Raw genomic sequence first — 115,343 nt, 5'->3', positions numbered from 1 at the left:
CTTCGATGCCGACCTGTTCGGCGACCGTGATTTCAACGTGGGAAATGTGGTTCTGATTCCACTGGGTCTCGAACAGACTGTTGGCAAACCGCAGGGCGATCAGGTTCTGTACGGTTTCCTTGCCCAGATAGTGGTCGATTCGATAGACGCGGTTTTCCGGAAAGAACTGCGCGACCGCATCGTTGACCCGGCGCGAAGAGGCCAGGTCGTGGCCGATGGGTTTTTCCAGTACGGCACGCGTGCGCTCGGTCAGGTTGACCGACGCGAGGTTCTCGCAGATCGCGCCATACACTGACGCCGGGGTAGCAAAGTAGGCGATCAAGCGCTCGGCGTCGCCCACACGATCAGCCAGTGCGACATAATCCTCGGCCTTGAGAAAGTCCACATGCAGGTAACTCAGGCGCGCCTGAAAACGCTGCACATGCTCATCTTCAAGCTCGGCCTCGGGTACGAATCGGCGCAGACTGCTGTCTATGTAAGCCAGATGCTGCTGTTCACTGCCGGACTCACGCGCCAAGGCAAAAATACGGGTATCGGCATGCAACAACCCAGCGCGGTCAAGCTGGTACAAGGCCGGAAACAGCTTGCGCACTGCCAGGTCGCCTAACGCGCCAAACAAGGCAAAGGTGCACGATTCAACCGTTATCAGGGGCATAATGTTTGTTCTTTTATCAAGTTAGGCTACAAATACCTTTTTTAAAGGCAGTATTCAAGATCAAATGTAGTAATAACCACAACATTTCGTCTAAAACCAGATTCCGATGGTGATAGACGAGAGCCATCAGTACGATAGGCCACCTTTACCAGCGTCTGTAAGACTCTCGATGACAGGCACTGCCAGGGTGTGTACGAATCAGCCTGTTGCCTGCTCGACAAGGATATAAAATGGACCGCATGCGCAACCTCCTGGAGCATATCCAGGGCCGTCTCGACGAATTGAACAAGGCTGAGCGCAAGGTCGCCGAGGTGATCCTGCTCAACCCACAGCAAGCGACGCGCTTGAGTATCGCCGCGCTCGCCCAGGCCGCCAAGGTCAGCGAGCCCACGGTCAACCGCTTCTGCCGCTCGTTCGGGGTCAGCGGTTATCCCGAGCTCAAGTTACAGCTGGCGCAAAGCCTGGCCAGTGGTGCGGCGTATGTAAGCCGCGCAGTGGAGGCCGACGATAACCCCGAAGACTACACCCGAAAAATCTTCGGCAGCGCCATTGCCTCGTTGGACAGCGCCCTTCAGCAACTCGATCCGAACCTGATCAGCAAAGCCGTGGATCTATTGATTCAGGCACGGCAGATCCATTTTTTCGGCCTCGGCGCTTCGGCCCCGGTGGCGATGGATGCGCAACACAAATTCTTCCGTTTCAACCTCGCGGTGACCGCGCACGTTGACGTGCTGATGCAACGCATGATCGCTTCGGTCGCACATACCGGCGAGTTGTTTGTGATCATTTCCTACACCGGCCGCACCCGCGAACTGGTGGAAGTGGCCCGCATTGCCCGCGAAAACGGCGCCTCGGTTCTGGGGCTTACCGCCGAGGGGTCGCCACTGGCCAAGGCCAGCACCCTGAGCTTGAATATTCCGCTCCCCGAAGACACCGACATCTATATGCCGATGACCTCGCGGATCATCCAGCTCACCGTGCTCGACGTATTGGCCACCGGCATGACCCTGCGCCGGGGCGTGGATTTCCAGCCACATTTGCGCAAAATCAAGGAAAGCCTCAACGCCAGCCGGTATCCGATTGACGATGATTTGATTTAAGACCTGGGCGCCCTTGGGCACACCGCATCGAGCCAGCCCTTCTGCGCCAAACGACTCAAAAAAAAGCGGGCAGCCAGGCTGCCCGCAAAGCACACACATACCTTGATCACTGACAGCGCGTCTTAAAGCCTTGATTAGCGCTAAAGCCCGCTTAGAACTTCGACTGAATCTTCAAACCCGCAACCAGCGCATCGTCAACCTGATCGACGCCACCAGGGTGTTTGATGAATTGCAGGTTGGGACGCACGGTCAGCCAATTGGTGACGTGGAAGCCATAGTAAATTTCGGCGTTGTATTCAGTACTCTGCACCGGCAGATAGTTCGGGTTGTCGTAATCGTCGATCCCGCTGATTTGATTGACCAGACGTGCACGGTCTTGCGCATCGTCATTGACGTGGATCCGAGCGATACCCACACCCATGTCATCTTTTGGACGCCCATTGAACGGACCTTTGTAGGTCAGGCCGATCTGCTGGTAGTTATCGATGTAGTTGGTGGCCTTGTCATGCACGGTTGCGTTGGCGAACGCACTCAAGCCACGGGCAGCATCGCCGTTGTGGGTGGTGAGTTGCTGCTGAGCCACGACCCACCAGCCATGTTTGCTGCTGTGCGACTGGTATTCCCCGCCCGGGGTGAGTGGCTGCGCCTGACCGTCGGCGCCTTTGTATACGTCGTCGGCTTTGGCGGTGCTGTAGTAGTAGCCAAGACGGTATTCGCCCGGCAGGTCGTTGACCTTCGGCGACCAGACCAACTCAGTCGGTATGATCATGCCTTTGGTGCCGCTGCCGCTGAGCTTGAAGCCGTTACCGGTTTCCAGGTTGGACGGGTTCTGCTCGAACGCGCCGACCTGTGCGTAGAACTCAGGCGTGATGTTGTACTTAACGCGCAACGCCCACTGGCTGACCGGCCAGTTGTACCAGATGCTGCCGACCCAGTTACCCACTTGCGAGCCGCAGAACGCAAGGTTCTGGAAGTCGCACGGGAAGCTGTTGAAGTCTTCGCCCGGCCCGAAACGACCGGCTTTAACATCCAGTGCGCCGTCAAAATATTTCTGCTTGGCCCACATTTGCGTCAGGCGCCAAGTCTGACCACGGCCCCAGACTTCCTGTGACGAACTGAAGGTGCCAGCACGCGGATCGCCGATGCGGTCATTGGAGATGTTGCGGCCACTGCGCTCGGTGATCGCCAGTTTGAATTCAGCGTCATGCCAGCCGAGGATTTTTTGCAGATCCAGGTCCACGCCCAGAGCGAACTGGTCCGCGTAGCGTGCGGTCTTGTCGTTGTTGTAGCCGCCGTGCAAGTTGCTGCCCACTTCCCCTACGTACTCAAGTGAAAAGTCATATCCCTTGTTCAGCAACTCGGTACGCGTGCCACCCCAGTCGCCCGACATCCACTGCGAGTTCGGATCAAAAGCTTCAGCTGCGTGCACGCTTCCAGCCAGGCTTAATGCACCCAAAACAGACAGCGTGCTAATCAGCTTGAATTGGGTAAGCGATTTGGCTTCTTTCTGATTCATCCCTTAAATCCTCTTATTGTTATTAGCGCTAGTAGGTGACTTGCATTGACTAACATCGTGTCGCTGGCTGACCGATTGTTAAGGCCAGGTCGATCAAACCTGCGATGCTCGGCGCACCCCGTCATTGGTTGCGATTCATCTGAGTGACATTGCCCACACGCCCAGCGGACTGGGACGCGCCTAGAACCCCGAGCCGCTCGCCGCTCTTGGCGTCGAACAGCAACACTTTTGAGGGATCGAACTGCAGGTTCAGAGATTCACCCACCTGCGGTGCAACGTCCGGCGCCAGGCGGCAGCAGACCTTGCTCTGGTTGAGCGTGACGAACACCAGGGTGTCCGGCCCGGTCGGCTCGGTGACCTGAACTTCGGCGCGAATGGTCGGCAAGCCGTTGGGTTCGACGGGTGCCAGAACGATCTGTTCAGGACGCATGCCGAGAATCACTTCGCGGTCTTCCAGGCCTGCATCGAGCATGCCCAGCGGCAGCTCGCAACGCGCCTGACCACTGTCGAGCAGGGCCAGCAAGCGCCCGTCCTTGCGTTGCAGGCGCAAGGGGATGAAGTTCATCGGCGGCGAACCGATGAAGCTGGCGACGAACAGGTTGGCCGGATCGTTGTAAATCTGCTTCGGCGTACCGAACTGCTGAATGATCCCGTCCTTCATCACCGCCACTTTGTCGCCCAGGGTCATGGCTTCGATCTGGTCGTGAGTCACGTAAACCGTGGTGGTTTTCAGGCGCTGGTGCATCAGCTTCATTTCAGTGCGCATCTCGACCCGGAGCTTGGCGTCGAGGTTGGAAAGCGGCTCATCGAACAGGTAGATTTTCGGCCGCCGCGCCAACGCACGGCCCATGGCTACCCGCTGTTGCTGCCCACCGGAAAGCTGGCCGGGCTTACGATTGAGCAGGTGTTCGATCTGCAACAGCTTGGCGACCCGAGCGACTTCCTCTTCGATGGCCGCAGGTGCCATCTTGCGGATTTTCAAACCGAACGAGATGTTCTCGCGCACGCTCATGGTCGGGTACAACGCGTAAGACTGGAACACCATGGCGATGTCACGATCCTTGGGGCTCATGCCGCTGATGTCCGCGTCATCGATCAGGATCGAGCCGCCGCTGATGTTTTCCAGCCCGGCAATGCAGTTCATCAAGGTCGATTTACCGCAGCCCGACGGACCGACCAGAATCAGAAACTCGCCGTCATCGATCTTCAGTTCGATGTTTTTCAAGGTGTCCGGCAAACCGCTGCCGTAGGTCTTGTTGACGTTGCGCAATTCGAGAGTTGCCATGATTACCCCTTGACCGCGCCGGCCGTCAGCCCACGCAGGAAATACTTACCAGCCAGCACATAGACCAGCAGTGTCGGCAGCCCGGCGATCATCGCCGCTGCCATATCAACGTTGTATTCCTTGGCACCGGTGCTGGTGTTGACCAGGTTGTTCAGTGCCACGGTGATGGGCTGCGAGTCGCCGCTGGAGAAGACCACACCGAACAGGAAGTCGTTCCAGATCTGGGTGAACTGCCAGATCAGGCAGACCATGATGATCGGCGTCGACATCGGCAGAATGATCCGGCCGAAGATGGTGAAAAATCCGGCACCGTCCAGCCGCGCAGCCTTGACCAACGCATCCGGAATGCTCACGTAGTAGTTGCGGAAGAACAGCGTGGTGAATGCCAGGCCGTAGACCACATGCACGAACACCAGGCCGGTGGTGGAGGCTGCCAGGCCCATCTTGCCAACCGTGAACGACGCTGGCAGCAGCACGGTCTGGAACGGCAGGAAACAGCCGAACAACAACAGACCGAAGAACAATTGCGAGCCACGAAAGCGCCACATCGCCAGCACGTAACCGTTGATGGCGCCGATAGCGGTGGAGATCAGAACCGCTGGCACGGTGATTTTCACCGAGTTCCAGAAGTAGCCATCGACCGTGGCCCAGGCCTTGACCCACCCCATGCCGGTGACCACTGTCGGCCAGCTCAACAAGTTACCGGTGCTGATGTCTTCCGGGGATTTGAAGCTGGTCAGCAGCATCACAATCAGCGGCACCAGATACACCACGACCGCCAACAGCAAAACCGCATAGATCGCGACCCGGCTGATGCTGATGGAAGGTTTACCCATCTGACTATTCATGGCGCTTGGTCCTCAGCTCGGAATACAGATACGGCACGAGGATGGCGAGAATCGCGCCGAGCATCAGGATTGCACTCGCCGAGCCCATGCCCATCTGGCCGCGGCTGAAGGTGAACGAATACATGAACATCGCGGGCAGGTCCGAAGAGTAGCCGGGGCCACCTGCGGTCATCGCCGCCACCAGGTCGAAGCTCTTGATGGCGATGTGCGCCAGAATCATCACCGCGCTGAAAAACACCGGACGCAGGCTTGGCAGCACCACCCGCAGATAAATGGTCGGCAGGCTCGCGCCGTCGATCTGCGCGGCACGAATGATCGACTGATCGACCCCGCGCAACCCGGCGAGAAACAGCGCCATGACGAACCCGGAAGACTGCCAGACCGCTGCGATCACCAGGCAGTACACGACGCGACTCGGATCGACCAGCCAATCCAGGCGGAAGCCTTCCCAACCCCAGTCACGGAGCATTTTGTCCAGGCCCAGACCGGGGTTGAGCAGCCATTTCCAGGCTGTACCGGTGACGATCATCGACAGCGCCATCGGGTACAGATAGACCGTGCGGATAAAACCTTCACGACGGATGCGCTGATCCAGCAGGACCGCCAGCACGACACCCAGCACCAGACTGATGCCAATGAACATGCCGCCGAACACCGCGAGGTTCTTGCTCGCCACCCACCAACGATCGTTGTCGAGCAGACGTGTGTATTGCTGCAAACCCGCCCACTTGTAGCTGGGCATAAACGTTGAATTAGTGAACGAAAGCACAAACGTCCACAGGATGTAACCATAGAAACCGACCAGCACGATCAGCATGCTTGGCGCCAACACCAACTTGGGCAGCCAGCGTTGCAGCGCATCGAACGGTGAGGCCTTGCTGAACACAGCGACAGAGCTCATCTGAAAAATCCAGTTCGAGAACAAGGAATCCAGGCCGAACGCCAGCGTGAAACCCGCTAAGGTTTCAGCTGCACGCACTACGGCTGGGGTGTACCGCTGGCGAACCAGCGGTGATTCAACAGTCGATTACTTGGCTGACTGGATGCCCGAGTACAGCTTTTTGACGACGGCTTGCGGATCGGCTTTCGGGTCGCTCATGAAGTTAGTGACCGTGTCGAAGATCGCGCCCTGCACAGCGAGTGAGGTCGCCATGTTGTGCGCCATGCTTGGCTCAAGCTTGCCGTTCTTGTCGGCATCCTTGAAGTCCTTTGCCGAAGCCTGACCACAGCTGTCGAACTTGCTCATGTCCAGGTCGTTACGAACCGGGATCGAGCCTTTGTTCTGGTTGAACACGTACTGGAACTCAGGCTCGAGGGCGATTTTTGCCACGTCGTTCTGAGCCGCGAGGTTGCCGGGGGTGTTGTTTTTGGCAGACAACTTGAACATTGCCAGCGAGTCGATGTTGTAGGTGTAGCTGCCCTGGGTGCCCGGGAAAGGAACGCATTGGTAGTCTTTACCGGCAACCTTACCGGCGGCACTCCACTCGCTCTTGGCCCAGTCGCCCATCATCTGCATGCCGGCCTTGCCCTGAATGACGTCAGCCGCCGCAAGGTTCCAGTCACGCCCGGCACGGTTGTTGTCCATGTAGCCGATGAGTTTTTTCAGCGTGGTGAACACCTCGACCATCTTGTCGCCCGTCAGGGTTTTCTCGTCGAGATCAAGGAAGGCTTTCTTGTAGCCCTCTGGCCCCATGATGCTCAGCACCAGGTCTTCGAAGACCGTGCTGTCCTGCCAGGGTTGGCCACCGTGGGCCAAGGGGATGAAACCGGCTGCCTTGAGCTTGTCACCTGCCGCGAAGAATTCATCAAGGGTGGCTGGCGCTTTGTCGATACCGGCTTTCTTGAACACTTCCGGGTTGATCCACAGCCAGTTCACCCGGTGAATGTTCACCGGCACCGCCACGTAATGACCTTCGTACTTCATCGTGTCGGAGACGGTTTTGGACAGCAGCTTGTCCCAGTTATTGGCTTTCGATACGTCGTCGAGGTTGGTCAACAGGCCCAAGGCGCCCCACTCTTGCAGGTCCGGACCTTTGATCTGTGCAGCAGAAGGTGGATTACCAGACACCGCACGGGTTTTCAACACGGTCATGGCCGCGGCACCACCGCCACCGGCGACGGCGCTGTCCTGCCAGCTATAGCCATCTTTCTCGACCAGCTTTTTCAGGACATCGACAGCCTTTGCTTCGCCGCCCGACGTCCACCAGTGGACCACTTCCACGGTGCCTTTTGAACCGGCAGGCGCATCCGCAGCAAGAACGCTCAGAGGGAACAACGAGGCGAGGGAAATGACAGCAGCGAGGCGGGAGATCGAATTCATCTGATTACCTTTTCTTGTTGTTATGCGTGAGCAAGTCTGGTGCTTGCGCTGCATAGATTTTAACCAAGGGTTTCGGCGCCACGGTAACGAAGGGACGCGCAAAGGTCACAGCCTGGTTACATAAAGGAAACAGTCGTAAAAAGGCCTGTCAGTCGTGGGTTCGCGGCAGGCGCAAGGTCACGCGCAGGCCGCCTTCGCGGAGGTTTTGCAGGCTCACTTCGCCGCCATGGCTGTGGGCAATATTGCGCGCAATACCCAAGCCCAGGCCGTACCCCTGCTGTTGCTTGCCGGCGAGACGGAAATGCGGTTCGAACACTTGTTCCTGGCGCTGTTCGGGCACACCGGGGCCTTCGTCATCGACGTGCAGGACGAACGCTTCGGCGTCGTCATCGACATGCAGGTGGGCCTTCTGCCCGTACTTGAGTGCGTTATCGATCAGGTTGCCGATGCAGCGTTTGAGCGCCAATGGCTTGCCCGGATAAAACGCGGCGGCCTTCCCTTGCTGGGTGACACGGCCATTGCCGGCGGGCGACAGGTAGGGTTCGACCAGGCAATGCAGCACCTGATTGAGGTCCACCGGCTCAATGTTTTCGTGGATATCCGTATCTTTCACGCATTGCAGCGCGCCTTTGACCAAGAGCTCCAGCTCGTCGAGGTCGCGACTGAATTTGGCTTGCACCGCCTCATCGTCCAACAGCTCGACCCTCAGCCGCAAACGCGTGATGGGCGTACGCAAATCGTGGGAAATCGCGCTGAACAGCTGGCTGCGTTCCGAGAGGTAGCGACTGATACGCTCGCGCATGGCGTTGAACGCCCGACTGACTTCAACCACCTCGCTGCCGCCACCTTCGACGACCGGTTCGACTACCGTACCCAACGACATTTCCCGCGCCGCGCGGGCCAGACGCTTGAGCGGACGGCTTTGCCAATGCACCAGCAGGCCGATAAACAACAACAGAAAGCTGCTGGTCAGCACGATGAACCAGACCTGCTGCGCCGGCAGATCCTGCTCTTCGAGCGTGGTGTAGGGTTCGGGCAGCAACGAGGCGATGTACAGCCATTCGCCGGGCGCCAGTTCGATCTGGGTGACCAGGACCGGCGGATTGATCGGCTCCAGACTCAAGGCGTAATGCGCCCAGGAACGTGGCAGCTCATCTAGCTTGATGCCACCGTTAAAAATCCGCAGGTCTTCGGGTCGCACGAAACTCACCGAAATATTCGGTTCACTGCCGAGATGCTGACGCAACACGTCGTCGACCGCGTTCAGCACTGCGGTCTTGCGCGGGGTTGGCCCCAGCACGTCCATTTCCAGCGGTTTGTCATTCAGGGTCACGACAAAACGCGTACCGCCCATGCTGCGCAATTGATCGAGCACCAGCGGACGATAAGCCACCGGCAGTGACCGGAAGTAACTGACGCTGGCGGCCATGGAGTGCGCGAGGCTCCGGGCGCTGGTGACCAAGCCTTCCATTTGCGTGGCGCGCAATTGCGACAACCAGATCACGCTGGACAACCCCTGCGCCAGCAGCACGACCAGCAGCGTCAGCAACAGCATGCGACCCAGCAACGAGTGCGGCACCAGCCGACGCCAACCTTTTTCAGTAGCCATTAGTGACCAACGACGTGACATTCGCGGCCAACAGGTAGCCACTGCCACGCACGGTACGAATCAGCCGAGGCGCCTTGCCGGTATCTCGCAATCGTTGACGCAGACGGCTGACAGCCATGTCGACAATGCGTTCCAGGGGCATCAGCTCACGACCCCGGGTGGCATTGCCAATGGTGTCGCGATCAAGGATTTGCTGCGGGCGATCCAGAAACAATTTGAGCAAGGCAAAATCGGCGCCGGAGAGGATCACTTCCTCGCCATCATTGTGAAAGAGTCGGTGACTGACCATGTCCAGCCGCCATTCATCGAAAGCCAGTACCTCACCGGCGCCCCGCTCGTGACCGAATTGCGCACGTCGCAACAGGGCCTTGATTCGCGCCTGCAGCTCGCGGGGACTGAACGGTTTGCCCAGATAATCATCAGCGCCCAATTCCAGACCAATCACCCGGTCCGCTTCGTCGGAGCTGGCCGTGAGCATGATGATCGGGACCTGGGACTGACGCGGATGCTGACGCACCCAACGACACAGGCTGAAACCATCTTCGTCGGGCAGCATGACATCGAGGATCACCAGATCGCTGGGTTCTTCGTTGAGCGCCTGGCGAAAACCGGCACCATCGCCCACCGTGCGCACGACGAAGCCACAACGACTCAGGTAGGTTTGCAGCAATTCACGAATTTCCTGATCATCATCGACCAGCAAAATCGATTTACTGACTGAACTCACATCCATCGTCCTTGTTCTGAATAAAACATGCGCCTCATGAACGAGGCGTGGCACAGGTTACACGGTCCCAGACTGCGCCGAACGCAACAGGTTCCAAACAGCCCTCAGCCAAATGCCTGCTGCAATGCCACTCCCGCCCCCATCAAACCGGGGTATTCGGCGGTCACCAGCCACACTGGGATGCCCTTGAAATAATCTTTCATCAAGCCTTTTTCGGCAAAGGACCGGGCAAAACCGCTGGCGATGAAGAAGTCAGTGAAGCGCGGCACGACCCCGCCCACGATATAGACACCGCCACGACCGCCGACGGTCAGCACGTTATTGCCCGCCACCCGTCCCAGCCAGCAACAGAACTGCTCCAGCACCGCCACAGCCACCGGGTCGCCCGCCAGCGCCGCCGAGGTAATGGCGGCCGGTGATTTAAGCGTGGGCTCGATGTTATCCAGCGAACAGCTGACCTTGTACAAGAGCAACAAGCCACTGCCGCTGAGCACGGTTTCGGCACTGACATGCTCGTGTTCAGTCATCAGGCGCGCCCATATCTGCGCTTCGCGTGGGGTGCCGAGCGGCAGATCGACATGCCCGCCCTCCCCCGGCAACGCCATCCAGTGGTTGTCGGCGAGGGGCAGCAAGGTGCCCACGCCAAGCCCGGTGCCAGGACCGATCACCACCCGTGGACGACCTTCCTCGGGGATGCCGTGGCAGACCGTCAGGTACTCATCGTCGCGCAGACGCGTCATGCCCAGCGCCATCGCCGAGAAGTCATTGATCAGCAGCAGGTTATCCAGCTTCAAGTGCGCACAGAACGCCGTGCGACTGATACGCCAGTGGCTGTTGGTGAAGTGAAATTCGTCGCCGCCCACCGGCCCGGCAACCGCCAGACAGATGGAGCCGACTTCGCCCGGGTGCAGGTCCAGGTCTTCGAGATAGACCTCAAGGGCTTTTTCCGGGCTGGCGTAATCGATGGTCGGGAAGACCCGGATCGAATGCAACTGACCGTCTTCCCAGATGGCAAAACGCGCATTGGTGCCGCCAATATCACCGACCAAAGCCAATTTCACTTAAGCGTCTCCAGACCCGACGTAAAGGCACTGGCGCCCTGCTCTGCGGAGCTGAAGGCCATGCGCATGAAGCCAAACAGCTCGCGCCCACAACCGACACCGTTGTCGAGCAGACCAATCGCGGGCTCTCTGGCGGCCAATTCTGCCGGCTCGACCAGCACCTGCAATGTACCTTTAACGCCGTCGACGCGAATGATATCTCCGTCACGAACCAGCGCTAAAGGTCCGCCGTCGAAGGCTTCAGGACAAACATGGATCGCCGCCGGAATCTTCCCGGACGCACCGGACATACGCCCATCAGTGACTAACGCGACTTTGAAACCACGGTCCTGCAGCACGCCAAGGAACGGCGTCATCTTGTGCAGTTCGGGCATGCCATTGGAGCGCGGACCCTGGAAGCGCATCACCGCCACGAAGTCGCGCTCCAGCTTGCCAGCCTTGAATGCGTCGGCCAGGTCCTGTTGATCCTGGAACACCAGCGCCGGGGCTTGTATCACTTGATGTTCAGGCGCCACGGCGGAGACTTTCATCACCCCACGACCGAGGTTGCCTTCCATCACGCGCAAACCGCCTTCAGGCGAGAATGGCCGCGCGACGGGGCGCAGGATGTCTTCATCCAGGCTTTCGATAGGCCCTTCGCGCCAGACCAGCTTGCCGTCTTCGAGGAACGGTTCGCGGGTGTAACGGCTCAAGCCGAAACCGGCGACGGTGTTGACGTTTTCGTGCAGCAGCCCGGCTTCCAGCAGTTCACGGATCAGGAACGACATACCGCCCGCCGCCTGGAAGTGGTTGATGTCAGCCTTGCCGTTCGGATAAACGTGGGTCAGGGTCGGCACCACTTCCGACAGATCAGCCATGTCCTGCCAGGTCAGCTTGATACCGGCCGCCATGGCAATCGCTGGCATGTGCAAGGTGTGGTTGGTCGAGCCGCCCGTGGCGTGCAGGGCAACGATGGAGTTGACCAGCGAGCGCTCGTCGACGATTTCGCCCAGCGGCATGAAGTCGCCGCTTTGCTTGGTCAGACGCGTGACCTGATGCGCCGCTTCGCGGGTCAGGGCATCGCGCAACGGCGTGTACGGATTGACGAAAGAGGCACCCGGCAAGTGCAGGCCCATGACTTCCATCAGCAACTGATTGGTGTTGGCGGTGCCATAGAACGTGCAGGTGCCAGGGCTGTGGTAGGACTTCATCTCCGACTCCAGCAGCTCTTCGCGGCTGGCCTTGCCTTCGGCGTAGCGTTGACGGACGTCGGCTTTTTCCTTGTTAGAGATACCCGACGGCATTGGCCCGCCCGGCACGAACAGCGTTGGCAGGTGACCAAAGCGCAATGCGCCCATCAGCAGGCCCGGCACGATCTTGTCGCAGATACCCAAGCACAACGTGGCGTCGAACATGTTGTGCGACAGCGCGATGGCGGTGGACATGGCGATCACTTCACGGCTGGCGATACCCAACTCCATGCCCGGTTCGCCTTGGGTCACGCCGTCACACATTGCCGGCACACCACCGGCGAACTGGCCGACCGAGCCGATATCGCGCAGGGCCTGTTTGAGTTGGTCCGGGAAATGCTCGTACGGCTGATGCGCCGACAACATGTCGTTGTAAGACGAAACAATGGCCACGTTGGCGGCGTTCATCATCTTCAGGCTTTGCTTGTCTTCGGTGCCGCAGCCTGCGACGCCATGAGCAAAGTTGGCGCATTGCAGCTTGCCGCGCATCGGGCCGTCGCTGGCGGCGCCGTGGATCATTTGCAGATAGCGCTCGCGCGTCGCACGACTACGGGCGATTAGCCGTTCAGTTACCTCAAGAACGCGGGGATGCATGTGATGAACTCCAGGCTTGCGGATAGATGACCCGTTCAGGTGGTTCCAATTATCGACTGTGCGGCCTAGGCTGGGCAAAGGCTTGATGTCGAACATTTGAACCGGACTTACGGGCTACTCGTTGTAGATAAGACAAAATATTGCCATTAAAAAGGCTTGTTTTCTATTTTTATGCGAATAATCTTGTAATTCCAACAACAAATTTAAAAGAGGACGGCTGCATGACGCTTCGTATCGCTATCAATGGCTTTGGCCGCATTGGCCGCAATGTCCTACGTGCACTCTATACCCAAGGCTATCGAGAGGACCTGCAGGTCGTCGCCATTAACGACTTGGGTGACAGCGCGATCAACGCGCACCTGCTGCAATTCGATACCACCCACGGCCATTTTGGCGGCACGGTGGCATTCGACCATGAAAGCCTGACAGTCAACGGTGACCGAATCGCGGTCAGCGCCATCCGTAATCCGGCAGAGCTGCCGTGGAAGGCAGAAAACATTGATGTGGTGTTCGAATGCACCGGCCTGTTCACCGACCGCAACAAAGCCGCTGCGCATATTACTGCCGGCGCGCGCAAAGTGATTGTCTCGGCCCCGTCCAAAGGCGCGGACGCCACCGTGGTTTACGGCGTCAACCACGACATCCTGCGTCAATCGCATCAGATTATTTCCAACGCGTCCTGCACCACCAACTGCCTGGCACCCGTCGCCCAGATTCTGCACCGCGAATGGGGGATTGAAAGCGGTTTGATGACCACCATCCACGCCTACACCAATGACCAGAATCTGACCGACGTGTACCACACCGACCTGTACCGTGCGCGTTCGGCCACCCAGTCGATGATACCGACCAAGACGGGTGCTGCTGAAGCCGTCGGCCTGGTGCTCCCGGAACTGGCAGGCAAACTCAATGGCATGGCTGTTCGCGTTCCGGTGATCAACGTATCGCTGGTGGACCTGACCGTGCAGCTCAAGCGCGAAGCCACGGCTGAAGAGGTCAACGCGATCTTCAAAGAAGCCAGCCAGCACTCGAAAATCCTCGGCTACAACACCCTGCCGCTGGTGTCCCACGACTTCAACCACAACCCGCTGTCGTCGATTTTCGATGCCAACCACACCAAGGCTAACGGCAAGCTGATGAAAGTGCTGGCCTGGTATGACAACGAATGGGCGTTCTCCAACCGCATGCTGGATAACTGCCTGGCGCTGCATAACGCCCGGTAAGCCCGCCTTGCATGAGTGCTTCAAGCCCGGCCAGCCCTGTTAAGCTGGCCGTGTTGTCAAATGGACAGACGCCTCATGACCCTCGAGACCAAGACCGGCACACCGCACAGGTCGATCCTTTCACGCCGTTTGTTTGCCATCCTTGCTTACGTCAGTGTGGGGATCGGCCTGATCGGCATCGTCGTGCCCGGCTTGCCCACCACCGAATTCGTCCTGTTGGCCGCGTGGGCGGCGACTAAAAGTTCGCCACGCCTGAGCGCCTGGCTGGAAAACCATCGCCTATTTGGACCGATTCTGACTAACTGGCGCAACGGGCGTTTGATTACCCGGCGCGCGAAAATCAGCGCCACCCTGAGCATGGTGCTGTGCGCCGGCATCATGCTAATCCTGCTTGAGCATCACTGGCCGGTGTACCTCGCCATCGCCGGCATGAGCCTGGGCAACCTGTGGATCTGGTCGCGGCCCGAGCCCATGAATACAGAAACCCGCTAAACGCTTGCCGCAGGCTGTTGCTGCAATGCGACATTTTCAATCGGAATGCCCATCGCATCGTTAGCCATCACGTTGCATAAGGGGCTCTGTTGACCTACGTCATACTTTGCGTGACTCATGGCACCTACCCTGAGGCATTACTTCTCCCGGATGGAGCTGCGCAATGTCTCAATCTCCCGGCAAGCTTAGACTCGGCGCACTCGTCGCGTTGGTCGTAGGGTCAATGATCGGCGGAGGCATCTTTTCGCTCCCGCAGAACATGGCAGCCAGTGCCGACGTAGGCGCGATTTTAATCGGTTGGGCCATTTCAGCTGTGGGCATGTTGACCTTGGGTTTCGTGTTCCAGACCCTGGCCAACCGCAAGCCCGATCTTGATGGCGGGGTTTACGCCTACGCCAAGGCAGGTTTCGGCGACTACATGGGGTTCTCGTCCGCCTGGGGGTACTGGATCAGTGCATGGTTGGGCAACATTGGTTACTTCGTCCTGCTGTTCAGCACGCTCGGTTATTTCTTCCCTATTTTTGGACAGGGCAACACGCTAGCGGCGATCAGCGGCGCTTCAGTGCTGCTGTGGGCGGTGCACTTTCTGGTGCTGCGCGGGATCAAGGAGGCGGCGTTCATCAATCTGGTGACCACCGTCGCCAAAGTCGTGCCGTTGCTGCTGTTTGTGTTGATCGCCCTCTTCGCGTTCAAGCTGGACATCTTCACTGCTGATATTTGGGGGTTTAAAAACCCGGATCTGGGCAGTGTGCTGAATCAGGTCCGCAACATGATGTTGGTCACCGTCTGGGTGTTCATCGGCATCGAAGGCGCAAGCATCTTTTCCGCCCGTGCCGAGAAACGTTCGGACGTGGGCAAGGCCACCATCATCGGCTTCATCACCGTGCTGTTGTTTCTGGTGCTGGTGAACGTGTTGTCGCTGGGGATCATGACCCAGCCCGAACTGGCCAAATTGCAAAACCCGTCCATGGCCGCCGTGCTTGAACACGTCGTCGGGCATTGGGGGGCAGTGCTGATCAGCGTTGGCCTGGTCATTTCCCTGCTCGGTGCGCTGTTGTCGTGGGTGCTGCTGTGCGCAGAGATCATGTTCGCCGCAGCCAAAGACCGCACCATGCCCGCGTTCCTCAAAAGGGAAAACGCCAACAACGTGCCAGCCAATGCCTTGTGGCTGACCAACGGCCTGGTTCAGGTTTTCCTGATCATCACCCTGTTCTCGGCCAGCACCTACCTGTCACTGATCTACCTCGCCACCTCAATGATTCTGGTGCCCTACCTGTGGTCGGCGGCGTATGCCCTGTTGCTGGCGGTGCGCGGCGAGACCTATGAGAACGCCCTGGCCGAGCGCAAGAAGGACCTGGCTATCAGCGCCGTCGCGCTGATCTATGCGATCTGGCTGATCTACGCCGGCGGCGTGAAGTACCTGCTGCTGTCGGCGCTGCTTTATGCGCCAGGGGTGATCCTGTTTGCCAAGGCAAAACATGAAGCGGGCCAACCTGTTTTCACCAACGTCGAGAAGCTGATCTTTGCCGCAGTGGTCATCGGCGCGTTGATTGCCGCCTATGGTCTCTACGACGGCTTCCTGACCCTGTAACACCCATGCGTACATCATTGGAGGAATACAGATATGTCCACCGATAAAGTCAAACTCGGCGTTCACTCTGAAGTTGGCAAACTTCGAAAAGTCATGGTGTGCTCACCAGGCTTGGCGCATCAGCGCCTGACGCCGACTAACTGCGACGAACTGCTGTTCGATGACGTGCTATGGGTCAGTCAGGCCAAGCGCGATCACTTCGACTTCGTCACTAAAATGCGAGAACGTGGCACTGAAGTGCTGGAAATGCACAATCTGCTGACCGACATCGTCGCGCTTCCAGAGGCGCTGGACTGGATTCTCGAACGCAAGATCTCACCCAATCTGGTGGGTGTTGCTCTGGTCGATGAAGTCGACGCCTGGGTGCGCAGCCTGGAGCCACGCAAGATCGCCGAATTCCTGATTGGCGGCGTGTCGGCTGACGATTTGCCGACCAGCTTCGGCGGCAAGACCATCGAAATGTTCCGCGACTTCCTCGGCCATTCCAGCTTTATTCTGCCCCCGCTACCCAACACCCAGTTCACCCGCGACACTACGTGCTGGATCTACGGTGGGGTAACACTCAACCCCATGCACTGGCCCGCCCGTCGTCAGGAAACCCTGCTGGCCAGCGCCATCTATAAATTCCACACGGACTTCGTCAACGCCGACTTCCAGGTCTGGTACGGTGACCCCGATCTGGATCATGGCAACGCCACCCTTGAAGGCGGCGACGTCATGCCCATCGGCAACGGCGTGGTACTGATCGGCATGGGCGAGCGCACCTCGCACCAGGCCATTGGCCAACTGGCGCAGAACCTGTTCAAGAACAATGCGGTCGAACGGGTCATTGTCGCGGGCTTGCCGAAGTCCCGCTCCGCGATGCACCTGGATACCGTGTTCAGTTTCTGCGACCGCGACCTGGTCACGATTTTCCCGGAAGTGGTCAGCCAGATCGTCGCATTCAGCCTGCGCCCCGATGAAAGCAAGCCGGGCGGCATTGATGTGCGTCGCGAAGAAACCAACTTCCTCGACACCGTAGCCGCTGCGCTCAATCTCAAAACCCTGCGCGTGGTCGAAACCGGTGGTAACAGCTTCGCCGCTGAACGTGAGCAATGGGATGACGGCAACAACGTGGTCGCGCTGGAACCGGGCGTGGTCATAGGCTACGACCGCAACACGTACACCAACACCCTGCTGCGCAAGGCTGGGGTCGAAGTCATTACCATCAGCGCCAGCGAACTCGGCCGGGGTCGCGGCGGTGGTCACTGCATGACCTGCCCGATCCTGCGCGACCCGATCGATTACTGAGTCATCGATCACCCACATGTGCCCTGGCGTGGCTCTATCCCGAGCCCGCCAGGGAGATAACCGAAACCCAAGGAGATCTGAAACATGGCCTTTAACATGCGTAACCGTAGCCTGCTGAGCTTGATGCACCACACCAACCGCGAGCTGCATTACCTGCTCGACCTGTCCCGCGACCTCAAGCGCGCCAAGTACACAGGCACCGAGCAGCAACATCTCAAAGGCAAGAACATCGCGCTGATTTTCGAAAAAACCTCGACCCGCACACGTTGCGCCTTCGAAGTTGCAGCCCACGATCAAGGTGCCCATGTCACCTATATCGACCCGGTGTCGTCGCAAATCGGCCACAAAGAAAGCATGAAAGACACCGCCCGCGTGCTCGGCCGGATGTTCGACGCTATCGAGTACCGTGGCTTTGAACAGGAAATCGTCGAGGAACTGGCTAAATTCGCTGGCGTGCCGGTTTTCAACGGCCTGACCGCCGAATTCCACCCGACGCAAATGATTGCCGACACCCTGACCATGCGCGAGCACAGCGACAAACCGCTGCATGACATCAGCTACGCCTACTTGGGTGACGCGCGCTACAACATGGGTAATTCACTGCTGATGATCGGCGCCAAACTGGGCATGGACGTCCGCATTGGCGCACCCAAGGCCCTGTGGCCGCACGCTGACTTCATTGCCCAGTGCAAAACGTTCGCCGAGGAAAGTGGTGGCCGCATCACCATCACTGAAGACCCGCTGGAAGCAGTCAAGGGCGTGGACTTCATCCATACCGATATCTGGGTCTCCATGGGCGAACCGGTTGAAGCCTGGGACGAGCGCATCGAACAACTGCTGCCGTATCAGGTCAACGCAACGATGATGAAAGCGTCGGGCAACCCTCGGGTGAAGTTCATGCATTGCCTGCCAGCGTTTCACAACAGTGAGACCAAGGTCGGCAAAGACATCGCCAGCCGTTACCCGAATCTGGCCAATGGCGTGGAAGTCACCGAAGAGGTCTTCGAGTCGCCGGCCAACATCGCTTTTGAGCAGGCAGAAAACCGCATGCACACCATCAAGGCAATCCTGGTGTCGGCGCTGGCCGACATCTGACTTTGAGGAAAAACACCATGCGTATCGTCGTTGCATTGGGTGGTAACGCCCTGCTCCGCCGTGGCGAACCGCTGACTGCGGAGAATCAGCGGATGAATATCCGCGTCGCCACCCAACAGATCGCCAAAATCGTCCCCGGCAATGAGCTGGTGGTGGCCCACGGCAATGGCCCGCAAGTGGGCCTGTTGTCCTTGCAGGCATCGGCCTACACCGCCGTGGCGCCTTACCCGCTGGACGTGCTCGGCGCTGAAACCGAAGGCATGATCGGCTATATCATCGAACAGGAGTTGGGCAATCTTCTGCCCATCGAGGTGCCTTTCGCCACTCTGCTGACCCAAGTCGAGGTAGACGGCAACGACCCCGCTTTCCAGCATCCGAGCAAGCCCATCGGCCCGGTCTATTCGAAAGAAGAAGCACAGCGCCTGGCCAAGGAAAAGGGCTGGAGCATCGCCCCGGATGGCGATAAGTTTCGCCGAGTGGTTGCAAGCCCGAAACCCAAACGCATCTTCGAGATCCGCCCGATCAAGTGGTTGCTGGAAAAAGGCAGCATCGTGATCTGTGCCGGTGGCGGCGGTATCCCGACGATGTATGACAAGGACGGCCAGCTGCAAGGTGTCGAAGCCGTGATCGACAAAGACCTGTGCTCGGCCTTGCTGGCGGAGCAACTGGAGAGTGATTTGCTGGTGATTGCCACCGACGTGAACGCCGCGTTTATCGACTGGGGCAAACCCACGCAGAAGGCTATCGCCCAGGCTCACCCTGACGAGATGGAAAAACTGGGCTTTGCCGCAGGTTCGATGGGGCCTAAAGTGCAGGCAGCCTGCACCTTCGCCCGCAATACCGGCAAGGTCGCGGTGATTGGATCACTGGAAGATATTGAAGACATCGTCAACGGTAACGCCGGCACGCGAATCAGCAGTGCCACACCTGGCATTATCTATAAATGAACCTCGGGATAGGCCGCGAGGTCTATCCCGACACTTATCGTTTCGTCCAGCGAAGGAGCAATGCACATGTTCGAACCCGGTCATCTGCACATCACTCGCGTTGCACTGCAACCCACCGATTTCAGCTACGACATCCACATCCGATATGAAGTGCGACAGGCCCCCACGCAAGGCATGGCCATGCACTTTTTCATGGACGGTGTGATCAATGGCGCTGCGTTCAAGGACGAATTCGAACTGCCCAAGGACATGGCCTACAACTTTGCCAGCGAAGCCTTTCACATCGCGGTCAAACACGGCATGCCCAAAGCTGCGGACCTGCGCTCGATGCATGGACAATACGACGCCATGTTCGAACACATCCGGCAACTGCTCGACGCCAAGCCTGGTGATCCGGTGAAGCCAGAACATCTGGAATGAGCCCATGGCCAGGCACGCCTCCCGCAAACTAGCCCGGCAATACCACTGACGCGGACGACCTGACACGCCGTTGACCCATTTGCTGGCATAATTGCTGCCCCCGCGGTCCAGAACCTTTAGTTGCCCATGCGTATTCACGTCTGTTTTATCGACCGCGTTGGTATCACCCAGGAAGTGCTGGCCATTCTGGGTGGACGAAATCTGAATCTGGACGCCGTGGAGATGGTGCCGCCGAACGTTTACATCGATGCCCCGACCCTCAGCCCGCAAGTGCTCGAAGAGTTGAAGGATGCGTTGTTCCGGGTGCGCGGTGTCGAAGCGATCACAGTGGTGGACATCCTTCCCGGTCAGCGTCGCCACTTGCAACTCGATGCCCTGCTCGCCGCCATGACCGACCCGGTGCTGGCCCTGGACAGCGCCGGCCATGTGCTGCTGGCCAACCCGGCACTGATTGCCCTGTGTGGACGTGAACCTGCCGGCGAATCCGTGGCCGAGCTGTTCGCCGACCCCGGCCTGCAAACCGCATTACTGGAAAACGGCTTTCGCCTGCCATTGCGCGAAGTCACGCTCAACGGTGAAGTGTTGCTGCTCGACGCCACCCCGATCACCGACGCAGGCGCGCTGTTGACGCTGTACCAACCGAGCCGGATCGGCGAACGCCTGGCCGCGCTGCACCATGACCATGCCGAAGGTTTCGATGCCTTGTTGGGCGAGTCACCACCGATTCGTACCCTCAAGGCCCGTGCCCTGCGCGTGGCAGCCCTCGATGCGCCACTGCTGATTCAAGGTGAAACAGGAACCGGCAAGGAGTTGGTCGCGCGTGCCTGCCATGCCATCAGTACCCGCAATAGCGCCCCTTTCCTTGCGCTCAACTGCGCGGCACTGCCGGAAAACCTCGCCGAAAGCGAACTCTTCGGTTACGCCCCCGGCGCCTTCACGGGGGCACAACGTGGCGGCAAGCCAGGGCTGATGGAACTGGCCAACCACGGCACGGTATTTCTCGACGAAATCGGCGAAATGTCCCCGTACCTGCAGGCCAAGCTGCTGCGGTTCCTGAATGACGGCAGTTTCCGCCGCGTCGGTGGAGATCGCGAAGTGAAGGTCAACGTGCGGATTCTCAGCGCGACCCATCGCGACCTGGAGAAAATGGTCAGCGAAGGCACCTTCCGCGAAGACCTGTTCTATCGCCTGAACGTACTCAACCTGGAAGTGCCGCCGCTGCGTGATCGCGGGCAGGATATCCTGCTGCTGGCGCGCTATTTCATGGAGCAGGCCTGCGCGCAGATTCAACGACCGATTTGCCGCCTGACGCCGGGCACTTACCCTGCGCTGTTGGGTAATCGCTGGCCGGGTAACGTGCGCCAGTTGCAGAACGTAATCTTCCGCGCGGCGGCTATTTGCGAAAGCACGCTGGTAGACATCGGCGATCTGGACATTGCCGGCACGTCCGTCGCCCGACAAAACGACGGCGAAGTCGACAGCCTCGAACAGGCGGTCGAGGACTTCGAGAAAACCTTGCTGGAAAAGCTCTACATCAGCTACCCCTCCACCCGCCAACTCGCCGCCCGCCTGCAAACCTCCCACACCGCCATCGCCCATCGGTTGCGCAAGTACGGAATTCCGGGGAAAGGCTGAGGTCTCGAACCGATTTTGTTAACCATCTGCAAAATCTGTACTGAAACCACTACAGCGGAACGATTTCGCTACAGCTTCCGGACATCCCCCGTGTGCAAGGCTTTGATCCTGTAAGCCTTTTTTATCGCGCCACAACTGTAGCGATTTCGCTACAGTTACTCATCCCTCACACGTACAACATTCATTTAACTTATTGATTTATAACGACTAAATAATATTGGCCGCAAACTTGCTATGGTCTTTCCTCATGATGCTCATGCACGCCGTGAGCTTTTGCCCCTTGAGGAGTTTTTATGAGCGAGTTGCGATTCACCGTCGACCACGAATGGCTGCGTACCGAAGCGGATGGCAGCGTCACCGTCGGCATTACGCCCTACGCGCAAGAGTCGCTGGGTGATGTGGTGTACGTGCAACTTCCTGAATTGCAGACTTACACGCAACACGCTGAAGCCTCGGTGGTTGAGTCTGTGAAGGCTGCCAGCAGCATCAACATGCCGCTCACTGGCGAAGTGGTCGAAGTCAACGCAGCACTCGAAGCGACGCCTGAACTGGTCAACGAAGACGCACTGGGCGCCGGCTGGTTCTTCCGCTTCATCCCTGAAGACGCCAGCGCCATCGACAGCTTGCTTGATCAAGACGCTTACGACCGCCTGATCCAAGCCAGCGCTGAAGCCTGAGGAGCCGACATGACTGACCGTATCGAATTGAGCACCGCCAACGAGTTTATTGCGCGCCACATCGGCCCGCGCCAGGCTGATGAAAAAGCCATGCTCGCGACCCTGGGTTTCGACTCCCTGGAAGCACTGAGCGCCAGCGTCATCCCGGACAGCATCAAGGACACCAGTGTTCTGGACCTGTCTGCCGGGCAAAGCGAAGCCGATGCCCTGGCGTCGATCAAAGCCATCGCCAGCAAAAACCAACTGTTCAAAACCTACATCGGCCAGGGCTATTACAACTGCCACACCCCGGCACCGATTCTGCGCAACCTGCTGGAAAACCCGGCCTGGTACACCGCTTACACTCCTTATCAGCCAGAGATTTCCCAAGGTCGACTGGAATCGCTGCTGAATTTCCAGACCTTGATCAGCGACCTTACCGGCCTGCCCATCGCCAACGCCTCGTTGCTCGATGAAGCCACTGCCGCCGCCGAGGCCATGACGTTCTGCAAACGCTTGAGCAAGAACAAAAGCAGCCACCTGTTCTTCGCCTCCAGCCATTGCCACCCGCAGACCCTCGATGTACTGCGCACCCGTGCCGAGCCACTGGGCATCACGGTCGTCGTTGCGGATGAAAACCAGCTGAGCGATGTCAGCGAGTATTTCGGTGCCCTGCTGCAATACCCGGCGAGCAACGGTGACCTGTTCGATTACCGCGAACTGGTCGAACGTTTCCACGCCGCTCATGCATTGGTCGCCGTGGCTGCCGACCTGCTGGCCCTGACCTTGCTGACCCCTCCGGGTGAGTTTGGCGCAGACGTGGCGATCGGCAGTGCGCAACGCTTTGGTGTGCCATTGGGCTTTGGCGGGCCACACGCGGCCTACTTCTCGACACGCGATGCGTTCAAACGCGATATGCCAGGCCGTCTGGTCGGTGTTTCCATCGACCGTCATGGCAAGCCCGCCTACCGCTTGGCGATGCAGACCCGCGAGCAACATATCCGTCGCGAAAAGGCCACCAGCAACATCTGCACCGCGCAGGTTCTGTTGGCCAACATTGCCAGCATGTATGCGGTCTATCACGGGCCACGCGGCCTGACGCAAATCGCCAAACGCACGCACCAACTGACTGCGATTTTCGCCGAAGGCTTGAAGCAGTTGGGCTTGAACGTCGATCAGGCATTCTTTTTTGACAGCCTGACCCTGAACACCGGTGCCGATACGGCTGCGTTGCACGTCAAGGCCCGCGCCCAACAGGTCAACCTGCGTGAAATCGATGCTCAGCGCCTTGGCCTGTCGTTCGACGAAACCATCCAACAGGCCGACGTCGAAACCCTGTGGCAGCTGTTCGCCACTAACGGGCAAAGCCTGCCGGACTTCAATGCGTTGGCCAGCAGCGTCGAATCACGCCTGCCTGCTGCGTTGCTGCGCCAGTCAGCGATCCTCAGCCATCCAGTGTTTAACCGTTACCACTCCGAAACCGAGCTGATGCGTTATCTGCGTCGTTTGGCCGACAAGGACCTGGCGCTGGACCGCACCATGATTCCGCTGGGCTCCTGCACCATGAAGCTCAATGCCGCCAGCGAAATGATCCCGATCACCTGGGCCGAGTTTGGCAACCTGCACCCCTTTGCACCCGCCGAGCAAAGCCTGGGCTACCAGCAACTGACCGACGAACTGGAAGCGATGCTCTGCGCCGCGACCGGTTACGACGCCATCTCGCTGCAACCTAACGCTGGTTCTCAGGGCGAATACGCTGGCCTGCTGGCGATCCGTGCTTACCACCAGAGCCGTGGCGATGATCGTCGCGACATCTGCCTGATCCCCTCGTCGGCCCACGGCACCAACCCTGCCACAGCAAACATGGCCGGTATGCGCGTGATCGTGACTGCCTGCGATGCACGCGGCAACGTCGACATCGAAGACCTGCGCGCCAAAGCCATCGAGCACCGCGAACACCTCGCCGCACTGATGATTACCTACCCGTCGACGCACGGCGTGTTCGAAGAAGGCATCCGCGAAATCTGCGGGATCGTCCATGACAACGGCGGCCAGGTGTACATTGATGGTGCCAACATGAACGCCATGGTCGGCCTCTGCGCGCCGGGCAAGTTCGGCGGCGACGTTTCGCACCTGAACCTGCACAAAACCTTCTGCATTCCCCACGGTGGTGGCGGCCCGGGCGTTGGTCCTATCGGCGTCAAATCGCACCTGACCCCGTTCTTGCCGGGTCACGGGACGATGGAACGCAAAACAGGTGCTGTCAGCGCAGCGCCGTTTGGCAGCGCGAGCATTCTGCCGATCACCTGGATGTACATCCGCATGATGGGTGGCGAAGGCCTCAAGCGCGCGTCGCAACTGGCGATCCTCAATGCCAACTACATTTCCCGTCGCCTGGAAGAGCACTACCCCGTGCTGTACACCGGCAGCAACGGTCTTGTCGCCCACGAATGCATCCTCGACCTGCGTCCGCTCAAAGACAGCAGCGGTATCAGCGTCGATGACGTGGCCAAGCGGTTGATCGATTTTGGTTTCCACGCACCGACCATGTCGTTCCCGGTCGCAGGCACCCTGATGATTGAGCCGACCGAAAGCGAATCCAGGGAAGAACTGGACCGCTTCTGCGAAGCCATGATCCGCATCCGCGAAGAAATCCGCGCAGTGGAAAGCGGGGCGCTGGACAAGGATGACAACCCGTTGAAAAACGCGCCGCACACCGCCGCTGAAATCGTCGGCGAATGGACCCATCCGTACAGCCGCGAACAAGCGGTGTACCCGGTAGCCTCGTTGATCGAGAACAAATACTGGCCGCCAGTGGGTCGCGTCGATAACGTGTTTGGCGACCGTAATCTGGTCTGCGCATGCCCGTCCATCGAGAGCTATCAAGACGCCTGATCGAGAGGGGGCTACTGTGCAAAGTAGCCCCACCCTTGCTACGACGCATGACCCTGTAGGAGCGGGCTTGCCCGCGATTACGGCGTATCGGAGACACCACGCCAATCTGATCGCGAGCACGCTCGCTCCCACAAATAAACGCGACCTCCATGTCTATAATAAAAAACCGGAGTGCAATCATGTCGCTGAGCGTGTTTGACCTGTTCAAGATTGGTATCGGCCCCTCCAGTTCGCATACCGTGGGCCCGATGCGGGCTGCTGCCCGGTTCGCCGAAGGGCTGCGCCGTGACGATTTGCTGACGACAACGGCCTGCGTCAAGGTCGAGCTGTATGGTTCGCTGGGCGCTACCGGCAAGGGCCATGGCAGCGACAAGGCCGTGCTGTTGGGCCTGGAAGGCGAACACCCCGACACCGTCGATACCGAAACCATCTCTGCGCGTCTGCAACAGATTCGCGACAGCCAACAGCTGAACCTGTTGGGTGAACACTGCATCGCGTTCGTCGAAAAACAACACCTGGCAATGATCCGCAAACCCTTGGCGTTCCATCCAAACGGCATGATTTTCCGTGCCTTCGATGCCGCCGGGTTGCAGATTCGTAGCCGCGAATATTATTCGGTCGGTGGCGGCTTTGTTGTCGATGAAGACGCCGCCGGCGCTGACAGGATCGTCGAAGACAGCACGCCGCTGACCTATCCGTTCAAAAGCGCCAAGGATTTGCTGGGCCATTGCACGACACATGGCCTGTCTATAAGTCAGGTGATGTTGGCCAACGAAGCCGCCTGGCGCCCGGAAGCGGAAACCCGCAAGGGCCTGCTGAATATCTGGCAGGTCATGCAGGATTGTGTGAAAGCAGGTTGCCGCAATGAAGGCATTTTGCCGGGCGGCTTGAAGGTCAAACGCCGGGCAGCAGCGCTGCATCGCCAGTTGTGCAACAACCCGGAAGCTGCGCTGCGCGATGCGCTGTCAGTGCTCGACTGGGTCAACCTGTACGCCTTGGCGGTCAACGAAGAGAACGCCAACGGCGGCCGGGTCGTCACCGCACCCACTAACGGTGCAGCGGGAATTGTCCCGGCAGTGCTGCATTATTACATGCGTTTTATCTCCGGCGCCAATGAGGACGGTGTTGTGCGCTTTCTGCTCACTGCGGCGGCGATTGGCATTCTGTACAAAGAAAACGCCTCGATCTCTGGCGCCGAAGTTGGCTGTCAGGGCGAAGTCGGCGTGGCCTGCTCAATGGCGGCCGGAGCGTTGTGCGAAGTGTTGGGCGGCAATGTTCAGCAGGTAGAAAACGCCGCCGAAATCGGCATGGAACACAACCTGGGCCTGACGTGCGACCCAATTGGCGGCTTGGTGCAGGTGCCCTGCATCGAGCGCAACGCGATGGGGTCGGTGAAAGCGATCAATGCCGTGCGCATGGCGTTGCGCGGCGATGGTCAGCACTTCGTCTCCCTCGACAAAGTGATCCGCACCATGCGCCAGACCGGTGCCGACATGAAAAGTAAATACAAGGAAACCGCCCGAGGCGGATTGGCCGTGAACATTATCGAGTGCTGAAACAGCCTCATGAAATCGACTGCTTTCGCCCTCCCTACAAAGCGAAAGCCGGAAAAACTCCAAGGAGCCATGAATGTCCACCGAACAGCTGTTAACTACCCCACTGCACGCTTTACACCGCGAACTGGGGGCCCGGATGGTGCCGTTTGCCGGCTACGACATGCCCGTGCAATACCCCGCTGGCGTGCTTAAGGAACACCTGCACACCCGCGCGCATGCCGGTTTGTTCGATGTGTCGCACATGGGCCAGATTCGCCTGACCGGTGCCAACGCCGCCAAAGCCCTGGAAACCCTGGTACCGGTCGACATCATCGACCTGCCCGTGGGCATGCAGCGTTACGCGATGTTCACCAATGAAAGCGGTGGCATTCTCGATGACCTGATGGTCGCCAACATCGGCAACGACGAGTTGATTCTGGTGGTCAACGCAGCCTGTAAGAACCAGGACCTTGCACACTTGCAACAACACCTGGCCGGCCAGTGCGACATCCAGCCTCTGTTCGAAGAGCGCGCCCTGCTGGCCCTGCAAGGTCCGGAAGCGGTGACCGTCCTTGCACGTCTGGCTCCGGAAGTGGCGAACATGACGTTCATGCAGTTTGCCAAAGTGACGTTGCTCGGCGCCGACTGCTATGTCAGCCGCTCCGGCTACACCGGTGAAGACGGTTTTGAGATCTCGGTCCCGGCCGATCAAGCCGACGCATTGGCCCGTCGTTTGTTGGCAGAACCAGAGGTCGCCCCCATCGGTCTCGGTGCCCGCGACTCTCTGCGTCTGGAAGCGGGCCTGTGCCTGTATGGCCACGACATGAACACCGAGACCACACCGGTTGAGGCCAGCCTGTTATGGGCGATCTCCAAGGTTCGACGTGCCGACGGCGCACGTGCCGGTGGCTTCCCTGGCGCGGAACAGATCTTTGCTCAGCAGCAAGCCGGTGTGAGCCGCAAACGTGTCGGCTTGTTGCCGCAGGAACGTACACCGGTCCGTGAAGGCGCAGAAATCGTCGATGCCAACGACAAAACCGTCGGCACGGTCAGCAGCGGCGGATTCGGTCCGACCTTGGGCGGACCGCTGGTCATGGCTTACCTCGACAGCGCTTACACCGCGCTGGACAGTGAAGTCTGGGCCATCGTACGGGGTAAGAAAGTGCTGATGCGGGTCAGCAAAATGCCGTTCGTAGCGCAGCGTTACTTCCGAGGTTAACCGGCGGGGTTAACGGCTGCCGCCAGTAAGCTGGAGGCCCAAAAACAGGGCAACTGGCTGTCATGTAATCGCAATGTATACCGCAGTAAAGTGCGCTGTTAGTCCACGGCGCACTTTGCATATAACCAGGCACGCGGGTAAAAAATTATCAATTTCGCCTGATGAGCAAAACACTCAAAAAGCCCGGAGAGTGCCTGAAACCCACGCCTGAGCAGGGCTTGTTTTTTCTGCCATGGTTGGCGTAGAGTTTCTTAACTGTGTTTGCATGGGTCGCTTGAACCGTGACCTGGGCAGTAGCTCTAAGTATTGCTACATCCCGCTCGACGTTTCTTACTACCTGCAGCCAGTCCAGTACTCTTTCAGGCGAAAGAGGCTGTCATCAATTCAAGGTCCAGGGAATAAGAAAATGTCGAATCGTCAGAGCGGTACCGTCAAGTGGTTTAACGACGAAAAGGGTTTTGGTTTTATCACGCCAGAGAGCGGTCCGGATCTGTTCGTCCATTTCCGCGCTATTCAGGGCAGCGGCTTCAAGAGCCTGAAAGAAGGCCAGAAGGTAACCTTCATCGCAGTGCAAGGCCAAAAAGGCTTGCAGGCTGATGAAGTTCAACCCGAAGCCTAAATAGCGATCAGTAAAAAAGCCTCTGATGCTGACATCAGGGGCTTTTTTATGGCTGGGATTCCGTAAAATGGGTTCTTTTTTGCAAACGAGAGCCCGCCATGTCGAAACACCTGCTGCGCCCACAAGGCGACTTTCCCATTGCAGGCTTGGGCCGCCGCCTTGCGGCGATGTTCTATGACGCCCTGCTGTGCATCGCGCTGCTGATGGTCACCACCTTCGTTTATAAGCTGATCCTGATGGCCTTTATCGGTGAGGCCCAGTTACGCGCGATGTCCGAGTCCGGGGCGCTGGACAGCGACCCGCTGCTTTCAACGATTCTGGTGTTTGTGCTGTTCGGTTTCTTCGCCAAGTTCTGGACCCATTCAGGCCAGACCCTCGGGATGCAGGTGTGGGGCATTCGCGTGCAGAACGCCGACGGCACCGGCATCAGCCTGTGGCAGGCACTGCTGCGCTTCGTGGTCGCCATCGGCTCGTGGCTGTGCCTGGGGCTGGGTTTTATCTGGATGTTGTTCGACAAACAGAAGCGCAACTGGCAGGACATGTACTCCAACAGCCAACTGGTGCAGGTGCCCAAGCGCAAGAAATAGTGGCTCTGGATAAACTCAACGCACGTAAAAAAGCCGACTCGACGTCGGCTTTTTTATCTGTCTTTTTTCTAACCCGCCCGGCGCAACAACCAGACCCCGGCCACGGCACAGATCCCGGAGGGCACCAGCACAGCGAACAGTGGCGAGAATCCGAACACCAGACTCGACGGCCCCAGCAGGTCTTGGGCAATGCGGAAGGTGAACCCGACCAGCACGCCGGTGAACACCCGTTGACCCAAGGTCACCGAGCGCAATGGACCGAAGATGAATGAGATCGCCATCAGTACCAACGCCACCGTGACCAGCGGCTGCAGGACTTTGGTCCAGAACGCCAACCAGTAACGGCCGTTATTCAAACCCTGTTCAGCCAGGTAATGCGCGTAACTCCACAAGCCGGTAATCGACAGCGAATCCGGGGGCAAGACCAGCGTGCTGAGCAGTTGCGGGCTGAGGGACACGTCCCAACGCTCGGACGGGGTATTGACGACTTCAGTACTGTCGGCGTGGAAAACCGTGGTAATGAGCTCTTCCAGCTGCCAATGGTCAGTGTCGAATTTCGCCCGCTTGGCAAAACTTGCGATTTGCATGTGGCGTTCATTGTCGAAACGATAGCGGGTCACGCCGTACAGCACACCGTTGGGTTGCACGGTGTTGATGTGAATGAACTCTTCACCCTGACGGTGCCACACACCGTGCCGGCCACTTTGCGAGTCGCCGCCGCCCTGAGCCAGGGAACGGTTTGACTGAGCCAGGTTTTCAGCGGGCGGCGCGACATACTCACCCAGCAACAAGCCAGCGATCATCAGCACCAGCATTGGCTTCATCACGGCCCAGACAATGCGCCCGATGGACACACCGGCTGCGCGCATGATTGTCAGCTCGCTGCTGCTCGCCAGGCCGCCAAGGCCGACCAGGCAACCAATCAGCGCAGCCATCGGCAACATCTCGTAGATACGGCGTGGCGCAGTCAGCAACACGAAAGAGCCAGCATTGGCCAACGTGTAGGTGTCACTGATCTCGTTCATCTCATCAATGAAGGCAAACAGCGAGGCCAGCCCCAGAATGACCCCGAGCACACCCAGGATCGCGACTAAAACACTCTTGCCGATATAGCGGTCGATTTTAACCACGGGCCACCTCCTGCATGCTGCGGCGACTCGCAAACTTCAATCGCAGGGCTTCCCAGTAAAGCAACAGCAGCCCAATGCCCAGAAACAGCAGATGCACCCACCAAAGGCCAAGGCTCATTGGAATCTTGCCCCGCTCCAGCGCACCGCGAGCAGCAATCAAAATGGTCAGATAAGCCATATACAGAAGAATCGCCGGAAGCAGCTTGAGGAAACGGCCCTGACGCGGGTTGGCCCGGGACAGCGGCACCGCAATCAATGTCACGATAAACACCAGCAAGGGCAGCGCGAGCCGCCACTGCAACTCGGCTTTGTAGCGGGGATTGTCACTGCCGAACAAATCACGGGTCGGAATCGCCTCGCGGTCGGTGACCTCCTCGCTGATCTCGGGCTTGGGCAACAGCGCACCGTACGTGTCGTACTTGATTGCGCGGTAATTGGCCTCGCCAGGATTACCGTCATAGCGATAACCGTTTTCCAGAATCAGATAACGGCGGCCATCAGCCTTGACCTCCTGGCGTCCCTTTTCAGCAACCAGTACCGAGATCCCCGGATCCTTCGCGCCGTTCTGGGACACGCGTTTCTCGGAAATGAACACCCCACCCAGAAGCGCGCGGTCGTCTGACAGTGTCTCTGTGTAGGTGATCCGGGTGCCGTCGCGCAGCGCCTGGAAACGGCCGGGAACCAGTGTGTCGAATTCGGTCAGTGCGTCTTGCTGATTGACGATCATAGAGACCTGCGCAGCCCCTTGCGGCGCCAGCCCCAGGCTCAGCCAGGTGACCAGCAGCGCAACCAGGGTCGCGGGCGCCATGGTCATCCACAGCAAACGTTGCTGGCTCATGCCGGTAGCGGCCAGAACGGTCATCTCGCTTTCCAGATAAAGCCGTCCGTATGCCAGAAGGATGCCCAGGAACAAGCCCAGTGGCAGGATCAGTTGCATGAAGCCGGGCAGACGAAAGCCCATGATCATGAACAACACACCAGGGTCGAGGACACCCGATGCGGCTTGAGCCAGGTATTTGATGAAGCGTCCGCTCATGATGATTACCAACAACACGGCGCTGACCGCGCTCAAGGTAACCAGCACTTCTCGGGACAGATAACGAAAGACGATCAAACCAGACACTCCAGGGTTGTCAGGCGCAGGGGGCCAAACAAAGAAAGCGAATCAGCCACAGTGATAACCGGCTCGCAGAAGCGACCCGCCTAAAAAATATGCGGCATTATCCTGTGATTGAGGGTCCCTGTCACTGCGCCTTCTCTATAGAAGGCTGATACGCTCGATACGACAACGTCAGGACTGTATGTAAACGTATCGCGCGAAGGGTTGTCAGGGTCCGTGCGTCAGGGTCAAACTGCGGGCCTTGTAGCAGGCGTCACAGATTCGAGACACCTCTCTGTGGCCGCGCATGTCACTTATTCTACGAAAACTCACAGTTTATTCGGGGACCCCGACATGGAATTTGTTGTAAAGAGCGTTAGTCCAGAAACCTTGAAAACCGCCACGCTGGTAGTCGCAGTCACTGAAGACCGCACCCTCAGCGACGCAGCAACAAAGCTCGACACCCTCAGCGGCGGCGCGATTACTGCGGCGCTGAAACGTGGCGACCTGCCTGGTAAAGTCGGCCAAAGCCTGCTGCTGCACACCCTGCCCAACCTCAAAGCCGAACGCGTGCTGTTGGTCGGCGTGGGTAAAGAAGCCGAATTGTCTGACCGTCAGTTCCGCAAAGTCGTCACCGGCGCGCTAAACGTGCTTAAAGGCCTGGGCGGCAGCGATGCGGTCATTGCCCTCGGCGATCTTGCGGTCAAGAATCGCGACACCTACGGCAAAGTACGCCTGCTGGTAGAGACCCTGGCCGATGGCGAATATGTGTTCGACCGTTTCAAAAGCCAGAAAGCAGAGCCGCGCGCCCTGAAGAAAATCACCTTGCTGACCAGCAAGGCAGCACTGGCTGACACCGAGCGCGCCGCCACTCACGCCGCCGCTATCGCCACTGGCATGGCCTTCACCCGCGACCTGGGCAATCTGCCGCCCAACGTCTGCCACCCAAGCTACCTGGCCGAAGAAGCGAAAGCGCTGGGCAAGGAACACAAGCATCTCAAAGTCGACATCCTCGATGAGAAGAAGCTCAAGGAACTGGGCATGGGCGCTTTCCTGGCTGTAGCCCAGGGCAGCGAACAACCGCCCCGCCTGATCGTGATGAATTATCAGGGCGGCAAGAAGAGCGACCAGCCGCATGTGCTGGTCGGCAAGGGCGTCACCTTCGACACCGGCGGCATCAGCATCAAGCCTGCCGCAGGTATGGACGAAATGAAGTACGACATGTGCGGTGCCGCCAGCGTGTTCGGCACCCTGCGCGCCGTGCTTGAGCTGAAACTGCCAATCAACCTGGTGTGCCTGCTGGCCTGCGCCGAGAACATGCCAGGCGGCAACGCCACTCGTCCGGGCGATATTGTCAGCACCATGAGCGGTCAGACCGTCGAGATCCTCAACACCGACGCCGAAGGCCGTCTGGTGCTGTGCGACACCCTGACCTACGCCGAACGCTTCAAACCACAAGCGGTGATCGACATCGCCACCCTGACCGGCGCCTGTGTCGTCGCATTGGGCGGTCACACCTCCGGGCTGATGGGCAACAACGATGCGCTGATCGGACAACTGCTCGACGCTGGCAAAAAGGCTGACGACCGCGCCTGGCAATTGCCATTGTTCGAGGAGTACCAAGAGCAACTTGACAGCCCGTTCGCCGACATTGCCAACATTGGCGGCCCTAAAGGCGGCTCGATCACCGCAGGCTGCTTCTTGTCACGCTTTGCCAAAGCCTACAACTGGGCCCACCTGGACATCGCGGGCACTGCATGGCTGAGCGGCGGCAAGGACAAGGGCGCGACTGGCCGCCCGGTTCCGCTGCTGACTCAATACCTGCTCGACCGCGCTGGCGCATAAAACGCTTGAGGGCGTATCGGCCGTCTGGCTGATACGCCCTGCGCTCTGGAACTGACATGACTCAAGTCGATTTTTATATCCTGCCCAGCGCTGACCCGCTGGCACGCCTGGACTTCGCCTGCAAGCTCAGCGAAAAGGCCTGGCGTCTGGGCCATCGGGTGTACATCCATTGCAGCGATGCCGCCCAACGCGACGACCTCGACGCCAGGCTGTGGCGCTTCAAGGGCGAAAGCTTCGTGCCCCATGGCGCGGCGGAAGACGATCAGGACGCGCCCGTCGTTTTAGGCCTGGGCGATGACCCTGGGCACCATCAGGATCTGCTGGTCAATCTGGACCTGCGCATCCCCGAATTTTTCAAGCGCTTTGCCCGCGTGGCGGAAGTCGTGGTAGAAGACCCGGCGATTCGTCAGGCCGCACGAGAGAGCTTCCGCTTCTATCGTGAACAGGGCTATCCTCTGCAAGATCACCGGCTACAGCGTCTCTGAGCACACGATGGATACTCAAAAACCCCTGAAAGACTCCGCGCATCTGCTGGATGACCTCGAGTCGATCCGCCAATTGCTCGGCGATGACTCCCTGCAGCCGCCGTTGTTGACCGACTCGGTCACCAGCGACGTACAGATTCCGCTACTGTTCAACGTGGTGGGCGCTCAGGCGACGGCACACACCGACGCGGATGACACCGATGTCGAAGAGGCGGACATTCCGACCCTGACGCCAGAACCTCCGGCGGCACAACCCGAACCTGTCAGCGCCAACCCGGATCGCCTGTTGCACCTGGAAAGCGAATTGCGCGCCGCTGCGCAATTGATCATGCAAGACGTTATCGACGACTTCGCCCCGCACATAGAAACCGAAATCAAACGCCGCCTTGATGCGCGGATGGAACGGTTGTTAAGTCAATATCAGAGCTGAGCAACTGTTTACCCGTGCAGGAGCGGGCTTGCCCGCGCCTGCACACCTCATGAACCAGCACTTTTATCCCGCTGGTGATCGCCTCGCTCTACGCCCCGCTGTTCATCCCCGTTATACTTGTCGGCTTTCCTGAATTAATGCCTATTAGGGTCCCGCCGCGCATGGATAAGACCTACCAGCCGCACGCTATTGAAACTTCCTGGTACCAGACCTGGGAGTCCGAGAACTATTTCGCTCCGCAAGGCACGGGTGACGCATACACCATCATGATCCCGCCGCCGAACGTCACCGGCAGCCTGCACATGGGTCACGGCTTCAATAACGCGATCATGGACGCCCTGATCCGTTTCCGCCGCATGCAGGGTCGCAACACCCTGTGGCAGCCGGGTACCGACCACGCCGGTATCGCCACGCAGATGCTGGTAGAGCGCCAGATCGAAGCTCAAGGCCTGAGCCGTCACGACCTGGGCCGTGAAAAATTCCTCGAAAAAATCTGGGAATGGAAGGATCAGTCGGGCGGCAACATCAGCCGGCAGATCCGCCGCCTGGGTTCATCCGTGGACTGGAACCGCGAGCGTTTCACCATGGACGACGGCCTGTCCGATGCCGTCAAAGAAGCTTTCGTGCGCCTGCATGAAGACGGCTTGATCTATCGCGGCAAGCGCCTGGTCAACTGGGACACCAAGCTGCACACGGCGATCTCCGATCTGGAAGTGGAAAACCACGACGAGAAAGGTCACCTGTGGAACCTGCGTTATCCACTGGCTGATGGCGCTCAAACCGCTGACGGCCTGGATTACCTGGTCGTTGCCACCACCCGTCCGGAAACCATGCTGGGCGACGCCGCTGTAGCGGTTAACCCGGAAGACGAGCGCTACAAAGCCCTGATCGGCAAGTTCGTCGAGCTGCCACTGGTTGGCCGCCGTATCCCGATCATCGCTGACGATTACTGCGATCCTGAATTCGGCACCGGCTGCGTGAAGATCACACCGGCCCACGATTTCAACGACTATGAAGTCGGCAAGCGCCACAATCTGCCGCTGCTGAACATCTTCGACAAGAACGCCGCCGTGCTGCCTGTCGCGCAGGTGTTCAACATCGACGGCACGCTCAACGATCAAGTGGATGGCACGCTGCCCGCAGCCTACGCCGGTCTCGACCGTTTCGAAGCGCGCAAGCAGATCGTCGCCGCCCTTGATGAAATGGGTTTGCTGGTCAGTGTCGATGACCACGCGCTGAAAGTGCCCAAGGGCGACCGCTCCGGGACCATCATCGAGCCGTGGCTCACCGACCAGTGGTACGTCTCCACCAAGCCGTTGGCCGAACCCGCCATCGCTGCCGTAGAAGATGGCCGCATCGCTTTCGTGCCCAAGCAGTACGAAAACATGTACTTCTCGTGGATGCGTGACATCCAGGACTGGTGCATCAGCCGTCAACTCTGGTGGGGCCACCGCATCCCGGCCTGGTACGACGAGTCCGGCAAAGTCTATGTCGGCCGCGACGAAGCCGAAGTGCGTGCCAAGCACAACCTGGGCCCGGACATCGCCCTGCAACAGGACAACGACGTTCTCGACACATGGTTCAGCTCTGGGCTTTGGACCTTTTCGACCTTGGGTTGGCCGGAAAAAACCGAAGCACTCAAGACCTTCCACTCCACCGACGTACTGGTCACCGGCTTCGACATCATTTTCTTCTGGGTCGCCCGGATGATCATGCTGACCATGCATTTGGTGAAAAACGAAGACGGCACGCCGCAGGTTCCGTTCAAGACCGTGTACGTGCATGGTCTGGTACGCGACGGCCAGGGTCAAAAGATGTCCAAGTCCAAGGGCAACGTCCTTGACCCACTGGACATCATCGACGGCATCGAACTCGAAGACCTGGTCGCCAAGCGCACCACCGGGCTGATGCAGCCGAAACTGCTGAAGAAAATCGAAAAGCAGACCCGCGAGGAATTCGCCGACGGCATCGCCAGCTATGGCACCGACGCCCTGCGCTTTACGTTCTGCTCGCTGGCCTCCACCGGCCGCGACATCAAGTTCGACATGGGCCGCGTCGAAGGCTATCGCAACTTCTGCAACAAGATCTGGAACGCCGCACGCTACGTTCTGGACAAGGGCGAAGACTGCGGCCAGAACGGCGAAGCGGTAGAGCTGTCGCTGGCGGATCGCTGGATCATCTCCCAGCTGCAACGCACTGAAAGCGAAGTGACCCGACACCTCGACCAGTTCCGCTTCGACCTCGCGGCACAGGCATTGTATGAGTTCATCTGGAACCAGTATTGCGACTGGTACCTGGAGCTGTCCAAGCCGGTATTGTGGGACGAAACCGCACCGGTCGAGCGTCAGCGCGGCACCCGCCGTACGCTGGTACGGGTACTGGAAGTCGCTTTGCGTCTGGCTCACCCGTTCATGCCCTTCATCACCGAAGAAATCTGGCAGCGCCTGGCGCCACTGGCTGGCGTGAGCGGCAAGACGATCATGCTGCAACCGTGGCCAGTGGCCAACGAGGCACGCATTGATCAGGCCGCCGAAGACGATATCGAGTGGCTCAAGGGCCTGATGCTCGGCACCCGCAACATTCGCGGGGAAATGAACATCGGCCCAGGCAAGCCGCTGCAATTGTTCCTCAAGAACGTCAGCGCCGAAGATCAGCGTCGCCTGACCGAAAACGACTACCTGTTGAAAAAACTGGCCAAGCTCGAATCCATCACCGTGTTGGCTGAGGGCGTAGAAGCGCCGCTGTCTGCCACAGCGCTGGTGGGCGAGATGGAAGTGCTGGTGCCGATGGCCGGCTTGATCGACAAAGCCGCCGAGCTGGCGCGACTGGACAAAGAAATCCTGCGCCTGCAAGGTGAAGTGCAACGCGTCGGCGGCAAGCTGTCCAACGCCGCCTTCGTCGACAAGGCTCCGCCTGAAGTCATCGCCAAAGAACGCGCCAAAATGGCCGAAGCCGAACAGGCTTTGGGCAAGCTGGCTGAGCAACACGCACGGATCGCCAGTTTGTAAGGGCGACAAGTAAAACTGGCTCGCAAGCGAGCCAGTGGCACCCTGTAGGAGCTGCCGAAGGCTGCGATCGACTGCGAAGCGGTCGTGGTCTTAAACAAGCGAAGGTTGTTCCAACCTTATCGCAGCCTTCGGCAGCTCCTACAGGGCTACGCCTACACTTCACAGAATTGACTCCTCATGACAGCTCCACGCACACCTAAAGCACCCAACAAACCCGCCGAGCCCCGTGAAAAAGCGACCCTGCATCCCCGCAACCGCCATCAAGGCCGTTACGATTTTGCGCAGTTGATCAAAAGCAGCCCGGAACTGGGCGAATTCGTGGTCATCAATCCGTATGGCAAGGAAAGCATCGACTTCGCCAACCCGACTGCCGTACGGGTGTTCAACCGGGCCTTGCTCAAGTCCTATTATGGCGTTGCCCATTGGGATATCCCGGCGGACTATCTTTGCCCGCCGATTCCAGGACGTGCCGATTACCTGCACTTCATCGCTGACCTGTTGGCCAGCAGCAACGACGGCGTTATCCCGCGCGGTGCGTCGATTCGTGCGCTGGATATCGGCATGGGCGCCAACTGCGTCTATCCGTTGATCGGTCACAGCGACTACGGCTGGCAGTTCCTTGGCTCGGAGATCGATCCGACTGCCGTTGCGGCCGCTACCGCCATCGTCAAGTCCAATGGCCTGAGCAAAGCCATCAGTCTGCGCCTGCAAAGCAATCGCTCGCACATCCTTCTGGACCTGCTGCGCAGCGACGAACGTTTCGACCTGAGCGTATGCAACCCGCCGTTCCACGCCTCAATCGACGAAGCGCAACGCGGCAGTCAACGCAAATGGCGCGCCCTCGGCAAAGCTGATCCCAAGCGCAAATTGCCGGTCTTGAACTTTGGTGGGCAGTCGCAGGAATTGTGGTGCGAAGGCGGCGAAATTGGCTTCGTGACGCAACTGATCAACGAGAGCAAGCAGGTACCGCGGCAGGTATTCTGGTTCAGCACGCTGGTATCGAAGGCTTCCAACCTGGCCTCGATTCAAAGCACGCTGAAAAAGGCCGGGGTTGTGGAAAGCCACGTGGTGGAAATGTCACAAGGCCAGAAGCAGAGCCGCTTCGTTGCCTGGACTTTCCTCGACAAAGCACAGCAGCAAGCATGGCGCCTGGAGCGCTGGGCATCGGCCAAAAGCTGAGTTCACGCTGGATGGGTTTACCGCAGGCCTGAAAAAGCCGTGCCCGGAGCGATCCGGAGCACGGCTTTTTTACAGCAAGTAAAAACTGCCCTTAAGGCAGCTTCGGCTTACTTGTTAACCGAATCGGTCAACCCTTTGGCAGGCACGAACTTGATCACTTTTTTGGCAGCGATTTCGATGGCAGCGCCCGTCGACGGGTTACGGCCAGTGCGAGCTGGACGCTCGGTCACTTTCAATTTGCCAATGCCTGGCAAAGTGATTTCAGCGCCATTTTCCAGTTGGTCAGCAACAATTTGGCCCAATTGCTCAAGAGCATTACGCGCGGTGGTTTTTGGCGCGTCGATAGCTTCAGCGATATCGGCGATCAATTGGTCTTTAGTCAGAGCCATGGTGGTGTTCCTTCCCTATCAAATTCATGTGGATTGCAGAATGCGGCATCGGCCTGGGGCCAGACAATGAATCCGGCCCTCCAGTAGCAGCCACGATTAATCGCGAAATGTAGATACTGAAACCGGGCTTTGGTTCGACCTGACGCTTACAAACTGCATGCTTAGCGCCCTTCAAGTGCGCAAGACCGGGCAAAACTAGCACAGAGACGATCAAATATCCGCACCTACCTACCCATTTGGTCAGCTTTAGAGCGTTAGAGCATGAAAAATACAGGGCAAACGCCTGATTCAGGCCAAAACCCGTGTCTTGCGAGGCGTTCTGGCAGTGCCCAAGGTGCGTTACACTGCCCGACCTTGAATTGAGCGCGGGCTCCACCGCAGCGCTTCATCATCCGTTTACCCCAGCCGAGAAGCCCATGCCGATCCGTCATTGCATCGTCCACCTGATCGACAAAAAACCCGACGGTACGCCAGCAGTCCTGCATGCGCGCGACTCCGAACTCGCTGAGTCCCAGGCCATCGAGCACATGCTCGCCGACCTCAACGAGAGCTATAACGCCAAGCAAGGCAAAGCCTGGGGGTTTTTCCACGCCGAATCCGGCGCGCACCCTTTCAGCGGCTGGTTGAAGGAATACCTGGAAGGCGGCAAGGATTTCACCGCATTCAGTCGGGTCGCCGTCGAGCACCTGCAGAAGCTGATGGAAGAATCCAACCTCTCGGTCGGCGGCCACGTTTTGTTCGCCCACTACCAACAAGGCATGACCGACTACCTGGCCATCGCCCTGTTGCACCACAGTGAAGGCGTGGCAGTGAATGCCGAACTGGACGTGACGCCGTCGCGCCATCTGGACCTGGGCCAATTGCACCTGGCCGCACGGGTGAATATTTCCGAGTGGCAGAACAACAAGCAGTCCAAGCAGTACATTTCCTTCATCAAGGGCAAGAACGGCAAAAAGGTTTCGGAATACTTCCGTGACTTCATCGGCTGCCAGGAAGGTGTCGATGGTCCGGGCGAAACCCGCACCCTGCTCAAGGCCTTCAGCGACTTCGTGGAGAGCGAAGACCTGCCGGAAGAGTCCGCCCGCGAGAAGACCAAGACACTGGTCGACTACGCCAGCAGCCAAAGCAAGATCGGCGAGCCCATGGGCCTGGAAGTGCTTTCAGGGCTGATCGACGAAGAACGCCCACGCGCGTTCTATGAACACATCCGCAACAAGGACTATGGCCTGTCTCCGGAGATCCCGGCGGATAAGCGCACCCTGAATCAGTTCCGCCGTTTCACCGGCCGTGCAGAGGGTCTGTCGATCAGCTTTGAGGCCCATTTGCTGGGCGATAAAATCGAGTACGACGAAGAGGCTGGCACTTTGATCATCAAAGGTCTGCCCACCCAACTCACTGACCAGTTGAAGCGCCGGTGATGGTTAAAAAGGGCTCTGGCAGATGCTGACGCGCACGCTGAAAAAGTTTCTGCTGATCATGCTCGTGGTTGTGGCTTACCAGAACTGGGGCAAGATCGAACACCTGTTCTCGCCGTCCTCGGCAGTGGCGACTCAACGTCAGGCGCAGGCCAACGTCGTGCTGTACGCCACTGACTGGTGCGGCTACTGCAAAAAGACCCGACGTTTTCTCGACAGCAAAGGCATCCCGTACAAAGAGTTTGATATCGAGAAGTCAGCCGAAGGGCGCAAGGCCTATGAGGCGTTGGGTGGACGCGGCATCCCGCTGATCGACGTAAATGGCACGTTGATCAGGGGATTCAGCCCGGAAGCGATCCTGGCGGCATTGAAGTGATGTCAGCAGCACCCGAAAGCAGGCGCGGGACTTTCTGCTCAGCGCGCCTCGATCCGAAATCCAAAGCGCGGAAAGTGCACATGCACTACACCCGTGCGCTCGTCCTCGCGACGCAGAATCAGCTCTTCACGACCCGCAAAGACTAACTCGCCTTCCACCGGATCGACGCCGTAGTCAACGGCGGAGATGGCCACTTTCTGGCCGGGGGTGAAGCCGTTCGGGTCCTCGAAGACCTCGTCCGGCAGCGCGGCAGGCGTAGCGTTACGAGCGATCTCCAGAGCGTCTGTGGCACTCATGTCGCTGAACGCACCGTGACCGAAGCCCAGCACTCGATTCAACCACGTCGACACCGCCGGGTAGGCATCGACAAACGGTGCGGTCACGGGCGTCTGCTTGAGAAACCACAGGGTGTGGGCCAGGGAGAAGTCGGCAATGGAGGCCTCACCGAACAGGAAGTCGCCATTGCGTTCCAGTTGCAGCTCCAACCGGGACATCAGGGTCGGCCATTGATGCTTGGCCTGCTCCAGCGTCAGCCGTGATGCGGTGCCGCCACTGAACAACCCGGCACGGTCGGCAATAAAGGCTTTGACCGCCTCGGGCGGTACTTTGGCAAAACGCAGGGCGATGGATTCTGGCTGGAACACCAGGCTCACGGCATGCTGGAACATGATTGAATCGGACCAGGCAGCGAAGCTGGCCACGGTGAATTCCTGGCCTTCGGGGAAAAACGTAGGTGAGGCTTTCTGCTGTTCCAAACGGCGGGCCATCAAGGCCGTGTCGCAATAGATATCGGCCCCCACTTGCAGCACCGGCGTCTTGCGATAACCCCCGGTCAATGCGGTCAGGTCAGGCTTTGGCATGACGGGTGAGATCATCACCGAGCGCCACGACAGCCCTTTGAAGCCCAGGATCAAACGGGCTTTTTCGGAAAACGGCGAGGCTGGGTAATGGTGCAGGATCAGCTCTGTCATGTTCGGTCCGCCCTTCAGATGGAAAGTCAGCAGCTTACCTGCCTGAGTCCTGCGAGCCTACCCGGTCAGCCTGATAACCGCTCATCACGCCGATGGATCAGCAACCGCACTCAATACCAGGGCTTCCTTGGCGCTTTTTTTCAACTGCTTGATCAACCGTTCCTGACGCAAGGCCTCACGTTTATCGCAGCAGGCTTCGGTGTAGACCAGCGCGACCGCCGGGCTGGAATAGAAGAAGCGCGCACCCTTGCCACTTTGATGGGCGGCAAAACGGCGCTGGGGATCATCGCTGATTCCGCAGTACAACGAACCGTTGGCCGCGCGCACCAGATAGACGAACCAGGGCTTGCCGGCGTTGATCGTCATCGGCGTATCGTCGGCCGGCGTGAGGGAAGCTTCTTGCATGGTGGTCATGAACGCAGGCAGTTAGAGCGAGCTGACGATCTTAGCAGAGCGTCAGCGCCCGGCCTGGAAAGCTTTCAGGCCTTTCTGCGCCTGAGCCCGAATCGCGTTTTGCACAAGCGGTGTCCAGCCCAACAGCAGACCTTTGGCGCCCAAGGCCTGACGCGACCAACGCCACAGGTCGAAATGGTCACGATGTTCGCAGATCTTTCCGTCGCGAAACACGAAGCGCGCCTGGATATCGTTGACCACGGTGTTGCCGGTCTGGCTGAACAGGTAGGTCGCGACCCAATGGGCACCGCCAGTGCGCTCGTCGGCGCGCACGCTGTCGAAGGTCACGGAAAACTCTTTGGCCCGCGAGGTCAACATGCGCCACATGTCACCAGCTTGCCGTCCGCGCAGCTCGCCAAACACCGGATCACTGAACAGAACGTCCTCGGTGTAGCAGGCGCTCATGGCCTCAGCGTCCAGCCGGCTGAACGCCTGGTAAAACTTAGTGATTACTGCGTTGTTGGCATCGCTCAGGCGTGTTGCTTCGCTCATACAGTCCGGTTCCATGGCTCACGAAAGATGCCTGCACGATAGCCTGCACCCCATGCCCTGACTATCTGCATTCGCGACGAGAATACCGTCGCTCAGACTTTCTCGCTGTGGACCTGTACGTACAACGCACGCCCGGCGCCCAGCCCGAAAACGATCGCGGCCAGACCGACAACAGCGAAAATCCAGCCAACGGCATTCCAGCCATCGGTCAAGTCATGAACGATACCCACCGCGAACGGCCCCAGGGAAGCGAGGGTATAACCGAAGCCTTGAGCCATGCTCGACAGGTTGGCCGCGACATGTGAATCCCGCGAGCGCAACACGATCAGGGTCAGCGCAAGGCTGAAGGTCCCGCCCTGCCCCAGGCCCAAAACAATTGCCCAACCCCACAGACCGTCGAGCGGCCCATAGAGGCAACCGAACAAACCGCCGAGCGTCAGCAGCATCACCACCAAAATCGCCAGCCGCTGGTCCTTCCCGCGTGTCGCCAGCCAAGGCGCAGTCAGGGCACTGATCAGTTGCACCATGAGCGAACCGGACAACACCAGACCCGCTTGGGTCGGGGACAGACCACGGCTGATCAGAATCGATGGCAACCAACCAAACACGATGTATGCCAGCGATGATTGCAGGCCCATATAAAGGGTGACTTGCCATGCCAGTCGATCACGCAGCAATCCATGCACACGGTAGGCGACTCGGTGCAGACCCTGCTCCTGACGTGTCTGGGGTAACCAGAACACAGCCGCGAGCATTGCTGGAATGATCCAGAAACCAAGGCCCGTCGCCCAACTGTTGTCGAAATACTGGCTTAACGGAACGGTCGAGCCGGCAGCCATCGCTGCGCCCAGACACAAGGCCATGGTGTAGACGCCCGTCATGGTCCCGGCCTGTTTGGCGAAATCCCGTTTAACGATCCCCGGCAGCAACACACCGATGATGCCGATGCTCGCCCCGGCCAGAATACTGCCTGCAAACAGCCCCGTTTCACCGAATGAACTGCGCAGAATGATCCCGCCCGCCAGCGTCAGCAAAATGCCCAAGACCACCCGCTCGCTGCCAAAACGCCGCGCCAGAATCGGCGCCAACGGCGCGAACAATCCCAGACACAGCACGGGCAACGTAGTCAGTAATCCGGCTTTGGCCGCCGACAGGCCCAGGCTTTTCGATACGTCGCTGAGCATCGGCGCCATGCTCGACAACGCCGGACGCAGGTTCAAGGCGACCAATACCAGCCCCAGTAACAACAGCCAGGGACGTTTTAGTACCGGATGATGTTGCTGCACCTGCTCATCGTCAGCTTCGGCATCGATCAGCAGTTCATTGATGTCACGGGGGCCTGTGCTCGCCTGAGGCGCCTTAGTCGTCATTTGATTCTCTGGTCAGGTTCTGGATCAGACCGGGCATCCTGTTGGAGAACGACAGAGAACACAAGGTTGGTCAATCTGTGGGCTTGCCTTCGAATCCCTTAACGCGGCGTGTCAGATATACCGCCATCGCGCATAAATATATGAAATTCAGAAACGTCCTACATCCCCCCCCAAAACCTTCGGAATATAATTGTCGGCAATTTAAATGGAGGTTCATTCAATGGCAAACCATGGTTACATGACTGTCTCAGGAAAACAGCAAGGCCTCATTTCAGCGGGCTGCTCAAGCCAAGAGTCCATTGGCAACAAGTGTCAGACAGCGCATATTGATAAAATCATGGTGCTGTCGTTCGTTCACGGAATGCATAATATTGAAAACTCCGGACACGCCACACACCAACCGATAGTTATTACCAAAAACATTGACAAGGCAACCCCGCTATTGGCTCAAGCGCTAGCCAATAGGGAAGTTGTAGACTGCGAACTGACCTTCTACCGAGTCTCGAAGTTTGGCACACAAGAAAAATTCTTTACCGTAAAATTAAAAGGCTGCCTGATCGCCAATCAGATCATGAGCATGCCCCATGCCATCTCGGAAAATGACGCAGAACCTGAAGAACAAATTGCCATTCGCTACCGTGATATTACCTGGACGCATCATTTGGCAAATACCAGCGGTTACAGCTCTTGGGATGACTCGGCATGGAGCAAATAAACAAGAAGCAAAAACCAAGCAGCGATGATTACTCAAGAGTCACCCATGCGGCGGGTGTACTGGCGAGCCAAGCGTGCTCGGTGTCGGCATTACACATTAAAGATGGAATGCTTCGAATTCAATTCAACCGTGAGGTTGCGTATTACGCGCGGGGGATTGTCAGGGATGTTGTGGAGGGGAGGAAGAGTGCCGAACAAGGATTAAAGGAGATTGGAGGAGAACAGAAGAGTCTGTGGGGGCAATCACTAGAACTCGGTCAAAAAAGCGCTGGCATTATCGGTGGGGGCGCACAGATCATAGCCGGCGCCGGAATCTGCTATGTGTCCGTAGGCACAATGTGCCTCACCGTCGGTGCGCTCTTGATGGTACATGGAGCAAATAATATGTATGAAAATACGATGAATATTATTGAGGATCGTAACGATACAGAAGGCCTGACCAGGAAAGCGTACCAGGTAGCTGCGAAAAGCTTAAACTACGGACCTCGCGAAGGTAATATCGCTTATTACGTGTCTGATGTAGGTTTGTCTCTAGTTGGTGCTGGTCGACTGCTTTTAAAGCCAGGTACGTGGAAGCTATTTAGACCTATCCCAACAGACTACGTTAGGGCATATAAGCGGATGAGCGGTACTGCGCTTACGTTCGAGGCGTACTTAGACTTACAAACAATGCGCCAAATACATGAAGAGGCGGGAAAATGATTGCGTGGATTTTCCCGCTAATAGTCATCGGCGGTATCATCGGGGCTATCCATTTAAAAATATGCCTTTCCGGGAATAACCTGAACGCTACAAAATTATTTTTCTGCATTGTTTTTAATGGGGTATTTGCTGTGCCTTACCTAGATATAATCAAGGCTGATTATTTTGTATTCCTAGGGGAACGGCCGGACATACTTCAAGAGTTTCCTTTCATTGGGGCTATCGCATTGGTCGGTGTATGTGTTCATGCATTGGCGCTTCCCAATAAGTCAAAGCTCAGATGGCGGTTTTCAGAGAGTTAGCCCTTGTCGCTTTTCACTAATATCGAGTGGGATTCCGTATGCAAACTGGAAATATTCGGAGGGAAAGGTCGGTTGCATAACTTAACTTTCTACTTAAGCTTCGCATTTTGCACCATTCTTTTTTACCTTACATCATTGTGGGCCAAGTCTGCACTGGGCAAAAAAAGTTGCTCTCTCATCAAGTATTTTATCATCGTCATATATAATTTATTTTTTGCGAGTGCCCACTGGCGCTTCGCTCAAGACGGATACATTCCGTTTTTGGGGACAAAGGACAACTCAATTATTGGGTGGCTTTCAGTTTTCATGTTGATTGCGTACGCTTACGCTACCCCAGTTCCCTGGATAAAAAATGGGTTATTGCCTATAAGGGCCAACGCAATTCGGTCGGTCAATGATATTGATGTGAAGCAGGACATCGCGACCAGAAAAATAACGACCGCGCGCCGTCACAGGTATATCTATATAGTCGGTTCATGCTTGATTATTCCCGCGTGCGCCGCGTTCTTCTCCGTAATAGTTGTAACTTCCTTGCCAGAGTTCTTCTTCCTTACACCTGTTTATCGGCGAGTGATTTATGCTACTGTATTCAGTATTATTCTATCGGTTACTGTTTATGGGGCACGAGCAGACTATAAAAAGCGCGACCCCATGAATATATGGAAACCTCCAGTTCCGAGAAAAAATATACGTAAGATTCTCAACAACAAACTTGCGTCCGGCAAGAACGGCGACCACACAAAGCCAAAATGAATACCATGATCACCTACGGTCTATTCCCCTTACTTACCTTCATTTTCTACCTACCCACGCTGTGGGCGGTGCACGCCTTTTCCGATATGAAATTTTCCAAAGAAAAACTCATTCTGGTTGTTTTTTACATTTATATTTTTGTATATATCCACCTTCCCTTCTCAACAACGGGAGTTCTGCCGTTCGTAGGAAAGCTAGATAATTCTATTATCGGCCGGCTATCATTTTTCATGAAGTATGCCCATGCCGCTTCATTTCCTGTCCCTGATGTAAGAAGAAAATGGTTCTTACGAAGAGTACGCCCGCCGATGCGCGTCGATATTCCTCCGGGATAGGATTCGATGTACACCTGAGAAAATCAGGCGCCGAGTTCCGTCTGGTATCCCGCGCGGAATGGCCTTCGCAGACAAGTCTGTCTCCTACGATGGTTTGGGTCCGGCCTACTCGGAAATTTCTTACATAAATAAAGGAACAGGCCGGCTTTCAGGGATTTGGCCGGGTGGTATTAAGCGTGGGCGTTAATTATCGCGCTAGTCAAAAAATATCAAGGAGGTTCGATGTCTGCCAATCCCTATGCTACGCCGCAGTCCGCACTGGAAGTCACTCAAGAGGACGAGTCGGCTTTTTTCGTCGTATCGATAACAAAGCTAGCCATAATGTTCATCATGACGTCCGGGCTTTATTATGTTTACTGGTCATATAAAAACTGGAAGATTTATAAGGACTCGACGGGTGCCAGTATTTGGCCAGGTGCCAGAGGATTATTTAATATATTTTTTGTGTATGTGCTTTTTCAACGAATCAATCAAGGTATTGAACGTTCCGGTTGTCATTTGGCCTGGTTTCCCAAATTTCGTGCTATTGCTCTGATGGGGTTGACCTTGATTGGGATGGGCCAGGGTCTGCTTGCCGGCTTCGGGCTGAGCGCGGCGGTGTCCCTGGTCTTGCTATGTGCCGAGACCTACCTGCTGATCGGCGCGCAACGGGCCATCAATTATCTGGAGGATGATTCACGGGGTGAGAGCAATGCCAGATTTACGCTGCTTAACTACGCGTGGATGCTGCTGGGGCTTTGCTTGTGGGGTTTCAGTGTCATTACTCTCATGGGCATGAGGGACCTTGGGATTTTGTAATCGACACGCTCCTTGGGGAAATGCAACAGCCATAAAAAAACCCGGACCAAAGCCCGGGCTTCTTTATGCCGCCTGTCACCAAATCAATGCAAAATCTGGCTAAGGAACAACTTGGTGCGGTCGCTTTGTGGATTATCAAAGAAGTCGTTTGGCGCGGCCTCTTCGACGATTTCACCCTTGTCCATGAAGATCACCCGGTTCGCCACGGTACGGGCAAAGCCCATTTCGTGGGTTACGCAGAGCATGGTCATACCGTCTTCGGCGAGGCTGACCATGGTGTCGAGCACTTCCTTGACCATTTCTGGATCGAGGGCCGAGGTCGGCTCATCGAACAGCATGATTTTCGGCTTCATGCACAGGGCGCGGGCAATCGCCACACGCTGCTGCTGACCACCGGAGAGCTGGCCAGGGTATTTATGCGCCTGCTCTGGAATCCGCACCCGCTCCAGGTAATGCATGGCGATTTCTTCAGCCTTGCGCTTAGGCATCTTGCGCACCCACATCGGCGCCAGCGTGCAGTTCTGCAAGATGGTCAGGTGCGGGAACAGATTGAAGTGCTGGAACACCATGCCCACTTCACGCCGGATCGCTTCGATCTGCTTGAGATCGTTGGTCAACTCGGTGCCGTCGACGATGATGCGACCCTGCTGGTGCTCTTCCAGACGGTTGAGACAGCGGATCGTGGTCGACTTGCCCGACCCCGAAGGTCCGCACAATACGATACGCTCGCCCTGCCGGACGTTCAGGTTGATGTCTTTCAACACGTGGAACTGGCCGTACCACTTGTGCACGCCCTGCATCTGGATCATGCCTTCGGCGCCCAGAGGCTGTTTGATCGCTTCACTCATCACAAAACTCCTAACGCTTGTGGCCTGTGTCCAACTTACGCTCCAAATGCATGGAGTAGCGGGACATGCCGAAACAGAAGATCCAGAACACCAGGGCCGCGAAGACATAGCCTTCGGTGGCCATACCGAGCCATTTCGGGTCGGCGGCGGCTTGTTTGACGCTGTTGAGCAGGTCGAACAGGCCAATGATGATCACCAGACTGGTGTCCTTGAACAGGGCGATAAAGGTGTTCACGATGCCCGGAATCACCAGTTTCAACGCTTGCGGCAGAATCACCAGGCCCATGCTGCGCCAGTAACCCAGGCCCATGGCAGCGGCCGCTTCGTACTGCCCTTTGGGGATGGCCTGCAAACCACCGCGCACCACTTCAGCCACGTAGGCCGACTGGAACAGAATCACCCCGATCAAGGCCCGTAGCAACTTGTCGAAGCTCATGCCTTCGGGCAGGAACAACGGCAACATCACCGAGGACATGAACAGCACGGTAATCAACGGAACGCCGCGCCAGAACTCGATGAACGTCACGCAGACCACACGCACCGCCGGCATTTTCGAACGTCGACCCAAGGCCAGCACAATACCCAGTGGCAGAGCGCCGGCGATGCCTACGGTGGCGATCACCAGGGTCAGCATCAAGCCGCCCCATTGGCTGGTCGCCACGTTGGCCAGGCCGAAAGTGCCGCCGTGCATCAGGAAATACGCCACGGTCGGGTAGATCACCAGAAAGCACAGCCCGTAAACGGCCTTGCGTGGGAACTTCGAGATAAACAAGGGCGCCGCACCGATAACCGCCAACAACACGGTCAGGTCAATGCGCCAGCGCAGTTCGACCGGGTAGTAGCCGTACATGAACTGGCCGAAACGTTGCTCGATGAACACCCAGCATGCACCGGCCTTGGTGCAGTCGGCGCGGGTAGTACCGACCCAGTTGGCATCGAAAATCGTCCATCCCAATAAGGGCGGAACGATCAACCAGACCAGATAGAAAGCAAACAGCGTCAGCAGGGTATTGAGCCAACTGGAGAACAGGTTGGCCCGCATCCACGCCACGACACCCACGCTTAGCTTGGGGGGTGGCATGTCGGGTTTGAAAGTATGGGTTGTCATGCGCTTTTCCTCACCGCTCGATCAGCGCAATGCGCTTGTTGTACCAGTTCATCAGCAGCGAAATGCTGATACTGATCGCCAGGTAAACGCTCATGGTGATCGCAATCACCTCGATAGCCTGACCGGTCTGATTGAGCACCGTGCCAGCAAACAACGAGACCATTTCCGGGTAACCGATACCGGCCGCCAGCGAAGAGTTCTTCGCCAGGTTCAGGTATTGGCTGGTCAACGGTGGAATGATCACCCGCAGGGCTTGCGGGATGATGACCTTGCGCAGGGTCGGGCCAGGGCGCAGGCCCAGCGAGCGTGCAGCCTCGGTCTGACCGTGGCTCACCGACTTGATCCCGGAACGCACGATTTCGGCGATAAACGCCGCCGTGTACACCGTCAAGGCGATGGTCAGGGCCAGCAGTTCCGGGATCATTACCCAGCCGCCGACGAAGTTGAAGCCTTTGAGCTCCGGCATTTCCCAGTGCAGCGGATTGCCCGATATCAGAACGCACAGCGCCGGAATCACCACCATCAAGACCAGGCCAGCCCAGAACTTGTGGAACGGCACGCCGGTGGCTTCGAAGCGTTTGTTGGCCCAGCGGACCATCAGAATGACAGCGACGACAGCCACCACCACGCTGCCCAGGAACGGCCAAAACGCGTCGGTCACGGTGGCGCCCGGCATGTTCAGGCCGCGATTGCTGAAAAAGAACATACCGCCGATGTTATGGCTGCCGCGCGGACCCGGCATGGTCAGGAAGACGGCGAAGTACCAGAACAGAATTTGCAGCAACGGCGGGATATTACGGAAAACCTCGACGTAAACCGTGGCCAGCTTGCTGATCATCCAGTTAGGCGACAACCGGGCAACACCAACGATGAAGCCCAGCAGCGTCGCCAGCACGACACCGATGACCGTCACCAGCAAGGTGTTGAGCAGACCGATGACGAACACCCGCGCATACGTGTCGGACTCGGTGTAATCGATCAAATGTTGAGCAATGCCGAAACCGGCGCTCCGATCAAGGAAGCCGAACCCGGACGTGATGCCGCGATGCTGAAGGTTTGTCTGGGTGTTATCGAACAGATACCAACCCATGAAGACCACCACGCCAATCGTGATGATCTGGAATAGCCACGCACGCACTTTAGGATCGCTGAGGGAAAACCTCTGCTTTGGTGCGCCGATTTGATTTTGCATGAAGTGCCCCATGAAGATTGGAACAGAACAACGCTCGGTAACGGTTAAAGGTTACCGAGCGCAGGGCCTATCAGCGCACTGGAGGTGCGTATTGAATGCCGCCGTTGTTCCACAGCGCGTTCAGACCACGGTCGATCTTCAGCGGAGTGCTTTGTCCGAGGTTCTTCTCAAAGACTTCGCCGTAGTTACCGACCTGTTTAACGATCTGTACGACCCAGTCTTTCGGCAGTTTCAGGTCTTTGCCGTACTCACCGTCAGTACCGAGCAGACGAGCAACGTCCGGGTTTTTGCTGGCTTTGGCTTCTTCTACAACGTTTTTCGAGGTAACGCCCATCTCTTCAGCGTTGACCATGGCGAACAGGGTCCACTTGACGATGGAGAACCAGTCTTCGTCGCCTTTACGCACGACAGGGCCCAGCGGCTCCTTGGAGATAGTCTCAGGCATTACCACGTAATCGCCTGGGCTCGCCAGTTTGCTGCGCTGTGCGAACAGCTGCGATTTGTCGGAGGTCAGCACGTCGCAACGACCGCTTTCCAGCGACTTGGCGCTTTCGTCAGAGGTGTCGAAAGTGATCGGGGTGTATTTAAGCTTGTTGGCGCGGAAGAAGTCGGAAACGTTCAGCTCAGTCGTAGTACCGGCCTGGATACAGATGGTCGCGCCATCCAGTTCCTTGGCGCTTTTAACACCCAGCTTTTTGTTTACCAGAAAGCCAACGCCGTCGTAGTACGTCACGCCGGCAAACACCAGGCCCATGCCCGCGTCACGGGAGCTGGTCCAGGTAGTGTTACGCGACAGCACGTCGATTTCGCCCGATTGCAGCGCGGTGAAGCGCTCTTTGGCGTTCAACTGGCTGAACTTGACCTTCGTAGCGTCACCAAAGACGGCAGCAGCGACAGCGCGGCAAACGTCAGCGTCAATCCCCAGGATCTTGCCTGTCGAGTCTGGAACCGAAAAACCTGGCAGGCCATCACTGACACCGCACTGAACAAAACCCTTTTTCTGAATGGCGTCGAGGGTGGCGCCTGCGTGAGCAAAACTGCTAACGCCGAGAACCGCGGCCGCCGTCAGTACAGCCAGGGTGGATTTCAACATCTTCATTCAAACCTCCAGTTTGCTCTTTGTTGTGTAGGAGCTTGAGTCCCGTCGCACCCTTGTGAGGCGTTAATGACCCGTGCTGGCTTATTTTTGGGTCACGCGACGTAAGACCTGGACCACGAGTCTGGTGCGAGATCTACCCGACACCACCTACCCGCAGCCCGTCAATCGGCCGAATGGACTGAAGCCCCCCATGATGTCCGCTGGACCAGTCCGGTACAGAACGAACCGTACGCAGAATCTTGATACATGGGTTACAAGCTCCCCCGCGGCCATCAGTCGCCTGATAGTGTTACCGCCCGGGGTGAGCGCATTCACTCCGAAGGTTGTATAGCAAAGCCCGTACCAGCATGCTGGCAATGTCGAATTAGCGACACATCAACGGCAAAACTTGTAACCTTGCGACATCGTCCAACCCTATTTTTTGAATGTGCCCTGTACTAACGCACTGCGAAAGAGCGCACGCACACTAATGGAGCAGCCATGACCACCCCTTTGACCCTCCAGCCCGTCAAGACCGCCGATGCCTGCGTCATCTGGTTACATGGCTTGGGCGCCGACCGTTACGACTTCATGCCTGTCGCTGAGACACTGCAAGCCACGTTGCTGACGACACGCTTCGTTTTGCCCCAGGCACCGACCCGCGCAGTCACCATAAATGGTGGCTACGAGATGCCCAGTTGGTACGACATTCTGGCCATGAGCCCGGCCCGGGCCATTAGTCACGAGCAGCTTGAGACATCGGCCCAGATGCTCCTGAACCTGATCGAAGAGCAGCGCGACAGCGGCATCGACCCGGCACGAATCTTCCTGGCTGGCTTCTCCCAAGGTGGCGCGGTGGTATTGCACACTGCATTCCTGCGCTGGCAAGGGCCCTTGGGCGGTGTGCTTGCACTGTCCACTTACGCGCCTACCTTCAGCGATCAAATGACCCTTTCCGCGAGCCAACAACGGACCCCGGTGTATTGCTTGCACGGGCACTATGATGATGTGGTGCAAAACTCCATGGGGCGCACCGCGTATGAGTACCTGAAGGCCTTGGGCGTCACCGCAACATGGCAGGAATACCCAATGGCCCACGAAGTGTTACCGCAGGAAATTTCCGACATTGGCGTCTGGTTGGCGCAAAAGCTGCGTTAATCGCTCAATCAGAGCGGACAGATGCCACCTGAAGCGCGCTGAGAAGCCCTGATTTGACATGTCGTGTAGGGCATTTGGCATGGCACTACGCCGCGCCGGGTTCTTGCTTTACACTGCCTGTCGTATATTCCTTAATCAATTGACGAGATGACCGTGCTCAGAGCACTCAAAAAGATGTTCGGTAAAAGCGAGGCTGAGCAGCTCGCGCCCAGCCCCATCGCTCCTTCGCCTGCTGCCATCGACCCAACCGAGGGCGATCAACGGCCACACAACGCAAAAAAATCGGTACCTGCCAGCACGCCTGTCCAGGATCAGCACACGCACATCGAATCCCCAAAAGTCGAACAACCCAAGGCCGAGCGCCCGCGTCGTGAACGCGCGCCAAAACCACCGGTCATCGCCTGGAAGCCCGAAGACTTTGTCGTAGAGCCACAGGAAGGCAAAACCCGCTTTCACGATTTCAACCTGTCGCCCGAACTGATGCATGCCATCCACGACCTGGGTTTCCCGTATTGCACGCCCATCCAGGCCGAAGTATTGGGCTTTACCCTCGCGGGCAAAGACGCCATCGGTCGCGCGCAAACCGGCACCGGCAAAACAGCCGCGTTCCTGATTTCGATCATCACGCAGCTGGAACAGACCCCGCCGCCCAAAGAGCGCTATATGGGCGAACCGCGTGCCCTGATCATCGCCCCTACCCGCGAGCTGGTGGTGCAGATAGCCAAGGATGCGGCCAGCCTAACCAAGTACACCGGCCTCAACGTCATGACGTTCGTCGGTGGCATGGACTTCGACAAGCAGCTCAAGCAGCTGGAAGCCCGCCACTGCGACATTCTGGTGGCCACACCGGGCCGCCTGCTGGACTTCAACCAACGCGGCGAAGTGCACCTGGACATGGTCGAAGTGATGGTGCTGGACGAAGCCGACCGGATGCTCGACATGGGCTTCATCCCGCAAGTGCGCCAGATCATTCGCCAGACCCCGCACAAGGGCGAACGCCAGACCCTGCTGTTCTCCGCGACCTTCACCGAAGACGTGATGAACCTCGCCAAGCAGTGGACCACCGACCCGTCCATCGTCGAAATCGAAGCGGAAAACGTGGCCAGCGAAATGGTCGAACAGCATATCTATGCCGTGGCCGCCGCCGACAAGTACAAGCTGCTCTACAACCTCGTGACCGAGAACAACTGGGAACGAGTGATGGTCTTCGCCAACCGCAAGGATGAAGTGCGGCGTATCGAAGAGCGTCTGGTGCGTGATGGCGTCAACGCCGCGCAGTTGTCCGGCGATGTCCCGCAGCACAAACGCATCAAGACCCTGGAAGGCTTCCGCGAAGGTAAAATCCGCGTATTGGTGGCCACCGACGTCGCAGGTCGCGGGATTCATATCGACGGCATCAGCCACGTGATCAACTTCACCCTGCCCGAAGTGCCGGACGATTATGTGCACCGCATAGGCCGTACAGGTCGTGCTGGCGCCAGCGGTGTCTCGATCAGCTTTGCCGGGGAAGATGACTCCTATCAGCTGCCTTCGATCGAAGCGCTGCTAGGCCGCAAGATCAGCTGCGAAACGCCGCCGACCGAGCTGTTGAAACCGGTGGTGCGCAAGAGCGCTCAGCCTCAGTAAAAGATCACTGCATCACAAAAAAAGCGCATCCCGGTTTCGGTGATGCGCTTTTTTTTGCTCCATGAAATCAGGAGCCCGTGTATTCGCGAAGAAGCCCGTTCGGGATCAGGTCTTATCGACCCAACGCCCCGCCGCCGCGTGATCACTGTCACGACCTTCGACCCAGTGTGGGCCGTCGCCGGAGGTCTCTTTCTTCCAGAACGGTGCGCGGGTTTTCAGATAGTCCATCACAAACGCGCAGGCATCGAATGCCGCTTGCCGGTGAGCGCTGGCGACGCCGACAAAGACAATCGGCTCACCCGGTTCCAGAGCGCCCACCCGATGCAGCACGTCCAGCCGGAGCAAAGGCCAGCGCTGTTCGGCTTCAGCGGTGATCTTGCCAAGCGCCTTCTCGGTCATGCCGGGGTAATGTTCCAGGAACATCCCTGCGATCTCCCGCCCCTCGTTGAAGTCGCGCACATAGCCGATGAAGCTGACCACCGCACCAACCCCCACATTGGCAGCGTGCAAGGCATTCACTTCGACGCCCGGATCGAACGCAGCCGTCTGCACCCGAATCGCCATGATCAGCCTCCAGTCACGGTAGGGAAGAACGCCACTTCATCGCCTGATACCAGCGGCTCGTCGAGCTGACACAGCTCCTCGTTGCGGGCGCACATCAGGTTTTGTTCGGCCAACACTTGCCACACACCACCACGCAGTGCCAGATGCTCGCGCAGAGCGTCGAGAGTGGCGAACTCGCCGTCTACCGTTTCAGTATCCAGCCCCAAGGCCTCGCGATAACGAGCGAAATACAGCACTTTAAAGGTCATTGCGCGCCCGCCGGCTCTTCAGCAATAAAGTGGCCACTCTTGCCGCCGAGCTTTTCCAGCAGGCGGACGTTTTCGATGATCATGCCGCGATCCACTGCCTTGCACATGTCATAGATAGTCAGCGCAGCGACACTCGCCGCCGTCAGCGCTTCCATTTCCACGCCGGTCTGCCCGGACAGCTTGCAGCGGGCGACGATGCGCACCGCGTCTTCACCGTCCGCGCTCAGCTCGACCTTGACGCCGGTCAGCAGTAACGGATGACACAGCGGGATCAAATCCGAGGTTTTCTTTGCCGCTTGAATGCCGGCAATACGCGCCACGGCGAACACATCCCCTTTGGGGTGGCCACCACTGACAATCATTTGCAGGGTTTCAGGGCGCATACGCACAAACGCTTGGGCCACAGCCTCACGGAACGTCACGTTTTTGTCGGTGACGTCGACCATATTGGCGCGACCTTGGGAATCGAGATGAGTTAGCACAGCCTTACTCCTGAGCAGGAGTGGCGATTGTAAACCTAAAACTGGAACTACCTCATTAACTGTAGGAGCGGATTCATCCGCGAAGGGACGGGACAGGCGCTGGATCTTCTATGCCTGAACCGACGCCTTCGCGAACAAGTTCGCTCCTGCAGGTTTATCCACCGCTCTCCATCAAGCGCTACAAATGGCTCTCCGCATACTCGGCGAGGATCGAACGTGGCACCCCTTGCAGGGTGATGTGCACACCATTAGGGAAGTCCTTGAAACGCTCCGTCAGGTAAGTGAGGCCAGAACTGGTGGCCGACAGGTACGGGGTGTCGATTTGCGCCAGGTTACCCAGGCAGACCACTTTGGAACCGGAACCGGCACGGGTGATGATGGTTTTCATCTGGTGCGGTGTGAGGTTCTGGCATTCGTCGATCAGGATCAGGCTTTGCTGGAAACTGCGTCCACGGATGTAGTTGAGGGATTTGAACTGCAACGGCACTTTGCTGAGGATGTAGTCGACACTGCCATGGGTGTTTTCGTCATCCATGTGCAGCGCTTCAAGGTTATCGGTAATGGCGCCGAGCCACGGCTCCATTTTTTCTGCTTCGGTGCCGGGCAGGAAGCCAATCTCCTGATCCAGCCCCTGCACGCTACGGGTAGCGATAATGCGCCGATAGCGCTTGCTGACCATGGTCTGCTCGATGGCTGCCGCCAAGGCGAGAATGGTTTTACCCGAACCAGCTGCGCCCGACAGATTGACCAGATGGATGTCCGGATCGAGCAAGGCAAACAACGCCAGGCCTTGGTAGATGTCCCGTGGTTTCAGGCCCCAGGCTTCCTGGTGCAACAAAGGCTCCTGATGCATGTCGAGAATCAGCAGTTCGTCGGCCTGGATGCCTTTGATCCAGCCGACAAAGCCTTGCGCATCGATGATGAACTCATTGATGTGCACCGCCGGCAGGTTGTCGATGAGCTGCACGCGATGCCATGTGCGGCCGTGATCCTGGCGAGTTTCGACCTTGCTGACACGGTCCCAGAAGGAGCCGGTCATGTTGTGGTAGCCACGCGACAGCATGGACACGTCGTCGACCAGTTGGTCTGTGCTGTAATCCTCTGCGGCGATCCCACACGCCCGCGCCTTGAGGCGCATGTTGATGTCTTTGGTCACCAGCACGACAGGCAAATCCTTGTTGCGCACGTGCAGGTCGATCAATTGGTTAATGATGATGTTGTCGTTCAGGTGCTCGGGCAACAAGCTGTTGGGCTCGGCCCGCTTGTTCATCAGGATCGAAAGGAAGCCTTTGCAGATGCCTGTGCCCCTGTCGATCGGTACGCCCTGTTCAACTTCCTCCGGCGTCGCGTTGCCCAGTGTCTTGTCGATCAAACGAATCGCCTGGCGGCACTCGGCAGCGACCGAATGCTTGCCGGCCTTGAGCTTGTCCAGCTCTTCAAGGACGGTCATGGGGATAGTGACGTGGTGTTCTTCGAAATTCAGCAGTGCGTTTGGATCATGGATCAATACGTTGGTATCGAGCACGTAAAGGATTGGCTGGTTAGAAGAAGGGGTGCGTCCGTGATCATCCATACTCGCTCACCTTTTTAGAAGCCAAGCAACGCAATACCACAACAGTTCTGCGCCACGGAAAGGCCGCCGTAGCTCTCCTCTTCAGGCAGAGAAGAAAATGCTCAAGATGGGTCTGGGATGACGCCACCTGTGTTGCAGGTTTCGGCGGTCTGTAGTGGTAATACCGCAAAACTCATGACAGAAAAAAGCACTTTGACGTTTTTTTGAAGTTTATTTTTCAGCATGACGAATAGCGCTTGGCGAGACCGCAAAGCACCGTTAAAGTCAGAAGTCCGCCTGACCCGAATTGTCGAAAAAATCCACCTCTTCCCGCCCTTAAAATGCCTGCATGCCCTTGCCCCACGGGCCTTTCAGGGATAGTCGTGACAATCCTGCCATTGAAGTCCACTTTGTGCCGTGTTGGCGATCAGCCAGGGCAAGGCTGTCTCGACTTTATTGTGGATGTCATGAAATACAATGACCCCGCGTCGCCACAGCAGCATCAGGGTCAAGACCCGCTCGCTGGCCTGTTGGGCGGAAATATTTCGGTTCCAGTCCTGAGAATCGATATTCCACAACGAAACCTTCAGACCCTGGGCGCGGAAATATTCGGCGCTGTCGGCCCGACGGTGGCCATATGGGGGACGGAACAGCGGCAGGTAGTTGTCGGGCAGCACCTGCTGCAACAGCACGGCACTGCGCTGAACCGAGCTCTGCCAGTCGAGCCACTGGCTGTGTGAACGGTATTCCCAGCCCTGCAAGCCCACGCATTGCTGCTTATAAAGCCCCTGCACTTCGGGCACGGCGCTTTTTTCCAGGCGCATTTGCATGTTTTTGCCCAGTACGAAGAAAGCAGCGTTGAGCTTTTGCTGGCGCAGGTACTCAGTCAACCAATCCGTGGTGCCACCGACCACTGTCGGGCCACTGTCGAAGGTGAGCAGGAATGCGCGGTCGTTGAGTTCATCGCCCGTGAGTTCGTCTGAGTTGTAACGTTCGATTTCGCTGCTGACCAGCGGGAACAAGGCCGCCATGCGCAGCAGCTCGTTCAGGTAGCGCTCGTGAAACGCCCGGCTCGGTGCCGCCCAGGCCGCATAGAACGAATCGTCGGCGACCTGAAAATTTTCGGCCCGCTCGCGCAGCATCTCCATGTCCTCGACCAGCACGCAGAAAGAGGCGTCCTGCTCGCAGCTCTGTTGCGCAAACTGGTAATTTTCCAACAAGCGCGCCCACAGACGCTGGCGGATCAAATTCAGCGAAACCATGTTGATTTTCTTCAGCCCCAGACGCGCTTTAAGGCCCGTTTCATCCTGGCTTTCGCTGGCCAGCAAGGCATGGGCAAAGGCCAGTATCTCGGCGCGCGAGGCGACATCGAACAAGACCGGCGTGGTCAAATGCTCAGGCCATACGCTGCGATCCAGCATGGCGGGCACAGCAGGCCCGGCGGCCTGAGCGTTGAAGCAGAACAGGCAGACCGAGATGAATAAAACAATGCGCACAATCAAATCCCCAGAAAATCCCCGCGGCGCACTATAGCTGGAGTCCACACCGCCCACCCCCTAGAATCGCGCCACGATTAAAGGAGACGATTTTATGCTGATGGTGATTTCCCCAGCCAAAACCCTCGATTTCGAAACCCCGCCGACGACCGCACGCTTCACGCTGCCGCAGTACCTGGATCACTCTCAGGAACTGATGGTTCAGTTGCGTGAATTGACCCCCGTGCAGATCGGCGAACTGATGCACCTGTCGGACAAGCTCTCGGGGCTCAATGCAGCACGTTTCGGTAGCTGGACACCGGCTTTCACCCCGGCGAACGCCAAGCAGGCGCTGCTGGCGTTCAAGGGTGATGTCTACACCGGGTTACAAGCCGAAAATTTCACCGACGCCGACTTCACCTATGCCCAGGACCATCTGCGCATGCTCTCCGGCCTTTATGGCCTGTTGCGCCCGCTGGACCTGATGCAGCCTTACCGACTGGAGATGGGCACCAAACTGAGCAACGACCGCGGCAAAGACCTCTATGCGTTCTGGGGCACGCACATCAGTGAGTGGCTGAACCAGGCGCTGGCCGACCAAGGCGATGACGTGTTGCTGAACCTGGCCTCCAATGAGTACTTTTCGGCAGTGAAGCGCTCTACCCTCAATGCGCGGATCATCAATACCGAGTTCCGCGACTGGAAGAACGGTCAGTACAAAATCATCAGTTTCTACGCGAAAAAAGCCCGGGGAATGATGAGCCGCTTTGTGATCAAAGAACGCATAAACAATCCCGACGCACTAAAACAGTTCGACGAGCACGGCTATTGTTACAGCCCGGCGCATTCGAAAGCGGACACCCTGGTTTTTCTCCGGGAGACAGCCGACCAATAAATGCAGTGTGAGGTGCACGGCTCATTCGAAAGCGTGCACGTTGTCACTTTCCACACCCGATTGATACGCACTTTTAGATGGTTTATTGACGCCAACAAAACGTCTTGTAAATTTGAAATCTGAAATTCTCAAAAAAATTACAGCTTTTTTTCACTCCGCGACGCCCCCCCTTTCAGGTAGTGGCCTATAACTATCTCCTGCCCGCAACTCCCTATTCATTAAGGCCTCGTCCGTAAGTGCCACTAATATGCAAGTACGGTTTCTGAAAATTTTAAATGGCTTAGTTTCGAAAAGAAGATCGGCGGCCCGGAACTAATATCAAAATTAGAGGCTCTTACCCATCGTAACAATTCTCGCCAACATTGTAAGCGATGACTTACACGGTGACGAGAAGGTCCGGGAAGTTACCCTCTATGAAGTTCGACCGCAGGGTCGATGAGTTAGCCCAGGAGATCACGCAATACCCTGTGTCTGAATAAGATCAGGTAAAGCACCATCCTAGTGCTTGTGGCAATTGTCAGGTAACGCACATCAAGGCCCTGAACCAAGGCCTGTGCGCTCCGCGCTTGCCGGCAACGCGTCCTAGCGTGCTTCGCCAAGCCCCATGGGCCAGAGCCTGACAATAGGCCAAGTGCAGCCCTTATCAGCGTCATTGAGTGCGCCCCTTATTAGGCCCTCACAACTTAACTATGCCTACGCCCGGTATGTGACGTCTAACCGTCGCACTGCTGGGCGGATGATTATTGCTGGTCAACCTCAATATCCAGCCAACTTATGGCGTGAATAAACAAGGAGAATACGATGCGTATCAGCATCTTTGGTTTGGGCTATGTCGGTGCAGTATGTGCCGGTTGCCTGTCTGCACGTGGTCATGATGTAGTAGGTGTAGACATCTCGAGCGCCAAGATTGACCTGATCAACAATGGCAAATCGCCTATCGTTGAACCGGGCCTGGAAGAGCTTCTGGCGCAAGGCATCAAAACCGGGAAACTGCGTGGCACCACGGACTTCTCTGCCGCTATTCGCGACACTGATTTGTCGATGATTTGCGTGGGCACGCCCAGCAAAAAGAACGGCGATCTGGAACTCGATTACATCGAATCAGTCTGCCGGGAAATTGGCTTTGTCCTGCGTGACAAGACCACCCGTCATACCATCGTCGTGCGCAGTACCGTGTTGCCGGGCACTGTCGCCAACGTCGTGATTCCGATCCTCGAAGACTGCTCCGGCAAGAAAGCCGGTGTTGACTTCGGTGTCGCGGTCAACCCTGAGTTCCTGCGTGAAAGCACCGCGATCAAGGATTACGATCTGCCACCGATGACCGTGATCGGCGAGTTCGACAAAGCCTCCGGTGACGTGTTGCAAGCGCTGTACGAAGAGCTCGACGCACCGATCATCCGCAAGGACATCGCTGTCGCCGAGATGATCAAGTACACCTGCAACGTCTGGCATGCAACCAAGGTCACCTTCGCCAACGAGATCGGCAACATCGCTAAAGCGGTGGGCGTCGATGGTCGTGAAGTGATGGACGTGGTCTGCCAGGACAAAACACTCAACCTGTCCCAGTACTACATGCGTCCAGGCTTCGCTTTCGGCGGCTCTTGCCTGCCCAAAGATGTTCGCGCCCTGACCTACCGTGCCGGCTCGCTGGACGTTGATGCGCCGCTGCTCAACTCGCTGATGCGCAGCAACGTTTCGCAAGTGCAAAACGCGTTCGACATCATCACCAGCCATGACAAACGCAAAGTCGCCCTGCTCGGCCTCAGCTTCAAGGCTGGCACCGATGACCTGCGCGAAAGCCCGCTGGTGGACCTGGCAGAAATGCTGATCGGCAAAGGCTACGACCTGAGCATCTACGACACCAACGTCGAATATGCCCGCATGCACGGCGCGAACAAGGAATACATCGAGTCGAAGATCCCTCACGTCTCGTCCTTGCTCAACTCGGACTTTGAAGCAGTGATCAACAACTCCGACGTGATCATTCTCGGCAACCGTGACGAGAAGTTCCGCGCCTTGGCAGACAAAGCCCCGGCCGGCAAACAGGTTATCGACCTGGTTGGTTTCATGTCCAACGCCACAAGCACAAGTGGCCGGACCGAAGGTATCTGCTGGTAATCCAGCTGCCCTGACAGCGTCAGTCAAGGTCTGTGGGAGCGAATCCGCTCCCACACGTACCCATCACCTTAACTGACGGGCATCAGCTACACATGCCTGCCTTAACCCATTCGGGCCAACCCAAAAGGTTCGCCCGATATCGAGACGGATGCAGATTATGCACAGGCTAAAGCACGGCCTACTTCAGGCCGCAGGTTGGCTGTTTTATCTCAGTATATTAATGGGCCTCGCTCTGGCGCTGCCTACCAGTATCTTCGACTCTCAGTCGAAGAACTTTCTGTTCCTGATTGGCGCTGTCGGCATCTGGCGCTACTCCATGGGCGCCACGCACTTTCTGCGCGGCATGCTGTTTCTGTACGTGGTCTATCCGCACCTGCGCCGCAAAGTGCGCAAGCTCGGCAGCGCGGCAGATCCATCCCATGTGTTTCTGATGGTCACCAGTTTTCGAATCGATGCCCTGACCACCGCCCAGGTGTACAGCTCGGTGATTCGCGAAGCCATTGAATGCGGCTACCCGACAACGATTGTCTGCTCCCTGGTAGAGATGTCCGACGAGCTGCTGGTCAAGAGCATGTGGGCCAGACTCAATCCACCTGAGCGGGTCAAGCTGGACTTCGTGCGCATCGCAGGTACCGGTAAACGTGACGGCCTGGCCTTTGGCTTCCGCGCCATTTCCCGACACATGCCCGATGCCCGCGCCGTGGTTGCGGTGATTGATGGCGACACCGTGCTCAGCCCGGGTGTCGTGCGCAAGACCGTGCCTTGGTTCCAGTTGTTCGGCAACGTTGGCGGCTTGACCACCAATGAGTTCTGCGAAGTCCGTGGCGGCTACATCATGAGCGAGTGGCACAAGCTGCGCTTCGCCCAGCGTCACCTCAACATGTGTTCCATGGCCCTGTCCAAGCGCGTGCTGACCATGACCGGCCGGATGTCGGTGTTCCGCGCCGAAGTGGTTACCGACCCGGAATTCATCGCCGACGTCGAAAGCGACTCCCTGCACCATTGGCGCCTGGGCACCTTCAAGTTCCTGACCGGCGATGACAAGTCCAGCTGGTTCAGCCTGATGCGCTTGGGTTACGACACGTTCTACGTACCGGACGCCTCGATCAACACCGTTGAACATCCGCCGGAAAAGAGCTTCATCAAGGCCAGCCGCAAACTGATGTTCCGCTGGTACGGCAACAACCTGCGGCAGAACTCCCGCGCGTTGGGTCTGGGTGTAAGGCGCCTGGGGTTGTTCACCAGCGTGGTGCTGTTCGATCAACGCGTGTCGATGTGGACCTCGATTCTGGGGCTGACTGTCGCCCTGATCGCCAGCTTCAAATACGGCATGACGTTCATCCTGATGTACCTGCTGTGGATCGGTATCACCCGCCTCATCCTGACGCTGTTGCTGTCCTGCACCGGACACACCATCGGCCCCGCTTACCCCGTGATTCTCTATTACAACCAGATCGTCGGTGCGCTGGTGAAAATCTACGTTTTCTTCCGCCTCGATCAACAGTCCTGGACTCGCCAGGACACCAAACTCACTCGCGACCTGGCCAGCTTCCAACGTTGGTTCAACACCTGGTCGTCTCGGACCATGACCTTCTCCGCAGGCAGCGTGTTTGTCGCCGTGCTGCTGACGATGGTCTGACCACCGGGCCAATGGATCAATTGATTAAGTAGGAATTACCGCCATGAATACCGCCGTGAATGTGAATGTAGTGCATGAATCTGAAGCTCAGCGCCAGCACGCTCGGGTCAAAATACCGGCCAAACTGCGCTTCTTCGGCAGCGACGGTACCGCCCATATCGCCCAGGTCGAAGACCTGTCTGCCGGCGGCCTGTGCTTCAACGCCGGTCGCCAGCCCCTGAAAATCGGCGAAGTACAGAAAGGCCGTCTGCAGTTCGTCATCGATAACCTTGGCCTGGCCATGGACGTTGAACTGCAGGTTCGCTCCTTTGATGCTCGTACCGGCCGTGCCGGCTGCCAGTTCCAGAACCTGGAACAGCAAGACATCGCCACCCTGCGCCACCTGATCACCTCGCACTTGAGCGGTGACATCGTGACCATGGGCGAAGTACTCGCCACCTTGCAGCGCGACAATTTCACCAAGGCACGCAAGGTCAAGGACGGCGGCAGCGGCATGACGTTCTTCGGCCGCCTGCGCGCCGTGACCTTCAGCCTGGGGATCTTCATCGTCGGCCTGGTCGCGTTCGGCTTTATCTTCAAATCGGTTTATGGCCTGTACTTCGTCAGTCATGCAACAGCCGGCGTGGTCAGCGTGCCGAGCATGGACGTGACCATGCCTCGCGAAGGGACCGTGCAAAGCCTGGCCGGTACTGATGGCGTGGTCGCCAAAGGTGCGCCACTGGCCTCGTTCAGCACCAGCATGCTGGAAATGCTCAAAGACCACCTGGATGACGCGCAACTGCAACCGGCCAAGGTCGAAGACCTGTTCGCCCGGCAATTGAGCGGCACCCTGACCAGCCCGTGTGACTGCATCATCGCCAAACAACTGGTCGCTGATGGTCAGTTCGCCGGTAAAGGCGCAGTGATCTTCCAACTGGTCCCACGCAACACCGAAGCCACCGTTGAAGCCCGCTTCAGCTATCGCCAGTTCGCCGACGTACGCCCTGGCACCCCAGTGAACTTCCAGGTTGCGGGCGAAGATACGATCCGCCGCGGCAAGATCGTCAGCAGCGTCAACAACAGCAACACCGAACTGTCTACCGACATTCGCGTGCAGATCAAGCCTGACGAGTCCCTGAGCAGCAGCCTGTCCGGTCGTCCGGTGGAAGTCACCAGCGACCGTGGTCCTTCATTGAACTGGCTGATCGACAAAGCCATGGCCGCGGGTCTCTAAATATGGCTAGCCCACTACGAAAGCTGTCGACCCCTACCCTGCTGGGCCTCGCCGTGGCGATCGGCCTTAGCGGTTGCGCTGGCCTGCCCGATCAGCGCTTGGCCAACGAAGCCCTCAAACGCGGCGACACCGCGATGGCACAGCAGAACTATCGGCAACTGGCGGACCTGGGTTATAGCGATGCACAGGTCGGCCTGGCGGATATTCAGGTCGAAACCCGTGACCCCGCCCAGCTCAAACAAGCTGAAGCCACTTACCGCGCCGCAGCCGACACGTCGCCCCGGGCTCAGGCCCGGTTGGGTCGCTTGCTGGTTGCACGGCCAGACGCCACGGAAGCCGAACACCATGAAGCCGAGGTCCTGCTGAAAAAGGCCTTTGCCAATGGCGAAGGCGGCACATTGATTCCGTTGGCGATGCTGTACCTGCAATACCCGCAGACCTTCCCGAAGGTCAACGCGCAACGGCAGATCGAGCAATGGCGAGCGGCCGGCTACCCGGAAGCGGGCCTGGCCCAGGTGCTGCTCTATCGCACGCAGAACACCTACGATCAGCATCTGGATGAAATCGAAAGCATCTGCAAGAAAGCCCTGCTCGTCACCGACATCTGCTACGTCGAACTGGCCACCGTTTACCAGAAACGCGCGCAAGTGGATCAACAGGCTGCTCTGATTGCCCAACTGCAAAGCGCTTACGCGCTCGGCAAGGTTTCAGCACAACGGGTTGACGGTGTCGCGCGTGTATTGAGCGACTCTGAGCTCGGCAAGCCTGATGAAAAAACAGCTCAGCAACTGCTGGAAAAAGTCGCACCGGGCTATCCGGTTTCCTGGGTCACCCTGGCGAAGTTGCTCTATGACTTCCCGGAACTGGGCGACGTGAACAAGATGATGGAGTACCTGAACAATGGTCGCGCAGCGGATCAACCGCGTGCCGAACTGCTGTTGGGCAAGCTCTATTACGAAGGCAAATGGGTCCTGCCCGATGCCAAGCAGGCCGAAGCTCATCTGCAGAAAGCCGCTGGCAGCGAAATTGCCGCGCACTACTACCTGGGTCAGATCTACCGCCGGGGCTACCTCGGCCAGGTCTACCCGCAAAAGGCCGTCGAGCAACTGTTGATAGCCGCTCGCGGCGGTCAGAACAGCGCCGACTACGCCCTCGCGCAGTTGTTCTCCCAAGGTAAGGGCACCTTGCCTAACCCGGTCAACGCCTACGTGTTCAGCCAACTGGCGCTGAAGCAGGACGCTCCGACCCCGGAAGCGACCGAACTTGCGCAACAAATCAATGACCAACTGCTGCCTGCACAGCGCGTCGAAGCCCAACGTCTGTTGCAACAAGAGCAACAGGTACGTGGCACGTCCGCCCAGAACAATCTGGCCCTGCATGCTCTGCAACAAGAAGACGCCGAGGAAGCTCTATGAAGTTGAATCACTGGATGACAGCTGGCCTGGGCCTGAGCTTTTCCCTGCTCTCGGCCACCCCGGCGTTGGCAGCAGCACTGACCGAGACCAAGAACTTCGGTCTGGAAGTTAAAGTCACCGGCCAATCCGAAGACGACCGCGACCTGGGCACTCGCTCAGGTGGCGATGTCAACGGGGTCGGCCTGGACTTGCGTCCATGGGCCTACGGCGAGCGCGGTAACTGGAGCGCCTACGCCATGGGCCAGGCAGTCACTTCGACGGACATTATCGAAACCGACACCCTGCAACAGTCAGATACCGGCAACGGTTCCAGCGCCAGCGATGATCGAAAACCCGACAAAAGCTACCTGGCCTTGCGTGAGTTCTGGATCGGCTACAAAGGTCTGACCCCTTACCCTGGCGAGGAGCTGCGCTTGGGCCGTCAGCGCCTGCGCAACGACGATGGCATGTGGCGCGACGCCAATATCGAAGCCCTGAACTGGACCTTCGACACCACGTTGCTCCGGGCCAACCTTGGCGCAGCGGAACGCTTCAGCGAATACCGCACCGACCTCTCCGAACTGTCGCCTAAAGACAAAGATCGCCTGCACCTGTTTGGCGATATTTCGGCGCAGTGGAGACCCGGCCAGTGGGCTGGCGTGCGCGCTCATCACACTCACGATGACGGCAAGCTCAAGACCGGCCTCGATCAAGTCGACTCCCTGGATAAAACCCAAAATGGCGACCTGACCTGGCTGGGTGTCGAAGCCAACAGCGATGCCTATAACTACCGCAATACCAACACCATCAATTACTGGGCCAGCCTGACCGGGATGAGCGGCGACCGCGACTCGATCCACCCTTCGACCGTGAACGGTGTCAGTACTGCAGGCGAAAAAACCAGCGGCAACGTCGACGGCTGGGCCACTGACATGGGGATCCGTCTGCGTCTGGACCCTAACTGGCAAGTCGGTGCGGCCTATGCCCGCGCCAGCGGCGACTACGAACAGAACGGCCTGGAAAGCAACCGTTCGAACTACACCGGCACCCGCTCGCGCGTCCACCGTTTCGGCGAGGCCTTCCGCGGCAGCATGAACAACGTACAAACCGGCACCCTGTTCGGTTCCTGGATGTTGCGCGACGACTACGACGCCAGCCTGGTCTACCACAAGTTCTGGCGCGTCGACGGCAACAAAGCCGTGGGCACCACCGGTATCAATGCCGTGGAGAACTCCTACAACGCTGACGGCGCGGTTGAGTCCAGCACGTCTCTGCCCTTGATGGACGGTAAAAAAGACCTCGGTCAAGAAATGGACCTGGTCGTCACCAAGTACTTCAAACAGGGCCTGCTGCCCGCGGCACTGAGCCAGTCCATCGACGAACCGTCGGCACTGGTGCGGTTCCGTGGCGGTGTGTTCAAACCTGGCGATGCTTACGGTAAAGAAGTGGATTCGTATATGCACCGCGCCTTTATCGACGTCATCTGGCGCTTCTGATGCAAGCCGCCAAGGGAGCGATACGATGAACAGTCTACCCATGAGAGGCTCCGTCAGCCTGCTGGCCAGCGCCTTGATGCTGGCCAGCGCCGCAGCGTTTGCCGCGGTCGACCCTGCTGCTCCGGCCAAAGGCCTGCAGCAGGCCAAGACCTACACCGTGACCAGCCCGCCCACCGCGCCGCTGGAACTGGCCAAGCCTAAACTGCCCGACATCTCCGGCTATACCGCCGAAGCCGTCGCCAAGAAAATCGTGCGCAGCAAACCGGGCAAGATCAAAGTCCGGCGCATGATGCAGGAAGACGCCCTGAAAGATTTTATCGGTGGCGATAACAAGATGACCGAATGGGTGGCACGCCAGCACGGCATCCCCCAGGCGATCTTTATCGAAGACGGTTACGTGAACTTGCGTGACCTGAGCAAAAGCCTGCCCAAGCAGTACTTCAGCGAAACCTCGCCCGGTGTATTCCTGGCCAGATTGCCGATTGTCGTTGGACGCAAGGGCATTCTTGAAATCGATAACAAGACTCAAGAGCTGCGCTTGTCGCAGGAAGCCGGTTCGTTCTTGATCAACGATGGTCAGCTGTTTGTCCGGGACACCAAAATCACCGGATGGCGCGAAGCCGACAACGGCCCGGCGACCTTTCGCAAGCCGAATGAGTTTCGTCCGTTCCTGCTGTCCTGGGGCGGCACCGAGACCTATATCGTCAACAGCAAAATCGCCAGCTTCGGTTATGCCAACAGCAAATCCTATGGCGTGAGTATTTCCCAGTACACGCCGAACATGGCCAAGGTCCTGAAACGCCCGGAACCGACCGGCTGGATCATCGGTTCCGAGTTCTCGGACATGTGGTACGGCTTCTACTGCTATGAAGCGCGTGACGTGGTGGTCAAGGGCAATACCTACCGTGACAACATCGTCTACGGGATTGACCCGCATGACCGCTCACACGGTCTGATCATCGCCGATAACACGGTCTACGGGACCAAGAAAAAACACGGGATCATTATTTCCCGCGAGGTCAACGACAGCTTTATCTTCGGCAACCGCAGCTACGACAACAACCTGTCAGGCGTGGTGATCGACCGTAACAGCGTGAACAACCTGATCGCTTACAACGAGATTTTTCAGAACCATTCCGACGGCATCACGATGTACGAGAGTGGCGACAACCTGATCTGGGGCAACCGTGTGATCAACAACCGTCGCCACGGTATTCGTGTCCGTAACAGCGTGAATATCCGGTTGTACGAAAACATCGCCATGGCCAATGGCCTGATGGGCGTCTACGGGCACATCAAGGATTTGAGCGACACCGACCGTGACATCGCCCTTGACCCCTTCGACACCAAGGTCTCGCTGATCGTTGTCGGTGGCGAACTCGCCGCCAACGGTTCCGGCCCACTGTCCATCGACTCGCCATTGAGTGTCGAGCTGTATCGGGTGTCGATGCTCGCACCGACCAAATCCAACGGGATCAGCTTCAACGGGATTCTCGGTGAACGTCAGGACGAAATTCTCGACCTGCTGGTGCGCCAGAAGAAAGCCGTGTTGATCGACCCGGTCGAACGCCAGACCGATCTCCGGGACTGAGGAAACCTATTTATGCATGCTCAATTGATCAAGTTACTCAGCCTCTCGGGCCTCACGGCAGCCATCTTCGCAGCCTCGAGCGGCGTGCGCGCCGATGACGCTCACGCGCCGACGTTCACCGCCGAGCCTTGCTGCAATATTTGCCCGCAGGCGCTGGACGCGAAGAACTACACCACGCGCTATCAGCAGAACTTCACCACGCTGGTACAGGCTCAGGGTGACTGGCTGTTCCGTACCCAGGAAGACCTGCGGACCCAATTCGACACCTCGCCCGAAGGCTATCGGCGCATGAAAGAACTGCACGACGCCTTCAAAAGCAAAGGTATCGAGCTGGTCGTGGTGTACCAACCCACCCGTGGTCTGGTCGATCGTAACAAGCTGTTCCCGGCTGAACTCGCCAAGTACGACTACGAAACAGCGTTGAAAAACTACCAGGCCATGCTCGGCCGTTTCAGCCAGATGGGTTACTGGGTACCCGACCTGTCGCCACTGACCAATGAGCCCTCGACCAAGGACGAACAGGGGCACGACTTCTACTTCCGTGGTGACCAGCACTGGACGCCTTACGGTGCTCAGCGCACGGCGAAAATCGTCGCCGAAAAGGTCAAGCAGGTACCGGGGTTCGCTGATATCCCCAAGCGTGAGTTCGAAAGCCACAAGTCTGGGCGCATGGGCAAGACCGGTACCCTGCACAACATGGCCGCGCAACTGTGCGGCAACACCTACGCGATCCAGTACATGGATCAGTTTGTGACCGAGCCCAAAGGCGAAGCCGCTGACGGCGACCTGTTCGGCGATTCCGGCAACCCGGAAATCACCCTGGTCGGTACCAGCCACAGCGGCAAGAACTACAACTTCTCCGGCTTCCTTGAAGAGTACATCGGCGCAGACGTTCTCAACGTCGCCTTCCCCGGTGGTGGGCTGGAAGGCTCAATGCTGCAATACCTGGGCAGCGAAGACTTCCAGAAGAAACCGCCGAAAATCCTGATCTGGGAATTCTCGCCGTTGTATCGCCTGGACCAAGAGACCATCTACCGGCAGATGATGTCGCTGCTCGACAACGGCTGCGAAGGCAAGACTGCAATCATGAGCCAGAGCGCCACGCTGAAAACCGGGGCCAATGAGCTTCTGGTCAATGGCAAAAACGGCATCAAGGATGTGCGCAACGGCAGTAATCAGGTCGACATCCGCTTCGCCGACACGTCGGTGAAAACCTTGCACGCCACGCTCTGGTACATGAATGGCCGGCATGAAGACCTGAAAATCGAAAAACCGACAACATCCGATACAGACGGGCGTTTCGCCTTTGAACTGCGCGACGACAAGGACTGGGCTGACCAGCAATTGCTCGCCGTGGAAGTACAGGGCCCGGAAGCGGGCGCTGCACCTCAGCAAGTCGAAGCGAAAATATGCAAACGCAACGTGTTCCCACGAGCTGCGCAAAACACCGCGCAAGCCGGGTTATGAGGCCTTTATGCACTCTCGAAAAATGATGCTCCCCACCCTGCTCGCCGTGGCGCTGCTGGCCGCGACCGATGCCGCGTCCGCTGCACAGGCGCTGGTTCCTCCGCAGGGCTACTTCGCCGGTATTGAAAAGGTCAAAACCGGTGACAACAAATTTACGTGCGATGCGATCCCCAAGCCGTACACCGACAAACTGGTGTTTCGCAGCAAATACGAAGGCTCGGACAAGGCCCGTTCGACCCTGAACGAGGTCTCGGAAAAAGCCTTCCGGGACGCCACTGCCGACATCACCAAGCTGGAGCGTGACACCAGCAAAATCGTCATGCAGTACATGCGCGACGGTCGCCCGGAACAGCTCGACTGCGCCTTGAACCTGCTCACTACCTGGGCCAAGGCCGATGCGCTGGAGTCCAAAGACTTTAACCACACCGGCAAGTCGATGCGCAAATGGGCACTGGGCAGCATGTCCGCGTCGTACCTGCGCCTGAAGTTCTCCAACTCGCACCCGTTGGCCGCACATCAGGAGCAAGCGCAAATCATCGAAGCCTGGTTCAGTAAACTGGCCGATCAGGTGGTCAGCGATTGGGACAACCTGCCGATGGACAAGAACAACAACCATACCTACTGGGCTGCCTGGTCGGTGATGGCGACGTCGGTGGTGACCAATCGACGTGATTTGTTCGACTGGTCGGTGAAGGAGTTCCGCGTCGGCGCCAATCAGATCGACAAAGACGGCTTCCTGCCCAACGAGCTCAAGCGCAAACAACGCGCCCTGGCGTATCACAACTACGCCCTGCCACCGATGGCGATGATTGCCAGTTTTGCCCAGGCCAATGGCGTCGATGTACGCCCGGAAAACAACGGTGCATTGCAGCGTCTGGGTGAACGGGTGCTGAGCGGGATCAAGGATGCCGACAGCTTCACCCAGCGCAACGGCGAGAAACAGGACATGACCGATCTCGAGATCGACAGCAAGTTCGCCTGGCTCGAACCCTTCTGCTCGCTCTACACCTGCAAGCCCGAAGTACTGGATCAAAAACACAAGATGGAACCGTTCAAGACCTTCCGTCTTGGCGGCGACCTGACCAAGGTTTTCGATCCGGCGCATGAAAAAGGCAATAAAGGTTCTGGCTCCTGAGGCACCACGAAACCCGTAGGAGCTGACTTGTCTGCGATAAGGTCGGTACGACCTTCAGACAGCAGGGGCAGTAAATTTCATGCAATACACCCCCTGTTTTTGATGGGGGGTTTGGGGGGGCTTAGGCCCTTGACTGTTGAACCAACGGAGGGATAAGGATGGTTTTCTCATCCAATGTGTTTCTGTTCTTGTTCTTGCCGATCTTCCTCGGCTTGTACTACTTGAGCGGACAACGCTACCGCAACTTGCTGTTGCTGATTGCCAGCTACGCGTTCTATGCCTGGTGGCGAGTGGACTTCCTGGCGTTGTTCATCGGCGTGACCCTGTGGAACTACTGGATCGGCCTGAAAGTCGGCGCGGCAGGCGTGCGCACCAAACCGGCACAGCGTTGGCTGTTGCTCGGCGTGGCGGTGGATCTGGGCATCCTTGGTTACTTCAAATACGCCAACTTCGGCGTGGACAGCATCAACGCGATGATGACCTCGGTAGGTCTCGAACCGTTCATCCTGACCCACGTATTGTTGCCGATCGGGATCTCCTTCTACGTCTTCGAGTCGATCAGCTACATCATCGACGTTTACCGTGGCGACACACCGGCCACGCGTAACCTGATCGACTTTGCGGCGTTCGTCGCGATCTTTCCGCACCTGATTGCTGGCCCCGTGTTGCGCTTCCGTGACCTGGCCGACCAATTCAATAACCGCACGCACACCCTGGACAAGTTCTCCGAAGGCGCCACGCGCTTCATGCAGGGCTTCATCAAGAAGGTGTTCATCGCCGACACCCTGGCCGTCGTCGCCGACCATTGCTTCGCCTTGCAGCACCCCACCACCGGGGATGCCTGGCTCGGTGCGCTGGCATACACCGCGCAGCTGTATTTCGACTTCTCCGGCTACAGCGACATGGCCATCGGCCTGGGTCTGATGATGGGCTTCCGCTTCATGGAGAACTTCAAGCAGCCGTACATCAGCCAGTCGATCACCGAGTTCTGGCGGCGCTGGCACATCAGCCTGTCCACCTGGCTGCGTGACTATCTGTACATCACCCTGGGCGGCAACCGTGGCGGCACCTTGACCACCTACCGCAACCTGTTCCTGACCATGCTGCTCGGTGGTCTGTGGCACGGTGCGAACATCACCTACATCGTCTGGGGCGCCTGGCACGGCATGTGGCTGGCGATCGAAAAGGCCTTGGGCCTGAACACCAATCAGCGCAGCTTCAACCCGATCCGTTGGGCACTGACCTTCCTCCTGGTGATCATGGGCTGGGTTATTTTCCGCTCGGAAAACCTGCACGTTGCCGCACGGATGTACGGCGCGATGTTCAGCTTCAGCGAATGGCAACTGTCGGAACTCAACAGCGCCAGCCTCACCGGCCTGCAAGTGGCAACACTGATCGTGGCGTACATGACACTGGCGTTCTTCGGTCTACGTGACTTCTACGCCAACCGACCTAAAGCCGACGCGATCAAGGGTGCAAAACCTGCTGCCAGCGAAGAGAGCACCGAGGCCAACGGTCCCGCAACCGCTCAACCGGGCATGATCAAAGCAGTCCCTGGCGATCAGCCGAACAGCATTCACCTGCCGGGTTACACCGTCGGCACCGACGCTCAGGTACAGCCTGCGTTCTGGGTCGCCGACTGGCCACGTTATGCAATGCGCACCTTGGTGTTGCTGTTGTTCGTGGCATCGATCCTCAAGCTCTCGGCGCAAAGTTTCTCGCCGTTCCTTTACTTCCAGTTTTGAGGAGCCTGACATGACCCGATCATTACGCATCCTCTACATCGTCCTGTTCCTTGCCATCCTGCTCGCGTTGGGTGTGTGGTCGCTGCGCAGTTTCGGCAGCTTCTCGACCTCCGCCGAGACCACCGTGCTCAACGGGCGCTGGACCAAAGCGGCGGAGACTCATTACGACGATGAGTTTCCGATCAAACGCCTGGGCACCAACCTCTGGGCCGCGCTGGACTTCAAGCTGTTCAACGAAGGCCGTCCCGGTGTCGTGCTGGGCCGCGATCAGTGGCTGTACAGCGATGAAGAATTCAACCCCGTGGTCAATGGCGAGCAGAACGAAGCCGACAACCTCGCGCTGATTCAAGGGGTACGCGACACCCTGAAAAAACAGGGCACGCAGTTGGTATTGGCCATCGTGCCGGCAAAAACCCGGCTGTACCCTGAGCACATCGGCGACAACACCCCGGCCACGCTGCACGCCGATTTGTATCAGCAGTTCCATGCCCAGGTGGCGAAGGCCGGCATTATTGCCCCTGACCTGCTGACGCCGCTGCAGAGCGCAAAACAGAACGGCGCCGTGTTCCTGCGGACCGACACGCACTGGACGCCGATGGGTGCCGAAGTCGTCGCTCAACAGCTAGGCACTGTCATCAGCAAGGAAACGCCATTGAGCGGCGAGCCTGAAAAGTTCGTCACCGAAGCCAAAGAGACCGCGCCGTACAAGGGTGACCTGACCAGCTTCCTGCCACTGGACCCGCTGTTCAGCAACCTGTTGCCTAAACCGGATCAGTTGCAACAACGCAGCACTAATCCGGCCCAGGCCGAGGCTAACGGCGGCGATGCCCTGTTCGCGGACAGCGAAGTCGCGGTGGGACTGGTCGGCACCAGCTACAGCGCCAACCCGAACTGGAACTTCCTGGGCGCCTTGAAACAAGCGCTGCACAGCGACGTGGTCAATTACGCCGAAGACGGTCATGGCCCGATTCTGCCGATGCTCAAATACCTGCAAACCGATGCTTTCAAGAACAGCCCACCACAAGTGCTGATCTGGGAGTTCCCGGAACGTTATCTGCCTGCCCACAACGACCTTGGCGAGTTCGATCCCCACTGGATCGCAGAACTTAAACAAGCGCGTGACCCGCAACAAAATCTGGCGCTTAACGCCAACAAATCCGAGTCGCCCAACCGGGCGCAAAACTGAGAGGAACATCTCATGACCTTACAGACCACTCCAAATCGTTTTGCAAAAAAAAGCCTGTTGAAAACCTGCGCACTGGTTGCAGGCCTCGGCTTGTTCTCCGTGCAAGCCTTCGCCGGTGGCGACGCTGCGCTCTACGGCCCGACGGCCCCTAAAGGCTCGACCTTCGTCCGGGTCTACAACGCCAGCAACGCGGAAATCAGCGCCAGCGTCGGCAACACCAGCCTCAACGAAATCGCACCGTTGGCCAGCAGCGCCTTCAGCTTCATGCCCCAGGGCGACTACAGCGCCAAGGTTGGCAGCCAGACCGTGCCGGTGAAACTGGCCAGTGATCACTATTACACCCTGGTCAGCAACACCAGCGGCACCCCACAACTGGTGGAAGAGCCGCCGTTCAAGAACAAACAGAAATCCCTGGTTCGCGTGCAGAACCTTACCGACAAAGCGCTGACCCTGAAAACCGCCGATGGCAAGACTGATGTCATCCCGGCCGTCGCCGCCAAAGGCCGTGGTGACCGTGAAATCAACCCGGTGAAAGTCAGCCTGGCGCTGTTCGACGGCGACAAGAAAGTCAGCGATCTAAAACCGATTGCCCTGGAACGTGGTGAAGCCGCCGTTCTGTATATCACCGGCAGCGGCAGCAACTTGTCGCCGGTCTGGGTCAAACCCCCAGTCGCCACGCGCTAACCCATTGAGACAGCCGGTCCTGGGCTCCGTAGCCAAGAGAGGACCGGTTGTCACGGAACAAAAACAAGACTGAAACGACAGAAAACGACGTACAGCCTTTTTGAAGACTTTTGGAGAAATAAAATGATTCCAGTAATCTTGTCAGGTGGTAGCGGTTCAAGACTCTGGCCGCTTTCGCGCAAACAGTTCCCTAAACAGTTCCTGGCTTTGACCGGCGAGCACACCCTGTTCCAGCAAACCCTCGAGCGCCTGCAGTTCGACGGCATGCAGGACCCTATCGTGGTCTGCAACAAGGACCACCGCTTCATCGTTACAGAGCAACTGGACACCTTGAAGCTGGCGACCCAGGCCATCCTGCTCGAGCCCTTCGGCCGCAACACCGCACCGGCCGTCGCGATCACCGCAATGATGCTGCTCAGTGATGGCCGTGATGAATTGATGCTGGTGCTCCCGGCCGACCACGTCATCGACGATCAAAAAGCCCTGCAACGCGCCCTCGCCCTGGCCACCGTCGCGGCTGAGCGCGGCGAAATGGTGCTGTTCGGCGTACCGGCAACCAAGCCTGAAACTGGCTATGGCTACATCAAGTCGACCCACGATGCGCTGCTGCCAGAAGGTGTGAGCCGCGTTTCGCACTTCGTCGAAAAACCTGACGAAAAGCGCGCCACCGAGTTCGTCAAGGCGGGCGGTTATTTCTGGAACAGCGGCATGTTCCTGTTCCGTGCAAGCCGTTACCTCGAAGAGCTGAAAAAGCACGACGCGGACATCTACGACACCTGCATGCTGGCCCTCGAACGCAGCATTCACGACGGCGACAACATCGACATTGATGCCGCCACCTTCGCCTGCTGCCCGGACAACTCCATCGACTACGCAGTGATGGAAAAAACCCAGCGCGCCTGCGTGGTTCCGCTCACCGCTGGCTGGAATGATGTCGGCTGCTGGTCATCGCTGTGGGACGTGCAGGAAAAAGACGCTCACGGCAACGTTGCCAAAGGCGATGTGGTGATCCAGGACAGCCGCAACTGCATGATCCATGGCAACGGCAAACTGGTCTCGGTCATTGGCCTGGACAATATCGTCGTGGTCGAAACCAAAGACGCGATGATGATTGCCCACAAGGACAAGGTTCAGGGCGTCAAGCAGATGGTCAACACCCTCAACGAACAGGGCCGCAGCGAAACCCAGAACCACTGTGAGGTTTACCGACCTTGGGGTTCCTACGATTCGGTGGACATGGGTGGCCGGTTCCAGGTCAAGCACATCTCGGTTAAACCGGGCGCTTGCCTGTCCCTGCAGATGCACCACCACCGTGCCGAACACTGGATCGTCGTCTCCGGCACCGCCGAAGTGACCTGCGATGAAAACGTGTTCCTGCTGACCGAAAACCAATCCACTTACATCCCGATTGCCTCGGTCCATCGCTTGAGAAACCCGGGCAAGATCCCGTTGGAAATCATTGAAGTCCAGTCCGGCAGCTACCTGGGCGAAGACGACATTGAGCGTTTCGAAGACGTCTACGGGCGTTCCAACAACGTGGTGGAAATGGGCATAAAGACCAAGACCATCGCACGCTGATACGGCTTAAGCCGTAACGTTCCAGCCTCCGTAAACCCTCTGCGTATTTCCCATCCGCAGAGGGTTTACGGGGGCTTTTTCATGTCAGTCACATCACCCTCAGTTATTGATATTTTTGGTCGTGCGGCAGCGTATTCATTCGCGAAGGCGTCAGTGCCGCAATACAAAACCTGAAGCTAACGCTACGATGCCCACATCTGTGTGACCAAGGTATCCCTCCATGCTGATCGGCATTGCGCTCATCCTCACCTGGTTAATTCTGCTCTTGCGTTACCCCGCCAAAGCGTTGCCGGTGTCATTGGCGGCTGTGTTGGGTTTGGGGAGCGTGGCGGCGTGGGTGGTGTGGCAGGACAGCCGTGAAACGCGACGGTTGGAGCATCTGGAGTTGCGATTGACTTATTTGCCGCAACAATGCCCGCCTGACCGTCCGCTACAGATCCAGTTACACAATGGCAATGACGTGCCACTGCTCTCCCTGCAGTGGCGTGTTGCGGCTTATATGCCGGGGGACACGGTCAACCTGGCCGATAACGTCTACGCGGCACCTCGCTATCGCGGTCCTGGCGAATTGCAGGCCGGTGGCGATTGGCAAGACTGCTTACCCCTGCCGCCGCTGCGTCCGGATTACCGTGCGCAGACCGTGGAGTTTCGTGCCGAGCACTTACAAGGCAGTTTCTCGGACTAGGTCCTTTAAGGAAAATACATGCCCATCGCCCTTATCACCGGTTGTTCCAGCGGCATTGGCCGCGCACTGGCGGAGGCCTTCAAAGCCGCTGGCTACCAAGTCTGGGCCACCGCCCGCAAAACCGAAGATGTCGCTGCGTTGCAGGCGGCCGGGTTTACCGCTGTGGAACTGGACGTCAACGATAGCCCGGCGCTTGAGCGATTGGCTGGACAGCTCGAGCAACAAGGCGGCCTTGATGTGCTGATCAATAATGCCGGTTACGGCGCCATGGGGCCGTTGCTCGATGGTGGCGTGGAGGCCATGCGCCGACAGTTCGACACCAATGTATTCGCAGTGGTCGGCGTCACGCGTGCGCTGTTTCCGTTATTGCGCCGCAGCAAAGGGCTGGTGGTGAATATCGGCAGTGTTTCGGGGGTGCTGGTCACGCCGTTTGCGGGCGCTTATTGCGCGTCTAAAGCCGCCGTGCATGCGCTGAGCGATGCCCTGCGTCTGGAGCTGGCGCCGTTCGGCATCAAACTAATGGAAGTGCAGCCCGGCGCCATCGCCTCCAGCTTCGCCAATAACGCCAGCCGCGAAGCCGAACAGTTGATCGGTGAGTCCTCGCCCTGGTGGCCGCTGCGCGACGCTATTCGCGCCCGGGCCAACGCGTCACAAGGCAACCCGACCCCCGCCGCCGACTTCGCCCGCGACCTGCTCAAGGCCGTGTCGCAAGACAACCCGCCGCGCTTGCTACGGTTGGGTAATGGCAGCAGGGCCATGCCGCTGATGGCGTGGCTGCTGCCTAAAGGTGTGTTGGACTATGCGTTGAAAAAGCGCTTTGGATTGCGTGGCACATTGTAGGCGTTGTATCCATCACCGCTGATGATCAGTGGTCCTCTGGGTTCACAATCACGGTGCAGGTAATCCCTGCCGCCAACACCACACCTTCTGGCACCTGGTCCAGGTGGATGCGCACGGGCACACGCTGCGCCAGGCGCACCCAGTTGAAGGTCGGGTTGACGTCGGCGGTCAGTTCGCGGCTTTGCGGGTTGTCCCGGTCATAGATGCCACGGGCGATGCTTTCGACGTGGCCCTTCAGCACTTCGCCGCTCATCAGCTGCATGTCGGCCGGATCACCGACGCGAACATGCGGCAGTTTATTCTCTTCAAAGTAGCCGTACACCCAGAACGAGTTCTTGTCGACCACGGCCATTTTTGCTTCGCCGATCCGCGCATAGTCGCCACGGTGCACGTTGAGGTTGGTGACGTAGCCATCTACCGCAGACAGCACCTTGGTGCGTTTGAGGTTGAGCTCGGCGGCGTCCAGTTGCGCCTGAGCAAGCTCATAGTCGGCAAGCGTCGAGCTGGCGATATTGCTCGCATCGTCACGGCTTTCGCTGGAAATCACCAGGCTGTCCATGTCCGCGCGACGCTTGGCATTCAGCTTGCGCATCTCCCACGTTGCCTTGCGTGAAGCCACCAACGCCTGCGCCTGTTTGACGGCAATCTCGTAATGCTCTGGGTCGATCTGCATCAGCACATCGCCCTTCTTCACCAGTTGGTTGTCGCGCACCGGTACATCCACCACCACCCCGGAGACATCGGCAGCGACGTTGATCACATCGGCGCGCACCCGACCATCGCGGGTCCAGGGCGTGTCCATGTAATTAATCCACAGGGTGCGACCGATCCACAGAGCCAGGGCCAGAACCAACAAGGTAGCAATCAGACTGAAGAGCTTTTTCATCCAGGGTTTCTCAAAAAAAGTGCATCAACGGTAAACAGTGAGCGCCAGAGCGCCAAAGATGCAGGTAAACACGCACAGACGCAGCAGCGCCGGATGCCAGAAAAATCGATACAGATCGAGCTCGGACAAGAGCCGACCCAAGGTCCAGGCAATGACCGCCGCGATCAGGAACATCAAGGTCATTGTCGGCATATAGACGCCGTGGAAGGCGATTTCACGAGGCATGGATCAGTCCTTGTGGCTTGCGTAACGGGGCATACGCGGCCAGGGGAGATTGCGGATCAAGCAGCGAAGTGCGGATAAAGTGCAAGTAACTCTGGACGCGCCGCAAGACCGACGTGTCGAAGTGCCGGGCAAAGGGTTCATCGGTGGCCTGCACCCGACTGATCGCATGGTCGACGGCGATCAGGGCACGCTCCAGGTTGCTGTGGTTGGGCTGCAGAAACAAGCGGATGAGCGAGCGTCCCATCACCCGGATTGCCAGACGCCAGGACTGTGATTCGGCATAGCACGGGTGCACCGGCATGATTGACTGTTCACGACGCAGTTCGATGATGGCGTGACCGACCTCAAGCACCACGAACATCCAGCGTAACAGATTGCGTTGAACCTCCGGTTGCCCCGCCGCCAGGCCGTAAGCTTGATGCAGCAGGTCACGGGTACGGCTTTCGAAGCTCGACCCTAAACCGCGCAACGGCGCGCTGATGGCGTACAACACCTGCTGACGCAAGTCCTGTTCAAGCCTGCTCCACATCCAACGGCTGTTGGGCGGCAAAATAATTGCACCCGCCGCGGCGCAGACCAGCATGCCGAGCACCATGCCGATGTAGTCGTTGATGAACCCGTAGGGGTTGTAGATCGTCAGGTTGTCAGGCACCGAGCCGGTGCTGAAAAAAATCAACAACCCCAAGCCATAGCCCGCCAATTGGGGACGCGAGGAGAGGAACGAGCCGAGCACCAACACCGGGGCAAGCACCAGGCACAGCAAGGGGAATCCATCGATGAACGGGTACACGAAAAACATCTCGATGAAGCCTAATATGGCGCCCAGAAACGTACCGCAAGCCATCTGAAAGGCCATGCGCTTGGGGTTCGCCGACGAGGCTGAAAGGCCGATGGTGGCGGCGGCGACCAAGGTCATGATGGAGCCACTCGGCCATGCCGTGGCGACCCAATAGCTGCCCAGCACCAGAAGGACGAACGAAGCTCGAACACCGGCGGCGAGAGCGGCCATCCAGTTCGTCTGAGAGGTAAACGGTTCATCCCACTGTTCACGGACATGGTTGTGATCGGCCAGCGAGGCATGGGTCTGGGCGTAACCGTGCATGTCATCGACAAAGCGATAAAGCAGCTCATAGGCCGTGTGAAAATCCAGCAGATCCGCCTCAGCTGGTTGAGTCTCGACCAGCGCCGCACGCAGACTCCGCACCCGCTCCGGCAGCCCCTCTTTAAACGCCGCCAATCGCTCGGCCAATCGCGCCGCGTCGGCATCGGTCAAAGGACGTCCAGAGAAAGCCTCAAGCAAATCGGCGAGTGCCATCAACCCCGGCTCGATGGCGCTGATCACCTGAGCTGCTTCTCGACTGCGCAAGCGTTCAAGCAGTTGGTGCAAGGCATTGAAGCGCGTGGTGATGGCCATGAACTCACTGTTCAAGCGATTGAGCCGGCCGTTGCGCCGACGCATGTGCGGGTCTTCGAACACGGTTACACTGCGCAACCCTTCCAGGCCGATCGCTTCGGCGATGAAACGCACATTACCGGCCTCGAACGCGCCCGATTCATTACCCACCCGCAAACCATGGGCCACGAACCCGGCGAACACGCCAAAGCGCAGGTACAGTGCGTTGCGCATCGCAGCACTGGCGGTTTGCGGCAAAATTGCGACACTGACCAGTGTCGAGCACAGGATGCCCAAGGAGATTTCCAGTACCCGCCACATGGCCGCCATGAACGCCCCATCCGGGTGTGCCAGGGCAGGCAGGCCGACCATGGCAGCGGTATAACCGGCCAGAACAAACCCGTAGGCCCGGAAGTTTCGGTTACGCGCGGCACCGGCCGAACAAATGCCCACCCAGATCGCCAGGCTGACTAGAAACAACTCAGTGTCCTGAGCGAACAAGGCGATCAGGGCGACCATCACCGCCGAACCGGTCAACGTCCCCAGGAAGCGGTAAAAACTCTTGGCCAGGACTTGCCCGTTCTGCCGCTGCATCACAATGAACACAGTGATCATCGCGGTGCGGGGTTGTGGCAACTCCAGACGCATGGCCAGCCACAAGGTCAAGAACGCGGCGAACAGCACCTTGAAGATGTAGACCCAGGTCACGCCATCGCTGCGCGCCCACTCAAAAAAACCGCGACGCCATTCCAACGAGCCCAACCAACGCACGGGTGCATACAGAGGGGTCATGGTCGACTCATCATGTGATCCAACGCTTCAAGGGCCGCAGGGGGTTTGCTGGGCGCGGTTTTCTTCTCGTCAGGCGCATCGGCACCTGCCGACAGGCCACCACCCAGCGCAACCACCAACGCGGCGTGAGCGGTCAGGCGTGCAGCCTGGACCTGCTGCTGAATTTCCTGCTGGTGAAACAATAAGGTCTGGGCGTTAAGCACGTTCAGATAATCGGTCAGACCGCGCTTATAGGCAACCAACGCGATGTCATACGTCTTCTGCGCCGACGCCACCGACTCAGCGGTGAACACTTGTTGCTTGTCCATCGAGGCACGGCGGATCAATTGGTCGGAGATATCTTTGAGCGCATTGATCAGCGTCTGGTTGTACTGCGCCACGGCCACATCATACCCGGCCGACGCTTCACCCAGCTCTGCACGCAAACGCCCGCCGTCGAAGATCGGCAACGTAATCGCCGGGCCTACGCTGTAGTTGAATTTATTGCCTGAGAGAAACGACAGCATGCCGCCGCCAGTCGCCATGAAGCCGAGGCTGCCGACCAGATCGACGTTGGGGTAAAAGCCGGCATGCGCGACATCGATGCCACGCGCCTGGGCCGCAACCCTCCAGCGGCTGGCGACCACGTCCGGGCGCTGCCCGAGCAGTTCAGCCGGCAACGCCGACGGCAGTTTCAACGCAGTCTGCAATGACAGGGTTGGCCGCTGTAACTTCGCGCCCTCCCCCGGGCCCTTGCCTGCCAGCGCCGCGAGCTGATTGCGACTCAGGTCGATAGCCTCGTCCAGCGCATCGATTTGCCGATGGGTTTCCGGCAGCGGTGTTTCCGCCTGGCTGACTTCGAAATGAGTGCCGATCCCGCCGTTCAGGCGTCGTTGCGCCAGATCGAGGATCTGCTGCTGTTGGGCCAGCGTCGCTTCAACGATGTCGCGCTGTGCGTAATTCAACGACAGCTGAATATAGGCACGGACGATGTTGTTCTGCAGTTCGAGTTGCGCCAGGCGTGATTCGGCGGCACTCATGTGCGCCAGGTCAAGCGCCTGTTCGGTGGTATTACTTTCCCGGCCCCACAGGTCGAGGGAGTAACTCAGGCCCAGCGAGGCATTGTTGTCCCACGTGCTAGTGTTGGCCAACGCGCCTGGACCGTAGAACTGATCGGTAGGCCAGTTATGGCGTTTGAGGGTAGAGTCGCCATTGACATGCAACGACTCGGCAGACTCGGCGATACCGGCCATGGCCTTGGCCTGACGTACGCGGGCGGCGGCCATCGCAAGGCTCGGACTGCCTTGGGCGGCAAGCTCGATCCAGCGGTCAAGCTGCTCATCACTGTAGGCGCGCCACCACTGGGCAGCGGGCCAATGAGCATCTTTGGCAGCACTTTGGATCGCTTCGTCCGTGGCCAAGGTGTTGGCCGGCAATGAATGGTCTTGAGGGGCAATCCCCCCAGTCCCGATGCAGCCGCCTATTGCCAGGGATAAAGACAAAACACTGAGGAGCTTAAGCCCTCTGATCATGCGACGCGGCACAGCTGCGAATTCCCGACTTAGGTGAAATAGCGTGAAGACAACGATTCTAGGCGGCAGTCAGGGCGGCGATAAGCCGAGGGAAGTGTGATTCTTTGTTACCGAACGCGCGATAATCCATTGGTCTGACTCACACGCAACTGTTACTTCATGTCACACTTTGCCAATCTCATCAGAGAACTGCCAATGGATACCCTGCAAAACATGCGCGCTTTCAGTTGCGTGGCGCAAGCGGGAAGCTTTACTGCCGCAGCAGTACAGCTCGACACCACCACCGCCAATGTATCGCGTGCAGTCTCGAATCTTGAAGCGCACCTGCAAACCCGACTGCTCAATCGCACCACACGGCGGATTGCCCTCACGGAAGCAGGCAAACGCTACCTGTTGCGCTGTGAACAAATCCTCGGGTACGTCGAAGAAGCCGAAGCTGAAGCCAGTGATGCTCACGCTCGCCCCGCCGGACAGCTGAAAGTCCATTCGATGACCGGCGTCGGCCAGCATTACGTCATCGATGCCATCGCCCGTTATCGCAAGCATCACCCGGACGTGACCTTCGACCTGACCATGGCCAACCGCGCGCCCGACCTGCTCAACGAGGGTTACGACGTTTCCATCGTCCTGGCCAGCGAGCTGCCGGATTCGGGTTTCGTTTCCCAACGCCTGGGGATCACCTACAGCATCGTTTGCGCCTCGCCGGCCTACGTCAAAGCCTTCGGTGCTGCGCAAAAGCCCCAAGACCTGCTCAACCATGCCTGTTTGCGCCTGGTCAGCCCGGTGATTCCGCTGGAAAAGTGGTTGTTTGATGGTCCTGAAGGTCAGGAGATGGTCACCATTGTCACCTCGCCCTTCCTGGTCAACTCGGCCGACGCCATGAAAACCGCGATCTGCAGTGGCATGGGCGTGGGGATTCTGCCGATTTACTCCGCCATCGAAGGATTGCGCAACGGCACGCTGGTACGGGTCCTGCCCAACTACCGCTCGCAGGAACTGAACCTGTACGCCATCTACCCGTCTCGCCAATACCTGGATGCGAAGATCAGGACGTGGGTCGAATACCTGCGCGGCTCACTGCCAGAGATTCTGGCCGCCCATGAAGCCGACTTGAAAACCCACGATTTGATGAACATCGTCTGACCTGTTTCGTCCGGCAGAAGAATCCCCTCGAAAGAACCAGATGCCCAGGGACGGGCAAGAATGTTAGCGTGCTACGCACTGACCATTCGAACGTCCGAGAGTATCTGCCTGATGAAAAAGACCGTACTTGCCTTCAGCCGCGTGTCCCCTGAAATGGCCGAGCGCCTGCAGCAAGATTTCAACGTGATCGTACCCAACCCCAAGCTTGGCGATATGAACGCGCAGTTCAATGACGCGCTACCGCACGCCCACGGTCTGATCGGCGCGGGCCGCACGCTGGGCCGCGAACAATTGCACAGTGCCGCCAAACTGGAAGTGGTGTCGAGCATTTCAGTGGGCTACGACAATTACGAGCTGGGCTATTTCAACGAGCGCGGCATCATGCTCACCAACACCCCGGATGTATTGACCGAAAGCACCGCCGACCTGGCCTTCGCCCTGCTCATGAGCAGCGCCCGACGCGTTGCCGAACTGGACGCCTGGACCAAGGCTGGCCAGTGGAAACGCACGGTCGAAGCCTCGCATTTCGGCACCGACGTGCATGGCAAGACCTTGGGGATCGTCGGCATGGGCAACATCGGCGCGGCCATCGCCCGTCGTGGCCATTTCGGATTCAACATGCCGATCCTGTACAGCGGCAACAGCCGCAAGACCTCGCTGGAACAGGAAATGGGCGCGCAATACCGCAGCCTCGATCAACTGCTGGCTGAATCCGACTTCGTCTGCCTCGTCGTGCCGTTGAGTGAAAAGACCAAGCACCTGATCAGCACCCGCGAACTGGCGCTGATGAAATCCAGTGCGATCCTGATCAACATCTCTCGCGGCCCGGTGGTCGACGAACCGGCGCTGATCGAAGCCCTGCAGCAAGGCACTATTCGTGGCGCCGGTCTGGATGTGTACGAAAAAGAACCGCTGGCCGAATCACCGCTGTTCCAGTTGAGCAACGCAGTCACCCTGCCGCACATCGGTTCCGCTACGCACGAGACACGCCAGGCCATGGCCGATCGCGCCTATGCCAACTTGCGCAGCGCGTTGTTGGGTGAGCGACCGCAGGATCTGGTCAATCCACAGGTGTGGAAGGGCTAGATAATCTCGGTCGATAAGCCATTCTCGATCATCTACAGCAAACGGGTTACCGCTCGTTAATTAACCCCCTCGACGTCCGATGCAATGTCGGACATCGAGGGGCCTTCTTTTAACGTGCCTCCAGCGCCGTAATAAACTCTCCGGTTGCACTATTTTGCAATTTTATAGCCTTGTCGTGAGCGGCCATGTCTCCGTTCGCCCTCCAGATAAACGCTGGATTATTTGTATCGCACTTCCCCAGGGTCAATCCACTTTGCAGGCAACTGCGCGCACCACGCTCACTCACCATAAACGTTTGATCTACTTGAGAGGCTGAGGTTTGAACCGGAATGAAATGCCATTCTTGCGCCTGCCCAGCCGGAGTACTGTCGTTAAGGCAGGCTTGCAACGTGGTCCCTTGTGCCGCCGGAGTCCTGCATTCCTGAATCGGCAAAGAGGTTATACGGCGGAGAGGCGAAAGGTCGTCAAACATCAGTTTATCGAAAACCTGATGAGGACTGTCACTGTAAGACGTCATCAGCACACTGGCGGTCGGTAGAGCAGTAACGAACTCCTGGCTAGCACCGACTGTCAACCTGACCGCCCTGGCACCCTTGGTCATCACCTGATAGGTACTCCACCGTTGAGCACTGTTGGTCGTGTCGCACGGCGAAAGTCCAAGCTTATCATTCAGGCAGCCCTTATTTGTCATAAGAGACAACACAGGCGCCATGTACTCTTCAAGCGGAGTAGTAGCCACCAGCACAGGCAGCTTCCATGCGATACGCGGATCCAGCGGATTACACGGAAGTTGCGTCAGCCGCCCCTCAGGCGCTCCGAGGCACAATCCAGTGCCCTGTGAACGCAGGTACTGCACGGCTAGATAGTCCCCAGGGGGGCCATTATCGGTTCCGACCACAATCGGAGCAACCAATGTGGGGGCCCGCAGATCACGTACATCTATTGGCTTATCATTCCTGAGGAGCGTTGCGCTGACAGGTTTCTGTTCGGAGGGTATGTTTAGGGTCACAGTTAACATATCGTCAATACTGACCCCTCCAGCATACAAAACCCTCGTTTCCGGGGCGCCGTAGGTGTACTCGACACGTAACGTGTACTCAGAGGGAGTAAGGTCCTGAGCTTGACGATAGAAAATTTGTTTATTCCCCTGGGATGCAGACATAGCCAATAATCCGTCCTCGGAGGGCACAATAAACTTTCCATCCTGTGCCGACTGAAGCATTATTTTTATATCGCTATTGGTCTCGTCCTTGCGTCCGTGCCAACGGTTGTTCACGGTGACGGGAGAGCACGATGAAAACTGCAGGTTACTCGTCAGGCAGGTCCCGCTTTTCGAGTTCATCATTGTAAATATCGGACTCGATGATTCGTTGGAAGGATCACTGGGCTGTGGTGTTAATTGCCAGAGCTGTTCTCCTACGCCCAATTCACAACGCTCTTGTGTTAACCGCCCGTTATTACCCAACGCCAGGCATTTCCCGGTTTCCCGGGACTGAAGCAGCTCCCCCGGAACGGCGGCGAGTGCACGGTTGCGCCCAATAGAATTCGATATAGGCGCAGGGGCAAAAACATTTCCATAATTCGAAATGATCGGCGGGTATATCTGACTCAGTTTCTCCGCATCGTGAGAAGGGGCCGCTAACGTCATCACCAGTGTATGGACCGGCACGCCCTTCAGGACAGGGACCTCGTCCGCCTTGAGAAGCGAAATGACTTTCCCTCGCTCACGGGTATCGTCAGAAATGTCTGGATCGATCTGTCTGACGTCATCAGCCTTCGCTTGGTTTTGTTCGCATGGCACAGAAACAACAGGGGCAGGACGATGGTCATCCCATAAATCCGCATACACCAACCCGGCAGGAAAACTACCGAAGCGCTGCTGAACCCGCAACGTCTGTTGATGGCTGTACGGTGCGATATAACGCGTCCAGTCTTTTATCGCCGATGGATCACTTAGCCTCAGTGCCTCAAACGCATCAATCAACGGCGCTGAAGCCGTGTGCGCAGCCCAAGGAGGCGTCAATATCCCTCCAACGACATGATTGAAATAGTGGTAGCCAAGGTAATCTACGCAAAGACCATACTTTTTGGGATCAGGATGGTAGTTGGGTAACATCGTATTGTCATAGGAGCGATAGGCCCAATCCTCATAACGAACCGGCGTACTGTGAGGAAGGCCCAGAGCATGGCCAGTCTCATGCCAAAAGCCTACAGGCCTGTTAGGGTAATTACAGCTGTTGCTGCCGCAGCTCGCGCCAACACCTGGCGGGAGGACGGGGATATCACTGGGGACGTCCAGCAGTTGACCCGTGATCGCCACATACTTACCGGGTGCCTTGAACCCTAAGTTGGATGCCGCTCTCCAAAAAATACCCATGCCAAGTTTTGCCGGCAAGGTGAGGTCCCCGTATTTCGCCCATTCATGATAATTATTACCCGAATAGCGATGTGGCTTTCCATCAGACCCCATTGCAATCACATAGGGCCAATAAGAGCTTCCCATCCCGAGCAGCAGATTCTTTACCGGTAACTCCGAGAACATTTCCCGTGCCGCAATCCTCGCCAACTCAGGGTTTTTTTCCATGTCGAATTGATCCAGGGCGACATTGCAACTGCCCTCGGCCTTGAAGACGCAGCCCTTGATATTCATTAAAACAAGGCCTTCGCTTTCATTGGTCATGAACACTGTTTTACTGGCGTTGAGAACGCCGACCTTGCCGGGGTCGTTATTGACAAAAAACTTGATATTAACTCCCGACTTGAATGCATTCCAAGGGATCAAGTAGGAAAATGCACCGGGTCGAAAAGGTGGGTACTCGCCCACGATGGTTTTACCGGAAAAAACATTCTCCTCATCATACTTTGCCGTACGAGGAAAGTTTTGGGGTTTTTCCATGGCAACTGTTTTTTCCACGCCATCGACCGTGATAACAAGGCTCACGGCAGTGACATTTCCAGTGGGGGTAAAGATAACCAATGCTTCCCGTTCTGGCACAAGCAACGGATCAAAAATCCTTCGAGTGGCTGCAACGACATGGGTTTGCGCGAAATCGACCTGACCCTGTACTGCGCCCTCAAGATCATTGCGTAGCGCTGTTACCTGGGTCGCTTGAACAGCCTGAGGTTGTTCAGGATCGGCAGCGTGTACCGGAAACGCCAGAGTGCTCAAGGCTGCCAGCAAGGCCGCATGAACAACGTGAGCATTATTCTCGTTCATATTTTTGTCCTTTAAAATATGATGAATGGCTATAAACGCCAACATTCAGACACCCACCCGCCTCGGGTATAAGCACTCGCTCCTGAAGCAGATTAATGCCTGGCCCACCGTTATCGTGAGCGTGTTAAGTGTTTAACTTCTGCTTCACGGGCGTCAACTGTCAGAACTGACAGTTGACAACTTATCCGGCGCATGCGGTAACACCTTAATGATGTATTACCGGACTTTTTAACTGAAAAAGTTCTTTATGACACGCCCCATAGAGCCAATAAAACTAACCGACTTTATTCAGTACAGGTTCCTTGATTGAAGGACTTGGACGAACCTTGCGAAACACCAGCACATTCCCCAGCATCACCAACACCAGCCCCGCCAGCGCGGGCAGTGTCCATTGATAGCCCTCGACGGACGCCGAGATGTTCAGCGCGACCACCGGGAACAGCACCGTGCAATACGCAGCGCGTTCCGGCCCCATGCGTCCGACCAGGGTCAGGTAAGCGGTAAAGCCGATGACCGAGCCGGCAATCACCAGATACACCAGGGAGCCGACGTAGCGCGTGTTCCATTCGAAGCTGAAGGGCGTACCGCTGAGTAGACAATACACACTGAGCATCGCCGCACCGTAGAGCATCCCCCAGGCATTGGTGGTCAGGGGGCGCAGGCCAGCTTTTTGTTGCAGGCTGGACAACAGATTCCCGGCAGAGAAGCACAGCGTGCCGAGCAGGGCCAGGCCCAGACCGAGCAAGGTTTCATGGCTGGCCATACGCCCGGACAGTTCGGGCCAGAACAAACACGCCAGACCGATCAGCCCCAACGCCCCCCCGGCCAGCACATTACGCGCGACTTTCTGGCGGAAAAAAATCCGGGCATTCAGTGCGTTCCACAGCGTCGAGGTGGAAAACACCACGGCGATCAAGCCGCTGGGGATCCACTGACTGGCCGTGTAGAAGCACATGAAGTTGACGCAAAACAGGCATAGGCCCTGCGCAAGGCAAATGAGTTGCCCGCGCCGATTGACCTTTTGCAGGCGCCCGCTCAACAGCAGCATCACGAACAACACCAAAGCCGCGAAGCCGAAGCGATAGACAATCGACACCGGAATCGCCACGACGCCGAGCTGCAATTTCAGAGCAATCCAGGTCGTACCCCAGATCAAAACGGTGAGTAGATAAAGCGAAATGTTCATCGTCGGGCTCCTGAATGAAGCCTCAGTCTGGCGTTTTGCTTGAGCGCCGACTTGCACAATCTTGCGCATTTAATCGAGCAGAGGCTGGCAGCATGGACGCTACGGAGTAGGATGCGAATCGGAGAGAAACAGCTATGCCACCACTGGAAACCATCCAAGTCTTTCAAGCCCTGAACAGCTCGCCCAACGCTCGTCTGGAACAAAGCGCGGGCCTGGGTGACGGCATGGTCGCGGCCCTCTGGAACAACCGGCACGATGCGCAGGAGTATCAGGCGCCGAGCCACCACACGTTGTCCTGCTACATAGCTGGCGGCACCGGGACGTTTCGCCGCGACCAGCCCAACGACAAGGGCGGACCGGGCAAGTTGTGTGTGTTGCCCGCCGGACATGAATCCGCGTGGGTGATCAATGGCGAGATCCGTCTTGCACACCTGTACATCAGCCCCGAGCAATTCTCGCTGGGCTGCGTCACCCTGCTGGACCGTGAGCCCCGCGAGCTGCAACTGCGCGAAAGCACCTTCATCGACGACCCCGAACAAGTGCAGCGTTTTCGCCAGTTGATCCAGCTCAACTGGAGCGAACCCGGCGAGCGTCTGCTGACCAGCAGCCTGGCCCACGACATGCTCAGCCATGCCCTGCTCAGTCAGGTTGGCCAGCGTGAAGGTCTACGCCTCAAGGGCGGCTTGGCTCCGCACCTGCGGCGGCAGTTGGTGGACTACATCGAGAACCACTTGGCTGCCCCCCTCAGCCTTGGGCTACTGGCGGGGCAATGCGCGCTGTCCGAATACCACTTCGCCCGCATGTTCCGCGAAAGCTTCGGCCTGCCGCCCCATCAATATCTGCTCGCCCGCCGCCTGGCCCATGCCCGGCACCTGCTGCGTACCGGCAACCAAGCGTTCGGCGATATCGCCATGGCCTGCGGTTTTGCCAGCGCGAGTCACTTCAACAATCGGTTCCGCCAGGCAATGGGCGCGACGCCGGGGGAATACCGGTTGGCGTTTACCCGGTAATTGATTGACGCCTTCGCAGAGGAATATTGACCCTTCGGCAGCGCCTACAAAAATCAGCGCGGGCGCCCCGCCTAAGCCCGTCGCTGACGGTCGAATCCCGGCCCACCATCCCTGGCTTTTTCCACGTCAAAATATTTCTATGCACAAAGGGCTTGAATTGTTTCCTAATCGGCGCCAACACTGAGGGTGAGAGGCGAATGGTTTGAACTCCCCGAGCGAAACCGTCAGTTCTCATACGAGCAAGCCTAAGTAAGGGAAAATCTATGCAAATCCAGGTCAATTGCGATAACCACATCGAAAACAGCATCCGACTGGAGGAGTGGGTACGTACCACCGTTGAGAGCACGCTCGAACGCTACGAAGAAGACCTGACTCGCGTCGAAGTCCATCTCCGCGACGAAAATGGCGACAAGCCAGGCCCGCATGACAAACGCTGCCAGATGGAAGCTCGTCCAAAAGGACACCAACCGATTTCAGTCACCCACAAAGCCGATACGCTGGACAGGGCTGTGGAAGGCGCGGCGGAAAAACTCGAGCATGCCCTTGAGCATTTGTTCGGTAAAATGCGTGACAAACGTGCAGGCGCGCCAGTAGCAGAAGGCGGTCTGGAAGAGGGTGCAGAAAACCCGGACGCCCTGCTTCAGGAAGAGTTTTTGGAAAAAGAACTCGAAAAGGATGAGGCGCTGCTCGGCTAATCCGGCAGCACGATTGATTTCAATGACATAGCGGTTGAAGCAATCACTTAAAGAAGGGCGGGCCTGTGCAAACAGGCCCGCCCTTCTTCGTCAGGACGTCGGATTGATCAGGCTTCGCGAACTTAATCCGCCCACCGCAGGTCAACTTAGGGAGACTTCTTGACTAGGTAACAGGCCATGGACAACCCTTTTCAACTCATCACCGATGCCTTCCAGCCCCAATACCGGGTCAACCTGAGCATCCAGAGCCTTGAAGGCAGCATCATGCTGACCTTGTCCAATGAAACGGGTGTCGTCGCCAAACGCCTCATCAGTGCCGCACAGCGCAACGAACCCAAACGTATGCGCCGCCTGATTGAAAGCGTGCAATTCGGCATCGCCATCGAGCAAGGCCACAGCGCCATGAAGATTCTTACCGCCATGACCGACGGCGATAACCTCAATCAACTGCACGTGCCGCGCAAAGACTGGCTGAGCAATCAACCCCATCTGAGGATCAGCGTCTAGACGCGAGAAAATCGGGGCCGCGTTCAAACTAAACCCAGCCCCGTGCAGGCCAACCTACCGGTCAAACCTCCCCTTTCTCTTCAATTACGGCACCTTTTACAGTGCTGTGCGGGTCAGGGATTTTCGCTGATGGGTACTTCGACGAAGCGTATCGCACGACCAGAATCGAAAAGGCGAGCAAGAGGATGGCGCCCGAGAGATAGACCACTCCCAGATCCGGTGGCGCATGGTGCGACACATCCGAAATCAACAACCGGGTGAGTGCCGTGATCGCGACGTAAATCAGAAAGCGCACGGGCATGTGATTGGTCTTGAAATAAATCCCTGTCATCGCCCCTAATTCCAGGTAAATGAACAGCAACAAGATGTCATCAACCGTGACGTTTCCCTTCTCGACCATCCCCAGAAAAGCAACCACAGAAGCCCAGGCAGTGATCCCGCCAATCGCGAACAGCGCCATGAAATGGAAGCCTTCGACGCAGAGATTGCCGAATGACTCCGCTCGAGAATGCAGGTTTTCGCGGAGCTTTTCCGCCCATTTGGTTTCCATGATGCTTACCCCTGACCTTTCAATTTTAAAAAACGACTAACCCTGTCCGTATGAATCATCGGTGGGGCTGCTCTTGAGACAGATCCCGACACCCGCTATGGGCAACTCGATCGGATGATGCGGTACCCACGTGACTGTTTTCCGTTGTGCTGCATTTTGTAGCAGCTTTCCAAGCAGAATCGGGGCCAAAGTCTATGGTTGAGAGCGTGGTGCGGTGTCGCAAGACACATCTCAGCCCTCATCCGATGCACAGGGCAGCAAAAATGCCACTATCCAAATCGGATCGGTTCGCTTATGCTTTTAGCTGTATAAAAATACAGTAGTCGCTAAAGACACATTATCGTAAAGGCATGTGAGGTGGTGAATGGCCGTCGAAGTGGTATACCGCAGCAGCCGAGATCTGGAGCGTTTGTTCATGGATAAAGCCGAAGCTGATCGTCATGACAAAATGCTTGAGCTGGCCGAGTTGCTCGCCGAAGTATTGCAAAGAGCAGTGCCGTCGTTGACGGAGTCACAAGTGGAAGAAGCCGGGATTTACATGGCGAAAAATCGTGATGTTTTCGCCAAGGCCTTCAAGAGCCAGCCGGACGCACTCTCCGAGTTGCTCAGTGCGCCGTTGGAAGAATGACGTTAATGCGGTGTGTCCGGCACACCGCGTGTCAATCACCCTCAGGCATTTCCAGCGCCACCACCAGCGCTTTGAAAAATCTCGCCGCCTCCCCGCCGGTCACGGCACGATGGTCGAAGGTCAATGACAGCGGCAATATTGGATGCACCACCACGTTGCCGTTCACGGCAACCGGCTCGTCACGAATGCCGCCAGCACCGAGGATCGCCACTTGTGGCGGGATGACCACCGGGTTGGCGTAACGACCGAACAAGGTGCCGAAATTGGACAGGGTCAGGGTCGCGCCCATCATTTCTTTAGGCGGAATCGAACGCGCTTTGACGTCAGCCCGCAGTCGGTCCATACCCTCTTTCAAATCCGCCGCTGTACGGTTGCCAACATCGCGCAACACCGGCACGAACAAGCCGTCAGGCGTATCAATGGCAATTCCCAGATCGAGCGTTTCATGCTGCTTGATCGATAAGGACTTACCCTCAAACCCACTGTTGAGCACCGGCTCTACCTTGCACGCAGCCACCAGGGCTTGGCCCAAACGAATCAAGGGGTCGCGAGCGTGCCCCCAGCGGTGTAAATCGGCGTCAGCAAAAATCGTCACCGGCACCACTTCGGCATGGGAGCGGGCCATGTTCAGCGCCATGCTGCGACGCACACCGTGCAGTTTTTCTCCGCCAAATTTATCGCGTTCCACATGCGCCGCGCCTTCGACATCGGTGCGGGTGATCAGGCCATCGCGGCCAGAGCCACTCAAGGCACTGAGTTCAACGCCAAGCTGTCGGGCCAACTGGCGCACCGCAGGCGTGGCGCGGGTGGCCATGTGTTCGCGAGTCGATGGCGCCGCGCCAATAAAAAACTGATCGTCCTGACTGTTGCCGCCGCCTTCAAGACGCCCAACCACTGTGCCGGCATCGCCCTCCCCTTCATAAGCCATCAGCGGCTCACCCACGTGCAGGATGTCACCCTCACCGCCATAGGTTTTCGCCACTACGCCATCGTACGGCGCAGGAATATCGACAATAGCTTTGGCGGTTTCCACCGACACGAGCAACTGATCGGTCTTGACCGTTTCGCCCGCCGCGACGTGCCATCGGACAATCTCGGCTTCCTGCAAACCTTCGCCCAGGTCCGGCAGTTTGAAATACTTCATGGCTGGCCTCCTCAGGCGAAATTCAAGGCGTTGTCACACGCGTGAAGGATGTCCGCAACGCCGGGGATGTACAGATGCTCCAGCCGATACAGCGGCGGCGGGATGTCTGGCGCGGTGACCCGCTGGATCGGCGCCTGCAAATCCAGGAATACCCGTTCATAGAGGCTGGCCGCGATTTCCGCGCCCACGCCACACGAACGCGGCGCTTCGTGGACGATCACACAGCGTCCGGTTTTACGCACCGAAGCCTCCAGAGTGTCGAGGTCCAGTGGCTTGACGCAGGCGACATCGATCACTTCAGCCGACACGCCTCGCTCCGCCAGCGCGCTGGCGGCTTGCAGGGTTTCGAGCACACTGGCGCCCCAACTGATCAGGGTGATGTCACCGCCTTCACGCAGGGTGAAGCAGGTGTCCAGCGGCAGTCGTTTGCCATCGTCCACCAACGGTTGCGGGTTCATCCGGTAAAGACGCGTCGGCTCGAGAAAGATAACCGGGTCAGGGTCATCGATGGCCGCCAGCAGCAAACCATAGGCCCGTGCTGGCGAAGATGGGATGACCACACGCAAGCCGGGAATATGCGCGAACAGTGCTTCGGTGCTTTCACTGTGATGCTCGGGTGCGCGAATCCCCGCGCCCATCGGGGTGCGCATCACCATGGGGCAACTCAAGCGACCCCGTGTGCGATTGCGCAAGCGGGCGGCGTGGGACACCAACTGCTCCATGGCGGCATAGATGAAGCCCATGAACTGGATTTCCACCACCGGTTTCAACCCCTGCGCCGCCATGCCGATCACCAGGCCACCCAGCATGGTTTCAGCCAGCGGCGAATCGATGACGCGTTTGAAACCGAAGCTGTCGCGTAAACCTTGAGTGGCGCGGAACACTCCGCCGTTAACGCCAACGTCCTCACCCAGGATCACCATATTTTCGTCTTCAGCCATGGCCCGATGCAGCGCCAGATTGACCGCCCCCAGCAGCGTGACTTTTTCATTCGTCATGAGCGCCACTCCCGGCACGACGCGTCGCCCGCTCAAGGAACCATTCGCGCTGCTCTGCCAGGGCCGCCGGCCATTTGGCGTAGACGTGATCGATCACCGACTCAGGCGCTTGAGTGCCGGCGCTGTCGAAGGCATCCACTGCCTTCTGCACCAACGCCTGGCATTCACTGATCAGCGCCCGCTCGCGACCCTCATCCCAGACACCCTGGCTCACCATGAACGACTGCAGGCGTTTGACCGGCTCTTCCAGCCACGCGTGCTTGACCTCTTCAGCCGAACGGTAACGAGTGGCGTCATCCGCAGTGGTGTGGTCGCCGAGGCGATAACTCAGGCACTCCAGCAACACCGGACCTTTGCCTTTGCGGGCGCGCGCCAAGGCGATCTGCACCCTGTCGTAGACCGCCAGCATGTCGTTGCCGTCGACCTGCTCCCCCTGAAAACCGGCACCGATGGCTTTTTGCGCCAGCGTCGGCGCGCCGCACTGGATGCGTCGGGGCACAGAAATCGCCCACTGGTTGTTATTGATCACGAACACCACGGGCAGTTGCCAGGTGCCCGCGACGTTGAGCGCCTCGAGGAAATCCCCCTTGCTAGTTGCGCCGTCGCCGCAGGTGGTCACCACCACCCGATGCTCGCCACGAATCTTGAACGCAGTGGCGACACCGCAGGCATGCAAGGCCTGGGTTGCAATAGGAATGCTCAACGGAAAGTCCTGGGCTACGGCCGGTTCGGCATAGTTGCTGCCGCGTTCGTCGCCCCCCCAATAAAGAAGAATTTCCTCCATACGCACACCGCGCAACAGTTGCACGGCCGTGTCGCGGTAGTAGGGAACCAATACATCTTCAGGTTGCATCAGGCTGCCAATGGCGACCCCGATGGCTTCTTGGCCGAGGGTCGGCGCGTACGTGCCAATGCGCCCGGTGCGTTGCAGCGCGACGACTTTCTGGTCGAACAGGCGGGTCAACACCATTTGCCGATAGAGCCGGGTAAGAAGATTGAAGTCATCCGCCCAGCGCGGACATTCGCCGACCAGGCCACCCTCTGGGGTGAGATAGCGGGTGTATGCGATATCGATCTTGTTATAGGGCACAGCACCCTCCCAACACGAGACGGTATGCGTGGTGACCCGTCTCTCGCCGCGTATGACGACAAGGTCCTGCCGGGTGACACCGGGTAGGTGCTAGCCGACGTTCAGCAGGCGTTCTGCCAACATATCGGCGACGCGCGCGGGGGAGCGCTTCTCCGCTTGGGCGTGGGCAAAAACCTCAGTTAATCGTAGTCCGATTCGCGACAGATGCGCGGTGATGGTGCCCAGTGCTTCCCCCTGATGCTGCAGGGCGACATAGATCAGGCCACCGGAGTTAATCACGTAATCCGGTGCATAAAGAATGCCTCGGTTCTCCAGATGATCGGCAACCTGCAAGCTGCTCAGCTGATTGTTGGCCGCCCCCGCCACTGCCGCACAACGCAGTTGAGCGACACTATGACTCGTGAGGATGGCGCCCAGCCCGCAGGGCGCAAGAATGTCGCACGGCGTGCTGAGTAACGCTTCGCAAGCAATTGGATGTGCGCCCAGTTGCTCCATCGCCAATTGCACCTTGCCGCTGTCCAGATCGCTGACCAGCAGTTCAGCGCCTGCCGCATGCAGTTGTTCGGCCAAGGCATAACCGACATGCCCGAGCCCCTGAATCGCCACCCGCAGACCTTCAAGATTATCGCTACCCAGTCGCGCCAGCGCCGTGGTGCGAATACCGGCGAACACGCCCATGGCAGTGTGCGGCGAAGGGTCGCCCGCTTCGGTGGTACTGGTGACATGTTGGGTGCGCTGGGCGATGCAATCCATGTCGGCACTGGAGGTACCACTGTCGACAGCGGTGATGTACCGACCGTCCAGGGTTTCGATAAAGCGGCCGAAGGATTCGAACAACGCGGCGCGATTAGGAACATGCGCAGGACGCATGATCACCGCTTTGCCGCCGCCAAAAGGCAATCCGGCCAGCACCGCTTTGTAACTCATGTTTTGCGCCAGACGAATGGCGTCCTCGATGGCGCTTTCCTCATCCACATAGGCAAGGTAACGGCACCCGCCGAGGGCCGGACCTTTTTTGCTGTTGTGAATCGCGATCACCGCTTTGAGTCCGGTTTCGGGATCCACGATGAAGTGTAACGTTTCAACGTTTGAGCTTTGCATGAGAGCGAACATCGGTATTGCTCCCGGTTCTTTTTTCTACTGCGAGTATAGGTGCTGGCAAAAAAAACGACTGATCGCTCAAGCATAAGTAAACCCATGCGGACCGGCTTCAAGGCATAACGCTCATGCCCCTGGCTCAGCGGCAGCGACGGTACTGGACGAAATCGACCGCTGGGGCTAAAACAGGGCATGTGAGGGCAGATGAATAGTTCGCCGTATGGCCCCGTGCGCCTGATCCACCGGAGAGGTCGATGACCCCACGTCAAGCTTGCATCGCCTGCCTGCAACGAACGCCACCTTCAGCCTTTGAAGCGGCTTTGTGGGTGTCGGCCGAACATGATCCGGAGTTTTTACCGCAACAAGCGCTTCAAAATATCGAGGATCTGAAGCGCCAGGTCAGTGCTGCCCTGCCGATGTTACCGGCGGGCGAATTGGCGCAACCCTTGCTGCGCCAATTGAGCACGATGGGGTTTCAACAGGACGACTGGAGTCATCCAAAACCCCAGTCGGCGTTGCTGCACAACATTTTGCAGCGCCGCCGTGGACAACCTCTGGGACTGGCGATCATTGCCCTGGAGCTGGCCAGGCGTCTGGACATCCCGCTGGAGGGTGTCAACTTTCCGGGGCATTTTCTGCTGCGGGTGCCGGGTGCCGACCACCTCCTCGATCCCTGCGGAGGACGCAGGCTTTACCCTAAAGATTGCCGCGAACTGCTGACCCGCCAATTTGGCCCGGACATGCAACTCCAGTCCGGGCACATGGTTCGCGCCACCGACATGGCGATGGTGCAACGCTTGTCTCGCAACCTGCGGCACCTGCATCAACTAAACGATGATTTCCTGGCGTCGCTCAAGGACGCTGACCGAGTGGTGGAACTGGGCGAGGCGACCGCCAGCGATCACCTCGCCCGTGCCAGCCTGTACCAGTCACTCGAATGCCCGCAGGCTGAACGCTTCGACCTCGAACATGCGTTGTTACTCAGCGACGATCCGATTCAACGCTTGCGTCTGACTGAACGGTTGAGCCATTTGCCGCCCACCAGTGCGCTTCACTAGACGCCCAACTCAGGCCATCAACCCCAACGCCTTGGCCTTCGCCACCGCCTGTGTGCGGCGCTCGACCCCCAGCTTGCTATGGATCCGCCGGGCATGGGTTTTCACCGTGTGCAGAGAAATGAATAACTGCTCGGCGATTTGCAGATTGGAGCTGCCATGGGCGATCAGCTTGAGCACTTCGAGTTCACGCTGGCTGAGGGGATTATCGGCGGCGGCGATTAGGTCGTCTTCCACCCCCAACTCGCGCAACAGTGTTGGTTGACGCAGTCTCAGCTCGCGTAACGGTTGCTGCAGATTGAAGCGACCGATCAGTGTCAGGCCCTTAGCCAGACAGGCTTGCGCGGTTTGCACATCGGCTTGCAAAAACGCCACCTCAGCCATAACCAGATAAAGCTCGGTCTCAAGGCTATGCATGCCGTCTTGATGGGCCTTCTGCTGCAGGATGTGTAACCGCTGCAACGGCTGTTCGGCCTGATGCAGATAGACTTCGGCCAGCACCAGCAGGTACTCGATACTCGGGATCAATTCCAGCGTGGCGGGCGGCGCATGTTTTGCCGGATGTCGTTGGAGGTGACGCAGAACCCTGGCCAGAGCCTCTTGTACCAGGCCCGCACGACCTTGTTGCAGCCAAAAGTGACTGCTGACTTGCAGCAACACACCTCGCCAAAAATAATCAGGGATATGGTTTTGTTGCATCACGCGCTCAGCATCGCGTAGCCAGACGAATGCCCGTGCATAGTCGCCCTGATTGGCGTCCAGCGTCGCCAACCCCAAAAAACCGAACAACGCCAGTTTGTCTTTGCTGCGCAAACATTGCTCAAGACCGCTCCGGTAATGCAGCTTCGCTTGCTGATCCTGACCTTGGCGCAGGGCCAAACGCCCCCGACGCAAAGCAATCCGGCCCAGCAATGGGCCTGCGGGAGCGTGCCGGACTAACAGCAAATCGTGCATTTTCTCCAGCGTGCTCTCACTGCGCTGCAATGCCCCGCGCTGTTCCAGCAGTTGCGCATGATCGAGTTCGAGCAAGGCTTCCAACAGCAGCGACCCCTCGCCCCGGGCCAGACACAGCGCGGTGCGATTATGTGCCAGCGCTTGATCGAACTGGCCATTGAGCAGCGCCTGTTGCGTCAGCCCGGACAGGCACATCACGCGAACTTGCCACATGCTTTGCGAAAGATCCCGACAGGCGTCCTGCAGATGCCCGACAGCCAATTCCGCTTTGCCCCACAGATGCTGAAGCCAACCTTGCTGTGCCTGCCACAGGGCGATCAATTCACGCTGTTGAGTCGCAGAGGGTTGCGGCGAAAAACGAGCCAGATGCTCCAGGCACGCGCAGGCCTGGTCAAAACGGCCGGCGTACACCAACGCCGAACTGGTCAGGCTGATCAGGTGCGGCGTGCCCAGCATCAAGTAGGCGAAGCGTTCGTGCAGGTCCAGCAACAACGCCACATTCTGCCCTTGCAACAGGTCGGAGAAGTCAAAGTTTTGCAGCAGGCTGACAGCGATTTCGTACTGCTCTGCCTGCAAGGCGTGTTCGATCGCCGATTGCCAATCCCTTTCTACGCTGAACCATTGGCAGGCACGACGATGCCAGGAGCGCCTCGCGGGCCACGCTTCGTCGTGCAGGCATTGGGCCAGCGGCGGAAATATCCGCAACCAATCGGTGTCGTGTTCGCAAGGCTCGATAAAGCTGCCCATGTCCTGCAATGCTTTGAGCCATTGCCCACCCTCGCCAGCCCCGAACAGGTGCTCGCACAGACCTGGATTGAAGCGCGGCAAATGCGCCAGCACGCGCCAGGCCTCGGCCAATTCGGGGGCGAGCCCGGCGAACAGTTCGTGCTCAAGGTAATCGATCAAGGTTGTCGAACGGTGTTGCCGGTTAAGGTGCAGAGCACTGAAGTCTTCAGAAACGCACCAGTCGCCCGGGCTGAGAAACGCAACGCGTACGCCAACGCACCAACCGGCACTTTGGGCAAAGATCGCAGCGGCGGCTCCGGACGGCCAGACGGCAGGCTCATGAGCCAGCAGCTGTTCGATTTCTGTCAGATTGAACGCCAGCGCCGGGCCGTAGCGCTCGAGTAATTCGCCGCTGAGCAGCAGACGGGGCCAATTACACTGCGGCCGTCTGCGCCCGCTAATCCACCAGGTCACCGCTGGACTGCTGACAGCCAGCAAGCGATCAAGGCAATGATCCAGTGCGGCTGCGGGGACACGACAATAGTCGTCGAGCACGATCCAGCACGGTGTTTGCCGTTGGGCCAACTGACTCAGCACGCCGGTCTCGTCAGCCTGGTCGAGGCCTAACACAGAGGCCAGCAACGCACAGAAGTCGGCCGGCGTTTGCGCTTCTCCAGCCAGCGGCAGCCAGCCGACAAGGCAGCCCTGAGGCGCCTGGCGGAGACACTCGCCGAGCAATGCACTTTTACCACTGCCCGCTGGCGCGCACAGCAGCTTGACCCGTGCACTCGAGGCCAGCAAAGGCGCGGTCAATCGGCTGCGTGTCAGGTGTTGAGGAGACAATCGCGGCCAGTGGTCAGCACGTCCCGCATGAACGGTAAAGGCAGTCATGGGATGGTCCCTTGTTATTCTTGCCTGCGCGCTCACACTAAGCCGTTCGTCACGCCTTGCTGTAGGAGTATTTGGCGCGCTTATCATTCCCCATAAAAAAAGCCACTCACAGCAACCGTGAATGGCTTTTCAAGCGGATTGAGACGTGGGTTGCAACCGGTTAGCGGATGCCGGCGTTACGCAGGGCGTTGGGGGTGAAGTCAGACACGTGGAGCTTCAGGCCGAACTGGAAGCTGCGCTTCTCCTCATTCTTCATGCCCAGTGCGATGTAGCGGCCGGCGTTCAAATCGTACAGGGCCTCAAGGGTATAAGCCGGCACCTGGTGGTCGTAGTAGAACTGCGCATGACCTTCGGCCACCCGCCAGAGCTGGCCGCGACCGTCGTAATGGTCGACCAGCGCGATTTGCCAGGTATCCTCGTCGATGTACATGTGGCGCTTGGCGTAAATATGCCGCTCACCGGCTTTGAGCGTGCCGACCAATTCCCACACCCGGTGCAGCTCATAACGGGCCAGGTCCTGATTGATGTGCCCAGCCTTGATCACGTCGCTGTACTTGAGGCTCGGCGAGTCAAGTTTGTAGCTGTTGTACGGGATGTACATTTCTTTTTTGCCGATCAACTTCCAGTCGTAGCGATCCGGGGCACCCGAGAACATGTCGAAGTTGTCCGACGTGCGCAGGCCGTCCGCCGCAGTACCCGGACCGTCATAGGCCACTTGCGGCGCACGCCGGACACGCCGCTGACCCGCGTTATAGATCCAGGCCAGACGCGGCTCTTTCACTTGATCGAGGGTTTCGTGTACCAGCAACACGTTACCGGCCAGGCGCGCGGGCTTCGTCACTTCCTGCTTGAAGAAGGTCAGGATATTCGCGCTTTCTTCTGGTTTCAGGTCCGGTATGTCCTCGGGGGCACCAGCGTCCTCTTCGAACGTGACCGAGTCGAACGAGCCGTTAACTTGAGGGGTTACCTGGGTGATGGTGCGGTGCAGATTGCCGCCGTGGTAACGGGTGATGTGGTTCCACAGCACTTCATTCGCGGTTTTCGGGATCGGGAACGCGTAGTAGCGGCTTTCGGCAAAATTGGCCAGGCCGTTGCCGTCATTGATGGTGGTGACCGTGGTCGCGCTTTTCTTCGCCGCGTCGTACACCTTTTGCGGCATGGCGACGGTGCGATGAGTCGGATAAACCGGGATCCGGTAGGTCGTGGGATAGCGCTGGAACATCGCCTGCTGCCCATCGGACAGTTTGTCTTTGTACTGCGCCATGTTGCTGGCGGTGATGATAAACAGCGGCTTCTCGTTGGCGAACGGATCCGCCAGGAAGCCCTTGCTGTCCACCGCCCCCGCATTCACCGGGAGACCGCCGGTGTAAGCAGGGATCGAACCGTCGGCATTCCCGGCCATTTCCGCCCCTAACGGTGTCAGGCTTTTGCCCAGTTTCGCGGCTTCGTCCGCCGACACCGCAGCCATTACGTTGGTCGCCAGCAGGCCTAAAGCCAGGACGCCACATTGCAGGATCATCTTGCGCATAGTCATGTCCTTATCAAGCCGATCAGAAGTTCACGCCGAAGCTCAACGCCACGAAGTCACGATCCGTCAGGGTGTTGTAATCACCACCGAAGAAATCGGTGTAACTCAGGTTGGCGGTGTAGGTGTTGCGGTAGTCGGCATCGACCCCGAAGCTGACCGCTTTTGCGCCTTGGTTAAACAGGCCGTTGGGGCCATAACCGTGCACGTCATGGGACCACGACAGGTTGGGCTTGAGGTTGATCCCGGCAAAAACGTTGGCGTAATCGAGAATCGCCCGAGCGCGATAACCCCATGACGTCGATGTGACAAAACCGCTGGTATCGCCACCAAAGCCATAGGCACCGTAGACCGAGTCACGGCCATAACGCAGCTCACTGGTGGGTTCCAGCCCTCCCACATGGACGATTGCCGCCTCGCCAACCACGGTCAGTCGCTGAGCACCGAGCACCTGATCGAAGAAGTGGGTCAACGTGGACTGGATCTGGGTGATCTCTTTGCGTCTGTAACCTTTGTTATCCGCACCAGGACTCGATGCAATCGGTGATGCGGTCCCGCGAGCAATCGGGTTGAGCAGCGCCAGGGTCAGATCAGTCGTATTAAGCTGGACCGGGGCATTGGGCCGGTAGCTGATTTCCCCATTCCAGGCCGTGCCGGTGGGCAAGGTGGTGGCAAAACTGGCACCGTACAACTGAATGTCTTCCGGGTACTCAAGGTAGTACTGGCCATTACCAAGCATGGTGCTCTGCGCCAGGCCTGATCCAGTGCCAGGTGCCACGGCGTTGGCCGCGCCGACGATGCTGGGGATCGCACCCAACGTCGCCAGACCGGCAGTCTTGGTGCTCAAGACAGGTGAGCGACTGTGGTAATTCATGAAGTACAGGCCGTACTCCGTGTCGTCACCCAACCAGCGCAAAGCCGTACCCCATTGCCCGGAGTCACGTGCATAACGGTTACCGGCGCGTCGGACGACCACGCCCTCAGGTGTGACGTCGAAGCCTTGACCGAAGGCCGCGGCAATCGGCTGTAAAGGTTTGATCGCCGGACTGCCCACGGTGTAATTATTGTTGCAACCTTCGGCGACCACGTCGCTACCGAAGAAAGTGCCGCAATTGTCGACGACCGTCTCATCCCATTCCAACTGGTAGAACGCCTCGACGCTGAGCTTGTCGGTCAACCCTTGGGAAGCAAAAAGCATGTTGACCGGGATCAGCCCCTCCTTGATCTCGGCGCCCGGGCGGCGGAATGCTGACACGTCAATAGGGTTGATGCTGTTGATCGAGTTACCGATGAAGGTGCTTTCCCCCCAACTGACCACCTGCTTGCCCGCACGCACGGTGCCTGGCATGTCGGCAATCGCGTAGCTGTGATAAACGAAGGCATCCAGCAGTTGATAACCTGCTGACTTGGCCGCCTCTTTGCGCCCGTTATCGCTGACGTCCTTGAAGTCCTGATGCCCGTCCTTGAGTTCGAAGTCATACCAGTACTTGCCCCGCAGAAACACACCCGAATCGCCGTATTTGAGTTGCAGGTCATGGACACCTTTGAAGATCTCCGAGAAGACGTCGCCCTTCCTGAAGTTCAACCGGTTGTCATCACCGGTAGACGATTGCCCTTTGCCGCCATTCACCGTACCGACCAGACTCGGGTCCGCGTTACGCAAGCCCCAACTCGCGCCGAACGACAGCGAGGAATCGAATTGCCCTTCGACTTCTCCAATATTGAATGAAACGGCATGCGCCTGAGCCGTGCAGCCCAGCGCCACGGCGATGGCCAGCGTCTGTGGCTTGAAGATGGCGCGCATTATTGTTGTTGTCATGCGTCTTCCCCCTGGTGGTTGCAGAAGAAATCACCCTACCCACAGCCATCAGGAGGGATAAGCGCACCAAGGAGGTATTCTCGTTGTACCTCTAAAGAGTGAATCCCCCGTCTGGCACGGCTTTGCGCGCCATCATCGATGGCATGGATGATCCATGATGAGGGACATGGATTGAGCTTCCGGGCGCTGAATATCCTGGCGAGGTTTTGCGGACGGCAACCGGAACCACCCGACTATTGCCGGGTATGTAACAGTCAATGTCGCAAACCGCTATGTTTCATTGGGCCTGAATTCTTTATTCTTGCCGGGCTTTCACAGCAACCGGCCAGAATCATTAAAACGCCGGTGTTTCATTCAAGTGACTTGATTACTTACTGTGTACCGGCAGTGGCTCAAACATGAGCTTCTACGGACTGATTCGCCCCCAGGTTTATCGATGTTGGTTTGAAAGCTCCTGGATCTAACGTCTTGTTTAGCCGCTGTTTAAACAGCGGCTTTTTTTTGCCTGTCATTCAGCAATCACAGGCCTGCGCCATCCCCCCGCCGATTGTCCACCCACACTTTGCTCCCGTTCTTTCGCGCGCTGGCTGGCGTAGCTATCGCCCGTGGTCGCGTAGGTGTGCAGGTTCTGCATGACATGAACCGCCCGGATATAATCGGGGAGCAACATCGTTGCATAGGGATCACCGCGCAATGAGTTGTCCTTCATGGCCGATATCCTGCCCGCGAAAAAATCCAGCGCATTGATCTTCACATCCGGGTTCATTGGCAGTCCGTCTCTATCAAACTCGGTGCCGGCTTTATCCATGAGCTCGGCCGTGTGATTATCGATAAGGCCAAACTTATAAAGCTGCCCACCTAACTGACTGAGCTCATTGGGTGTGATCTCTTCAGGGTTGAAGCCCTTGAGCAACGGTTTCAACTTCAGTGTGTCCATAAATTCTGCATCAAGCGCGATTGGATTTTCGCCGATGTCCAGCAGGATGCTATGGGTCAGCGCAGTGGCGGACGCTTTGGGCACTGTACTTTCTGGTGGCTGCCGAATAAGAACGGCAGGCAGATCACCCCAGATACGAAATGTTGACATGGCTTTCTCCCGACTCAATAAATAGACAGATCATTGGGCATATCGGGAAACGGCTCGACAACTTTATAGTTCAAACAAGGCGTGATTGAATTCCATCCACCACCTACTTAACAACAAGAAATGTCGTACACAAAACAGAGAAACTTCATCGGAACGGAAAAGCCCTACACTTACTTCAGATACAGACTGACAAGCAAGTGTGATCAACCTTAAATCGCCCAGTCGGAATTCGAGTGCTACTTGAACAGTTTACTCATATGGTTGCCTGAGCCGCATGACTATGGGTCACGGCTCAGGCCTGGTTTAGCCTTCCGTGCCGACGCTATTCAGACCCGGGTATCAATCAACGATGGCGTGCGAGAAAACTGTGCACGTTCCTGCAAGGCCAAGATAACAGTCATGGCAGTTTTCAGCGTAGTCACTTCCTCGATGGAACGACCGGAGGACGTTCTGAACTGCCTGTCAGGCACATAGGTATAGGCGCTTATTCGGTCTTTGATCAGACCAAAATTTTCAATCATGCAGGCCTCCAAAATCGACATAGCTATTAACGTCGTATCGGGAGTCGTTAGAAAATCTTGATATGCGTCCGACCTAAAACAGCATCAAAAATAGATTTAGAGATCATTCCTACATACAAAGCAAGAATAAGCCTACAAAAAAACTCGGCCGATCAGGTATGCCCTGATCGACCGAGTTCAATATGAAGCCACTATTATCAAGCGCTATACTTTTGCAGGTTTTTCATCATCTCTTGCAGGGCTTCGATGGTGTCTTTTGGGTGTGCTGCACCTTCGAAGTCACAGATGTTCTGCCAGCTAGCGGCGACATCTTCCGGGCTAAAACCGGTACGAGGGTCGAAGCCGGCACCGACGCTGCGCTCCCAGCGGGTCTTGCCTATCCAGCCGCCGCCGACTTCGAACAGGCCTGAACTCTCCTGGCACTGTTCACTGCCGAGAAACACCACCAACGGGCTGATCAGTTCGGGCTTGAGCAATTCGAACACACCGGCCGGAATCAACCCTTCTGTCATGCGTGTACCACCGGTTGGGGCGATGGCATTGACCAGGATGTTGTTCTTGCGCCCTTCAAGGGCCAAGGTGCGGGTCAGGCCATAAAGGCCAAGCTTGGCCATGCCGTAGTTGGACTGACCGAAGTTACCGTAGATGCCGGAGGTCGATGAGGTGAAAATCACACGCCCATAGTTCTGCTCACGCATGTGCGGCCAGGCAGCATGGGTCACCTTGTAGGCGCCTTCGACATGCACGCGATACACCAGGTCCCAATCGGGGTCTTCCATTTTGGCGAAGGTCTTGTCACGCAGGATGCCGGCGTTGTTGACCACGACATCGATACGACCGAATGCATCCAGTGCGTTTTGTACGATTTTGGCGCCGTCAGTGACCGAGTCATGGTTGGCAACCGCAGTGCCGCCCGCCTCGCGAATCTCGGCGACTACACGATCTGCCGCCGACGCGTTGGCGCCCTCACCATGCGCCGAGCCCCCCAAATCGTTGACCACTACGCGGGCACCATGTTTGGCGAACAGCAACGCATGGGCACGACCCAAGCCACCGCCGGCACCCGTAACGATGACGACCTTATCTTCAAAACGCACAGGCTCACTCATGGACAGCTCCAGCAAAGATGGACAATGGCTTGAGTGTCGAACACTCGACCCACAGTCACAATCAATACGCTCAGTGCTGAATAGTGCGCAATAAGGTAGCAGGATGAGGGTTGAGCCTGATTAGCGGCGTTCAGGAATAAGCCAATACCCGGTTCTGGATATCTAGTGCGGCCCGGAAACTGAGGTAATGCTCCAGGACCAGCGCTGGCGCCTCGGTTTGCGGGTAATGACCGATACCCTGTAACAGCACAGTGTCGGCATTGGGGATCAATTCGCGGTAGCGCTCGACCATGTGCGCACCGGAGATCGGGTCGACCGCACCGTCGATCACTCGCATCGGAACATCGCCGCGCCGCATGGCGGCCAACCAGCGATCACGCTGCACAATCCGCTCGGGAATGTAGTTGATCAAACGGTGGATGATCCGCGGTCCCTGGTTGGTTTCGATCAGGCTCCAGAAATCATCCAGCTCACTTTCACTGGGCCGCGTGTCTGGGCCAAATATCTTCGTAAAACTTTTAACCAGATGTTCCCGGCTGAACATCCGCCCCACCAGCCAGCCCAGTGGGCTGAGCAGCAGTTTCTGGACCAGCAGCTTGCGATGTGTCTCCGGGAACAGCCCGCCATTGAGGAACACGCAACTGGCCATGGCGAACGTCCCTTCATAATGCCGGGCCAGCAATTCCTGGGCGACACTGTCACCGTAGTCATGTGCCAACACATGCACCGCTTGTTCTACGCGCAGGTGCTCGAGCAGCGCCTGCTGCAGGTCGGCCTGTTCCAGCAGGCGGTAATCATGGCCCTGCGGCTTGGACGAATCGCCGAAACCCAGCATGTCGCAGGCAATCACCCGATAACGCTGAGTCAAGGGTTGCCACAGGTAATGCCAATCCCAACTGGCTGTGGGGAAGCCATGAATCAACAACAATGGTTCGCCCTGCCCCGCGACCCAGTAGCGAATGGTCTGGCCCCGGAACAAAAAGCTTTGTCCACGGGTACGCCAGACGGACAAAGGGATCTCTGCCAGCGGCATTATTCTTTGTAGCTCGGGTCTTGTTTATCGAGTTTGCGCAGCAACGCCGGCCAGGCCAATGCCCCGCCCATGCCCTGAGTGCTTTTAGTCACCCCGGCAATCATCGCTCTCGCGCCAGCCAGGATCTGCCCGCCGATAGGAATCAGCTCGGCACCCCCCGTTTGCGCCAGCACCTGGATTTCACAGGCACGCTGGAAGGTGAACATCATCAGGAAGGCATCGGCAATGCTGCTGGAGCACGTCAACAGCCCATGATTGTTGAGCATCAAGAAGCTGCTATCGCCCAGATCAGCTTGCAGCCGCGCTTTTTCTTCATGATTCAGGGCGACGCCTTCATAGGGGTGATAAGCCAGGCTCGACAGAACGAAAATCGATTGCTGACTGATCGGCAGAATCCCCTGCTTTTGTGCAGATACCGCAACCCCTGCCGCCGTATGGGTATGCAGCACGCAGGCCACGTCATGCCGAACTTCATGCACCGCGCTGTGAATGGTGTAGCCGGCCGGGTTGATCTCGTAGGGGCTGTCCATCAATTTGTTACCGGCCTGATCGATTTTGACCAGACTCGATGCCGTGATTTCGTGAAACATCAGGCCGAACGGGTTGATCAGAAAATCTTCGGTGCCAGGAACCTTGGCCGAGATGTGGGTAAAAATCAGGTCGTCCCAACCGTGCATCGCAACCAACCGATAGCAGGCCGCGAGATCGACCCGCGCCTGCCATTCGGCGGCACTGACTTGATCCTTCACGCTTCGGGAAGGCAAAACTTGGGCAACGTTCACGGTGCTTACCTCGGCTTTTTTATAATAATCGCGATTAGGTTCCCATCTCGATCAGTCTAGTCAGGCCTGAGCATCCCGGTAGTTGCATTGGCAGCCAGCTTACTGGCCGAGCGAGTCATCTAAGGTCAGGTAAGGCGCGCGGGTGAGCGCGCAACCGACTCAGGCATTTAGGTGAAGAATAAACTCCGCCAGCCAAGGTTCTGCATCGGATTCAGGCGTAACGGTCTCGCTGGCATCCAGGCGCAACATGGGTTGCACTTCACGAACCCCCAGTTCGGCAAATAGCTCACGCACCTGCTCGCCACCGCCGCAGAACGTATCGCCATAGCTGGCGTCGCCCAGGCCAATCACTCCGCCGGGCAAACCACGCCAGGCCGCAGGCAACAGATCACGAATCTGCGAATAGAGCGCCTGGAAGTTATCAGGCAATTCGCCCAGCCCCGTGGTCGAAGTCACGACCAGAAATGCCTCGGGCGCGAACGCTTGCAACTCTGCCAAGGTGACACGGGGATTGTGTCGAACCTCGTGACCAGCGGCACGAATGATTGACTCGGCATGCCGGGCGACTTCTTCGGCAGAGCCATAGACCGACCCGGAAAGGATGACCACTTTCATAAATAGACCCTGTAACGCAGTAAAAACGTCGGACATTATGCCCCAACGCAGCGCAATGTCTTAGAATGCTGGCTTGGCAATTCGCAACGGAAGCTTTCCATGATCAATGCAAAACTGTTGCAGCTGGTAATCAACGCCTCGAATGACGGCATTGTGGTCGCTGAGCAGGAAGGTGATGACAACATCCTGATTTACGCGAACAAGGCATTCGAAACGCTGACAGGCTACGCGGTGGAAGAAATTCTGTATCGCGATTGCCGTTTCCTGCAGGCCGATGACCGGCAGCAACCGGGGCTGGAGGTGATTCGCCAGGCAATTGCCAGCGGCCAGCCATGCCGGCAGGTGGTACGCAACTATCGCAAGGACGGCAGCGCCTTCTGGAACGAGCTATCGATCACGCCGGTATTCAATGAGGCTGATCAGCTAACCTATTTCATCGGCATTCAAAAAAATGTCAGCGCCCAGATCGAAGCACAACAGCGCGTCGTCGAGCTGGAAGCCGAGCTGGCGCTTGCACGGGCCGAGATAGAATCACTAAAAAAATGATACGTGGTGCTAACAAACCACCGAATGAGTTGTCTGTTTTCCAATAACCGCATATTTCGAGCTTTAGCATGCAACGCGATACCCTACTCACTCAGGATGAGCTGGATTTCATTCAGAACATGCAGCACAACCCGAAGCTGAACGTGCGTGATGCGTCGCGCGGCCTGCTCGTCAATGGTGGCGTGCAGATTCAGGAGTTGCTGACCCGTCTGGCTGCCCACGAGCAGGTGACGATTCAGGCGCAGTTCGAAAACCAGCAAATGACCTTTCCGTTGCATCTGGTGGAAGATGAATTCCATGCCATGCATCTGGAGTTGGGCGCGCCGAGTATTTATGAAGAACAAGGTCCTCAGGTGCGTCCATGGCGACTGAACCTGCCTGAACCCCTGCCGCTGCAAACCGAAAAAGGTTCGCAGAGTGCGCTCTGGGTGCATGAAATCTCGTTCAAGGGGATTTTGCTGGAGAACCGCAAAGCGACCAAACCGCCAAAATACTTCGCCCTGTGGTTTGCTCCGATGGGCTACGCGCCCATTGCATTGCGCGGCACCTTCGAACGGCTGACCGAGCAAGGTCTTGCGGCGTACCGTCTGAGCCAGCGAAACAAAGAAGACACTGAACGCCTGCGCCAGTACATCCTGCAACAGCATCTACTGGTTCACCCTGCTCCGCTCGACTGAGTAACGCGTGAACAGCGTCACCCTTGGTCAAGAAACTCCACGGCACATCGACACTTTCTACGTGTCCAGATGCCCCGCTAAAAACTGCTGCAAACGTCGCTGCATGGAACGCCCATCACTTCCCAGACACGCGATGGGTGAGCCATCGAGGCTTTCTTGCGCCAAATCCGATGCCTCCCCCGCCAACAAAACAGGGCAATCCAGGGTCAGCGCCAGGCGCTTCAGGCGCCGAGGCAGATCAGCCGCAGGTGGATGATTTGAAAACAGCACCAAGGCCTGAGGCTGAATTTTCTCACAGACCAGGCTCAGCTCCTCCAGTGGCTGACCGAGCGCCAAGACACTGATCGACGTATCCGTCGTGCCCAGCATCAACCCCGCCACCCACAGCTCCAATTCGCGACATTGGCCCGGAATAGCCGCCAGTACGACCTTCAACTCCGTCGTACCGCGCAGCATCTGCAAGCGTTGCAGCGTTCGCGCACGCAAAAAACTGTCGAGAAACAACCATTCGCTGGCTTGGCCAAATTGATCCTGATGCAGCAAAAACTCCTGCCACAACGGCATCAAAATATCCTGGAACACCACGGTCAACGGGTAACTGGCAAATATCTGACCATATAACTGCTCCAGACCGCGCTCATCGAAGGCGCTGATGGTGCGACGCAGTTGTGCCTGCCATTCACCCCACTCACCCAGCAACCCCTCATCTGGAAGCGGATTGGACTGGGTCCTGACGATGCTGGCCTTGGCAAGAATCTTCCCGACTTTGCTGACGGCCACACCGCGCTCGATCCAGCCAAGAATGCTCCGCACCTCATCGATGTCGGCCTGGGAATACAGACGGTGGCCGCTGTCGGTGCGGGTGGGCTGAATCAGCCCGTAGCGCCGCTCCCAGGCGCGCAGCGTGACCGGATTGATCCCGGTAATACGCGACACTTCGCGAATGGGGAACAACTCTTCTTGTTTGAGGCCGCTGCCCAGAGCAGGGCCAATAACAGGTTCGGTCATGACAGGCATCGCTTGAGAACAGTGGCCGTATTGTACCCTCAAGGTCGCCCCTAGAAACAACGCGGGCGACGACAGCCTCTGGCTTATTTGTGGGAATCGGGAATAATCCTTGCTTGCCTTTTAAACGCAGCCCACCACCCCGGCGCTGCGTTATGTGAATTCCCTACCCGGGAAACTCACTCGTCTTACGGAGATGCACGATGTCTACCTCCCCCGTCACCCTGATGGTCGCCCGCCGCGTCGCCCATGGCCGCTACCACGAACTCATCGCCTGGCTGCGTGAAGGTGAGCAACTTGCCACCGACTTCCCCGGATATCTGGGCTCTGGCGTTTTAGCGCCGCCCCCTGGTGACGATGAATTCCAGATCATCTTTCGCTTCGCCGACGAATTCACAATGCACGCATGGGAGCATTCCGCGTCACGAAGCACTTGGCTGGTGCGCGGCAGCGGCTTGTTTGCACAACCGTCGGAACACCGGGTCAGAGGCATCGACGGCTGGTTTGGTGCCGCCGGTCAGCGTCCGCCGCGCTGGAAACAAGCCGTGGCCATCTGGCTCGCGTTCTTCCCGGTATCGCTGATATTCAACTTCTTGCTGGCTCCCCTGCTCAATGAGTTGAGTTTGCTGCCTCGGGTGCTGGTCAGCACATTGGCCCTCACACCGCTGATGGTTTTCCTGTTCATTCCACTGTCCACCCACCTGCTGTCACCCTGGTTGCACAGCGCACCTCGAGCGCCAATCCGCGCGTCAGAATCGTCACCCAGCCACTAGCCAGGCGCGAGGCTCAACAACTCGCGCAGCGCGGTGCGGGTTGTTCAGTGAGGGCCATTGGTATAACTTTGCTGCAAATAATAGCCAGCTAATGGTTTCGCTGGCTCGAGCCGCATGCCGATCACTCAGGGCCCCGGCTTCAACCCTCACTGTGTTGCGCGAGTTGCCCCATGGTTTTTCCTTCTGCCCCTATTCTGATCACAGGCGCCAGCCAGCGTATCGGGCTGGATTGCGCAAAACGCCTGTTGGCAGACGGTCATTCGGTGATCGTCAGTTACCGTAGCGACCGCCCGGGCGTGCAGCAATTACGTGACCTGGGTGCGCTGGCGATCCATGCCGATTTCTCATCTGAAGCGAGCATCCTGGCGTTCATCGATGAACTCGGAAACCACACCGACAGCCTGCGTGCCATTGTCCATAATGCCTCCCAATGGCTGGCCGAAACGCCGGGCAGTGAAGCTGCGGCCTTTACTCAGATGTTCAACGTGCACATGTTGGCGCCTTATTTGATCAACCTGCACTGCGCCCCATTGCTGCACCGTTCGCCTGTGGCCGACATCGTTCACATCAGCGATGACGTCACCCGTAAAGGCAGCAGCAAGCACATCGCCTACTGCGCCAGCAAAGCAGGGCTTGAAAGCCTGACCTTGTCATTTGCGGCCAAGTTCGCGCCCCGGATCAAGGTCAATAGCATCGCGCCAGCGCTGTTGATGTTTCAACCCGACGACGACGCGGCGTACCGCACCAAGACCCTGGCCAAGTCCGCCATGGGCATAGAACCCGGTGCCGAGGTGATCTACCAGAGCCTGCGCTATCTGCTGGACAACCCCTACGTTACCGGCACAACCTTGACTGTAAACGGCGGTCGGCACCTTAAATAAGTCGCCCCGCGAGGATTCCTTGATGACCTTATCGCTGCCACAGCATTACCGCGAGATCCTCGTGGGCCTGGGTGAAGACCCCGACCGCGAAGGCCTGCTCGATACGCCCAAACGTGCCGCCAAAGCGATGCAATACCTGTGTCATGGCTATGAGCAAAGCGTTGAAGACATCGTCAACGGCGCGCTGTTCGCCTCCGACAACGATGAGATGGTCATCGTCAAGGACATCGAGTTGTACTCGCTGTGCGAGCATCACCTCCTGCCCTTCATCGGCAAAGCACACGTCGCCTACATCCCTACGGGAAAGGTCCTTGGGCTGTCGAAGATTGCACGCATCGTCGACATGTTCGCCCGACGCCTGCAGATTCAGGAAAACCTCACCCGGCAGATTGCCGATACGATCCGCGAAGTGACCAGCGCCGCTGGCGTCGCCGTGGTGATTGAAGCTCAACACATGTGCATGATGATGCGTGGCGTTGAAAAGCAGAATTCGACCATGATCACCTCGGTCATGCTCGGTGCATTCCGTGACTCGAGTACGACCCGTCAGGAGTTTCTGCAATTGATTGGACGGAGCAAATAGTCATGCCAAGACTCGAACCAGGAACGGCCCGCATTCGGGTCAAAGACCTGTGCCTGCGCACCTTTATCGGCATCAATGAGGACGAGATCCTCAACAAGCAGGACGTGCTGATCAACCTGACGATTCTGTATGCCGCCCAGGATGCCGTGCGGGACAACGACATCGATCACGCCCTCAACTACCGCACGATCACCAAAGCCATCATCCAGCATGTGGAAGGCAATCGTTTTGCGCTGCTGGAACGTCTGACCCAGGAAGTGCTCGACCTGGTGATGAGCCACGCAGCCGTGCTGTACGCCGAAGTCGAAGTCGATAAACCTCACGCCCTGCGATTTGCCGAGTCGGTGTCGATTACCCTGGCTGGGCAGCGTTGATTCAATGCTGACAAGGGTCTGACCAGAAGCCCTTGTGAATATCTTCGCGAATGGCTTGGACCCGGTGTCTTCCCCTCTTATCATTCAAACCATTAACTGCCTGCAAAGAGCCCATCATGACCGAGCAAGAACGCCTCGAACTCGAAGCCGCCGCCTTTCGCCGACTGGTCGCGCACCTGGACAGCCGCAAAGACGTCCAAAATATCGACCTGATGAATCTTGCCGGTTTCTGCCGCAACTGCCTGTCCAAGTGGTACAAGGCCGCAGCCGATGAGAAACAGATCGACGTCAGCCTCGACCAGGCCCGCGAAGTGGTTTACGGCATGCCTTACAGCGAGTGGAAAACCCACTACCAGCAAGAAGCCAACGCCGAGCAGAAAGCCGCGTTCGCCAAGGAAAAAAAGCATGACTGATCTGAACACCCTGCGCGCCAGCCTTCGTAGCGGCCAACACGCTTTCGCCGACACCCTGGCATTCATCTCTGCCGGCTACGACTACCAGCCACAGGCGTTCAGCAACGGTGGCGTGGAAAACGCCGCCGGGCAGAACGAAGGTTCCTGCAAGACACTGGGCCTTGCCGCGCTTGAAGGGCTGAGCGATGAAGAAGCCCTGCTCGCATTTGGCGAACACTATCGCTCGGTGCTGGCCACCCCAGATGGCAATGATCACGGCAACATCCGCGCGCTGATCGCTCACGGCCTGGCCGGGGTGACCTTCGCAGCCGAGCCGCTGAAACGTAAAGTCTGAACGTGAAAAAACCGGCCGAGCAGACTGTGTGAAAACGCAGTTTCCCGAGGCTAAAAGAAACGCCCCGACTTGTCGGGGCGTTTCCTTTTA

At 57.8% G+C, this 115,343-nt stretch carries 106 protein-coding genes (1 of these 106 running past the window's edge); 59 read left to right on the top strand and 47 right to left on the bottom strand.

From position 1 onward, the window contains the following. Positions 1-655 carry the 5' portion of a glucose-6-phosphate dehydrogenase gene (gene zwf / locus K0F75_RS06095; protein WP_219060966.1) on the bottom strand. The gene continues 815 nt to the left of window position 1, outside the view, so the window shows 655 of its 1,470 coding nt (coding positions 1-655); it begins with the start codon at positions 653-655; its stop codon lies off the left edge, out of view. 239 nt (positions 656-894) lie between these two features. On the opposite strand from zwf, the gene K0F75_RS06090 reads away from it, so the two are divergent. Continuing rightward, positions 895-1,755 carry a MurR/RpiR family transcriptional regulator gene (locus K0F75_RS06090; protein WP_219061299.1) on the top strand — a complete coding sequence of 287 codons (861 nt, stop codon included), beginning with the start codon at positions 895-897 and terminating at the stop codon, positions 1,753-1,755. Positions 1,756-1,906: 151 nt separating this feature from the next. On the opposite strand, the gene K0F75_RS06085 is transcribed toward K0F75_RS06090, so the two are convergent. From K0F75_RS06085 to edd, 9 genes are all read right to left on the bottom strand, one after another. Beyond that, complete coding sequence (locus K0F75_RS06085) at positions 1,907-3,271, bottom strand: carbohydrate porin (RefSeq protein WP_219060965.1); 1,365 nt, start codon at positions 3,269-3,271, stop codon at positions 1,907-1,909. 121 nt (positions 3,272-3,392) lie between these two features. Further along, complete coding sequence (locus tag K0F75_RS06080; RefSeq protein ID WP_219060964.1) at positions 3,393-4,556, bottom strand: ABC transporter ATP-binding protein; 1,164 nt, start codon at positions 4,554-4,556, stop codon at positions 3,393-3,395. A gap of 2 nt (positions 4,557-4,558) precedes the next feature. Then, positions 4,559-5,404: a carbohydrate ABC transporter permease gene (locus tag K0F75_RS06075; protein ID WP_219060963.1), complete on the bottom strand. Its 846-nt coding sequence runs from the start codon at positions 5,402-5,404 to the stop codon at positions 4,559-4,561. Beyond that, on the bottom strand, positions 5,397-6,305 hold the full coding sequence (locus K0F75_RS06070) for a carbohydrate ABC transporter permease (RefSeq protein WP_219060962.1): 909 nt from the start codon (positions 6,303-6,305) through the stop codon (positions 5,397-5,399). The genes K0F75_RS06075 and K0F75_RS06070 overlap by 8 nt, the downstream gene beginning before the upstream one ends. 126 nt (positions 6,306-6,431) lie before the next feature. Continuing rightward, the gene (locus tag K0F75_RS06065) at positions 6,432-7,724 is read right to left on the bottom strand and encodes an ABC transporter substrate-binding protein (protein WP_219060961.1); all 1,293 of its coding nucleotides are present in this window, start codon (positions 7,722-7,724) and stop codon (positions 6,432-6,434) included. 148 nt (positions 7,725-7,872) lie between these two features. Further along, positions 7,873-9,333, bottom strand: coding sequence for an ATP-binding protein (locus K0F75_RS06060; RefSeq protein ID WP_219060960.1), 1,461 nt, complete (start codon positions 9,331-9,333; stop codon positions 7,873-7,875). Continuing rightward, complete coding sequence (locus K0F75_RS06055; protein WP_374028608.1) at positions 9,323-10,066, bottom strand: response regulator; 744 nt, start codon at positions 10,064-10,066, stop codon at positions 9,323-9,325. Before K0F75_RS06055 ends, K0F75_RS06060 begins: the two co-directional genes overlap by 11 nt. A 98-nt stretch (positions 10,067-10,164) precedes the next feature. Next, on the bottom strand, positions 10,165-11,121 hold the full coding sequence (locus K0F75_RS06050) for a glucokinase (protein ID WP_219060958.1): 957 nt from the start codon (positions 11,119-11,121) through the stop codon (positions 10,165-10,167). Beyond that, positions 11,118-12,944 (bottom strand): phosphogluconate dehydratase, encoded by a 1,827-nt coding sequence (gene edd, locus K0F75_RS06045; protein ID WP_219060957.1) that lies wholly within the window; start codon positions 12,942-12,944, stop codon positions 11,118-11,120. Before edd ends, K0F75_RS06050 begins: the two co-directional genes overlap by 4 nt. 221 nt (positions 12,945-13,165) lie before the next feature. Between edd and gap the strand changes: the two genes are divergently transcribed. From gap to K0F75_RS05975, 14 genes are all read left to right on the top strand, one after another. After that, the gene (gap, locus tag K0F75_RS06040; protein ID WP_219060956.1) at positions 13,166-14,167 is read left to right on the top strand and encodes a type I glyceraldehyde-3-phosphate dehydrogenase; all 1,002 of its coding nucleotides are present in this window, start codon (positions 13,166-13,168) and stop codon (positions 14,165-14,167) included. Between the two features lie 75 nt (positions 14,168-14,242). Next, positions 14,243-14,659: a YbaN family protein gene (locus tag K0F75_RS06035; protein ID WP_257604266.1), complete on the top strand. Its 417-nt coding sequence runs from the start codon at positions 14,243-14,245 to the stop codon at positions 14,657-14,659. 163 nt (positions 14,660-14,822) lie between these two features. Then, complete coding sequence (gene arcD / locus K0F75_RS06030) at positions 14,823-16,250, top strand: arginine-ornithine antiporter (protein WP_219060954.1); 1,428 nt, start codon at positions 14,823-14,825, stop codon at positions 16,248-16,250. Positions 16,251-16,283: 33 nt separating this feature from the next. Then, entirely contained in the window at positions 16,284-17,540 is a 1,257-nt protein-coding gene (arcA, locus tag K0F75_RS06025; RefSeq protein WP_219060953.1) for an arginine deiminase, read from the top strand. 84 nt (positions 17,541-17,624) lie between these two features. Further along, a complete protein-coding gene (locus K0F75_RS06020) occupies positions 17,625-18,635 on the top strand; it encodes an ornithine carbamoyltransferase (protein ID WP_219060952.1) in 1,011 nt (336 codons plus the stop codon). 17 nt (positions 18,636-18,652) lie between these two features. Next, entirely contained in the window at positions 18,653-19,582 is a 930-nt protein-coding gene (gene arcC / locus K0F75_RS06015; protein WP_219060951.1) for a carbamate kinase, read from the top strand. Between the two features lie 66 nt (positions 19,583-19,648). Continuing rightward, positions 19,649-20,002 (top strand): DUF5064 family protein, encoded by a 354-nt coding sequence (locus K0F75_RS06010; RefSeq protein WP_219060950.1) that lies wholly within the window; start codon positions 19,649-19,651, stop codon positions 20,000-20,002. A gap of 126 nt (positions 20,003-20,128) precedes the next feature. Further along, positions 20,129-21,637, top strand: coding sequence for a sigma-54-dependent transcriptional regulator (locus K0F75_RS06005; RefSeq protein WP_219060949.1), 1,509 nt, complete (start codon positions 20,129-20,131; stop codon positions 21,635-21,637). A gap of 293 nt (positions 21,638-21,930) precedes the next feature. After that, entirely contained in the window at positions 21,931-22,314 is a 384-nt protein-coding gene (gene gcvH / locus K0F75_RS06000; RefSeq protein ID WP_219060948.1) for a glycine cleavage system protein GcvH, read from the top strand. Positions 22,315-22,323: 9 nt separating this feature from the next. Further along, positions 22,324-25,188, top strand: coding sequence for an aminomethyl-transferring glycine dehydrogenase (gcvP, locus tag K0F75_RS05995; protein ID WP_219060947.1), 2,865 nt, complete (start codon positions 22,324-22,326; stop codon positions 25,186-25,188). Between the two features lie 179 nt (positions 25,189-25,367). Beyond that, positions 25,368-26,744: an L-serine ammonia-lyase gene (locus K0F75_RS05990; RefSeq protein WP_219060946.1), complete on the top strand. Its 1,377-nt coding sequence runs from the start codon at positions 25,368-25,370 to the stop codon at positions 26,742-26,744. A gap of 73 nt (positions 26,745-26,817) precedes the next feature. Further along, positions 26,818-27,942, top strand: coding sequence for a glycine cleavage system aminomethyltransferase GcvT (gcvT, locus tag K0F75_RS05985; protein WP_219060945.1), 1,125 nt, complete (start codon positions 26,818-26,820; stop codon positions 27,940-27,942). A gap of 406 nt (positions 27,943-28,348) precedes the next feature. Next, positions 28,349-28,561, top strand: coding sequence for a cold-shock protein (locus tag K0F75_RS05980; protein ID WP_219060944.1), 213 nt, complete (start codon positions 28,349-28,351; stop codon positions 28,559-28,561). Positions 28,562-28,659: 98 nt separating this feature from the next. Further along, complete coding sequence (locus tag K0F75_RS05975) at positions 28,660-29,148, top strand: RDD family protein (RefSeq protein ID WP_219060943.1); 489 nt, start codon at positions 28,660-28,662, stop codon at positions 29,146-29,148. 68 nt (positions 29,149-29,216) lie between these two features. Here the strand turns inward: K0F75_RS05975 and lptG are convergent, their stop codons facing one another. Both lptG and lptF read right to left on the bottom strand, forming a co-directional pair. Further along, entirely contained in the window at positions 29,217-30,278 is a 1,062-nt protein-coding gene (lptG, locus tag K0F75_RS05970; RefSeq protein ID WP_219060942.1) for an LPS export ABC transporter permease LptG, read from the bottom strand. After that, positions 30,271-31,392: an LPS export ABC transporter permease LptF gene (lptF, locus tag K0F75_RS05965; RefSeq protein ID WP_219060941.1), complete on the bottom strand. Its 1,122-nt coding sequence runs from the start codon at positions 31,390-31,392 to the stop codon at positions 30,271-30,273. Before lptF ends, lptG begins: the two co-directional genes overlap by 8 nt. A gap of 339 nt (positions 31,393-31,731) precedes the next feature. On the opposite strand from lptF, the gene K0F75_RS05960 reads away from it, so the two are divergent. The 5 genes from K0F75_RS05960 to rlmF all read left to right on the top strand — a co-directional run bounded on the left by K0F75_RS05960 (position 31,732) and on the right by rlmF (position 38,324). Next, positions 31,732-33,222, top strand: coding sequence for a leucyl aminopeptidase (locus tag K0F75_RS05960; protein ID WP_219060940.1), 1,491 nt, complete (start codon positions 31,732-31,734; stop codon positions 33,220-33,222). Between the two features lie 56 nt (positions 33,223-33,278). Next, the gene (locus tag K0F75_RS05955; protein ID WP_219060939.1) at positions 33,279-33,707 is read left to right on the top strand and encodes a DNA polymerase III subunit chi; all 429 of its coding nucleotides are present in this window, start codon (positions 33,279-33,281) and stop codon (positions 33,705-33,707) included. Positions 33,708-33,714: 7 nt separating this feature from the next. Next, positions 33,715-34,137: a DNA polymerase III subunit chi gene (locus K0F75_RS05950; protein WP_219060938.1), complete on the top strand. Its 423-nt coding sequence runs from the start codon at positions 33,715-33,717 to the stop codon at positions 34,135-34,137. Between the two features lie 161 nt (positions 34,138-34,298). Continuing rightward, positions 34,299-37,145: a valine--tRNA ligase gene (locus tag K0F75_RS05945; protein WP_219060937.1), complete on the top strand. Its 2,847-nt coding sequence runs from the start codon at positions 34,299-34,301 to the stop codon at positions 37,143-37,145. Between the two features lie 177 nt (positions 37,146-37,322). Next, positions 37,323-38,324, top strand: coding sequence for a 23S rRNA (adenine(1618)-N(6))-methyltransferase RlmF (rlmF, locus tag K0F75_RS05940; RefSeq protein ID WP_219060936.1), 1,002 nt, complete (start codon positions 37,323-37,325; stop codon positions 38,322-38,324). 107 nt (positions 38,325-38,431) lie between these two features. Here the strand turns inward: rlmF and K0F75_RS05935 are convergent, their stop codons facing one another. Further along, complete coding sequence (locus K0F75_RS05935) at positions 38,432-38,713, bottom strand: HU family DNA-binding protein (RefSeq protein ID WP_219060935.1); 282 nt, start codon at positions 38,711-38,713, stop codon at positions 38,432-38,434. A gap of 416 nt (positions 38,714-39,129) precedes the next feature. Here K0F75_RS05935 and yejK point away from each other — a divergent pair, with 416 nt between their 5' ends. Beyond that, complete coding sequence (yejK, locus tag K0F75_RS05930; RefSeq protein ID WP_219060934.1) at positions 39,130-40,131, top strand: nucleoid-associated protein YejK; 1,002 nt, start codon at positions 39,130-39,132, stop codon at positions 40,129-40,131. Positions 40,132-40,153: 22 nt separating this feature from the next. After that, a complete protein-coding gene (locus K0F75_RS05925; protein ID WP_219060933.1) occupies positions 40,154-40,504 on the top strand; it encodes a glutaredoxin family protein in 351 nt (116 codons plus the stop codon). Between the two features lie 38 nt (positions 40,505-40,542). On the opposite strand, the gene K0F75_RS05920 is transcribed toward K0F75_RS05925, so the two are convergent. From K0F75_RS05920 to K0F75_RS05905, 4 genes are all read right to left on the bottom strand, one after another. Continuing rightward, positions 40,543-41,475, bottom strand: coding sequence for a glutathione S-transferase family protein (locus tag K0F75_RS05920; protein WP_219060932.1), 933 nt, complete (start codon positions 41,473-41,475; stop codon positions 40,543-40,545). 84 nt (positions 41,476-41,559) lie between these two features. Beyond that, on the bottom strand, positions 41,560-41,880 hold the full coding sequence (locus K0F75_RS05915; RefSeq protein ID WP_374028607.1) for a GIY-YIG nuclease family protein: 321 nt from the start codon (positions 41,878-41,880) through the stop codon (positions 41,560-41,562). 51 nt (positions 41,881-41,931) lie between these two features. Further along, positions 41,932-42,402, bottom strand: coding sequence for a nuclear transport factor 2 family protein (locus K0F75_RS05910; RefSeq protein ID WP_219061298.1), 471 nt, complete (start codon positions 42,400-42,402; stop codon positions 41,932-41,934). Between the two features lie 110 nt (positions 42,403-42,512). After that, positions 42,513-43,790, bottom strand: a complete 1,278-nt coding sequence (locus tag K0F75_RS05905; RefSeq protein ID WP_219060930.1) for a CynX/NimT family MFS transporter — start codon at positions 43,788-43,790, stop codon at positions 42,513-42,515. A gap of 220 nt (positions 43,791-44,010) precedes the next feature. Here K0F75_RS05905 and K0F75_RS05900 point away from each other — a divergent pair, with 220 nt between their 5' ends. The 5 genes from K0F75_RS05900 (at position 44,011) to K0F75_RS05880 (ending at position 47,394) form a co-directional block, all read left to right on the top strand. Then, positions 44,011-44,505, top strand: coding sequence for an Hcp family type VI secretion system effector (locus tag K0F75_RS05900; protein WP_219060929.1), 495 nt, complete (start codon positions 44,011-44,013; stop codon positions 44,503-44,505). Beyond that, positions 44,493-45,206, top strand: a complete 714-nt coding sequence (locus K0F75_RS05895; RefSeq protein WP_219060928.1) for a DUF4225 domain-containing protein — start codon at positions 44,493-44,495, stop codon at positions 45,204-45,206. Before K0F75_RS05900 ends, K0F75_RS05895 begins: the two co-directional genes overlap by 13 nt. Continuing rightward, the gene (locus tag K0F75_RS05890) at positions 45,203-45,508 is read left to right on the top strand and encodes a hypothetical protein (RefSeq protein ID WP_219060927.1); all 306 of its coding nucleotides are present in this window, start codon (positions 45,203-45,205) and stop codon (positions 45,506-45,508) included. Before K0F75_RS05895 ends, K0F75_RS05890 begins: the two co-directional genes overlap by 4 nt. 758 nt (positions 45,509-46,266) lie before the next feature. Further along, positions 46,267-46,596 (top strand): hypothetical protein, encoded by a 330-nt coding sequence (locus K0F75_RS05885; protein WP_219060926.1) that lies wholly within the window; start codon positions 46,267-46,269, stop codon positions 46,594-46,596. Positions 46,597-46,818: 222 nt separating this feature from the next. Next, positions 46,819-47,394, top strand: a complete 576-nt coding sequence (locus K0F75_RS05880; RefSeq protein WP_219060925.1) for a hypothetical protein — start codon at positions 46,819-46,821, stop codon at positions 47,392-47,394. 83 nt (positions 47,395-47,477) lie between these two features. Here the strand turns inward: K0F75_RS05880 and K0F75_RS05875 are convergent, their stop codons facing one another. The 4 genes from K0F75_RS05875 to K0F75_RS05860 form a co-directional block, all read right to left on the bottom strand. Continuing rightward, positions 47,478-48,242 (bottom strand): amino acid ABC transporter ATP-binding protein, encoded by a 765-nt coding sequence (locus K0F75_RS05875; protein ID WP_219060924.1) that lies wholly within the window; start codon positions 48,240-48,242, stop codon positions 47,478-47,480. A 10-nt stretch (positions 48,243-48,252) separates the two neighbouring features. After that, positions 48,253-49,350 (bottom strand): amino acid ABC transporter permease, encoded by a 1,098-nt coding sequence (locus K0F75_RS05870; RefSeq protein ID WP_219060923.1) that lies wholly within the window; start codon positions 49,348-49,350, stop codon positions 48,253-48,255. 10 nt (positions 49,351-49,360) lie between these two features. Further along, positions 49,361-50,542, bottom strand: a complete 1,182-nt coding sequence (locus K0F75_RS05865) for an amino acid ABC transporter permease (RefSeq protein ID WP_219060922.1) — start codon at positions 50,540-50,542, stop codon at positions 49,361-49,363. Positions 50,543-50,612: 70 nt separating this feature from the next. Continuing rightward, a complete protein-coding gene (locus tag K0F75_RS05860; RefSeq protein ID WP_219060921.1) occupies positions 50,613-51,641 on the bottom strand; it encodes an amino acid ABC transporter substrate-binding protein in 1,029 nt (342 codons plus the stop codon). 480 nt (positions 51,642-52,121) lie between these two features. Here K0F75_RS05860 and K0F75_RS05855 point away from each other — a divergent pair, with 480 nt between their 5' ends. After that, on the top strand, positions 52,122-52,778 hold the full coding sequence (locus K0F75_RS05855) for an alpha/beta hydrolase (RefSeq protein ID WP_219060920.1): 657 nt from the start codon (positions 52,122-52,124) through the stop codon (positions 52,776-52,778). 147 nt (positions 52,779-52,925) lie between these two features. Then, positions 52,926-54,404 (top strand): ATP-dependent RNA helicase RhlB, encoded by a 1,479-nt coding sequence (rhlB, locus tag K0F75_RS05850; RefSeq protein ID WP_219060919.1) that lies wholly within the window; start codon positions 52,926-52,928, stop codon positions 54,402-54,404. Between the two features lie 105 nt (positions 54,405-54,509). Here the strand turns inward: rhlB and moaE are convergent, their stop codons facing one another. The 5 genes from moaE to K0F75_RS05825 all read right to left on the bottom strand — a co-directional run bounded on the left by moaE (position 54,510) and on the right by K0F75_RS05825 (position 58,746). Next, positions 54,510-54,968 (bottom strand): molybdopterin synthase catalytic subunit MoaE, encoded by a 459-nt coding sequence (gene moaE, locus K0F75_RS05845; protein WP_219060918.1) that lies wholly within the window; start codon positions 54,966-54,968, stop codon positions 54,510-54,512. A gap of 2 nt (positions 54,969-54,970) precedes the next feature. Then, entirely contained in the window at positions 54,971-55,216 is a 246-nt protein-coding gene (locus K0F75_RS05840) for a MoaD/ThiS family protein (RefSeq protein WP_219060917.1), read from the bottom strand. Continuing rightward, positions 55,213-55,698: a cyclic pyranopterin monophosphate synthase MoaC gene (gene moaC / locus K0F75_RS05835; RefSeq protein ID WP_219060916.1), complete on the bottom strand. Its 486-nt coding sequence runs from the start codon at positions 55,696-55,698 to the stop codon at positions 55,213-55,215. The genes K0F75_RS05840 and moaC overlap by 4 nt, the downstream gene beginning before the upstream one ends. A 178-nt stretch (positions 55,699-55,876) precedes the next feature. Next, positions 55,877-57,271: a PhoH family protein gene (locus K0F75_RS05830; RefSeq protein WP_219060915.1), complete on the bottom strand. Its 1,395-nt coding sequence runs from the start codon at positions 57,269-57,271 to the stop codon at positions 55,877-55,879. Positions 57,272-57,621: 350 nt separating this feature from the next. Beyond that, on the bottom strand, positions 57,622-58,746 hold the full coding sequence (locus K0F75_RS05825) for a polysaccharide deacetylase family protein (protein ID WP_219060914.1): 1,125 nt from the start codon (positions 58,744-58,746) through the stop codon (positions 57,622-57,624). Between the two features lie 94 nt (positions 58,747-58,840). Here K0F75_RS05825 and yaaA point away from each other — a divergent pair, with 94 nt between their 5' ends. The 15 genes from yaaA (at position 58,841) to K0F75_RS05750 (ending at position 78,391) form a co-directional block, all read left to right on the top strand. Then, positions 58,841-59,620 carry a peroxide stress protein YaaA gene (gene yaaA / locus K0F75_RS05820; protein WP_219060913.1) on the top strand — a complete coding sequence of 260 codons (780 nt, stop codon included), beginning with the start codon at positions 58,841-58,843 and terminating at the stop codon, positions 59,618-59,620. An 801-nt stretch (positions 59,621-60,421) separates the two neighbouring features. Then, the gene (locus K0F75_RS05815; protein WP_219060912.1) at positions 60,422-61,738 is read left to right on the top strand and encodes a nucleotide sugar dehydrogenase; all 1,317 of its coding nucleotides are present in this window, start codon (positions 60,422-60,424) and stop codon (positions 61,736-61,738) included. 157 nt (positions 61,739-61,895) lie between these two features. Then, the gene (alg8, locus tag K0F75_RS05810) at positions 61,896-63,377 is read left to right on the top strand and encodes a mannuronan synthase (RefSeq protein ID WP_374028606.1); all 1,482 of its coding nucleotides are present in this window, start codon (positions 61,896-61,898) and stop codon (positions 63,375-63,377) included. Positions 63,378-63,420: 43 nt separating this feature from the next. Beyond that, positions 63,421-64,590 carry an alginate biosynthesis protein Alg44 gene (locus tag K0F75_RS05805; RefSeq protein WP_219060911.1) on the top strand — a complete coding sequence of 390 codons (1,170 nt, stop codon included), beginning with the start codon at positions 63,421-63,423 and terminating at the stop codon, positions 64,588-64,590. 2 nt (positions 64,591-64,592) lie between these two features. After that, on the top strand, positions 64,593-66,005 hold the full coding sequence (gene algK, locus K0F75_RS05800; protein ID WP_219060910.1) for an alginate biosynthesis TPR repeat lipoprotein AlgK: 1,413 nt from the start codon (positions 64,593-64,595) through the stop codon (positions 66,003-66,005). Continuing rightward, positions 66,002-67,480 carry an alginate export family protein gene (locus K0F75_RS05795; protein WP_219060909.1) on the top strand — a complete coding sequence of 493 codons (1,479 nt, stop codon included), beginning with the start codon at positions 66,002-66,004 and terminating at the stop codon, positions 67,478-67,480. The genes algK and K0F75_RS05795 overlap by 4 nt, the downstream gene beginning before the upstream one ends. Before the next feature lie 25 nt (positions 67,481-67,505). Beyond that, the gene (gene algG / locus K0F75_RS05790; protein ID WP_219060908.1) at positions 67,506-69,071 is read left to right on the top strand and encodes a mannuronan 5-epimerase AlgG; all 1,566 of its coding nucleotides are present in this window, start codon (positions 67,506-67,508) and stop codon (positions 69,069-69,071) included. 12 nt (positions 69,072-69,083) lie between these two features. Next, a complete protein-coding gene (locus tag K0F75_RS05785; RefSeq protein WP_219060907.1) occupies positions 69,084-70,538 on the top strand; it encodes an alginate O-acetyltransferase in 1,455 nt (484 codons plus the stop codon). Between the two features lie 7 nt (positions 70,539-70,545). Next, a complete protein-coding gene (locus K0F75_RS05780; RefSeq protein WP_219060906.1) occupies positions 70,546-71,673 on the top strand; it encodes a mannuronate-specific alginate lyase in 1,128 nt (375 codons plus the stop codon). 158 nt (positions 71,674-71,831) lie between these two features. Beyond that, positions 71,832-73,418 (top strand): MBOAT family protein, encoded by a 1,587-nt coding sequence (locus tag K0F75_RS05775; RefSeq protein ID WP_219060905.1) that lies wholly within the window; start codon positions 71,832-71,834, stop codon positions 73,416-73,418. 10 nt (positions 73,419-73,428) lie between these two features. Continuing rightward, positions 73,429-74,604 carry an alginate O-acetyltransferase gene (locus tag K0F75_RS05770; protein ID WP_219060904.1) on the top strand — a complete coding sequence of 392 codons (1,176 nt, stop codon included), beginning with the start codon at positions 73,429-73,431 and terminating at the stop codon, positions 74,602-74,604. A gap of 12 nt (positions 74,605-74,616) precedes the next feature. Then, on the top strand, positions 74,617-75,288 hold the full coding sequence (locus K0F75_RS05765; protein WP_219060903.1) for an alginate O-acetyltransferase AlgF: 672 nt from the start codon (positions 74,617-74,619) through the stop codon (positions 75,286-75,288). A gap of 123 nt (positions 75,289-75,411) precedes the next feature. Beyond that, positions 75,412-76,866 (top strand): mannose-1-phosphate guanylyltransferase/mannose-6-phosphate isomerase, encoded by a 1,455-nt coding sequence (locus K0F75_RS05760; RefSeq protein WP_219060902.1) that lies wholly within the window; start codon positions 75,412-75,414, stop codon positions 76,864-76,866. A gap of 220 nt (positions 76,867-77,086) precedes the next feature. Then, the gene (locus K0F75_RS05755; RefSeq protein ID WP_219060901.1) at positions 77,087-77,551 is read left to right on the top strand and encodes a multidrug transporter; all 465 of its coding nucleotides are present in this window, start codon (positions 77,087-77,089) and stop codon (positions 77,549-77,551) included. An 18-nt stretch (positions 77,552-77,569) separates the two neighbouring features. Continuing rightward, positions 77,570-78,391 carry an SDR family oxidoreductase gene (locus tag K0F75_RS05750; protein WP_219060900.1) on the top strand — a complete coding sequence of 274 codons (822 nt, stop codon included), beginning with the start codon at positions 77,570-77,572 and terminating at the stop codon, positions 78,389-78,391. A 25-nt stretch (positions 78,392-78,416) separates the two neighbouring features. Here K0F75_RS05750 and K0F75_RS05745 read toward each other — a convergent pair whose 3' ends face one another. The 4 genes from K0F75_RS05745 to K0F75_RS05730 are packed head-to-tail and all read right to left on the bottom strand — an operon-like array spanning position 78,417 to position 83,210. Beyond that, on the bottom strand, positions 78,417-79,277 hold the full coding sequence (locus tag K0F75_RS05745; protein ID WP_219060899.1) for an HlyD family secretion protein: 861 nt from the start codon (positions 79,275-79,277) through the stop codon (positions 78,417-78,419). A gap of 24 nt (positions 79,278-79,301) precedes the next feature. Continuing rightward, on the bottom strand, positions 79,302-79,502 hold the full coding sequence (locus K0F75_RS05740) for a DUF1656 domain-containing protein (RefSeq protein WP_219060898.1): 201 nt from the start codon (positions 79,500-79,502) through the stop codon (positions 79,302-79,304). Next, on the bottom strand, positions 79,492-81,687 hold the full coding sequence (locus K0F75_RS05735) for an FUSC family protein (protein ID WP_219060897.1): 2,196 nt from the start codon (positions 81,685-81,687) through the stop codon (positions 79,492-79,494). Before K0F75_RS05735 ends, K0F75_RS05740 begins: the two co-directional genes overlap by 11 nt. Continuing rightward, complete coding sequence (locus tag K0F75_RS05730) at positions 81,684-83,210, bottom strand: efflux transporter outer membrane subunit (protein WP_219060896.1); 1,527 nt, start codon at positions 83,208-83,210, stop codon at positions 81,684-81,686. The genes K0F75_RS05735 and K0F75_RS05730 overlap by 4 nt, the downstream gene beginning before the upstream one ends. Positions 83,211-83,393: 183 nt before the next feature. Here K0F75_RS05730 and K0F75_RS05725 point away from each other — a divergent pair, with 183 nt between their 5' ends. Together K0F75_RS05725 and K0F75_RS05720 are read left to right on the top strand one after the other, a co-directional pair. Continuing rightward, positions 83,394-84,341, top strand: a complete 948-nt coding sequence (locus K0F75_RS05725; protein ID WP_219060895.1) for a LysR family transcriptional regulator — start codon at positions 83,394-83,396, stop codon at positions 84,339-84,341. A 111-nt stretch (positions 84,342-84,452) separates the two neighbouring features. Further along, positions 84,453-85,427 (top strand): D-glycerate dehydrogenase, encoded by a 975-nt coding sequence (locus tag K0F75_RS05720; protein WP_219060894.1) that lies wholly within the window; start codon positions 84,453-84,455, stop codon positions 85,425-85,427. A gap of 109 nt (positions 85,428-85,536) precedes the next feature. Here K0F75_RS05720 and K0F75_RS05715 read toward each other — a convergent pair whose 3' ends face one another. Together K0F75_RS05715 and K0F75_RS05710 are read right to left on the bottom strand one after the other, a co-directional pair. After that, positions 85,537-88,644, bottom strand: coding sequence for a TagA domain-containing protein (locus tag K0F75_RS05715; RefSeq protein WP_219060893.1), 3,108 nt, complete (start codon positions 88,642-88,644; stop codon positions 85,537-85,539). 274 nt (positions 88,645-88,918) lie between these two features. Then, positions 88,919-89,830, bottom strand: a complete 912-nt coding sequence (locus K0F75_RS05710; RefSeq protein WP_219060892.1) for a DMT family transporter — start codon at positions 89,828-89,830, stop codon at positions 88,919-88,921. A gap of 134 nt (positions 89,831-89,964) precedes the next feature. Between K0F75_RS05710 and K0F75_RS05705 the strand changes: the two genes are divergently transcribed. The 3 genes from K0F75_RS05705 (at position 89,965) to K0F75_RS05695 (ending at position 92,042) form a co-directional block, all read left to right on the top strand. Next, a complete protein-coding gene (locus K0F75_RS05705) occupies positions 89,965-90,840 on the top strand; it encodes an AraC family transcriptional regulator (protein ID WP_219060891.1) in 876 nt (291 codons plus the stop codon). A gap of 263 nt (positions 90,841-91,103) precedes the next feature. After that, positions 91,104-91,535, top strand: a complete 432-nt coding sequence (locus K0F75_RS05700; RefSeq protein ID WP_219060890.1) for an HPF/RaiA family ribosome-associated protein — start codon at positions 91,104-91,106, stop codon at positions 91,533-91,535. A gap of 177 nt (positions 91,536-91,712) precedes the next feature. After that, a complete protein-coding gene (locus K0F75_RS05695; protein ID WP_219060889.1) occupies positions 91,713-92,042 on the top strand; it encodes a DUF3509 domain-containing protein in 330 nt (109 codons plus the stop codon). Between the two features lie 61 nt (positions 92,043-92,103). Here the strand turns inward: K0F75_RS05695 and K0F75_RS05690 are convergent, their stop codons facing one another. After that, positions 92,104-92,592 (bottom strand): phosphate-starvation-inducible protein PsiE, encoded by a 489-nt coding sequence (locus K0F75_RS05690; RefSeq protein ID WP_219060888.1) that lies wholly within the window; start codon positions 92,590-92,592, stop codon positions 92,104-92,106. A 364-nt stretch (positions 92,593-92,956) separates the two neighbouring features. Between K0F75_RS05690 and K0F75_RS05685 the strand changes: the two genes are divergently transcribed. Continuing rightward, entirely contained in the window at positions 92,957-93,220 is a 264-nt protein-coding gene (locus tag K0F75_RS05685; RefSeq protein WP_219060887.1) for a YebG family protein, read from the top strand. A 31-nt stretch (positions 93,221-93,251) separates the two neighbouring features. On the opposite strand, the gene K0F75_RS05680 is transcribed toward K0F75_RS05685, so the two are convergent. From K0F75_RS05680 to K0F75_RS05665, 4 genes are all read right to left on the bottom strand, one after another. Beyond that, entirely contained in the window at positions 93,252-94,364 is a 1,113-nt protein-coding gene (locus tag K0F75_RS05680) for a dihydrolipoamide acetyltransferase family protein (protein WP_219060886.1), read from the bottom strand. 11 nt (positions 94,365-94,375) lie between these two features. Continuing rightward, entirely contained in the window at positions 94,376-95,362 is a 987-nt protein-coding gene (locus K0F75_RS05675) for an alpha-ketoacid dehydrogenase subunit beta (RefSeq protein ID WP_219060885.1), read from the bottom strand. Next, positions 95,352-96,452, bottom strand: coding sequence for a pyruvate dehydrogenase (acetyl-transferring) E1 component subunit alpha (gene pdhA, locus K0F75_RS05670; RefSeq protein WP_219060884.1), 1,101 nt, complete (start codon positions 96,450-96,452; stop codon positions 95,352-95,354). The genes K0F75_RS05675 and pdhA overlap by 11 nt, the downstream gene beginning before the upstream one ends. Positions 96,453-96,542: 90 nt before the next feature. Next, positions 96,543-97,565 (bottom strand): Glu/Leu/Phe/Val dehydrogenase dimerization domain-containing protein, encoded by a 1,023-nt coding sequence (locus tag K0F75_RS05665; protein WP_219060883.1) that lies wholly within the window; start codon positions 97,563-97,565, stop codon positions 96,543-96,545. Positions 97,566-97,804: 239 nt separating this feature from the next. Between K0F75_RS05665 and K0F75_RS05660 the strand changes: the two genes are divergently transcribed. Further along, on the top strand, positions 97,805-98,608 hold the full coding sequence (locus tag K0F75_RS05660; protein ID WP_219060882.1) for a SirB1 family protein: 804 nt from the start codon (positions 97,805-97,807) through the stop codon (positions 98,606-98,608). A gap of 9 nt (positions 98,609-98,617) precedes the next feature. Here the strand turns inward: K0F75_RS05660 and K0F75_RS05655 are convergent, their stop codons facing one another. The 9 genes from K0F75_RS05655 to K0F75_RS05615 all read right to left on the bottom strand — a co-directional run bounded on the left by K0F75_RS05655 (position 98,618) and on the right by K0F75_RS05615 (position 109,667). Next, positions 98,618-101,176 (bottom strand): LuxR C-terminal-related transcriptional regulator, encoded by a 2,559-nt coding sequence (locus tag K0F75_RS05655; protein ID WP_219060881.1) that lies wholly within the window; start codon positions 101,174-101,176, stop codon positions 98,618-98,620. Positions 101,177-101,336: 160 nt separating this feature from the next. Next, positions 101,337-102,704 (bottom strand): DUF1329 domain-containing protein, encoded by a 1,368-nt coding sequence (locus K0F75_RS05650; protein ID WP_219060880.1) that lies wholly within the window; start codon positions 102,702-102,704, stop codon positions 101,337-101,339. Between the two features lie 22 nt (positions 102,705-102,726). Continuing rightward, entirely contained in the window at positions 102,727-104,520 is a 1,794-nt protein-coding gene (locus K0F75_RS05645) for a DUF1302 domain-containing protein (RefSeq protein ID WP_219060879.1), read from the bottom strand. 508 nt (positions 104,521-105,028) lie between these two features. Further along, complete coding sequence (locus K0F75_RS05640) at positions 105,029-105,607, bottom strand: hypothetical protein (protein WP_257604265.1); 579 nt, start codon at positions 105,605-105,607, stop codon at positions 105,029-105,031. Positions 105,608-105,933: 326 nt separating this feature from the next. Continuing rightward, entirely contained in the window at positions 105,934-106,128 is a 195-nt protein-coding gene (locus K0F75_RS05635; RefSeq protein WP_219060878.1) for a hypothetical protein, read from the bottom strand. A 197-nt stretch (positions 106,129-106,325) separates the two neighbouring features. Then, positions 106,326-107,237, bottom strand: coding sequence for an SDR family oxidoreductase (locus K0F75_RS05630; protein ID WP_219060877.1), 912 nt, complete (start codon positions 107,235-107,237; stop codon positions 106,326-106,328). A 130-nt stretch (positions 107,238-107,367) separates the two neighbouring features. Continuing rightward, positions 107,368-108,270: an alpha/beta fold hydrolase gene (locus tag K0F75_RS05625; RefSeq protein ID WP_219060876.1), complete on the bottom strand. Its 903-nt coding sequence runs from the start codon at positions 108,268-108,270 to the stop codon at positions 107,368-107,370. Next, positions 108,270-109,034, bottom strand: coding sequence for a class II aldolase/adducin family protein (locus tag K0F75_RS05620; RefSeq protein WP_374028613.1), 765 nt, complete (start codon positions 109,032-109,034; stop codon positions 108,270-108,272). The genes K0F75_RS05625 and K0F75_RS05620 overlap by 1 nt, the downstream gene beginning before the upstream one ends. Before the next feature lie 177 nt (positions 109,035-109,211). Next, positions 109,212-109,667 carry a flavodoxin gene (locus K0F75_RS05615; RefSeq protein ID WP_219060874.1) on the bottom strand — a complete coding sequence of 152 codons (456 nt, stop codon included), beginning with the start codon at positions 109,665-109,667 and terminating at the stop codon, positions 109,212-109,214. Between the two features lie 99 nt (positions 109,668-109,766). Between K0F75_RS05615 and K0F75_RS05610 the strand changes: the two genes are divergently transcribed. Together K0F75_RS05610 and K0F75_RS05605 are read left to right on the top strand one after the other, a co-directional pair. Then, the gene (locus K0F75_RS05610; protein ID WP_219060873.1) at positions 109,767-110,213 is read left to right on the top strand and encodes a PAS domain-containing protein; all 447 of its coding nucleotides are present in this window, start codon (positions 109,767-109,769) and stop codon (positions 110,211-110,213) included. A gap of 68 nt (positions 110,214-110,281) precedes the next feature. Further along, entirely contained in the window at positions 110,282-110,890 is a 609-nt protein-coding gene (locus K0F75_RS05605; RefSeq protein ID WP_219060872.1) for a hypothetical protein, read from the top strand. A 57-nt stretch (positions 110,891-110,947) separates the two neighbouring features. Here the strand turns inward: K0F75_RS05605 and K0F75_RS05600 are convergent, their stop codons facing one another. Next, positions 110,948-111,898, bottom strand: coding sequence for a MerR family transcriptional regulator (locus tag K0F75_RS05600; protein ID WP_219060871.1), 951 nt, complete (start codon positions 111,896-111,898; stop codon positions 110,948-110,950). A gap of 200 nt (positions 111,899-112,098) precedes the next feature. Here K0F75_RS05600 and K0F75_RS05595 point away from each other — a divergent pair, with 200 nt between their 5' ends. The 6 genes from K0F75_RS05595 (at position 112,099) to K0F75_RS05570 (ending at position 115,253) form a co-directional block, all read left to right on the top strand. Beyond that, complete coding sequence (locus K0F75_RS05595; protein ID WP_219060870.1) at positions 112,099-112,668, top strand: antibiotic biosynthesis monooxygenase; 570 nt, start codon at positions 112,099-112,101, stop codon at positions 112,666-112,668. Positions 112,669-112,838: 170 nt separating this feature from the next. Then, a complete protein-coding gene (gene folM / locus K0F75_RS05590; RefSeq protein WP_219060869.1) occupies positions 112,839-113,549 on the top strand; it encodes a dihydromonapterin reductase in 711 nt (236 codons plus the stop codon). A 22-nt stretch (positions 113,550-113,571) separates the two neighbouring features. Next, positions 113,572-114,132, top strand: coding sequence for a GTP cyclohydrolase I FolE (folE, locus tag K0F75_RS05585; protein WP_219060868.1), 561 nt, complete (start codon positions 113,572-113,574; stop codon positions 114,130-114,132). 2 nt (positions 114,133-114,134) lie between these two features. Beyond that, the gene (folX, locus tag K0F75_RS05580; protein WP_219060867.1) at positions 114,135-114,506 is read left to right on the top strand and encodes a dihydroneopterin triphosphate 2'-epimerase; all 372 of its coding nucleotides are present in this window, start codon (positions 114,135-114,137) and stop codon (positions 114,504-114,506) included. 116 nt (positions 114,507-114,622) lie between these two features. Beyond that, complete coding sequence (locus K0F75_RS05575) at positions 114,623-114,919, top strand: DUF1244 domain-containing protein (protein WP_219060866.1); 297 nt, start codon at positions 114,623-114,625, stop codon at positions 114,917-114,919. Then, on the top strand, positions 114,912-115,253 hold the full coding sequence (locus K0F75_RS05570; protein ID WP_219060865.1) for a HopJ type III effector protein: 342 nt from the start codon (positions 114,912-114,914) through the stop codon (positions 115,251-115,253). The genes K0F75_RS05575 and K0F75_RS05570 overlap by 8 nt, the downstream gene beginning before the upstream one ends. Positions 115,254-115,343: the final 90 nt, after the last annotated feature.

Source organism: Pseudomonas sp. UMAB-08 (genome assembly GCF_900095225.1).
Classification (GTDB): Bacteria; Pseudomonadota; Gammaproteobacteria; order Pseudomonadales; family Pseudomonadaceae; genus Aquipseudomonas.
This window is presented reverse-complemented; position numbering and strand designations above follow the sequence as displayed.

Excerpts from the sequence above, each read along its gene's own strand:
- K0F75_RS05775 (WP_219060905.1), top strand. The coding sequence starts at position 71,832 with ATGGTTTTCTCATCCAATGTGTTTCTGTTCTTGTTCTTGCCGATCTTC.
- K0F75_RS05765 (WP_219060903.1), top strand. The coding sequence starts at position 74,617 with ATGACCTTACAGACCACTCCAAATCGTTTTGCAAAAAAAAGCCTGTTG.
- K0F75_RS05770 (WP_219060904.1), top strand. The coding sequence starts at position 73,429 with ATGACCCGATCATTACGCATCCTCTACATCGTCCTGTTCCTTGCCATC.
- K0F75_RS05735 (WP_219060897.1), bottom strand. The coding sequence starts at position 81,687 with ATGACCCCTCTGTATGCACCCGTGCGTTGGTTGGGCTCGTTGGAATGG.
- K0F75_RS05710 (WP_219060892.1), bottom strand. The coding sequence starts at position 89,830 with ATGAACATTTCGCTTTATCTACTCACCGTTTTGATCTGGGGTACGACC.
- K0F75_RS05665 (WP_219060883.1), bottom strand. The coding sequence starts at position 97,565 with ATGTTCGCTCTCATGCAAAGCTCAAACGTTGAAACGTTACACTTCATC.
- K0F75_RS05570 (WP_219060865.1), top strand. The coding sequence starts at position 114,912 with ATGACTGATCTGAACACCCTGCGCGCCAGCCTTCGTAGCGGCCAACAC.
- K0F75_RS05880 (WP_219060925.1), top strand. The coding sequence starts at position 46,819 with ATGTCTGCCAATCCCTATGCTACGCCGCAGTCCGCACTGGAAGTCACT.
- K0F75_RS05650 (WP_219060880.1), bottom strand. The coding sequence starts at position 102,704 with ATGCGCAAGATGATCCTGCAATGTGGCGTCCTGGCTTTAGGCCTGCTG.
- K0F75_RS05815 (WP_219060912.1), top strand. The coding sequence starts at position 60,422 with ATGCGTATCAGCATCTTTGGTTTGGGCTATGTCGGTGCAGTATGTGCC.
- K0F75_RS06005 (WP_219060949.1), top strand. The coding sequence starts at position 20,129 with ATGCGTATTCACGTCTGTTTTATCGACCGCGTTGGTATCACCCAGGAA.
- K0F75_RS05945 (WP_219060937.1), top strand. The coding sequence starts at position 34,299 with ATGGATAAGACCTACCAGCCGCACGCTATTGAAACTTCCTGGTACCAG.
- folM (WP_219060869.1), top strand. The coding sequence starts at position 112,839 with ATGGTTTTTCCTTCTGCCCCTATTCTGATCACAGGCGCCAGCCAGCGT.
- K0F75_RS06010 (WP_219060950.1), top strand. The coding sequence starts at position 19,649 with ATGTTCGAACCCGGTCATCTGCACATCACTCGCGTTGCACTGCAACCC.
- K0F75_RS06085 (WP_219060965.1), bottom strand. The coding sequence starts at position 3,271 with ATGAATCAGAAAGAAGCCAAATCGCTTACCCAATTCAAGCTGATTAGC.
- K0F75_RS05805 (WP_219060911.1), top strand. The coding sequence starts at position 63,421 with ATGAATACCGCCGTGAATGTGAATGTAGTGCATGAATCTGAAGCTCAG.
- K0F75_RS05960 (WP_219060940.1), top strand. The coding sequence starts at position 31,732 with ATGGAATTTGTTGTAAAGAGCGTTAGTCCAGAAACCTTGAAAACCGCC.
- folE (WP_219060868.1), top strand. The coding sequence starts at position 113,572 with ATGACCTTATCGCTGCCACAGCATTACCGCGAGATCCTCGTGGGCCTG.
- K0F75_RS05905 (WP_219060930.1), bottom strand. The coding sequence starts at position 43,790 with ATGACGACTAAGGCGCCTCAGGCGAGCACAGGCCCCCGTGACATCAAT.
- K0F75_RS05760 (WP_219060902.1), top strand. The coding sequence starts at position 75,412 with ATGATTCCAGTAATCTTGTCAGGTGGTAGCGGTTCAAGACTCTGGCCG.
- K0F75_RS05780 (WP_219060906.1), top strand. The coding sequence starts at position 70,546 with ATGCACTCTCGAAAAATGATGCTCCCCACCCTGCTCGCCGTGGCGCTG.
- K0F75_RS05755 (WP_219060901.1), top strand. The coding sequence starts at position 77,087 with ATGCTGATCGGCATTGCGCTCATCCTCACCTGGTTAATTCTGCTCTTG.
- K0F75_RS05615 (WP_219060874.1), bottom strand. The coding sequence starts at position 109,667 with ATGAAAGTGGTCATCCTTTCCGGGTCGGTCTATGGCTCTGCCGAAGAA.
- K0F75_RS05660 (WP_219060882.1), top strand. The coding sequence starts at position 97,805 with ATGACCCCACGTCAAGCTTGCATCGCCTGCCTGCAACGAACGCCACCT.
- rlmF (WP_219060936.1), top strand. The coding sequence starts at position 37,323 with ATGACAGCTCCACGCACACCTAAAGCACCCAACAAACCCGCCGAGCCC.
- K0F75_RS06075 (WP_219060963.1), bottom strand. The coding sequence starts at position 5,404 with ATGAATAGTCAGATGGGTAAACCTTCCATCAGCATCAGCCGGGTCGCG.
- K0F75_RS05950 (WP_219060938.1), top strand. The coding sequence starts at position 33,715 with ATGGATACTCAAAAACCCCTGAAAGACTCCGCGCATCTGCTGGATGAC.
- yaaA (WP_219060913.1), top strand. The coding sequence starts at position 58,841 with ATGCTGATGGTGATTTCCCCAGCCAAAACCCTCGATTTCGAAACCCCG.
- K0F75_RS05895 (WP_219060928.1), top strand. The coding sequence starts at position 44,493 with ATGGAGCAAATAAACAAGAAGCAAAAACCAAGCAGCGATGATTACTCA.
- K0F75_RS05600 (WP_219060871.1), bottom strand. The coding sequence starts at position 111,898 with ATGACCGAACCTGTTATTGGCCCTGCTCTGGGCAGCGGCCTCAAACAA.
- K0F75_RS05955 (WP_219060939.1), top strand. The coding sequence starts at position 33,279 with ATGACTCAAGTCGATTTTTATATCCTGCCCAGCGCTGACCCGCTGGCA.
- K0F75_RS05875 (WP_219060924.1), bottom strand. The coding sequence starts at position 48,242 with ATGAGTGAAGCGATCAAACAGCCTCTGGGCGCCGAAGGCATGATCCAG.
- moaE (WP_219060918.1), bottom strand. The coding sequence starts at position 54,968 with ATGGCGATTCGGGTGCAGACGGCTGCGTTCGATCCGGGCGTCGAAGTG.
- K0F75_RS05675 (WP_219060885.1), bottom strand. The coding sequence starts at position 95,362 with ATGACGAATGAAAAAGTCACGCTGCTGGGGGCGGTCAATCTGGCGCTG.
- K0F75_RS06090 (WP_219061299.1), top strand. The coding sequence starts at position 895 with ATGCGCAACCTCCTGGAGCATATCCAGGGCCGTCTCGACGAATTGAAC.
- K0F75_RS05925 (WP_219060933.1), top strand. The coding sequence starts at position 40,154 with ATGCTGACGCGCACGCTGAAAAAGTTTCTGCTGATCATGCTCGTGGTT.
- algK (WP_219060910.1), top strand. The coding sequence starts at position 64,593 with ATGGCTAGCCCACTACGAAAGCTGTCGACCCCTACCCTGCTGGGCCTC.
- K0F75_RS06080 (WP_219060964.1), bottom strand. The coding sequence starts at position 4,556 with ATGGCAACTCTCGAATTGCGCAACGTCAACAAGACCTACGGCAGCGGT.
- K0F75_RS06035 (WP_257604266.1), top strand. The coding sequence starts at position 14,243 with ATGACCCTCGAGACCAAGACCGGCACACCGCACAGGTCGATCCTTTCA.
- K0F75_RS05900 (WP_219060929.1), top strand. The coding sequence starts at position 44,011 with ATGGCAAACCATGGTTACATGACTGTCTCAGGAAAACAGCAAGGCCTC.
- gcvT (WP_219060945.1), top strand. The coding sequence starts at position 26,818 with ATGTCCACCGAACAGCTGTTAACTACCCCACTGCACGCTTTACACCGC.
- gap (WP_219060956.1), top strand. The coding sequence starts at position 13,166 with ATGACGCTTCGTATCGCTATCAATGGCTTTGGCCGCATTGGCCGCAAT.
- K0F75_RS05635 (WP_219060878.1), bottom strand. The coding sequence starts at position 106,128 with ATGATTGAAAATTTTGGTCTGATCAAAGACCGAATAAGCGCCTATACC.
- K0F75_RS05980 (WP_219060944.1), top strand. The coding sequence starts at position 28,349 with ATGTCGAATCGTCAGAGCGGTACCGTCAAGTGGTTTAACGACGAAAAG.
- algG (WP_219060908.1), top strand. The coding sequence starts at position 67,506 with ATGAACAGTCTACCCATGAGAGGCTCCGTCAGCCTGCTGGCCAGCGCC.
- rhlB (WP_219060919.1), top strand. The coding sequence starts at position 52,926 with ATGACCGTGCTCAGAGCACTCAAAAAGATGTTCGGTAAAAGCGAGGCT.
- gcvH (WP_219060948.1), top strand. The coding sequence starts at position 21,931 with ATGAGCGAGTTGCGATTCACCGTCGACCACGAATGGCTGCGTACCGAA.
- K0F75_RS05935 (WP_219060935.1), bottom strand. The coding sequence starts at position 38,713 with ATGGCTCTGACTAAAGACCAATTGATCGCCGATATCGCTGAAGCTATC.
- K0F75_RS05575 (WP_219060866.1), top strand. The coding sequence starts at position 114,623 with ATGACCGAGCAAGAACGCCTCGAACTCGAAGCCGCCGCCTTTCGCCGA.
- K0F75_RS05700 (WP_219060890.1), top strand. The coding sequence starts at position 91,104 with ATGCAAATCCAGGTCAATTGCGATAACCACATCGAAAACAGCATCCGA.
- yejK (WP_219060934.1), top strand. The coding sequence starts at position 39,130 with ATGCCGATCCGTCATTGCATCGTCCACCTGATCGACAAAAAACCCGAC.
- K0F75_RS05745 (WP_219060899.1), bottom strand. The coding sequence starts at position 79,277 with ATGAAAAAGCTCTTCAGTCTGATTGCTACCTTGTTGGTTCTGGCCCTG.
- K0F75_RS05975 (WP_219060943.1), top strand. The coding sequence starts at position 28,660 with ATGTCGAAACACCTGCTGCGCCCACAAGGCGACTTTCCCATTGCAGGC.
- K0F75_RS05610 (WP_219060873.1), top strand. The coding sequence starts at position 109,767 with ATGATCAATGCAAAACTGTTGCAGCTGGTAATCAACGCCTCGAATGAC.
- K0F75_RS05605 (WP_219060872.1), top strand. The coding sequence starts at position 110,282 with ATGCAACGCGATACCCTACTCACTCAGGATGAGCTGGATTTCATTCAG.
- K0F75_RS05725 (WP_219060895.1), top strand. The coding sequence starts at position 83,394 with ATGGATACCCTGCAAAACATGCGCGCTTTCAGTTGCGTGGCGCAAGCG.
- K0F75_RS05915 (WP_374028607.1), bottom strand. The coding sequence starts at position 41,880 with ATGCAAGAAGCTTCCCTCACGCCGGCCGACGATACGCCGATGACGATC.
- K0F75_RS06060 (WP_219060960.1), bottom strand. The coding sequence starts at position 9,333 with ATGGCTACTGAAAAAGGTTGGCGTCGGCTGGTGCCGCACTCGTTGCTG.
- K0F75_RS05705 (WP_219060891.1), top strand. The coding sequence starts at position 89,965 with ATGCCACCACTGGAAACCATCCAAGTCTTTCAAGCCCTGAACAGCTCG.
- K0F75_RS06055 (WP_374028608.1), bottom strand. The coding sequence starts at position 10,066 with ATGGATGTGAGTTCAGTCAGTAAATCGATTTTGCTGGTCGATGATGAT.
- arcD (WP_219060954.1), top strand. The coding sequence starts at position 14,823 with ATGTCTCAATCTCCCGGCAAGCTTAGACTCGGCGCACTCGTCGCGTTG.
- K0F75_RS05690 (WP_219060888.1), bottom strand. The coding sequence starts at position 92,592 with ATGGAAACCAAATGGGCGGAAAAGCTCCGCGAAAACCTGCATTCTCGA.
- arcA (WP_219060953.1), top strand. The coding sequence starts at position 16,284 with ATGTCCACCGATAAAGTCAAACTCGGCGTTCACTCTGAAGTTGGCAAA.
- K0F75_RS05685 (WP_219060887.1), top strand. The coding sequence starts at position 92,957 with ATGGCCGTCGAAGTGGTATACCGCAGCAGCCGAGATCTGGAGCGTTTG.
- K0F75_RS05680 (WP_219060886.1), bottom strand. The coding sequence starts at position 94,364 with ATGAAGTATTTCAAACTGCCGGACCTGGGCGAAGGTTTGCAGGAAGCC.
- K0F75_RS05795 (WP_219060909.1), top strand. The coding sequence starts at position 66,002 with ATGAAGTTGAATCACTGGATGACAGCTGGCCTGGGCCTGAGCTTTTCC.
- K0F75_RS05740 (WP_219060898.1), bottom strand. The coding sequence starts at position 79,502 with ATGCCTCGTGAAATCGCCTTCCACGGCGTCTATATGCCGACAATGACC.
- K0F75_RS05715 (WP_219060893.1), bottom strand. The coding sequence starts at position 88,644 with ATGAACGAGAATAATGCTCACGTTGTTCATGCGGCCTTGCTGGCAGCC.
- K0F75_RS05695 (WP_219060889.1), top strand. The coding sequence starts at position 91,713 with ATGGACAACCCTTTTCAACTCATCACCGATGCCTTCCAGCCCCAATAC.
- alg8 (WP_374028606.1), top strand. The coding sequence starts at position 61,896 with ATGCACAGGCTAAAGCACGGCCTACTTCAGGCCGCAGGTTGGCTGTTT.
- edd (WP_219060957.1), bottom strand. The coding sequence starts at position 12,944 with ATGCATCCCCGCGTTCTTGAGGTAACTGAACGGCTAATCGCCCGTAGT.
- K0F75_RS05860 (WP_219060921.1), bottom strand. The coding sequence starts at position 51,641 with ATGAAGATGTTGAAATCCACCCTGGCTGTACTGACGGCGGCCGCGGTT.
- K0F75_RS05885 (WP_219060926.1), top strand. The coding sequence starts at position 46,267 with ATGATCACCTACGGTCTATTCCCCTTACTTACCTTCATTTTCTACCTA.
- K0F75_RS05920 (WP_219060932.1), bottom strand. The coding sequence starts at position 41,475 with ATGACAGAGCTGATCCTGCACCATTACCCAGCCTCGCCGTTTTCCGAA.
- K0F75_RS05645 (WP_219060879.1), bottom strand. The coding sequence starts at position 104,520 with ATGACAACAACAATAATGCGCGCCATCTTCAAGCCACAGACGCTGGCC.
- K0F75_RS05870 (WP_219060923.1), bottom strand. The coding sequence starts at position 49,350 with ATGACAACCCATACTTTCAAACCCGACATGCCACCCCCCAAGCTAAGC.
- K0F75_RS06070 (WP_219060962.1), bottom strand. The coding sequence starts at position 6,305 with ATGAGCTCTGTCGCTGTGTTCAGCAAGGCCTCACCGTTCGATGCGCTG.
- K0F75_RS05840 (WP_219060917.1), bottom strand. The coding sequence starts at position 55,216 with ATGACCTTTAAAGTGCTGTATTTCGCTCGTTATCGCGAGGCCTTGGGG.
- K0F75_RS05990 (WP_219060946.1), top strand. The coding sequence starts at position 25,368 with ATGTCGCTGAGCGTGTTTGACCTGTTCAAGATTGGTATCGGCCCCTCC.
- K0F75_RS05890 (WP_219060927.1), top strand. The coding sequence starts at position 45,203 with ATGATTGCGTGGATTTTCCCGCTAATAGTCATCGGCGGTATCATCGGG.
- K0F75_RS05655 (WP_219060881.1), bottom strand. The coding sequence starts at position 101,176 with ATGACTGCCTTTACCGTTCATGCGGGACGTGCTGACCACTGGCCGCGA.
- K0F75_RS05630 (WP_219060877.1), bottom strand. The coding sequence starts at position 107,237 with ATGAGTGAGCCTGTGCGTTTTGAAGATAAGGTCGTCATCGTTACGGGT.
- K0F75_RS05830 (WP_219060915.1), bottom strand. The coding sequence starts at position 57,271 with ATGGATGATCACGGACGCACCCCTTCTTCTAACCAGCCAATCCTTTAC.
- arcC (WP_219060951.1), top strand. The coding sequence starts at position 18,653 with ATGCGTATCGTCGTTGCATTGGGTGGTAACGCCCTGCTCCGCCGTGGC.
- folX (WP_219060867.1), top strand. The coding sequence starts at position 114,135 with ATGCCAAGACTCGAACCAGGAACGGCCCGCATTCGGGTCAAAGACCTG.
- K0F75_RS06020 (WP_219060952.1), top strand. The coding sequence starts at position 17,625 with ATGGCCTTTAACATGCGTAACCGTAGCCTGCTGAGCTTGATGCACCAC.
- K0F75_RS05625 (WP_219060876.1), bottom strand. The coding sequence starts at position 108,270 with ATGCCGCTGGCAGAGATCCCTTTGTCCGTCTGGCGTACCCGTGGACAA.
- K0F75_RS05595 (WP_219060870.1), top strand. The coding sequence starts at position 112,099 with ATGTCTACCTCCCCCGTCACCCTGATGGTCGCCCGCCGCGTCGCCCAT.
- K0F75_RS05750 (WP_219060900.1), top strand. The coding sequence starts at position 77,570 with ATGCCCATCGCCCTTATCACCGGTTGTTCCAGCGGCATTGGCCGCGCA.
- K0F75_RS05640 (WP_257604265.1), bottom strand. The coding sequence starts at position 105,607 with ATGTCAACATTTCGTATCTGGGGTGATCTGCCTGCCGTTCTTATTCGG.
- K0F75_RS05855 (WP_219060920.1), top strand. The coding sequence starts at position 52,122 with ATGACCACCCCTTTGACCCTCCAGCCCGTCAAGACCGCCGATGCCTGC.
- K0F75_RS05720 (WP_219060894.1), top strand. The coding sequence starts at position 84,453 with ATGAAAAAGACCGTACTTGCCTTCAGCCGCGTGTCCCCTGAAATGGCC.
- K0F75_RS05785 (WP_219060907.1), top strand. The coding sequence starts at position 69,084 with ATGCATGCTCAATTGATCAAGTTACTCAGCCTCTCGGGCCTCACGGCA.
- gcvP (WP_219060947.1), top strand. The coding sequence starts at position 22,324 with ATGACTGACCGTATCGAATTGAGCACCGCCAACGAGTTTATTGCGCGC.
- K0F75_RS05865 (WP_219060922.1), bottom strand. The coding sequence starts at position 50,542 with ATGCAAAATCAAATCGGCGCACCAAAGCAGAGGTTTTCCCTCAGCGAT.
- K0F75_RS06065 (WP_219060961.1), bottom strand. The coding sequence starts at position 7,724 with ATGAATTCGATCTCCCGCCTCGCTGCTGTCATTTCCCTCGCCTCGTTG.